This window comes from Eilatimonas milleporae (assembly GCF_003688555.1).
GTDB classification, from domain to species: Bacteria; Pseudomonadota; Alphaproteobacteria; order Sphingomonadales; family Kordiimonadaceae; genus Eilatimonas; species Eilatimonas milleporae.
Genome location: NZ_REFR01000014.1, coordinates 112,738 through 228,080 on the forward strand (window position 1 = coordinate 112,738; position 115,343 = coordinate 228,080).

Annotated in this window: 96 protein-coding genes, 1 other RNA gene and 2 pseudogenes (1 of these 99 running past the window's edge); 46 read left to right on the forward strand and 53 right to left on the reverse strand. The window is 62.3% G+C overall.

Features of this window, described 5'->3' with window-relative positions:
- Positions 1–29 precede the first annotated feature (29 nt).
- From BXY39_RS15200 to BXY39_RS15215, 4 genes are all read left to right on the forward strand, one after another.
- Complete coding sequence (locus BXY39_RS15200; protein ID WP_121939743.1) at positions 30–773, forward strand: pyrimidine 5'-nucleotidase; 744 nt, start codon at positions 30–32, stop codon at positions 771–773.
- 306 nt (positions 774–1,079) lie between these two features.
- Positions 1,080–1,925 (forward strand): 2,3,4,5-tetrahydropyridine-2,6-dicarboxylate N-succinyltransferase, encoded by an 846-nt coding sequence (dapD, locus tag BXY39_RS15205; RefSeq protein WP_121939744.1) that lies wholly within the window; start codon positions 1,080–1,082, stop codon positions 1,923–1,925.
- 5 nt (positions 1,926–1,930) lie between these two features.
- Entirely contained in the window at positions 1,931–3,145 is a 1,215-nt protein-coding gene (gene dapE / locus BXY39_RS15210) for a succinyl-diaminopimelate desuccinylase (protein ID WP_121939745.1), read from the forward strand.
- Between the two features lie 169 nt (positions 3,146–3,314).
- Positions 3,315–3,743, forward strand: coding sequence for a hypothetical protein (locus tag BXY39_RS15215; protein ID WP_121939746.1), 429 nt, complete (start codon positions 3,315–3,317; stop codon positions 3,741–3,743).
- Positions 3,744–4,246: 503 nt separating this feature from the next.
- Here BXY39_RS15215 and BXY39_RS15220 read toward each other — a convergent pair.
- The 5 genes from BXY39_RS15220 to BXY39_RS15240 form a co-directional block, all read right to left on the reverse strand.
- On the reverse strand, positions 4,247–5,452 hold the full coding sequence (locus BXY39_RS15220; protein WP_121939747.1) for a serine hydrolase domain-containing protein: 1,206 nt from the start codon (positions 5,450–5,452) through the stop codon (positions 4,247–4,249).
- A 58-nt stretch (positions 5,453–5,510) separates the two neighbouring features.
- On the reverse strand, positions 5,511–6,785 hold the full coding sequence (locus BXY39_RS15225; RefSeq protein WP_121939748.1) for a M56 family metallopeptidase: 1,275 nt from the start codon (positions 6,783–6,785) through the stop codon (positions 5,511–5,513).
- The gene (locus BXY39_RS15230) at positions 6,778–7,149 is read right to left on the reverse strand and encodes a BlaI/MecI/CopY family transcriptional regulator (RefSeq protein WP_121939749.1); all 372 of its coding nucleotides are present in this window, start codon (positions 7,147–7,149) and stop codon (positions 6,778–6,780) included. Before BXY39_RS15230 ends, BXY39_RS15225 begins: the two co-directional genes overlap by 8 nt.
- A gap of 387 nt (positions 7,150–7,536) precedes the next feature.
- Positions 7,537–8,064: a hypothetical protein gene (locus tag BXY39_RS15235; RefSeq protein ID WP_211332282.1), complete on the reverse strand. Its 528-nt coding sequence runs from the start codon at positions 8,062–8,064 to the stop codon at positions 7,537–7,539.
- A gap of 8 nt (positions 8,065–8,072) precedes the next feature.
- Positions 8,073–8,579 carry a GIY-YIG nuclease family protein gene (locus BXY39_RS15240; RefSeq protein WP_121939750.1) on the reverse strand — a complete coding sequence of 169 codons (507 nt, stop codon included), beginning with the start codon at positions 8,577–8,579 and terminating at the stop codon, positions 8,073–8,075.
- Positions 8,580–8,933: 354 nt separating this feature from the next.
- Here BXY39_RS15240 and BXY39_RS15245 point away from each other — a divergent pair, with 354 nt between their 5' ends.
- Positions 8,934–10,289 carry a hypothetical protein gene (locus BXY39_RS15245; RefSeq protein WP_121939751.1) on the forward strand — a complete coding sequence of 452 codons (1,356 nt, stop codon included), beginning with the start codon at positions 8,934–8,936 and terminating at the stop codon, positions 10,287–10,289.
- A 661-nt stretch (positions 10,290–10,950) separates the two neighbouring features.
- Here BXY39_RS15245 and BXY39_RS15250 read toward each other — a convergent pair.
- The 5 genes from BXY39_RS15250 to ffs all read right to left on the reverse strand — a co-directional run bounded on the left by BXY39_RS15250 (position 10,951) and on the right by ffs (position 14,835).
- Positions 10,951–11,430: a GFA family protein gene (locus tag BXY39_RS15250; protein ID WP_245999295.1), complete on the reverse strand. Its 480-nt coding sequence runs from the start codon at positions 11,428–11,430 to the stop codon at positions 10,951–10,953.
- Positions 11,431–11,432: 2 nt separating this feature from the next.
- Entirely contained in the window at positions 11,433–12,044 is a 612-nt protein-coding gene (gene recR, locus BXY39_RS15255) for a recombination mediator RecR (RefSeq protein WP_121939752.1), read from the reverse strand.
- Between the two features lie 80 nt (positions 12,045–12,124).
- The gene (locus BXY39_RS15260; protein ID WP_121939753.1) at positions 12,125–12,445 is read right to left on the reverse strand and encodes a YbaB/EbfC family nucleoid-associated protein; all 321 of its coding nucleotides are present in this window, start codon (positions 12,443–12,445) and stop codon (positions 12,125–12,127) included.
- 123 nt (positions 12,446–12,568) lie between these two features.
- A complete protein-coding gene (locus BXY39_RS15265) occupies positions 12,569–14,479 on the reverse strand; it encodes a DNA polymerase III subunit gamma/tau (RefSeq protein ID WP_121939934.1) in 1,911 nt (636 codons plus the stop codon).
- A gap of 258 nt (positions 14,480–14,737) precedes the next feature.
- An RNA gene (gene ffs, locus BXY39_RS15270) (signal recognition particle sRNA small type) lies at positions 14,738–14,835 on the reverse strand.
- Between the two features lie 246 nt (positions 14,836–15,081).
- On the opposite strand from ffs, the gene nudC reads away from it, so the two are divergent.
- Complete coding sequence (nudC, locus tag BXY39_RS15275; RefSeq protein ID WP_211332283.1) at positions 15,082–16,098, forward strand: NAD(+) diphosphatase; 1,017 nt, start codon at positions 15,082–15,084, stop codon at positions 16,096–16,098.
- An 81-nt stretch (positions 16,099–16,179) separates the two neighbouring features.
- On the opposite strand, the gene BXY39_RS15280 is transcribed toward nudC, so the two are convergent.
- A complete protein-coding gene (locus BXY39_RS15280; RefSeq protein WP_121939754.1) occupies positions 16,180–16,488 on the reverse strand; it encodes a 4a-hydroxytetrahydrobiopterin dehydratase in 309 nt (102 codons plus the stop codon).
- Positions 16,485–17,195 (reverse strand): NAD-dependent deacylase, encoded by a 711-nt coding sequence (locus BXY39_RS15285; protein WP_121939755.1) that lies wholly within the window; start codon positions 17,193–17,195, stop codon positions 16,485–16,487. The genes BXY39_RS15280 and BXY39_RS15285 overlap by 4 nt, the downstream gene beginning before the upstream one ends.
- Before the next feature lie 164 nt (positions 17,196–17,359).
- Between BXY39_RS15285 and BXY39_RS15290 the strand changes: the two genes are divergently transcribed.
- Positions 17,360–17,866: a low molecular weight protein-tyrosine-phosphatase gene (locus tag BXY39_RS15290; RefSeq protein ID WP_121939756.1), complete on the forward strand. Its 507-nt coding sequence runs from the start codon at positions 17,360–17,362 to the stop codon at positions 17,864–17,866.
- A 5-nt stretch (positions 17,867–17,871) separates the two neighbouring features.
- Positions 17,872–18,921 carry an alpha/beta fold hydrolase gene (locus BXY39_RS15295; RefSeq protein WP_121939757.1) on the forward strand — a complete coding sequence of 350 codons (1,050 nt, stop codon included), beginning with the start codon at positions 17,872–17,874 and terminating at the stop codon, positions 18,919–18,921.
- Positions 18,922–19,000: 79 nt separating this feature from the next.
- Here the strand turns inward: BXY39_RS15295 and thpR are convergent, their stop codons facing one another.
- Positions 19,001–19,633: an RNA 2',3'-cyclic phosphodiesterase gene (thpR, locus tag BXY39_RS15300; protein WP_121939758.1), complete on the reverse strand. Its 633-nt coding sequence runs from the start codon at positions 19,631–19,633 to the stop codon at positions 19,001–19,003.
- 99 nt (positions 19,634–19,732) lie between these two features.
- Positions 19,733–20,440 (reverse strand): arylesterase, encoded by a 708-nt coding sequence (locus tag BXY39_RS15305; protein ID WP_245999298.1) that lies wholly within the window; start codon positions 20,438–20,440, stop codon positions 19,733–19,735.
- 77 nt (positions 20,441–20,517) lie between these two features.
- Here BXY39_RS15305 and BXY39_RS15310 point away from each other — a divergent pair, with 77 nt between their 5' ends.
- From BXY39_RS15310 to BXY39_RS15325, 4 genes are all read left to right on the forward strand, one after another.
- Complete coding sequence (locus BXY39_RS15310) at positions 20,518–21,309, forward strand: ABC transporter ATP-binding protein (RefSeq protein ID WP_121939759.1); 792 nt, start codon at positions 20,518–20,520, stop codon at positions 21,307–21,309.
- Positions 21,306–23,855 (forward strand): ABC transporter permease, encoded by a 2,550-nt coding sequence (locus BXY39_RS15315; RefSeq protein ID WP_121939760.1) that lies wholly within the window; start codon positions 21,306–21,308, stop codon positions 23,853–23,855. Before BXY39_RS15310 ends, BXY39_RS15315 begins: the two co-directional genes overlap by 4 nt.
- Positions 23,856–24,016: 161 nt before the next feature.
- Positions 24,017–24,736 (forward strand): Bax inhibitor-1/YccA family protein, encoded by a 720-nt coding sequence (locus BXY39_RS15320; RefSeq protein ID WP_121939761.1) that lies wholly within the window; start codon positions 24,017–24,019, stop codon positions 24,734–24,736.
- A gap of 362 nt (positions 24,737–25,098) precedes the next feature.
- A complete protein-coding gene (locus BXY39_RS15325) occupies positions 25,099–26,310 on the forward strand; it encodes a DUF547 domain-containing protein (RefSeq protein ID WP_121939762.1) in 1,212 nt (403 codons plus the stop codon).
- 77 nt (positions 26,311–26,387) lie between these two features.
- Here BXY39_RS15325 and BXY39_RS15330 read toward each other — a convergent pair whose 3' ends face one another.
- Both BXY39_RS15330 and BXY39_RS15335 read right to left on the reverse strand, forming a co-directional pair.
- Positions 26,388–27,581: a serine hydrolase domain-containing protein gene (locus tag BXY39_RS15330; RefSeq protein WP_170163878.1), complete on the reverse strand. Its 1,194-nt coding sequence runs from the start codon at positions 27,579–27,581 to the stop codon at positions 26,388–26,390.
- 899 nt (positions 27,582–28,480) lie between these two features.
- A complete protein-coding gene (locus BXY39_RS15335) occupies positions 28,481–29,035 on the reverse strand; it encodes a PadR family transcriptional regulator (RefSeq protein ID WP_121939764.1) in 555 nt (184 codons plus the stop codon).
- 95 nt (positions 29,036–29,130) lie between these two features.
- Here BXY39_RS15335 and BXY39_RS15340 point away from each other — a divergent pair, with 95 nt between their 5' ends.
- Positions 29,131–29,631: a VOC family protein gene (locus BXY39_RS15340; protein WP_121939765.1), complete on the forward strand. Its 501-nt coding sequence runs from the start codon at positions 29,131–29,133 to the stop codon at positions 29,629–29,631.
- Between the two features lie 1,034 nt (positions 29,632–30,665).
- On the opposite strand, the gene bioB is transcribed toward BXY39_RS15340, so the two are convergent.
- Entirely contained in the window at positions 30,666–31,742 is a 1,077-nt protein-coding gene (gene bioB / locus BXY39_RS15345) for a biotin synthase BioB (RefSeq protein WP_121939766.1), read from the reverse strand.
- Between the two features lie 348 nt (positions 31,743–32,090).
- Here bioB and BXY39_RS15350 point away from each other — a divergent pair, with 348 nt between their 5' ends.
- A complete protein-coding gene (locus tag BXY39_RS15350; protein WP_147453606.1) occupies positions 32,091–32,327 on the forward strand; it encodes a hypothetical protein in 237 nt (78 codons plus the stop codon).
- 337 nt (positions 32,328–32,664) lie between these two features.
- Positions 32,665–32,955 carry a sulfurtransferase TusA family protein gene (locus tag BXY39_RS15355; RefSeq protein WP_245999300.1) on the forward strand — a complete coding sequence of 97 codons (291 nt, stop codon included), beginning with the start codon at positions 32,665–32,667 and terminating at the stop codon, positions 32,953–32,955.
- Positions 32,956–33,009: 54 nt separating this feature from the next.
- Here BXY39_RS15355 and BXY39_RS15360 read toward each other — a convergent pair whose 3' ends face one another.
- The 3 genes from BXY39_RS15360 to BXY39_RS15370 form a co-directional block, all read right to left on the reverse strand.
- A complete protein-coding gene (locus BXY39_RS15360) occupies positions 33,010–33,819 on the reverse strand; it encodes a TIGR02186 family protein (protein WP_121939768.1) in 810 nt (269 codons plus the stop codon).
- Positions 33,819–34,760 (reverse strand): sulfite exporter TauE/SafE family protein, encoded by a 942-nt coding sequence (locus BXY39_RS15365; RefSeq protein WP_121939769.1) that lies wholly within the window; start codon positions 34,758–34,760, stop codon positions 33,819–33,821. The genes BXY39_RS15360 and BXY39_RS15365 overlap by 1 nt, the downstream gene beginning before the upstream one ends.
- A gap of 281 nt (positions 34,761–35,041) precedes the next feature.
- Positions 35,042–35,395, reverse strand: a complete 354-nt coding sequence (locus BXY39_RS15370; protein WP_121939770.1) for an Mpo1-like protein — start codon at positions 35,393–35,395, stop codon at positions 35,042–35,044.
- Positions 35,396–35,638: 243 nt separating this feature from the next.
- Between BXY39_RS15370 and BXY39_RS15375 the strand changes: the two genes are divergently transcribed.
- The 12 genes from BXY39_RS15375 (at position 35,639) to BXY39_RS15430 (ending at position 48,991) form a co-directional block, all read left to right on the forward strand.
- A complete protein-coding gene (locus BXY39_RS15375; protein WP_211332285.1) occupies positions 35,639–36,082 on the forward strand; it encodes a MerR family transcriptional regulator in 444 nt (147 codons plus the stop codon).
- Positions 36,083–36,199: 117 nt separating this feature from the next.
- Positions 36,200–37,993, forward strand: a complete 1,794-nt coding sequence (locus BXY39_RS15380) for an acyl-CoA dehydrogenase C-terminal domain-containing protein (protein ID WP_121939772.1) — start codon at positions 36,200–36,202, stop codon at positions 37,991–37,993.
- Positions 37,994–38,011: 18 nt separating this feature from the next.
- Positions 38,012–39,217, forward strand: coding sequence for an acetyl-CoA C-acetyltransferase (locus tag BXY39_RS15385; protein WP_121939773.1), 1,206 nt, complete (start codon positions 38,012–38,014; stop codon positions 39,215–39,217).
- A gap of 37 nt (positions 39,218–39,254) precedes the next feature.
- Complete coding sequence (locus tag BXY39_RS19955; RefSeq protein ID WP_121939774.1) at positions 39,255–41,471, forward strand: 3-hydroxyacyl-CoA dehydrogenase NAD-binding domain-containing protein; 2,217 nt, start codon at positions 39,255–39,257, stop codon at positions 41,469–41,471.
- Between the two features lie 222 nt (positions 41,472–41,693).
- Positions 41,694–42,347, forward strand: a complete 654-nt coding sequence (locus tag BXY39_RS15395) for a B3/B4 domain-containing protein (RefSeq protein WP_121939775.1) — start codon at positions 41,694–41,696, stop codon at positions 42,345–42,347.
- Positions 42,344–43,237, forward strand: coding sequence for a crotonase/enoyl-CoA hydratase family protein (locus tag BXY39_RS15400; protein ID WP_121939776.1), 894 nt, complete (start codon positions 42,344–42,346; stop codon positions 43,235–43,237). Before BXY39_RS15395 ends, BXY39_RS15400 begins: the two co-directional genes overlap by 4 nt.
- A 172-nt stretch (positions 43,238–43,409) precedes the next feature.
- Positions 43,410–44,075 (forward strand): phosphoribosylanthranilate isomerase, encoded by a 666-nt coding sequence (locus BXY39_RS15405; protein WP_121939777.1) that lies wholly within the window; start codon positions 43,410–43,412, stop codon positions 44,073–44,075.
- 18 nt (positions 44,076–44,093) lie between these two features.
- Positions 44,094–45,320: a tryptophan synthase subunit beta gene (gene trpB, locus BXY39_RS15410; protein ID WP_121939778.1), complete on the forward strand. Its 1,227-nt coding sequence runs from the start codon at positions 44,094–44,096 to the stop codon at positions 45,318–45,320.
- 97 nt (positions 45,321–45,417) lie between these two features.
- A complete protein-coding gene (trpA, locus tag BXY39_RS15415; RefSeq protein ID WP_121939779.1) occupies positions 45,418–46,239 on the forward strand; it encodes a tryptophan synthase subunit alpha in 822 nt (273 codons plus the stop codon).
- Between the two features lie 47 nt (positions 46,240–46,286).
- Positions 46,287–47,165: an acetyl-CoA carboxylase, carboxyltransferase subunit beta gene (gene accD, locus BXY39_RS15420; protein WP_121939780.1), complete on the forward strand. Its 879-nt coding sequence runs from the start codon at positions 46,287–46,289 to the stop codon at positions 47,163–47,165.
- An 86-nt stretch (positions 47,166–47,251) separates the two neighbouring features.
- The gene (locus BXY39_RS15425) at positions 47,252–48,577 is read left to right on the forward strand and encodes a bifunctional folylpolyglutamate synthase/dihydrofolate synthase (RefSeq protein WP_121939781.1); all 1,326 of its coding nucleotides are present in this window, start codon (positions 47,252–47,254) and stop codon (positions 48,575–48,577) included.
- Between the two features lie 57 nt (positions 48,578–48,634).
- A complete protein-coding gene (locus tag BXY39_RS15430; RefSeq protein ID WP_170163879.1) occupies positions 48,635–48,991 on the forward strand; it encodes a cupin domain-containing protein in 357 nt (118 codons plus the stop codon).
- A 193-nt stretch (positions 48,992–49,184) separates the two neighbouring features.
- Here BXY39_RS15430 and trxA read toward each other — a convergent pair whose 3' ends face one another.
- The 14 genes and pseudogenes from trxA to BXY39_RS15500 form a co-directional block, all read right to left on the reverse strand.
- Positions 49,185–49,502: a thioredoxin gene (trxA, locus tag BXY39_RS15435; RefSeq protein WP_121939783.1), complete on the reverse strand. Its 318-nt coding sequence runs from the start codon at positions 49,500–49,502 to the stop codon at positions 49,185–49,187.
- Positions 49,503–49,809: 307 nt separating this feature from the next.
- Complete coding sequence (locus tag BXY39_RS15440) at positions 49,810–53,301, reverse strand: UvrD-helicase domain-containing protein (protein WP_211332286.1); 3,492 nt, start codon at positions 53,299–53,301, stop codon at positions 49,810–49,812.
- Positions 53,298–56,354: a double-strand break repair protein AddB gene (gene addB / locus BXY39_RS15445; RefSeq protein WP_121939785.1), complete on the reverse strand. Its 3,057-nt coding sequence runs from the start codon at positions 56,352–56,354 to the stop codon at positions 53,298–53,300. The genes BXY39_RS15440 and addB overlap by 4 nt, the downstream gene beginning before the upstream one ends.
- Entirely contained in the window at positions 56,351–57,154 is an 804-nt protein-coding gene (locus BXY39_RS15450; RefSeq protein ID WP_121939786.1) for a nucleotidyltransferase family protein, read from the reverse strand. Before BXY39_RS15450 ends, addB begins: the two co-directional genes overlap by 4 nt.
- On the reverse strand, positions 57,151–57,672 hold the full coding sequence (tsaE, locus tag BXY39_RS15455; protein WP_211332287.1) for a tRNA (adenosine(37)-N6)-threonylcarbamoyltransferase complex ATPase subunit type 1 TsaE: 522 nt from the start codon (positions 57,670–57,672) through the stop codon (positions 57,151–57,153). The genes BXY39_RS15450 and tsaE overlap by 4 nt, the downstream gene beginning before the upstream one ends.
- 59 nt (positions 57,673–57,731) lie before the next feature.
- The gene (locus tag BXY39_RS15460) at positions 57,732–60,188 is read right to left on the reverse strand and encodes a sensor histidine kinase (protein ID WP_121939788.1); all 2,457 of its coding nucleotides are present in this window, start codon (positions 60,186–60,188) and stop codon (positions 57,732–57,734) included.
- 312 nt (positions 60,189–60,500) lie between these two features.
- Positions 60,501–61,673 (reverse strand): methionine adenosyltransferase, encoded by a 1,173-nt coding sequence (metK, locus tag BXY39_RS15465; RefSeq protein WP_121939938.1) that lies wholly within the window; start codon positions 61,671–61,673, stop codon positions 60,501–60,503.
- 99 nt (positions 61,674–61,772) lie between these two features.
- On the reverse strand, positions 61,773–63,074 hold the full coding sequence (gene ahcY / locus BXY39_RS15470) for an adenosylhomocysteinase (RefSeq protein ID WP_121939789.1): 1,302 nt from the start codon (positions 63,072–63,074) through the stop codon (positions 61,773–61,775).
- 234 nt (positions 63,075–63,308) lie between these two features.
- The gene (locus tag BXY39_RS15475) at positions 63,309–63,662 is read right to left on the reverse strand and encodes an HPr family phosphocarrier protein (RefSeq protein ID WP_121939790.1); all 354 of its coding nucleotides are present in this window, start codon (positions 63,660–63,662) and stop codon (positions 63,309–63,311) included.
- Positions 63,634–64,032, reverse strand: a complete 399-nt coding sequence (locus BXY39_RS15480) for a PTS sugar transporter subunit IIA (RefSeq protein ID WP_121939791.1) — start codon at positions 64,030–64,032, stop codon at positions 63,634–63,636. The genes BXY39_RS15475 and BXY39_RS15480 overlap by 29 nt, the downstream gene beginning before the upstream one ends.
- 109 nt (positions 64,033–64,141) lie before the next feature.
- Positions 64,142–65,071, reverse strand: a complete 930-nt coding sequence (rapZ, locus tag BXY39_RS15485; RefSeq protein ID WP_121939792.1) for an RNase adapter RapZ — start codon at positions 65,069–65,071, stop codon at positions 64,142–64,144.
- Between the two features lie 61 nt (positions 65,072–65,132).
- Positions 65,133–65,612: an HPr kinase/phosphorylase gene (locus BXY39_RS15490; RefSeq protein ID WP_121939793.1), complete on the reverse strand. Its 480-nt coding sequence runs from the start codon at positions 65,610–65,612 to the stop codon at positions 65,133–65,135.
- A gap of 50 nt (positions 65,613–65,662) precedes the next feature.
- Positions 65,663–67,285, reverse strand: a complete 1,623-nt coding sequence (locus BXY39_RS15495; protein ID WP_121939794.1) for a stimulus-sensing domain-containing protein — start codon at positions 67,283–67,285, stop codon at positions 65,663–65,665.
- 364 nt (positions 67,286–67,649) lie between these two features.
- A pseudogene (locus BXY39_RS15500) lies at positions 67,650–68,354 on the reverse strand (response regulator transcription factor); the annotation flags it as partial.
- Between the two features lie 197 nt (positions 68,355–68,551).
- On the opposite strand from BXY39_RS15500, the gene BXY39_RS15505 reads away from it, so the two are divergent.
- The 4 genes and pseudogenes from BXY39_RS15505 to BXY39_RS15520 form a co-directional block, all read left to right on the forward strand.
- A complete protein-coding gene (locus tag BXY39_RS15505; protein WP_121939796.1) occupies positions 68,552–69,076 on the forward strand; it encodes a J domain-containing protein in 525 nt (174 codons plus the stop codon).
- 165 nt (positions 69,077–69,241) lie between these two features.
- On the forward strand, positions 69,242–70,024 hold the full coding sequence (locus BXY39_RS15510; protein WP_170163881.1) for a carbonic anhydrase: 783 nt from the start codon (positions 69,242–69,244) through the stop codon (positions 70,022–70,024).
- Positions 70,021–70,920 (forward strand): hypothetical protein, encoded by a 900-nt coding sequence (locus BXY39_RS15515; protein ID WP_121939798.1) that lies wholly within the window; start codon positions 70,021–70,023, stop codon positions 70,918–70,920. Before BXY39_RS15510 ends, BXY39_RS15515 begins: the two co-directional genes overlap by 4 nt.
- A gap of 253 nt (positions 70,921–71,173) precedes the next feature.
- A pseudogene (locus BXY39_RS15520) lies at positions 71,174–72,511 on the forward strand (sodium-dependent transporter); the annotation flags it as partial.
- A 389-nt stretch (positions 72,512–72,900) separates the two neighbouring features.
- Here BXY39_RS15520 and BXY39_RS15525 read toward each other — a convergent pair.
- The gene (locus BXY39_RS15525; RefSeq protein WP_121939800.1) at positions 72,901–73,326 is read right to left on the reverse strand and encodes a SufE family protein; all 426 of its coding nucleotides are present in this window, start codon (positions 73,324–73,326) and stop codon (positions 72,901–72,903) included.
- A 142-nt stretch (positions 73,327–73,468) separates the two neighbouring features.
- On the opposite strand from BXY39_RS15525, the gene BXY39_RS15530 reads away from it, so the two are divergent.
- On the forward strand, positions 73,469–74,860 hold the full coding sequence (locus tag BXY39_RS15530; protein WP_170163882.1) for a spinster family MFS transporter: 1,392 nt from the start codon (positions 73,469–73,471) through the stop codon (positions 74,858–74,860).
- 72 nt (positions 74,861–74,932) lie between these two features.
- On the opposite strand, the gene BXY39_RS15535 is transcribed toward BXY39_RS15530, so the two are convergent.
- From BXY39_RS15535 to pspA, 4 genes are all read right to left on the reverse strand, one after another.
- On the reverse strand, positions 74,933–75,157 hold the full coding sequence (locus BXY39_RS15535) for a hypothetical protein (protein WP_121939802.1): 225 nt from the start codon (positions 75,155–75,157) through the stop codon (positions 74,933–74,935).
- A 67-nt stretch (positions 75,158–75,224) separates the two neighbouring features.
- On the reverse strand, positions 75,225–75,611 hold the full coding sequence (gene pspC / locus BXY39_RS15540) for an envelope stress response membrane protein PspC (protein WP_121939803.1): 387 nt from the start codon (positions 75,609–75,611) through the stop codon (positions 75,225–75,227).
- Positions 75,601–75,828, reverse strand: coding sequence for an envelope stress response membrane protein PspB (gene pspB, locus BXY39_RS15545; protein WP_121939804.1), 228 nt, complete (start codon positions 75,826–75,828; stop codon positions 75,601–75,603). Before pspB ends, pspC begins: the two co-directional genes overlap by 11 nt.
- A gap of 72 nt (positions 75,829–75,900) precedes the next feature.
- On the reverse strand, positions 75,901–76,644 hold the full coding sequence (pspA, locus tag BXY39_RS15550) for a phage shock protein PspA (protein ID WP_121939805.1): 744 nt from the start codon (positions 76,642–76,644) through the stop codon (positions 75,901–75,903).
- Between the two features lie 747 nt (positions 76,645–77,391).
- On the opposite strand from pspA, the gene pspF reads away from it, so the two are divergent.
- Together pspF and BXY39_RS15565 are read left to right on the forward strand one after the other, a co-directional pair.
- Positions 77,392–78,399 carry a phage shock protein operon transcriptional activator gene (pspF, locus tag BXY39_RS15560; RefSeq protein ID WP_121939939.1) on the forward strand — a complete coding sequence of 336 codons (1,008 nt, stop codon included), beginning with the start codon at positions 77,392–77,394 and terminating at the stop codon, positions 78,397–78,399.
- Positions 78,400–78,445: 46 nt separating this feature from the next.
- A complete protein-coding gene (locus tag BXY39_RS15565; protein WP_147453607.1) occupies positions 78,446–78,823 on the forward strand; it encodes a hypothetical protein in 378 nt (125 codons plus the stop codon).
- On the opposite strand, the gene BXY39_RS15570 is transcribed toward BXY39_RS15565, so the two are convergent.
- Positions 78,820–80,232 carry a putative O-glycosylation ligase, exosortase A system-associated gene (locus tag BXY39_RS15570; protein WP_170163883.1) on the reverse strand — a complete coding sequence of 471 codons (1,413 nt, stop codon included), beginning with the start codon at positions 80,230–80,232 and terminating at the stop codon, positions 78,820–78,822. The genes BXY39_RS15565 and BXY39_RS15570 overlap by 4 nt on opposite strands.
- Before the next feature lie 222 nt (positions 80,233–80,454).
- On the opposite strand from BXY39_RS15570, the gene BXY39_RS15575 reads away from it, so the two are divergent.
- From BXY39_RS15575 to BXY39_RS15585, 3 genes are all read left to right on the forward strand, one after another.
- The gene (locus tag BXY39_RS15575; protein WP_170163884.1) at positions 80,455–82,230 is read left to right on the forward strand and encodes an amidohydrolase; all 1,776 of its coding nucleotides are present in this window, start codon (positions 80,455–80,457) and stop codon (positions 82,228–82,230) included.
- Positions 82,231–82,349: 119 nt separating this feature from the next.
- Positions 82,350–83,987: an EAL domain-containing protein gene (locus tag BXY39_RS15580; protein ID WP_121939810.1), complete on the forward strand. Its 1,638-nt coding sequence runs from the start codon at positions 82,350–82,352 to the stop codon at positions 83,985–83,987.
- An 88-nt stretch (positions 83,988–84,075) separates the two neighbouring features.
- Entirely contained in the window at positions 84,076–84,288 is a 213-nt protein-coding gene (locus tag BXY39_RS15585; protein WP_147453608.1) for a hypothetical protein, read from the forward strand.
- A 96-nt stretch (positions 84,289–84,384) separates the two neighbouring features.
- Here BXY39_RS15585 and BXY39_RS15590 read toward each other — a convergent pair whose 3' ends face one another.
- A complete protein-coding gene (locus BXY39_RS15590) occupies positions 84,385–86,454 on the reverse strand; it encodes a S9 family peptidase (protein WP_121939812.1) in 2,070 nt (689 codons plus the stop codon).
- A 546-nt stretch (positions 86,455–87,000) separates the two neighbouring features.
- Between BXY39_RS15590 and BXY39_RS15595 the strand changes: the two genes are divergently transcribed.
- From BXY39_RS15595 to BXY39_RS15620, 6 genes are all read left to right on the forward strand, one after another.
- Positions 87,001–87,876 (forward strand): helix-turn-helix transcriptional regulator, encoded by an 876-nt coding sequence (locus tag BXY39_RS15595; RefSeq protein ID WP_121939813.1) that lies wholly within the window; start codon positions 87,001–87,003, stop codon positions 87,874–87,876.
- A 41-nt stretch (positions 87,877–87,917) separates the two neighbouring features.
- Positions 87,918–89,132: a cytochrome P450 gene (locus tag BXY39_RS15600; protein ID WP_121939814.1), complete on the forward strand. Its 1,215-nt coding sequence runs from the start codon at positions 87,918–87,920 to the stop codon at positions 89,130–89,132.
- Between the two features lie 56 nt (positions 89,133–89,188).
- Positions 89,189–91,399, forward strand: a complete 2,211-nt coding sequence (locus BXY39_RS15605) for a TonB-dependent receptor (RefSeq protein ID WP_121939815.1) — start codon at positions 89,189–89,191, stop codon at positions 91,397–91,399.
- Positions 91,400–91,693: 294 nt separating this feature from the next.
- Complete coding sequence (locus BXY39_RS15610; protein ID WP_121939816.1) at positions 91,694–92,560, forward strand: helix-turn-helix transcriptional regulator; 867 nt, start codon at positions 91,694–91,696, stop codon at positions 92,558–92,560.
- Between the two features lie 25 nt (positions 92,561–92,585).
- Positions 92,586–93,797, forward strand: a complete 1,212-nt coding sequence (locus BXY39_RS15615; RefSeq protein WP_121939817.1) for a cytochrome P450 — start codon at positions 92,586–92,588, stop codon at positions 93,795–93,797.
- A 56-nt stretch (positions 93,798–93,853) separates the two neighbouring features.
- Entirely contained in the window at positions 93,854–96,052 is a 2,199-nt protein-coding gene (locus BXY39_RS15620; RefSeq protein ID WP_121939818.1) for a TonB-dependent receptor, read from the forward strand.
- A gap of 43 nt (positions 96,053–96,095) precedes the next feature.
- Here the strand turns inward: BXY39_RS15620 and BXY39_RS15625 are convergent, their stop codons facing one another.
- From BXY39_RS15625 to BXY39_RS15635, 3 genes are all read right to left on the reverse strand, one after another.
- Complete coding sequence (locus tag BXY39_RS15625) at positions 96,096–97,007, reverse strand: hypothetical protein (protein WP_121939819.1); 912 nt, start codon at positions 97,005–97,007, stop codon at positions 96,096–96,098.
- Between the two features lie 382 nt (positions 97,008–97,389).
- Positions 97,390–99,192, reverse strand: coding sequence for a translation elongation factor 4 (gene lepA / locus BXY39_RS15630; RefSeq protein WP_121939820.1), 1,803 nt, complete (start codon positions 99,190–99,192; stop codon positions 97,390–97,392).
- Positions 99,193–99,243: 51 nt separating this feature from the next.
- Complete coding sequence (locus tag BXY39_RS15635; RefSeq protein WP_121939821.1) at positions 99,244–100,239, reverse strand: 2-hydroxyacid dehydrogenase; 996 nt, start codon at positions 100,237–100,239, stop codon at positions 99,244–99,246.
- Positions 100,240–100,440: 201 nt separating this feature from the next.
- Here BXY39_RS15635 and BXY39_RS15640 point away from each other — a divergent pair, with 201 nt between their 5' ends.
- From BXY39_RS15640 to BXY39_RS15650, 3 genes are all read left to right on the forward strand, one after another.
- Positions 100,441–100,974, forward strand: coding sequence for an SH3 domain-containing protein (locus tag BXY39_RS15640; RefSeq protein WP_121939822.1), 534 nt, complete (start codon positions 100,441–100,443; stop codon positions 100,972–100,974).
- Positions 100,975–101,177: 203 nt separating this feature from the next.
- The gene (locus BXY39_RS19780) at positions 101,178–103,937 is read left to right on the forward strand and encodes a calcium-binding protein (protein ID WP_121939823.1); all 2,760 of its coding nucleotides are present in this window, start codon (positions 101,178–101,180) and stop codon (positions 103,935–103,937) included.
- Positions 103,938–104,087: 150 nt separating this feature from the next.
- Positions 104,088–105,044: a bifunctional helix-turn-helix transcriptional regulator/GNAT family N-acetyltransferase gene (locus tag BXY39_RS15650; RefSeq protein ID WP_170163885.1), complete on the forward strand. Its 957-nt coding sequence runs from the start codon at positions 104,088–104,090 to the stop codon at positions 105,042–105,044.
- 27 nt (positions 105,045–105,071) lie between these two features.
- Here BXY39_RS15650 and BXY39_RS15655 read toward each other — a convergent pair whose 3' ends face one another.
- The 9 genes from BXY39_RS15655 to nusA form a co-directional block, all read right to left on the reverse strand.
- Positions 105,072–105,593, reverse strand: a complete 522-nt coding sequence (locus tag BXY39_RS15655; protein ID WP_121939825.1) for a cupin domain-containing protein — start codon at positions 105,591–105,593, stop codon at positions 105,072–105,074.
- Positions 105,594–105,672: 79 nt separating this feature from the next.
- Positions 105,673–107,067 carry an NAD(P)H-dependent flavin oxidoreductase gene (locus tag BXY39_RS15660; protein WP_121939826.1) on the reverse strand — a complete coding sequence of 465 codons (1,395 nt, stop codon included), beginning with the start codon at positions 107,065–107,067 and terminating at the stop codon, positions 105,673–105,675.
- 121 nt (positions 107,068–107,188) lie between these two features.
- Positions 107,189–109,354: a polyribonucleotide nucleotidyltransferase gene (gene pnp, locus BXY39_RS15665; RefSeq protein ID WP_121939827.1), complete on the reverse strand. Its 2,166-nt coding sequence runs from the start codon at positions 109,352–109,354 to the stop codon at positions 107,189–107,191.
- 227 nt (positions 109,355–109,581) lie between these two features.
- Entirely contained in the window at positions 109,582–109,851 is a 270-nt protein-coding gene (gene rpsO / locus BXY39_RS15670; protein ID WP_121939828.1) for a 30S ribosomal protein S15, read from the reverse strand.
- Positions 109,852–109,869: 18 nt separating this feature from the next.
- A complete protein-coding gene (truB, locus tag BXY39_RS15675) occupies positions 109,870–110,769 on the reverse strand; it encodes a tRNA pseudouridine(55) synthase TruB (protein ID WP_121939829.1) in 900 nt (299 codons plus the stop codon).
- Positions 110,770–110,773: 4 nt separating this feature from the next.
- Entirely contained in the window at positions 110,774–111,223 is a 450-nt protein-coding gene (rbfA, locus tag BXY39_RS15680) for a 30S ribosome-binding factor RbfA (protein ID WP_121939830.1), read from the reverse strand.
- A 56-nt stretch (positions 111,224–111,279) separates the two neighbouring features.
- The gene (gene infB, locus BXY39_RS15685; protein ID WP_211332288.1) at positions 111,280–113,880 is read right to left on the reverse strand and encodes a translation initiation factor IF-2; all 2,601 of its coding nucleotides are present in this window, start codon (positions 113,878–113,880) and stop codon (positions 111,280–111,282) included.
- 84 nt (positions 113,881–113,964) lie between these two features.
- Positions 113,965–114,627, reverse strand: coding sequence for a DUF448 domain-containing protein (locus BXY39_RS15690; RefSeq protein ID WP_121939832.1), 663 nt, complete (start codon positions 114,625–114,627; stop codon positions 113,965–113,967).
- Positions 114,628–114,651: 24 nt separating this feature from the next.
- A protein-coding gene (nusA, locus tag BXY39_RS15695) for a transcription termination factor NusA (protein ID WP_121939833.1) crosses the window boundary here: on the reverse strand, positions 114,652–115,343 show its final stretch. The gene runs 964 nt beyond the window's last position; only the last 692 of its 1,656 coding nucleotides appear in the window; its start codon lies beyond the right edge, outside the window; it ends in the stop codon at positions 114,652–114,654.

Here is a 115,343-nt window from a genome sequence, read left to right on the forward strand (position 1 = left end):
ACTGTGCAAAGTGATATTTCGGAGCCTTGATGACCGTGACGGACACCACACCCCCCCGCGAAAAGGATACCCCGCCCCACGCCCAGCCACACGCCCCGCCCCACGCCCAGGACGAGGCCTTGCAGGATAGGGTGGACGTCTGGGTTTTCGATCTCGACAACACCCTGTATCCGGCGGAATGCGCGCTTTTCGATCAGGTCGACCGCAACATCGGCACCTATGTGGCGGACCTTTTGGGAAAAACGCCGGCCGAGGCCCGCGCGGTCCAGAAGGACTATCTGGTCCGCTACGGGACGACGCTGAACGGCCTGATGACCAACCACGATGTGGACCCGCATGATTATCTGCACGCTGTCCACGACATCGACTTTTCCCCCATTCCCCGCGACGACCGCCTGCGGGACGCCCTGCAACGGCTGGACGCCCCGAAGATCATCTTCACCAATGCCGACCGGCCTTACGCGGAAAAGGTTCTCGACCGGCTCGGCATCGCCGACCAGTTCGACGGCATTTTCGACATTCTGGACGCGGACCTGAGGCCCAAACCCCACAGCGAAACCTATGAGCGTTTCGTCACCCGCCACGGCGTAAACCCGCGAAAGGCGGTCATGGTCGAGGATATGGCCTGCAATCTGAAACCGGCCCACGCCATGGGCATGCGGACCGTCTGGATCAACACCGGCAGTCCGTGGGGCCGCAAGGGCCATGACCCGGATATCATTCACACCGAAATCAGCAGCCTCAGCGCCTGGCTCGATACCGTCGTAAAATAGGCACGGCCGGGCCCACGGCCCGCAACCGCCCCAGACTGGTACACCCAGGACCGCGACACACGGGACCGCCACACCCAGGGCCGGCACGCCAGGGACCGGCCCAAGGACGCATTTTCCGGACGGCACATTTTCCGGATGGCGGGGATGGCATTTGACACGCCGCGCCGCTCCGCTATTGTCGGCGCCCCCAGACATGCCAACAGCCAGGCCCACGGACAGGACAGTATTTTGGCCGAGTATGCGGGCCAATAGCCGGACCAATATGCAGCCAGTATATCCAGCCATATATCCAGGATGACATCAGCAATGACCCACAGCGACCTGCAAACCGTTATCGACCGCGCCTTCGAAGACCGCGAAACCCTGTCCGCCGCCACCGGCGGCGAAATCCGCGACGCCGTGGATACGGTTCTGGACCTTCTGGACAGCGGCGCGGTCCGTGTCGCCAGCCCTGACGGACAGGACTGGACCGTGCATCAATGGCTGAAAAAAGCGGTCCTGTTGAGCTTTCGCCTCAATGACATGGCCCTGATACCGGGCGGCCCGGGCGAGGCCGGCCGCTGGTGGGACAAGGTGCCCAGCAAATTCGACGGCTGGACCGGGCAGGATTTCCAAAACGCCGGCTTCCGCGCCGTGCCGGGCGCCATCGTGCGCCGCTCGGCCCATATCGGCAAGGGCGCCGTCCTGATGCCCAGCTTCGTCAATCTCGGCGCCCATGTCGGCGGCGGGACGATGGTGGACACCTGGGCCACCGTGGGCAGCTGCGCCCAGATCGGCGAAAACGTCCATATTTCGGGCGGCGCCGGTATCGGCGGCGTTCTCGAACCGCTCCAGGCCGGGCCCGTCATCATCGAGGATGATTGCTTTATCGGCGCACGCTCCGAAGTCGCCGAAGGGGTGCGGGTCGAAAAAGGCGCGGTCATTTCCATGGGGGTCTATCTCGGCGCCTCGACCAGGATTGTCGACCGGGAGACCGGCGACATCCATATGGGCCGGGTCCCCGCCTACAGCGTTGTCGTGCCCGGCACCCTGCCGGGCAGACCCATGGCCGACGGCACACCGGGGCCGGGCCTGTACTGTGCCGTCATCGTGAAACGGGTGGACGCGAAAACCCGGTCGAAAACCTCCATCAACGACCTGCTGCGCGACTGAGCGTGATGGAACGCAAAGGCTCGACTCCCCCGACGGCGACAGGTCTCGACCCAGTGTCCCCTCTCGACCCGGTTACCCCTCTCGACCCGGTTACACTGGCGCGGGACCTGATCCGGATTGAAAGCGTCACACCGGACCCTGGCGATACGCTGGACCTGATCGAACGGCTTCTCGGGCCCATGGGGTTTGACTGCCACCGCCTGACCTTCGCGGAGGACGGCACCGCCCCGGTGCCCAATCTCTATGCCCGCCTGGGCGCGGGGCACCCGCATCTCTGCTTTGCCGGGCATACGGATGTGGTGCCCGTCGGCGCGGTTGAACAGTGGAGCGCCGCCCCCTTCGCCGCGGAAATCCGCGCCGGCCGTCTGTACGGGCGCGGGGCGGCCGATATGAAAGGGGCGATTGCCGCCTTTATCGCCGCCGTCGCGCGCCGCCTGGAGGACACCGGCACACCCGTGAAAGGGTCCCTGTCGCTGCTGATCACCGGGGACGAGGAGGGCCCGGCCGTCAACGGCACGGTCAAGGTGCTCGACTGGCTGCGACAGCGCGGGGAAACGCTGGATTATTGTGTGGTCGGCGAACCGACCAACCCGTCCGAAATGGGCGACATGATCAAGGTGGGCCGGCGCGGCAGTCTGCACGGAACCATCACCGTCGAGGGCACACAGGGGCATGTCGCCTACCCCCACCGGGCGCACAATCCGATCCCCGACCTTGTGAAACTTCTCGCCGCGCTGGAGACCGCCCCTCTCGACGCCGGCAATGACAGTTTCGAGCCCTCCAATCTGGAAATTGTCGACGTGCATGTGGGCAATGACAGCCACAATGTCATCCCGTCACAGGCACGGGCCCGCTTCAACGTCCGCTTCAACAATGAATTCACCCCCCAGTCCCTGCGGCGGGAACTGACGCGGCGCATGGACAGTGCCGGCGTCGCTTACGGCGTTGACTGGTGGCTGTCCGGGGACAGTTTCCTGACACCGCCCTGCGGCCTGGCCGAAGCGGTCGCCGACGCGGTGGAAAACCGGCTTGGCCGCAGGCCGGCCCTGTCCACCACGGGCGGCACATCGGATGCGCGCTTCATCAAGACTATGTGTCCGGTCGTGGAATTCGGGCTGGTCGGGGCGACCATGCACAAAGTGGACGAACACGTCGCCGTCGGCGATATCGAAGCCCTCGGCGATATATATCTGGCGGTTATCCGCCGTCTTGCCGGATAGACTTACGACAGCAATACGGCCTGCCCACGGCCACCCCACGGTCAGATCCGGCCTTTCACATCCAAATTCCTGAAACGACTTCTAAAATTGTCGCCTTTTGACAAATCTTTTTTCACCTCTTCCACCTAGATTCGCGGGCATGGGCAAATGACAAGAATCGAGGCCACAGGTGAGTAACGACAGGTATTCCATAGACTTGGTCAACACGGCCACATTCGGGCGCAACATTCCTCAGATGACGGTCGGAACGGTCGACGAGGACTCGGTCATGCCGCATTTCATGGACCGTCATCAGCTTGTCGTCATGGGCGCGATCCGCCCCGCCGGCGACAGCCAGCGGCGCTTTTTGAATGAAATCAGCGAAAACCGCGCGCAATTGTCCCTGTCCATCCAGGGGGTGGACAAGCAGTACAGCGGACGCTTCTATCTCGCGGAATATGACGAGGCCACCGACTATGTCATTTTCCGCAGCATCGGCGATGTGAAGGGAATCGCATCGTCGCTCAACGGTATGACCGAGACCGAATCATTTGCCGCCGCCATGGTCCGCAAGCGCAAAAGCCATGCCTTCGACGACATCGCCGATTGGGATGACTGAAGTTTGGGATGCCTTAAGCCTGGAATGCCTGAAGCCCGGACTGACTGACCAGTCAGTTCGGGGCCGCGCCATTGCGCCGCCGTCGGACCGGGGTGGCCGCATGCCCGCAGGTCACCGGACACCCCATGACTGACCAGTCAGTCATGGTCGGATGCCCTGGGCCGCTCTTCACCAAGGCCGCATCGGGGCATGTAGCATGCTTGCAGGGAAAGCTCGGGCAAACGGGAACGGTTTTTTATCGGAGCCGTGCGTCGGCCAAATGCGGATGGAGGGCGCTGATTGTGTCGCGCTTTCGCACATCGGAGGTCTCTGCCAAGGGCCGGAGACCGCTAGCTGCGACCGTGTTCTTAAGCGGTCCTGAAACACATGAAATCCAGCGTCCACGGATCCCATATCCTGCCGACCCATATCCTGCCGACCCATATCCTGCCGACCCATATCCTGCCGACCCATATCCTGCCGACATGGAGATCTGTGGACGCCTTTTATTCAACAAACCCCGGTTATTCCACAAACCCCGGTAGAACCTTCTCGATGATCTGGGCCATGATGGTGTCGTCTTCACGGTCATGGCCGGTGATCACCATCGTCAGATCAAGGTCATCGACGACAATGACACGTTGTCCGCCGCCGCCCCAGGCGAAGCTGGCATCATAGGTGTCGCCGCCCACGGAAAGGGGGGCGTGATACCAGAAATACCCGTAGCGGTACTCGTCAGGCATCCAGTCTTGCGTTGGTTTGACGAGACCGCTGGTGGCTTTTTCGAGATATGCGGCAGGGATGAGCTGCTCGCCGTTCCATTTGCCTTCGTTGAGGACGAGAAGGCCCAGTTTGAGCATGTCTCTTGACATCATGCGCACGCGCCACCCCGCTTCGGGTAGGCCACTGATATGGTCTCGCCAGCGATAATCCGTGATGCCCAGTTTTCCGAGAACTTCATCCTTGATAAAATCCCGGGCCGTGCCCGGAACGACGGCATCAATAACCGCCATCACCAGCATGGGATTGAAATTGCCGTACAAATAGGTCTGCGCTTCGTCGGTGATCGGCCCGCTCCGTTCCAGCAGGGCCTGGATAAAAAGCTGGCCTTTGATGGCATCGGGGTTTTGCCGAAGCTCTTGCCATGTCTCGTCGCTGACACTAAGGCCCCCTTGCATGGTCAGCGCCTTGTGCAGCGTGATTTTCTCCGCGCCCGCCACAAGTTTTGTCTCATCAAGGTCGTCAAGAAAGCCGATAAGCGGCTTGTCCAGGTCATCCATGGACAAATAGCCGAGCTGAAGGGCCCGGCCGAGAATCAGGGCGGTGTGACCTTTCGTGGCCGACGCTTGCGAATGGGGAAGATTGATACGCCCCCGTCGGTAATAGGATTCAAAAACCAGCTTGCCCTTATGGGTGATGAGAAAGCTGTCGTAATTCCCATACCGACCGTCGCCGATCTCGGTGGCCAGCTGAACAACCATGGCTTCGTCACCGCCGTCAGCACCAAGCGTACCCACCACAAGCCCGTCGTTTCTCTCTGCCGGGGCCGTATCGATAAAGGCTTGGTCGAGAACGGGAATATCCCGCCAAGAAAGCCCCGCTTGCTCTGCCGTGCCCTCGGGCGCGCCGGGCGCCTCTTCATTTTGCGGTGATCCGCCACCGGCGACGCCGCCGCAACAGGCGATCAGGACAACGGATAACGGAACCACGGATAAGAGAAAACGCTTCATGACCCACCTTTGCTTTCACGCAGGATCAAACCTGCCCACGGATAAATCAGTCTTGGAATTATTGAGTGAGGGCATCCAGCTGGAGCCGTAATTCATCGGGGGTTGCGCCGGATATCACGAACGGCAGCTTCGCCGCCGCATCTTTGACAGCCGCGCCTTGGGACTCGGCGATCCATTGGACGACGGCTGCTTCGGCTTCGGCTTCGAAACAGGGATGGCTGGAAGCGGCAATCCGAGGGTTATGGACACTGCCGTCCGTACGGACATCATGATAAAGCGTGACCACACCCACTTTCATGACGTAGCGCTGAATGCGCCGGCCATCGACCGTGACGTGTCTCTCGACCGCTTTAAGATCGTCGGTCTTTAAACCGACGCAATTGGCCGGCATTTGCAACGGGGTTTTCCTGACATATTCGAGGATAACCGGTCCCACTTCCATCGCCTTGTCGATACCCGTGTTCGCCGACGCCGTGATGCCGACGGCGCAGGCCCCCATGAAGGTGACGGCCAGGGCGGCCCAACCCTGCCTTCCCGAACCGGGTTCGGCCCCGATGATCCGACCGAGCCTCATTTTAAGGGCCCTGTGATGTCGCGAACCGTGGTGAGCCGACGGGCAGGGCAGGGTTTGTACGCCGTTCCGGCGCGGTCGCTGAAGGTCCAGCAAGAGCGCGGCATAGTCCTTGCGCTCTGACGCGGTGAGCCTTTCCGTCGCCGCGCGATCTGCGCGCAATTCAATGGAAAGGCGCCATTGCTCAACGAGATAACGTATCCCCGGGTTGTGCAACATCAGATCCTGTAACAGCAACAAAGCCAGCGTAAGCTCCGCATCATGATGATGAAGATGGGCGCGTTCGTGTTCGACCAGGGCCGACCCGGTCTGAAACCCCGACGGCAGGACAACGGCCCGGCGGGGCCATGAAAGCGTCAGAGGCGGCACATCCGCCGTTGTCGTGAACACATCGGACTCGGTCGTCGGCACCAGTGGCAAGCGCTGCAAACGCGACCAGGACCGTAAAGTCCGTATCATGAGCAAAAAACCCACCCCCCCGTATATCAACACAGGATTGAAGAACCCGGGATCGCCCGCCGACCGTTCGCTGACGTGCGTCGGGATAAAATCAAGAATCTCGATATCCGGTATACGAAGCACCTCACCGAAAGGCATGAAGTACAGAACACCCGGCAGGACACTGAGGGCGACCAAAAGGAACCAGACTCTCGGCGTGGGAAAACGCCCCCCGACGCCCTTGCCTCGGTCGCGTTGCGACACCCGCGCGCTCGCCGCGACGACCAGGCTCCAAAGGTGAATGAGGATCAAGGCTTCAATCATCGTCGAAACCTTCGTTCAGCAGGCGGTCCAGTTCCTGCCAGTCTTCTTCGGACAAAACCTTGCTGTCGTGAAAGGCCGCGGTGGGAAGCGGGCCCTTCATTTCCAGAACAGTGTCGAAAAACTCCCGCAGCACACCGGACAAGGTGCGCGCCTTGCTTTTGGCCGGGCTGTAAACACGAACCCCATGCCTGGTCTCTGGCCGCAGCAGGGACTTGTCCGCCATCCGGGTGAGCGTGGTGCGGGTGGTCGAAAACGACCAGTCCAATTGCGGCCCGACGCGTTCCTGAATCTCTCGCGCCGACAAAGGCCCTTCGGCCCAGAGGACCTTCAGAATAGCCAATTCTGACTTCGTGGGATGTGACATGGATAAGCATCTATGCTACACGTGTAACATGTGTCAAGCCGGTTATGAGGCTCGGGGCTCATAACCGGTAGGGGACCGGTCGCGGCAAGGACGACGGCGGATGCGAAGGGATCGGGCAGGTAGCAGCTTATCGGGAAGGGCCGAACAAACCCACGGACCCTCGGTCGTCGGAGACGGAATGTCTCATGTTCGACACTTCTTTTTGGCACTTAAGTCACGCCGGTATGTCAAACGTTACTGCTTGTTTTATCACAGATACGGTGAACATGTCTGAAAAGTCGGTTGGCCGCTCAGAGCTCTGCTAAGACACTCATGACACGCGGCCAAAGGCGGTTCATGGCACTTGGCGGTCGTTCCGTTGCACCCAAAGCAGACGCCCAAGTTCCGTTAGGCAGTTAATTGCCCATGTCGCTCAAGCAACCGTATCAGGATGGCATTGGCATGTGTGAAATTCGAGAGCTGATCCTGGAACCGGTACGACCATTTCTCGCCATGGAAGAAATTGTTGCGAAACCGCCAGACAATCATCAGCAAGGTTAAGAGCCGGTCGCGTGGGTCGTTACTCCTACCGTCAAGCACAGACTGAACAATGTCGAGTTGGTCGACAGCGCGCAGACGCAGACGCCGAAAATGAATCGTGAAGTCACCATTGGCGTAGTAGCGTTGCCGGAAATAAGCCAGCTCAGCATCGTACCTGTCAGCATTGAGCGTCCCGGCATCATACCACTCGTCGACTTTTACACGGATTAGGTCGGCGCGCGCAAAATTGCCCATGACCCGAGCTTCGAACAAGGTCCATAAAAATGTGAAACTGAAGATCGCGTCGCGATCCTGCTCGCGCAAAACCTGAAACCCTGGCGCTTTTTCTAGCAGCCATTGCATACTCATTTCCTTCCCCCGCTTCTTGTTGATCATGTTGCCAGTCAGTTATCTGGTCGGTGGTGAACCTCTGAGGACAATTCCGAGAAGTCGGTGAGTATGTCGCAATGGATGCAGTAATACATTTGAGATGCCTCTTGGAAATGCATGCCACACAGGCAACCGCAGAACGGACAGCATGCGTCGATTTCGAGGTCCGCCCATTCCCAAACGCCCAGATATTCCGGGACTGCGTCGCGATCATATCCGACGATCTGGAAGGCGTTGGCGTTCGTGGCTACGAATCCATCGCGGCTAGCGCTCTGGAGAATAGGCAAAATGTCAGTGGGCTTGATGGCGAACCACTCTCCACGCACCTGGGTCCCTCTGAAGTACTGGTGCAGTCGCCGTTCGAGCTGGAACGGATTTACCGCATTGATCCACCCGAGCAGTAGCAGGCACAAGGGATTGCCGGTCTGGAGGTTGCGCTTACGCGCCTTGATGTTATTCGTCACTCCGATCTTGATAGGGGAGCATCCGTTTTCGTCTTCTCCAATGAAATAGACTGGCACGTCACGCTCCTTATGTTGTTGCCGGAGTTGGTCGAGAAGGATTTCACTAGCTCCGGATCTGATTACGCGACGATGTCAAGTGGCCGGCTCTCATGTCGCATAAGCACGATCAGGGCGCAAGCCGTGAACGACTAAAAGAAGAAACAGGCTGGCAGGCTGTAGCCCCTGATCATCGTCGTTAACCACTCGGTGACCGATGGATATTGCCGATTGTGCCAATGGGCATGGACGGTGTCATAGTATGGATGACGACAGCCGCGAGTGCTATCCTTATGCGTTTCTGCTAGAGCTTGGCGAAGTTATGGATGTGAAGACGGAGGCGGCCGCCGAACAGATGTCGAAAGGAATCGCCCTATGAGCGAGTCGGCGGCCGGTCCGAGCCGTGCGATGTTAGAGGCAATGTCTGACCTGTGGCGACTGCGTCCGCCAGGGCCCGACAACATCTTCGCGCATCCGGCCTTCAAGCGACTTCGCGAAGTCTGCCGTGACAGCTATTCGAACGCTGGAGAGAATGGGCCGAACTTTGCGCTTTCGATCGCTTTGCAAGCTCTTGGCTTACCGTGCGATTTGCAGAAGGGTACGGCTCACTTGGCATTGCCGATAGAAGAGGCGGCGCATCGCCTTGATGAGGCGATGCGGTTGACTCACGCCAAACGTATCCACCTCGTGCCCCTCAATCTGGCCGCTGACCTGCCGTCGATCGCGTTCGGCCCCGCGAGGATTGGGCAGCTGACTGCGGACGAACTGCGGACCATTGTCGATGAGACTAGGTTGAAGCGATTCTATCCGCAGAAAGCCTTCGATGCCGAGCGCTTCTCGGAATTTCACTGGCTCATTGTCGAGGAAATGGTAAAACTCGACCAAGAACCTGAAGCGCGCGCCGTCCCCTTCCTGTTCATGGATCTGAGCCAGGATCTAGGACAAATCGAGCCGCACAAGGGGCAGTTTCCCGACATCGTTGAGGAGGCACTGTTTTTCCTGCTGCTGGCGCCGTGGGAGAAATGGTCGACGATGGAGGAGGTCGACTGGCGCGGCTTTCGCGTTCCTTGGATCTACACCATTGATAGCGATATTTTCGTTCGCCTCAACTCGCCGCCGTCTCCGGATACGCTGAGTTGGCAACCTCAAATCTATGACGACGGCTATGGTGGAATTATTGAGGAGGAACGACCTGCCGAGCTGCGTTTGAAAGACGAAGTAGCAACCGAGTTACCGGTCTGGGACCAAAACCATTGGGCCAAGGTCAAGCAGGCGAAGGAATCAGTTCTGTTCGAAACGCCAATCACCCACTTCCTAGTCCGAGCGTTCCTAGCGAAAGGTGTCGACGAATTCCTTGCGCATATCACGATGATCGAAGCGGCGCTCGGTCTGCACGCCGACTATAAAAAGAAATGCCAGCACAAGTGTGATCGCTACAAGCGAATGAGTCCCACGGAAAGGATACGAGGCCGCATTGCGGGGTTGTTGGACGATCGTTGCTACGCTGACAAGTATGAGGGGCTGTTCAACCTGCGCTGCACCTTCCTGCACGGTCGCACGATGACACCCATTTTGACAAAAGAACAGGTCATGGCCCGTTCTCTGGCTCGTAAAGTCGTAGAAGCGCTGATCCACGCTGCACAAAGCGGCACCATTTCATCCCGCAAGGACTTTCTTGACGACCTTCTCAATAAGGGCGCGCCACTCATCCAGCCAAAGCGCCAGCCCTAAGGCCCAGAAGTGCCAGAGAGATTCACATACTTCTCATAGCGGAAGCGCCATGCCGCACGTAACCGAACAGACTCTTGGACATACGAAGCGGCCGATTGTCTCTAAACAATCCGAGCAGATCGATCGATAAACTGACACTGTTCACTTTCGTGATCGAACATCCAGCAGAGATCGGACCACAGTCGCCCCCTAACCGGCAATTCATGCAAAGCACAGCAAACGGACACTTCCCGCCCAACGCGATATCTAGCTTTGTCAACTTTGTCCCCATAGCCGACCCATGCGACCGATAAACGGCTTTGGAGTATTTGTCCAAAAGCGATCTTCGGCGCTCTCCCGTTTATGCGTATCCGGCCTCGTCAGTCCCCGGCACGGGCCTTGGACCGCTGTCGAGGCGGGGCAGAGCAATCCGCGTAGGCAGCTTTCAGGGCACCCGGATGACTGACTAGTCAGTCTGCGACCGGCCTATTGGGCCGTCATCAGACCGGGATTGGCCGATCCTGTCACCACCATGCAAGGGACACCCGATGACTGACCAGTCAGTCTGTGACCGGTCTATTGGGCCGCCATCAGATCGGGATTGGCCGGTCCCGTCACCGCCGCGTGCCGGAACATCCTGATGACTGACTGGTCAGTCACCGACCGGTCCATTGGGCCGCCTTTAGGCCGCGCCTGGTTGATCCGTGTCTGATTGGCCCTTGTCTGATTGGCCCATATCCGACGGGTCCGCATCAGCCGCTCTCAAAGCCTCGATATTCGCTTCCCAATTGGCGCCGTCGAAATCGCTCAGCGCCCATCCTTGCAGGGCGTCGGGGTCAAGACAGTTGGCATTGACGGAATATCCGTTCGGATGGCTGCGCGGCACGTAAAAACTTTTCACCCCGCATATGCGGCAGAACAGGTGCCGGGCCGTCCCCGTGTTGAAACGGTACTCGCTCAACGCGGCCTCGCCCGACGTCAGGCGAAAATCCTGTTTTTCAACAAACAGGTGCAGAAAGCCGACCATGCGGCACATGCTGCAATTGCAGCGCACCACATCCGGGCGCGCGGGCGCGCGCACCTCGAAACGGACGGCGCCGCAGTGGCACCCGCCCTTGTGCCAGACGGCACCGGACGCGGGCCCGTTTTCCTGCTCGCTCAAGATCAGCCTCCAATCGTGTTGCGGGCTCTGAGGGCCGCGGCCAGCGTCCCGTCATCCAGATAATCCAGTTCCCCGCCTACGGGCAGACCATGGGCCAGGGCCGTCACCCGCACATCGCCCGCCTCCGACAGCCGCTCGGCCAGATAATGGCTGGTGGTCTGGCCGTCCACCGTCGCCCCCAGGCCCAGGATCACCTCCGTCACCCCGTCCTCCTGTATGCGGCGGATCAGGGGGCCGACCGCCAGGTCTTCCGGACCGACGCCGTCCAGCGCCGACAGGGTGCCGCCCAGCACATGATACAGGCCGTTATAGGTTTCCGAGCGGTCCAGCGCCCACAGGTCGGCGACATCCTCGACAACGCAGATGGTGGTGCGGTCCCGCCGGGGGTCGGTGCAGACATGGCAGGGCGACCCCGCATCGAGGTTGCCGCATATCTCGCACGCGACCACCCCGTCGGCAACCGTCGTCAGGGCCGCCGCGAGCGGACGCATGACGGCATCCTTTTTCTTCAGCATGGTCAGGGCCGCCCGGCGGGCGGAACGGGGTCCCAGCCCCGGCAGGCGGGCCAGCAGCTGGATCAGTCTGTCAATTTCGCTTCCATGCGAACGGGGCATCGCGTCACACTGTCCGAATAAAGGGGTATCATGGCCTTAAGGGATATCGGGCCCTACGGCACGGCGGGCAGGGCCCGGCCTCAAAAGGGCATTTTGAACCCTTCCGGCAACGGCAGGCCGCCGGTCAGGTCCTGCATTTTTTCCTGCACCAGGCTTTGCCCGCGCTCTTTTGCCTGGGCATGGGCGGCAATGATCAGGTCCTCCAGGATTTCCTTGTCATCGCCCATCAGGCTGTCATCGATATGCAGGGACTTCAGGTCGCCCTTGGCCGACATGACAATTTTGACCAGACCGCCGCCGGCTTCCCCCTCGACCGTCAAATCGTCAAGGGCGGACTGCATTTCGCCCATTTTGGCCTGCATCTCCTGCGCTTTTTTCAGCATCTGGGAGAGATTTTTCATCGCTTTGATCCTTTTCGCCTGAATTCGCCAGAACTTATCTGAATTGGCCAGAACTTACCTGAATTCGCCGGAACTTATCTGAATTTTCCAGAACTGGACGGAATGCATCTCGGTACCGGGCCGCTACAGATCGAACAGATCGTCCAGTGCCGCGTCCCCCATATCGTCATAGGCGGCCTCGCCCGTGTCGCTGGGGGCATCCGGCGGTGCGTCCACGGTGTCCACCCGTTCCTCGCGGACGGAAATCAACTCGGCCTCGGGCCAGACATCCAGCACCGAGCGCACCAGGGGATGGGCCATTGCCTCGTCCCGGATCTGCTGCTGGCGGGCCTGGGCCTGCTCGCGCAACGAGGCATCGCCCCCTTCGCTTGAAAAGGCAATGGTCCAGTCCATCCCCGTCCATGTCTTCAGGCACTGCTTCATTCTCAGGGACAGGTCGGCGGGCGCCCGCGCGGACGGGTTCAGCGTAATCCGCCCGGGCGCATAGGCAACCAGCCGCACATGGTCGCTCAACACCACGGCAAGCGGCACTTCCTTGTTGGACCGGAACAGGTCCACCAGCCCTTCATAGGTCGCCGGCGGCGGAAAGGGTGCGGTGGTTTCAGGCGCGGCATCGGGCCTGATGGCGACAACGGCGGCCCCGGAAACAGTCCCAGCAGCAAGACCAGCAACAGTCCCAGCAGCAAGACCAGCAGCAGGCCCGGAAACGGACCCGGTGGTCGCCCCGGTGACGGTCATCCGCGCGGGGCCGGTCCCGGACATCGGGGGCGCGGCGGTACTACCGGTCATGGCCGACGGGCCGGGGCCCGGTGCGCCGGGCCCCGCCGTGCCGTGCGGCGATCCAGCGGCGGGTGCGCCCGCACCGCCGTTTTGCTTCAACTGTTTCACCAGATCGGCCGGGTTCGGCAGGTCGGCGGCGAATGCCAGACGGATCAGCACCATTTCGGCGGCGGCAATCGGACTGGGCGCGGTGCGGGTTTCGCCAAGCCCTTTCAGCAGCATCTGCCAGGCCCGGGTCAGGGCCGGCATCGCCAGTTTGGCGGCCATATCCCTGCCCTGATCCCGCTCGGCCGGGGAGGCCAGCGCATCCTCGCCGGCATCCGGGACCACCTTCAGACGGGTCAGCCAGTGGGCCACATCCAGAAGGTCGCTCAGCACCACGATGGGGTCGGCGCCCCGATCGTACTGGCGGCGCAGATTGTCCAGCGTCGCGGCGGTTTCCCCTTTCATCACCTGCTCGAACAGGTCGAGAATCTGCCCCCGGTCGGCCAGGCCCAGCATGTCGCGGACGGCATCGCCCGCCACATGGCCGCCGCCATGGGCAATCGCCTGATCCAGCAGGGACAGACTGTCCCGCACGGACCCTTCCGCCGCGCGCGCGATCATCGCCAGGGCACCGTCGTCGATGTCGGCGCCTTCCTTGTCGGCGATCCCCTTCAGATGGCCGACCAGAACGTCCGGTTCGATCCGGCGCAGGTCGAACCGCTGACACCGGGACAGCACCGTCACCGGCAGCTTGCGGATTTCCGTGGTGGCAAAGATGAATTTCACATGCGCCGGCGGCTCTTCCAGCGTCTTCAGCAACGCGTTGAAGGCCTGCTTGGTCAGCATGTGCACTTCGTCGATGATATAGACCTTGTAGCGGGCCGACACCGGCGCATACCGCACACTGTCGATGATCTCGCGCACATCGTCGACGCCGGTGCGGCTGGCGGCATCCATTTCCAGAACATCCACATGGCGCGATTCGGAAATCGAGACGCAGGCGTCACAAACTCCGCACGGTGTCATGGTCGGACCGTCGAAGGACTGGCAGTTCAGGGCCTTCGCCATGATACGGGCCGTGGTCGTCTTGCCGACACCGCGCACGCCCGTCAGCACGAAGGCATGCGCCAGACGGCCGGCTTCGATGGCATTGGACAGGGTGCGGACCATCGCCTCCTGTCCGATCAGCCCGTCAAAGTCCGACGGCCGGTATTTTCTTGCCAGAACGCGGTATTCGCCCTCCTGGCCTGCGCCATTCTCCATCGACATCCCCGTCAATATGGCGGGATGGCCCACACCGCCCCGCGTCGCCCCCACATCGCCATCACAGCCCCGTACCAGACAGACCGTACCAGACAGACCCGCACCTGTGGCGGACACGCCTTTCCCTAGCAGGCTTGAGGGCCGCGCCACAAGGGGGAAGCCGGCGTGCCCGGCGGCACCTTGGCACTTGCGGAACTGAAATGGAAAACCCGGTGGCGCGGACAGCAAAACGCCGCGCGGCCAGAATGACCGCGCGGCGTTTTTGTGGGTGGGAGAGCCGACGACCCAAGCCGGACTCGTTACGGCTGCTTCCTTTCGGACCTGACCGGGTTGGCGAGCGGACCCGTCCGCTGGCACTCCCGGTTGCTTATATGCCCCCAAAGGCCACCGGTTTCAATAGGGGGCGTGCACGGCACCGCCGAAATTCGCTCCGAACGCCGCACTGCGATATCAGAATATCATGGGGGGCCCTGTCCGTCAGGGTCCGTCTTCTCGGTCACAATGTCGCGGTGTCCCCGGCTTTCTCAATTCCGGTATGGTCTGCGGGGGGGAACTTGCCTAGTCTGGCACCTGGGAACAGCGTCGACAAACCTCAGGGCCGCAGCAATATGCCAGATACCACTCCGTCCTCGAAACCGTGTCTTGGCCTTATGGAGACGGCGTTTTCCGGCAATCCCCTCAACCGGCTGGACAGTGCCCGTCACGACCCCGCGGTCCTGGCCGACTGGCCGAAAAGGCCGGGGGCCCGGCTTATGCTGTTCAGCGGTGACAAGGTGCTGACGGACGCGGACGGCGCCCCTGTCTGGCTTGACCCCGGCCTGATGGACGATGCCGTATCGGGTGAGCGCGTTTTTCTCGGCATTGATGACAGGGCCGACGGGGCCGCCTGTTTTGCCGCTGGCCTGCGGACGCCGGACACAGCCGGGAAGGATCTGGCCGCGAAGGATTTGGCCGGAAAGGATTTGGCCGCGACACTGGAAACGCCGGAAACCGGCTGCAAATTCCGCGACCTGAGAAGTGTCGGCATGAAGGCGCTCGGGTCCGGCATCGCCCGCGACGCCCTGGGCATCATGGCCCAGGCGAAATCCATGCTGGACTGGCACGCCAGGCACCGTTTCTGCGCCAATTGCGGCACCCCGACCCGCATGACCAAGTCCGGATACGAGCGCCGGTGCGACGCCTGCGGCGCCGCCCATTTCCCCCGGACGGACCCGGTGGTGATCATGCTGGCGTTTCACGGCGACGCGGCCCTTGTCGGCCGCAGTCACAAAATGCCGCCGGGGTTTTACTCGGCGCTGGCCGGTTTCATGGAACCCGGCGAAAGCATCGAGGAAGCCGTCGCCCGTGAATTGAAGGAGGAAACCGGTGTCGACACCACAAGTGTCCGCTATGTGGCCAGCCAGCCCTGGCCGTGGCCGTCATCCATCATGATCGGCTGCACCGCCACGGTCGCCGGCAGGGCCCTGACCCTGGACCGGACGGAAATCGCCGAGGCCCGCTGGATCACCAAGGCCGAGGCCCGCACGGTCATGGCCGGCCGCGACCCGGACATCGCCTTTCCGCCGCCCATCGCCATCGCCCACGATCTGCTGCGCCACTGGCTTGACGACGCCGGTTCCCTTTAGCAGTCGGCCCCTATAAGCGACCTGTCCATCGGTGTGTCCGGCGGCGGCCCTGCGCCGGGCACAGACCTCAGACCTCAGCCCTCAACCCTTGTTGTGGGTATAGACATCCATGGCCTTGGCGAACAGGATATCCAGATCGGTCACACCGCCCGCGTCATGGGTGGTCATGGTCACTTCCACCCGGTTATACACATTGAACCATTCCGGATGATGATCATGCTTTTCCGCCAGCAGGGCAACCCGGCCCATGAACCCCCAGGCGGCATTGAAATCCTTGAACAGAAACTGTTTCCTGATCGCCCTGGCACTGCTGTCATAGGTCCAGTCCTCAAGGGCGGTCAGGGCCCTGGTGCGGTCTTCTTCGCTCAATTCCGACGGGCGGGTGGTCATGACGGCTCTCCTTTCAGTATTTCCTCGACATAGGCCGGCACCAGCGTGCCGGCCGGGCCGTGACGGCGCTCGGCGAACAGGCTTGCGCCGTCGCTTGGCTCCAGATTGATTTCGACGGTATGGGCATGGCCGATCTGCCGGACCTCGGACACGAATCCGGCGGCCGGGTACACCTGACCGCTGGTGCCGATGGACATGAACAGGTCGCAGTCGGCCAGCAAGGCCATGATCCGGTCCATGTCAAACGGCATTTCCCCGAACCAGACCACATGCGGGCGCAACGCCTTCGCATGGCAGGCCGGGCACGGCGTATCCGTGGCGCAGACACCGTCCCACACATGCACCCGGTGACACGCGCCGCAGCGCAGCTTTTTCAGCTCCCCATGCATGTGGATGACATCGCTGGCCCCGCCGCGTTCATGCAGATCGTCCACATTCTGGGTCACGATGCTCACCTGGCCCCCATGCTCCCGCTGCAGGCGGCCAAGGGCGATGTGCGCGGGGTTGGGTGACGCGGTCTTCAACTGCCGGCGCCGCGTTGAATAAAATTCATGGACAAGGTCGGGGTCGCGGACGAACCCCTCGGGGGTTGCCACATCCTCGATTCTGTGACGGTCCCACAGGCCCCCTTCCTCGCGGAATGTGGACAGGCCGGATTCGGCTGAAATGCCCGCGCCCGTCAGGATCACGATATTTTGGTGCCGCACCCTCTCACCCCCAAACGTCGGGCCCAAATGCCGAGCCGTGCCAAATCTGGTCAAGCCATGATATGAACAGGTGATTCCATAAACCGGCCTGAATTGCCAGCACGCTGTTGGCGCCTTGCCGCCTGCGGTCGGGCAAAGACAGGTCCACACTCAAAGAGGCTGCGATGATTGCCGTCCTGTTCGTCTGCATGGGGAATATCTGCCGCTCGCCCATGGCGGAAGGGGCCTTCCGTGCCGCCGCCGGCACCGCCGGGCTGGCCGACCGGCTGACGATCGACAGTGCCGGCACCATCGGCTATCACGCCGGCAAGGCCCCGGACACACGGGCCCAGGCCGCCGCCCGCAAGCGGAATGTCGATATCTCCGTTCAACGCGCCCGCAAGGTCGAGGCGGGGGATTTCAGCCGCTTCGACTATATCCTCGCCATGGACGGGGAGAATCTGGAAGACCTGCTGGACGCGTGCCCGCCGCCTGAGCGCCACAAAATATCGCTTTTCCTGTCCCATGCGCCCCATCTGCCGGTCAAGGACATGCCCGACCCCTATCATGGCCACGAGCGGGATTTTGAACTCTGCTACCGCGCCGCCATGGATGCGGCGGACGGGCTGCTGACCATGATCCGGGAGCGCCATTTCAACGAAGAAAGCACCGCACACAAGCGGGAGCCATAACAGCCATGACAGGCGACAACGCCCACAGCGGGACAAAGGGCAAAAGCCGTTTTATCCGCCTTGTCCGCAACAGATGGATATGGGCCGTCGGCCTGACCCTGCTGGCCGCATCCTGCGCGCCCGGCCTGTTCAACTTCGACAGCGGCTTTGTCTCGGACGACACCGTGGTGCGCGGAGCCGTCACAGCGGCATCCCCAGAGTCGTCACAGGAATCGTCCCCAGGATCATCACCGGACACGGCGGACGACACCCGCGCGCCCCTCGAAATCAGCTATCTGGCCGCCGGCAACACCAGCGGCCGCCGTGTCATTTTCGTCCATGGCACACCGGGCGAGGCCGCCAATTTCCTCGACCTGCTGCACCGCGTCCCGGACGATATGGAATTCGTCGCCATTGACCGGCCGGGCTTCGGTTTCACCAAACCCCGGCGGGCCGTCACCGCGCTGGATGCACAGGCCGCCGCGATCCGCCCGCTGCTGGTCGAACGGAACGGCAAATGGCCCATACTGGTCGGCCATTCCCTCGGCGGGCCGATTGTCGCGGCGGCGGCCGCCAACTATCCGGACAGGATAGACGGCATCATTGAACTGGCCGGCTCCCTCGATCCCGCGCTTGAGGATGTGCTGTGGGTGCAGCATTTGGGCAATGTGCCGCCCTTTTCCTGGCTGCTGTCCGCGTCCGCCCGCCACGCCAACAGGGAACTCATCGCGCTGGAGGACGAGCTTGTGGCCCTTGGCGACAGGCTGGGCGACATCCGCCAGCCGGTCATCATCGTCCACGGCACGCAGGACCGTCTGGTGCCTTATGAAAACGTGCCCTACATGCAGGCGAAATTCAGCGGGGCGCGCGCCCTGGACCTGATCACCCTGGACGGGGCCAACCATTTTCTGCCGTGGAATGCCGCCGACCGCATTCTGGACGCGATCCGCATGCTCGACACACGGATCGCCGACCTTGGGGACAATACCCTGCCGCAGACATGCCTGGCCGCGCGTCACCCGGACGGCCCGGTCCCCGCGCAAACACAAACGGCGGCACGGACGGCCCTCTGCTGACACAGCGTGCTGACCTAAGATGCTGAAATAAGGTGCCGGCACACCGCACCGGCCCGGATGTTCAAGAAGTCCCGGCGGTTTACCAGCTGCGTTGCGGTTCCAGGATGAAACCGGGGCGGAAGCCGTCGCCATGGTCTTCCATGTCATCCGGGTCCACATCCGCCGCCGGCAGGTCGATGGCACGCCCGAACCGGGCCTCGGCCCGGTAGAAACAGCCCTCATCCGTGCGGTGGGATGAAAACAGCGTAAAATGATCGACCCTTTGCGGCGGCGACACCAGATGGCCGTGACGGCTGAGCCAGTCGCCCACACGCGCATACGCCCCCCGGCGGAAACGGGCCAGCGTCACATGCGGTTTGAATTTACGCTGGTCGATGGCAACCCCCATACGCTCCATGGCGCGGGCGATTTTCTCATGCAGATGCAGAATGGGGGTCGGGTTCTCCACCCCGGCCCAAAGCACACGCGGCTGGCCGGGGCGGCCAAAGGCACCGACACCGGACAGCGCCAGATCGAACGGGTCGAAATGGACGCGGGCCAGTTCGCCCTCGATCTCCCGCATCAGGGGATGGGCCACTTCGCCGATAAAGGCCAGGGTCAGATGCAGCTGGTCGTCACGCTGCCAGTGCGCCCCTTCCACGTCGGAGCGCGGCGTCCGCAATATGGCGCAAAGGGCCGGGTCCAGTTCCAGGGCGACAAACAGGCGGAGCATGATACCCTCCTCATGTATGTGCGGCACACCGTTCCACACTCAGGCTGCACGCATGGCGTAAGAACATAATCCGGACGCTCGTATCTGTTCAGGGAATCACTATCTGCCGCCGGCGTCAAGCATCGACAGCACGGCGGGCCCCAGTCTTTCCACAATGATCTTCACGCCGTCCGCGTTGGGGTGAATGCCATCGGACTGGTTCAGCGCGCTGTCAGCGGCAACACCGTCCAGGAAAAAGGGGTACAGCCTCACCCCGTATTTTGCCGCCACATCACGGTATATCGTGTTGAAGGCGGCGGCATACTCCGGCCCAAGATTGGGCGGCGCCAGCATGCCCGTCAGCAGGACCGGGATCCCGCGCCCGGACAGGCTGGCCACCATGGCGTCGATATTGGTGCGGGTGATCGCCGGGTCGATACCGCGCAGACCGTCATTGGCCCCCAGTTCCAAAATCACCAGATCGGGGGCGCCGTTCTTGATCGGGGCCAGCGCCCAGTCCAGACGGGACCGCCCGCCCGTACTGGTATCGCCGGACACGCCGCCATTCACCACGCCGACGGGCACGGCCAACCGCGCGCCCAGCCAGGTTTCAAGCTGTTCGGTGAACCCTTCGCCGGGGTCCAGGCCGTAGCCGGCTGTCAGACTGTCGCCGAATGCCAGGATCCGGATATCGCTGTCCGCCGCACCGCCGGCATCCCCGTCCCCCGCGCCGTGGACGGGCGCGAACCCGCCGATCGCGGCAAGACTGAGCCAAAGCGCCGCGATCAACGTACAACTGACCGAACGAAGGTGTGAATTGACCATCATGGGCCATGCCCCTTAGTTTAACGACAAAATACCGTGGCCCGTATGAAAGAGGCCGACAGCGAAGGATAGATCTGACAATGCCAGAAACAACCCCATCCGACGCGGGGGCACCGCACAGCAGTCCGGCCGCCGCCCGGCAATCCGTTATCTCATTGGACCACGTGTCCCTGACGCTGGAGTCAGGCGCGGGGCCTGTCAATATTCTCAAGGACATAAATTTCGCCGTCACGACAGGCGAAACCGTGGGCATTGTCGGCCCGTCCGGTTCCGGCAAATCGTCCCTGATGAGCCTGATGACCGGGCTGGAACAGGCCACGACCGGTGACGTCACCGTGGACGGGCTCAGCCTCACCGGCGCCGACGAGGATCGTCTGGCCCGGCACCGGCTCAGCCGTGTCGGCATCGTCATGCAGGCCTTTCATCTTATCCCCACCATGACGGCGCTGGAAAATGTCGCCGTGCCGCTGGAACTGGCCCGCGTCAATGACGCCTTCGACCGCGCCGCCCACGAACTGGATGCCGTCGGCCTTGCCCACCGCATGGACCATTATCCGGCCCAGCTGTCGGGCGGCGAACAACAGCGCGTGGCGCTTGCCCGGGCCCTCGCGCCGGAACCCTCCATCCTGTTCGGGGACGAGCCGACCGGCAATCTGGACGGCCAGACGGGGCGGGCCATCATCGACCTGATTTTCGACCTGTCGGCCAAACGGCAGTCAACCCTTGTGCTGGTGACGCACGATCCGGCCCTGGCCGACCGCTGCGACCGCGTGATTTCCATGGCCGACGGCCGCATCATCGACGACACCGGCGACACCCGCGCGGTGGCCGATGACGGCAGCACCCTTCTCAACAAGGTGGGCCGCCCATGATCACCAGACATGCCGGCGTACCGGTTGCGTTCCGCTTCGCGCTCAGGGAACTGCGCGGCGGTCTGCGGGGCTTTCGCATTTTCATGGCCTGTCTGATCCTGGGCGTGGCGGCGATCGCCGCCGTCGGCTCGCTGACACGGGCCATCCAGGACGGCCTGAACCGCGAAGGACAGAATATCCTCGGCGGCGATATCGAAGTCAGCCTGTTCCAGCAGGAAGCCCCGGCCAGCCTTGTCGCCTTTATGAAACAAAAGGGCGACGTGTCGGTGTCCGCCCGTCTCAGGACCATGGCCCGCTCGCAGGATACCGGCCAGGCCACGCTGGTGGAACTGCGGGCGGTGGACGGGCGCTATCCCCTCTATGGTGATTTCCTCACCCTGCCGCAAATGGACAATCCGGCCCTGTTCGACAAGCGCGTCTCCGCCCAAGGGGACGAGACATGGGGCGCCGCCGTCGACCCCCTTCTGGCCGACCGGCTGAAGGTCAAGGTGGGCGACCGGCTGCGTGTCGGTGCCGTTACACTGGATATCCGCGCCCTCATCGACAAGGAACCGGACAAGGCCAATCTGGGCTTCCAGCTTGGGCCCAGCCTGCTTGTGCGCGGTCAGGCACTCGGCGAATCCGGTCTGGTCACGGTCGGCAGCCTGATCAACCATTATTACAAGATACGCCTTTTCGCCGGCAACAGCGTCGAGGGCGTGCGCGAGCAGATGAAGGAACGCTGGCCCGACGGCGGCTGGCGGGTGCGTGACCGGTCCACCAGCGCGCCGGGCCTGCGCCGTTTCATCGTCCAGATGGAAACCTTTCTCACCCTTGTCGGGCTGGCCGCGCTGGTGGTCGGCGGTGTCGGTGTCGGCAATGCGGTCAAGGGCTATATGGACCGCAAGACACGCACCATCGCCACCCTGAAAATACTGGGGGCGGACGGCGCGACCATTTTCGCGACCTATTTCCTCCAGGTTCTGCTGATCGGCCTGTTTTCGGTCGCCGTGGGTCTGGGCATCGGGGCCCTGCTGCCGGGGGTTCTGGGCCGGCTCCTGCCCGACACCATTCCGGTCGATATCGCCACCGGGGTCTATCCGGTGGCGCTGATGCTGGCGGCGGCCTACGGCCTGCTCATCACCATTGCCTTCACCGCCTGGCCCTTGGGCAAGGCGCGCGACCTTCCGGCGGTGCGGCTGTTCCGCGCCCTGGTGGCGCCGGAAACCCGGCGGCCGCGCCCGCTCTACATGGCCCTGATCGGCGGCACGGTGGCCATGGTGGCCCTGCTGGCCGTGGGTCTTGCCAACAATCACCTGCTGGCAGGCGGCTTCATCGCCGGGGCCGTGGGCGCCCTTGCCCTCCTGCGGTTGACAAGCTGGACCATTGAACGGGGCGCCGCGCGCCTGCCCCGCGCGCGCGGGGCGCTGACCCGCATGGCCATCGCCAACCTGCACCGGCCCGGCGCCGCCACGGGCGCCGTGGTGATCTCGCTTGGTCTCGGGCTGACCCTGTTCGCCGCCCTGGCCCTGATCGAGGGCAATCTCAGAACCCAACTGTCGGAGGAAGTGCCCTCCGAGGCGCCGGCCTTCTTCATTCTGGACATTCAACCCGACCAGCTGGAAGACTTCACGGCAACCGCCGACGGCGTGGACGGGGTGCGCGATGTGATCACCGTTCCCTCCCTGCGGGGCCGCGTCATCAAACTGAACGGCACCCCGGCAAGCGAGGTCGCGGTGGACCCGGACTATCGCTGGATCTTGCGCGGCGACCGTGGCCTGTCCTATGGCATGACACCCGGTGAAGGCAGCCGCGTCGTCGAGGGCGACTGGTGGCCGGATGACTATAGCGGCGAACCCGAAATCAGTTTCGGCAAGGCGGAAGCCGAGGGTCTCGGTCTTGATATCGGCGACACGGTCACCGTGACCGTTCTGGGCCGCGAAATCACCGCCCGCATCCGCTCCCTGCGGGAAATCAACTGGGGCTCCTTCGGCTTCAACTTCGTCATCCTGTTCGACCCCCACACCCTGAAGGCGGCGCCCCATACCCATATGGCAACGCTGAAGGCGGACGGCCCGGCGGAGGAAAACGCCCACCGCACCCTGACGCAGACCTTCCCCAACATCACCGCCGTCCGCATGAAGGAAGTGCTGTCCACCGTCAACGGCCTGCTGGAACAGATCGGCAGCGCCGTGCGCGCCACGGCGGTGGTGGCGATCCTGGCCGGGGTCCTCGTTCTGGCCGGCGCCATTGCCGCCGGGTTCCGCCAGCGCGTTTATGAAAGCGTGATCCTGAAGGTTGTCGGCGCCGTGCGCGGCCAGGTGCTGGCCGCCTATGCGCTTGAATTTCTGCTCATCGGGCTGGTCACGGCCTCCATCGCGCTCGGTCTCGGCCTTCTCGCCGGCTGGATCGTGGTGGAACAGGTGATGGATATGGATTTCCGCATCCTCGCCCTGCCCATGCTGATCACGGTCGGCGCCAGTCTGGGCGTGACCGTCCTGTTCGGGCTGGCCTCCAGCTTTCAGGCGCTGAGCATAAAGCCCAATGTGGTGCTGCGCAGTGAATAAAGCGGCACCCGGCATGGACCGGCGCGAAACCCCGCACCCCCTGCAAGTCACTTGCAAGACGCCGGATGCGGGACCATATTAGGATCAATTGCCTTTGTCCGCCGGTTGGAGACCAACCCGGCAAACGATGAAAACCTGGAAAGGGTATAAAGAGGAAAACAATGGCTGAACGGTATTCAACGGCCTATCGCACGGATACGACGGCGCGCACGGCCGAATTTGACGCAGGCCTCCGCGCCTACATGCTGAAGGTCTATAACTACATGGCCTCCGGCGTGCTGCTGACGGGCGTTATCGCCATGCTCGTCAGTCAAAGCCCGACAATGATCAACGCCATTTTCAGCGGACCGCAGGCCTATGTGGTCATGCTGGCACCGCTCGGCTTCGTGCTGGCGATGAGCTTCGGCCTCAACAAAATGTCCTCCGGCACGCTCCAGCTCCTGTTCTGGCTGTTCGCCGGCGTCATGGGCCTGTCGCTGTCGTCTATTTTCCTGGCCTATACCGGAACCAGCATCGCCCGCGCCTTCTTCGTCGCGGCGGCCTCCTTCGGGGCGCTCAGCCTTTACGGCTACACCACCAAAAAGGATCTGAGCGGCCTGGGCACGTTTCTGATCATGGGCCTGTTCGGCCTGATCATCGCCTCGGTCGTCAACTGGTTCCTGCAATCCACCATGCTGGACTTCATCGTCTCCGTCGTCGGCGTTCTGGTGTTTGCCGGCCTGACGGCCTATGACACCCAGCGGATCAAGAACAGCTATTACATGATGGCAACCGGCGAGATGGTGAAAAAGGGTGCGATCATGGGCGCCCTCAACCTGTATCTCGACTTCATCAACCTGTTCCTGATGCTGCTGCGTTTCTTCGGGCAAAGCCGCGAATAATACCGCCTGCGCGACCGCACGATCCACGGCGAAAAGCCCGGCGTCCTCTCAGGCGCCGGGCTTTTCCGTTGCCGCTACAGCCGGCGGGCGGGCGGCGCGCCCCGCCCGCATTCATGCGGCGTTAAACGGGCGCCCTATACTGTTTCACTCTGATGCCGTCCCATACGGGGGCCATACGGGGAAAAGCGCCCACCGGCCTCGCGCGCACGACCCATGGGAAATGCCGTGACAGGGGACACGTGCCGCAAACATGTACCCGCAAGGGTGTCAATGCGGTATCATTCCGGTGGACCGGCACTGCGCGCAGTGCAGTCATAAGGCTTCCGGTGTGATACCATGCCCGGAACGCGGAGGACGCCAATATGCCGAAAGGGCCCACCGCCCGCACCGACATGACAAAGACGCCCTGGCAAAAGGCCCTGGGCGCCCTGACTGCTGCCCTGACCACTGCTCTGGCTGCTACCCTGCTGGTCGCCGCAGCGGCACGGGCCAACGATGACGATCCGCTGATCGTCGATTACCGCTATATCGACGAAATTTTCGAAAGCGTCGTTCTGGTCACCGGCCAATCGGACAGACAGGTGGCGCGGCCCGCCCCGCCGCCGACCGGCTCCAGGATCAGCCGGGGCCCCGCCTCCATCACACGGTTGGAAGCCAACCGCGTCTTCTATCATCACATGGATGATGACGATCAGCGCTATGTCGGCCAGATGCTGGAAGACCTCGCCATTTTGGGCGAACCTGAAGATTACGACCGCATGCTGGCGGACGAACAACTGGCCTTCTGGCTGAACCTGCGCAATCTGATGGTCTATGAGGCGGTGGTGACCCGCTATCCCATCTCCAAACTGAACAAGTTTCACAGCACGGCATGGTCCAAACCCCGGCTGACCATCGCCGGAAAGCCGGTCTCGATCGAATCCATCGAAGACTATATCGTCACACGCTGGCCCGACCCCCGCGTGCTGTACGGCCTGTTTCAGGGCGAAATCGGCGGCCCCAACCTGCGGCCCAAATCCTTTTACGGCGAAACCGTCTGGAATGACCTGGAAGACAACGCCTTTGAATTCGTCAACTCGCTGCGCGGCATCGCCTTCTGGGGGTCGACGGCCAAGGTATCGTCGCTCTACTACCGCTTCGCCAGCCTGTTTCCCGACTTCGAGCGCGATCTGCGCCACCACATCCGCTCCTTTGCCCGCCGGGACGTGAAAAACGGTCTCGTCCGCACACGCCAGTTCCTGCCCAGCCGCTATGACTGGAACATCGCCGACATCTACAATGGCCGGCCCTACTCGAACACCTCCTATTCCGGCCAGACAATCCGCCTGCGCTTCGGCGGCATGGAAGATGTGCGCAACACCCTGCCCACCTACGCATCCCTGTTCCTGGAAGAAATCGGCCTGCGCAATCTGCGCCGTGACAGCCGGGTCAGTATCGAGCGGATCGACGACGGCAAAAGCGCCCCGGATGACGAAGAGGACGACGCGGACAAAGACGACGACGCAAAAAAGGGCGATGAAAAGCCGGACGACAAAAAACAGGAAACCGAAAAGCCCGACGACCCCGCCCATTAACCCCAGGCCGCTGACCCTTGACCGGTGACACCAGACCGTGCGGGTGTTCACCGCAACCGGCCCAGGCCCCGCCCGATCTATTCCTCCGCTTTCGCCGCCTTCGCCGCCTCGCGCCTCTCCCATCGCTCGAACTGCGCCAGGAAGGGCGACGCGGGGTCGAGCAGACGCAGGATCGCCGTCATGGCGGGCAGTCCTCTCTCCGGCTGCGTGTTCAGCAGGACGATCACGCCGTCGCCGCTTTCCTCGTAAGCGTAGGCGGCGGTCAGCTCCGACCAGTCCCAGCCCGTGTGTCCGATGACGGTCTCATCATCATAAGTCAGGATCTCGAATCCCAGCCCGTAGCCCTGCGCGGTCGGGCACGGGCTCCGCTCTTCCTCCGTGCATCTGACGATGGCGTCGTCGCCGTCCTCGGCGACGAGGACGGTGCTGCGCTCCGCCGCCAGCGGCGCGCCGTACCCTTCGCTCCGCAGGACCGATTTCAGGAAGGCGGCATAGTCCGGCACGCTCGTGCTCATACCGCCGGCGGCGGAGTAGCTGCCGTCGCGCAGGCAGGCCCCGCCCTGGCGGGGCGGGCGGCAGAAATAGCCGTAGAAGGTGCCGTCGGCGTCCCGGGGTTGGGCAAGCCCGCCTGTCGCCTCCCTGTTCGCCGCGATCGCGCTGTTCATCATGCCGATCGGCTCGAAGACCTCCGCCGTGACCAGTTCGGGCAGGGTACGGTCAAGCTTCGCCTCCATATACCGGGCAAGATACTCCATCCCCTCGCCCGAGTAGCTGTGGGCGGCCCCCGGGTCGTGCATGAAGACGAGCGTGCCGTCGGCCCGGAAGAAGCGCCAGTTGGGAAAGCCGGTACTGTGGGTCAGGGCGTGGCGTGCCGTTAGTTTCTGCGTGCGGGGATCGCCTGCGATATCCGGATCGACCCAGTAGTCCGCCATGGGCTCATCCAGGTTGATCGCGCCGTCGTCCGCGAGCCGCAGGGCCGTCTCGGCCACGACGGTCTTCGTGATCGAGGCGACGTTCATGCGGGTATTGATGTCGGCCGGTATACCCGGCGCCTCCTGGCCGTAGGCCGCCGTCCACACCAGCGCGCCGCCGTCGATGACGCCGATCAGCGCGGTGGTGACGTTATGCGCCGCGACAATCTCGCCGATCGCCGACCGGCTGCCGTCGCCGGGGATGGCAACTTCCCCGAACGCCGTCTCCGCGTCGGGCGGCGCAAGCGAGCACCCGGCCAGAAGCGTGGCGGCGATAAACGCATATCCTTTTCGCACCATTACGGTCTCCCTTTCGCTCAAAGATAGATTAAGCTCGAAGGGCAGCAGGGCACAAGCGCCCCCTTTGGCAGGCGCGAAGCGGCCGGTGCCGCCCCTGATCATCCCGTCCGGGTCGAACCGATATGGTACGAGGCGGGGCTCTCCAGCCCACCACCGCGACCATACCGCCGGTGAGCATATATTTGGACGGCTCAGCAACCTCAGCCGCATGGACACAAGCGACGAGTGGAATGGTCCATCTATCCGCTCTGCGCCGCGCCGCCACCGCCACCGTCACCGTCAGCGACCGGGTACGGGTCCGGCGCCCGGTCCGGGCACAGTGGACATGAACGGCGGGGGACATGAACGGCGGAGGATATGAAAGGCAGAGTTCCAACTCCCCCCCCGGAGCATGAGCGCACTCCCCCAGGGCGCGACCGCGCCCCGGCCGGTCAGGCCGCCCTCGCGGAGCGGATCGCAAGAGCGATCCTTGCGGGAGCGTAAAACAGACACCGGTCAGGCCGCCCGCGCGGAGCGGATCGCAAGAGCGATCCTTGCGGGAGCGTAAAAACAGACACCGGTCAGGCCGCCCGCGCGGAGCGGGCCGTGATAACGGCCCTTGCGGGAGCGTAAAACAGACACCGGTCAAGCCGCCCGCGCGGAGCGGGCCATGATAACGCGCCTGTGCGCGCAGCACGGGCGGACGGGTATGACCGGTCTCGCCGGTCGCGCCGGGTGAAAATCCATATACTGTCACCGGATTTTTCCACTATATGGAAACGGGGATAGCACAGCGCAACGGCCCGTCCGCTCTTGCTCTGAAACCCCTTTTGTTCAGGCCGTTGGGCCTGATAGGGCACGCAAAAACCATATACTGTCCCCGGATTCATCCGGATGTGGGCGGGCGCTGCGGGCCTCTGTCAGTCGGTGTCGCCGGTCAGAACCCGTCTCAGATCGTCCAGATGGTCCCGGTCCGCCCGCATCCGGGCAATCGCCATGCGCACGAGCACCCGCGCCAGCGCCGCGTCCCGGCCGGGGGCGCTTTCCAGTGCGATCAGCGTTGCCTCCTCCCGCGCGATGTCGCTGTCCAGATGGTCGGCGCGGCGGGCCAGCTGGCGTTTTACGGTCGCATCGTCGCCGTGCAGCGCCAGCGCCGCCCAGGTCACGAAGGGCGCGGGCGGGTCGCGCCGCACCCAGTCATCGCGGGCAAGGGCCGCGCGCAGGGCCGGCAGGGCCTCCCCGGACGGCTTGTAGACGACCCGGTCGGGCCCGCGCGCCGGCTCCGTGTCGCTGACCGCTTCAAGATAGCCGCCCGCCGCCAGTTTTTTCAGGGAATAGTAAATCTGCGGCCGCGACACCGGCGCCCAGTCCGCCGCATCGCTCTGCGCCAGGCGCTGCGCCACCTCATAGCCATGCAAGGGGCCGTCATACAGCAAGGTCGAAAGCACGACGAGATCGCAGGGTGTCAGACGCATGGCTCACGATTAGCAGGGATCACGGGCTCCATCCACTGTCTTGACAGCGGCGAAGGATGTCTAGTATCATTTAGACTAGTTAAGGATGATCCCCCATGAAACGCTTTTTTATCGCCAGCCTTGCCGCCATGATGGGGGCCGCGTGCGCCCTGTCCGCCCCGGCCGTCACGGCCGCCGACCCGAAGGAGGACCCCGTGATCCGCTATCAAAAAGTGACGTCCATTCTGCTGGCCGACGCTGTCGCCCCTTGTGTCGATTTCTGGACCGCCCTCGGCATGACCGCGACCGTCACCGTGCCCGAGGGCGACGGCCTCGGCTTCGCCATCCTCACCGACGGGACGGTCGAACTGATGTACCAGTCCTTCACCCTGGCGCGCGCGCAGACACCCGAAGCGGTCGACGGCGTACAGCGCTCCATCGTCTTTCTCGAGGTCGCGTCCCTTGACGCCGTGCTCGCCGCGCTGCCGGACGCCGAAACGGTAGTGCCCGATCATGTCACCGACTATGGCGCGCGCGAGGTCTATGTCCGCGACCCCGCCGGCAATCTGGTCGGCTTTTCCGAACCGGCGCGGACCGGTGACGACGTGGACGGGTGACGCTAACGGCGCACGCGCAGGCTGACCAAGGCCAACGGCCTCCCGCCGGCTATGGCGCCCCCCCTCCTGTACCGCCCCCGCTTTTCATCACGGCACCGAAACCCAGGGACGGTATAGACCCCCGAACTGTGCGGGCATATCCCCGAAAGCTTTATGTCACAGGGGTTTGCAAATGGCCGGCCCTGCAAAAAACCCTATACTGTACCCGGATTAATCCGCGCGCGGTGGACATGAAGACAGGATTTCGACCGCCGCACCCGGTCGCCCAGACCACCCGCGCGGAACGGACGGCATAAACGGCCCTGCGCGCGCGGCAATGTCTGGAAAACCGTACGCCACCCGAAGCTCCACCCCAGGGCGCGACCGCGCCCCGGCCGATCAGGCCGCCCGCGCGGAGCGGGCCGTGTAACGGCCCTTGCGTGAGCGAAAAACAAGCATCGGTCAGGCCGCCTCGCGGAACGGACCGCATAAACAGCCCTGCGCGCGCGGCAATGTCTGGAAAACCGTACGCCACCTGAAACTCCACCCCAGGGCGCGACGGCGCCCCGGCCGGTCAGGCCGCCCGCGCGGAGCGGGTCGCACCAGCGGCCCTTGCGTGAGCGTAAAAACAAACACCGGTCAGGCCGCCTCGCGGAACGGACCGCATAAACGGCCCTGCGCGCGCGGCAATGGCCGGAAGACCGTACGCCACCTGAAGCTCCACCCCAGGGCGCGACCGCGCCCCGGCCGGTCAGGCCGCCCGCGCGGAGCGGGCCGGGATAACGGCCCTTGCATGAGCGTAAAAACAGACACCGGTCAGGCAGCCTCGTGGAACGGACCGCATAAACAGCCCTGCGCGCGCGGCAATGGCCGGAAAACCGTACGCCACCTGAAACTCCACCCCAGGGCGCGACGGCGCCCCGGCCGGTCAGGCCGCCCTCGCGGAGCGGGCCGTACCAGCGGCCCTTGCGTGAGCGAAAAACAAGCATCGGTCAGGCCGCCCTCGCGGAGCGGGCCGCACCAGCGGCCCTTGCGTGAGCGCAAAAATTCCCGGATCAGGCGGGCTCCAGCCCCAGCTTGGCGAACAGGCGCTGGTCTTTCGTGCCTTCCGGGTTCGGTGTCGTCAGCAGGGTTTCGCCGTAGAAAATGCTCGACGCGCCGGCCATGAAGCACAGGGCCTGCAATTCTTCCGACATCTCCTCCCGTCCGGCGGACAGGCGCACGACGGACCGTGGCATCATGAGGCGCGCCACCGCGATGGTGCGGACGAATTCAAACGGGTCCAGGTCCTTTTCCGTCTGCAGGGGCGTGCCTTCGACACGGACCAGACGGTTGATCGGCACGCTTTCGGGGTGTTCCGGCAGATTGGCAAGGGTTTGCAGCATGCCGGCCCGGTCTTGACGGGTTTCCCCCATGCCGACGATGCCGCCGGAACAGACATGGATGCCGGCCGCGCGCACATGGGCCAGCGTCTCCAGCCGGTCCGCGTAGGTCCGGGTGGTGATGATTTCCTTGTAATAGTCTTCCGACGTGTCGATGTTGTGATTGTAATAGTCGAGACCGGCCGCCTTCAGCGTGTCCGCCTGGGCTCCCGTCAGCATGCCGAGGGTCACGCAGGTTTCCATGCCCAGGTCGCGCACGCCCTGGATCATGGCGATCACCGCGTCCATGTCGCGGTCTTTCGGGCTGGTCCAGGCCGCGCCCATGCAGTAGCGGCTGGCGCCGTTGGCCTTGGCGGCGCGCGCGTCCGCCAGCACGCGCTCGACCTCCATCAGTTTTTCCGCCTTCAGGCCCGTATCCTTGGCGTAGCGCGCGGCCTGCGGACAGTAAGCGCAGTCCTCGGGGCACCCGCCGGTCTTGATCGATTTCAGCTGGCTCAGCTGCACCCTGTTCGGCGCGTGATGCCGCCGGTGGACGGTTTGCGCCTCATGCAGCAGGTCGAGGAAAGGACGCTCGAACAGCGCCAGAATGTCCGCCACGGTCCAGTCATGGCGCAGCCCGTCCTGACGCAACCCGTCATGGCGCAACCCGTCATGGCGTATTTGCCCGTCCGGGCGCTGGTGGACGCCCTCGGGGCCTTGCGGTGCGGCCTCCAGGGGCGTGCCGGTCTCTATGGCGGTTTGCTCGGTCATCGGAACAGTCTCCTTAAACATTCCTGGAACATGCCTGGCGCTCCGCAGGCTTGGCGCATGGCGGGCCTTGCGTCAAGTCCCGCGATGCCTGCGCGAGGCACGCGGCAAGGTCTTCCCCCCACAGGCAAGAGCTGCCCGCCGTTCCCGTCCGGTGCCCGGCAAGGCTTTCCGGGGCGGGGTGCGGCAACGGTCCTCTCCGGCCCGTGCGCCGGTCGGAAAGTCAGGCGGTCCCTGCACCCCTGACGGCCGGCCGGCGCCGCCTGCAATCTGGCACGGAGGTTGCTGTTACCCGTGCAAGACAGCCGGACACAGGCACCGCCCGTCACCCGTTTCAAGGAGCACCGGATCATGCAACAGCCCCTCCCGTTCGACCCCGATATCTATTACGGGATCGTCGCTGAAAATTTGTTCAAGAATTTCGGTGCGCGGGCGCTGTCCGTCGCCGATATGGCGCTGAACAAGATGCGGGCGCTCGGCGACAAGGAAGGGCTGGGTATCTGGCTTGCCATTCACGAGCATCTGGCCACGCGCGCGGCCGAGGTCATGCGCGAGGATCTGACCGGCAACAGCCCCACCCTGCACTGAGACGCGTGCACTGAAGCAAGACAGAATACGGGCGGGATCGCACTCAGCACCCGGCACCCAACATCCCGCCCGTGACCGGGACATACCCAATCCCGGTCGGTGACCCGCCCCCGCACCCAGGGGCGGGTCACGCCTTTTTCAGGCCCTGTTACTATTGACGGTGCCACCGAACACCGCGCCCGACTGCCCACATTGGCGTTCCCTCCCAGATTTGCTAAACCGGCTTTGCTAAACAGGGCCCAAGAAGACCACAGGCTGTGAGAAACATGTCCCATGCAGAGGCACCGCCCCCGAAACGTTGCACCGTACCCCCGAAACGCCGTGCTGTGAGTGCGTCGTGACCGGACAGGATTTCGATACGCTTCTGGACGCCAGCGGGCTGGCCTGCCCGCTGCCGGTTCTGCGTGCCCGGCGCACGCTGGCCGAGCTGGCACCGGGCCAGGTCCTGAAACTGGTGGCGACCGACCGGGCGGCGCTGAACGACATTCCGGCCTTTTGCCGCATGGCCGGACACCGCCTGATCCGCGCCGACCGGGACGACGGCACCTATGTTTTTCACATCGAAAAGGGTGCGGCCCCACAGGGTGGGGCGGACGGCGCACAGACGGCGGCGCCGGAGACTGGCTGATACGCGGCGCCCCGACACGCAGTGGCGTTGTCGCGGTATGTCCGTACGCCCCGGCTACTTGCGGCCGACGAAGCTGGCCAGCCAGCCGGCCATCAGCGCGATCATCACGGCGGCCAGACCGTAGAAAAACGGAAACACATTGGCAAAGGTGAAGACGGCGCGCTCGAAGCCTTCCTTGTCGACGGTCAGGTCGATGCGGTTGCGGCCCTTCAGCTCGCCCTGCTGGAAAATGAAGGTGTCGACGAAAAACTCGCCCACCGGCACATTGGCCGGCAGGCGCACATCGGTGCGGAACAGGCCCTGGCCGACCATGGTCACCGTGTCCAGCTCCTGCCGGTACAGGCCGGCCTCGGTGCGGCGCCGGTACAGGGCCTCCATGAAGTCGGGCTTCATCCGTTCCTGCGACGGGCCGCCCTCGATCGCCAGGCGCAGATTTTCAAACCCGATGCCGGAGCGGGCATAGGTCAGCGGCGCGGCGATATCCGCCAGCGGCCGCGATGCCGCCACGGCGTAATAGCCCGGCGCCGCCGAAAAGGTGACACTGTCCGTGTTCACCCAGATGCCGCCGACACGGCCCTTGCGCCGCACCACGGTGGGCGTTTCCGGCCCGCGCACCACGATGACCACGTCGAAGTCGCCGCGCAGCGGATCGACGGGGCTGTCGCCGACCGTGCCGAACAGGATCAGGTCGGCGCCGTCAAAGCTGTAGCGGATTTCGATGCGGTGCTGCGACAGGTCGGTGACGATGGCCGCGGAAGGGGCGGAGAGGCACAGCACGGCCGCCAGCAGTCTCAGCACCGAAAGTCTTAACACCAGCAGTCTCAGCACCGGGTGTCTCGGCATCGGGGCGGGCAGCAGGCGCATCAGTGCCCTCCCCCAAGGTCCGCCAGATCGCTGACGCTGTACAGGTCCGACGGCTCCAGCACCAGGCCGAGCGCCATGCGCACCCCGACCCCGAGCACCATCAGTGCCAAGAGCGCCCGCAGCTGTTCCCCCGGCAGGCGCAGGCCGACACGCGCGCCCACCTGCGCCCCGAACACGGCCCCGCACAGCAGCAGCACCGCCAGCAATATGTCCACCGTCTGGGTGTTGACCGAATGGAAGACGGTCGCCAGCGCCGTGACGAAAATAATCTGGAACAGCGAGGTCCCGACCACCACATTGGTCGGCATGCCGAGCAGATAGATCATCGCCGGCACCATGATGAAACCGCCGCCGACCCCCATGATGGCGGCCAGAACCCCCACCACCAGCCCGATGGACAGGGGCAGCAGGGCGGAGATGAACAGCCGCGACTTGCGGAAGCGCATCTTGAAGGGCAGCCGGTGGATCCAGGCCTTGTGCCGTTCGGCCCGCGATTTGCGCGGCGGCTGCACCCCGGCGCGTGCCCTGAGGATGGCGCGCACGCTTTCCATCAGCATCAACAGCCCGACCGACCCCAGAAACAGCACATAGGCCAGGCTGATCATCAGGTCCACCTGACCGAGCAGGCGCAGCCAGGCGAACACCCGCGCCCCCAGAAAGGCGCCGATCGCCCCGCCGGCGGTCAGCACCAGCCCCATCTTGAAGTCGACACCGCCGCGCCGCCAGTGCGCCATCGCGCCGGACACGGAGGCGGCGGTGATCTGGTTGGCCTCGGTCGCCACGGCCACCGTCGGCGGCACCCCGGCGAAAATCAAGAGCGGCGTCATCAGAAACCCGCCGCCGACCCCGAACATGCCGGACAGAAATCCCACCAGCGCGCCCATCCCCACGACGAGAAAGACGTTCATGGACATCTCGGCAATGGGCAAATAAAGCTGCATAAGCTGGGGCGATCCAAGAGCCGCCGGCCACGGCCGGCAGGCGACAGGGCCATTGTTCAGGGGACAGGACGGCAGGCACCCCGCCCTCATCCCGCAAGTGTTACCCAGAAAGCGCCGGTGTTGCAATGGGATGGCGGCGGTTAAACACCGATGGCCTTTGCCGCGCGGTGCCCCGCCGAAGACCGGCCGGCCCGATGCCAACGCGATAGGGGCGCCATACCGAGCCTATCCGGGGCCTTGCGGGCGCCGCGACAGGGCCGCCCCCTCTGCCATGCGCGGTGTCACGCGTGGGCGATTTTGCCGTATTTCTTCACCGCGTCGTGCAGATGGTCGTCCAGCCGTCCGGTCATGTACAGCCACAGCATTTTATAGTCGCCCATCAGCGACCAGCGCGGATAATCGAAGGTGGCCGGCCGGTTGCGCTCGAACCGGAAGTGACCGACCCAGGCAAAGCCGTATCCGATCAGCGGATAGAAAATCAGCATCCACCATGTGCCGGTCAAAACGGCGGCCAGCGCGACCGCTGTCCCCAGCGTGGTGCCGATATAGTGCAGGCGGCGGCATGTCGGATTGGCATGCTCGGCCAGATAGTATGGAAAAAATTCGCCGAACGTCTGAAATGCGGGCGCGGCCATGGTGCGTCCCTCCCTCTCGTTCCCCAATGTGAAACCGGTACCGAACCGGTGCCGAGTCGCGCGCTTTACCGCCGGTTTCGGCCGCACGCACGCCGCGGTGTACCGGCCGTCACGGTAACATCAAACTGACACGTCCAGCAATTATAAGGGATTACAGCGTAGGGTGGAAGAGGGACCGGAACGGAGTTGACGTTTACGTAAACGTCAACTATATACCCCGGCATGCAGTGCGAGGGAGGGCGCATGCCCGATAAAGACAGCAAAACCTACACCATCAAGGATCTCGCCCGCGAGTTCGGCGTGACCGCGCGCACCCTGCGCTATTATGAGGATCAGGGCCTTTTGTCCCCGGACCGCCAGGGTCAGAACCGCGTTTACATGCAGCCGGATCGCGTCCGGCTGGCCTGGATACTGCGGGGCCGCCGGGTCGGTTTTTCCCTCAATGAAATCGGCGAGATGCTCGACCTTTATGATCTGGGGGACGGACGCGAAACCCAGCGCCGCATCACCATCGACAAATGCCGCGAGCGTATCCGGGCCCTGAAAGCCCAGCGCGACGACATCAACACCACCATCCGCGAACTGGATGATTTTTGCGGGCTCCTGGACCGGCTGGTCCTCAACCCCGACACCGGCAAATGGGTCCGCGAGGATACCGGCGAACCGGCCGACATCCGCGCGCCCTGACCCCGGCGCCGCGCCCCCGACCCCACGGGACCGCACACCCGAAACCCCGAGCAACCCCGAAATCCCGACCATCAAGACCCCACAACACGACCCTATCAAGGCTGAAGGATAAAGCAGATGCCCAGTTACAAAGCCCCCGTCAAAGACATGCTGTTCATTCTGAATGACGTGCTTCAGATCAACAGATATTCCAACCTGCCCGGATACGGCGACGCCACCCCCGATCTGGTGTCCGCCATCCTCGAGGAAGGCGCGAAATTCTGCGAAAATGAATTGCAGCCCCTGAACCGCAGCGGCGACGAAGAAGGCTGCGTGCGCCACGAGGACGGCTCGGTCACCACGCCGAAAGGCTTCAAGGACGCCTATGACCAGTATATCGAGGCCGGCTGGACCGGGCTGACCCAGCCCACCGAATACGGCGGACAGGGCCTGCCCCACGTTCTCGGCATCGCCATGGAGGAAATGCGCGTGTCCGCCAACATGGCCTGGGCCATGTATCCGGGCCTGAGCGAGGGCGCCATGGCCGCCATCCAGATTTCCGGCACCGACGAGCAGAAAAACAAATATCTGCCCAAAATGATCGAAGGCAAATGGACCGGCACCATGAACCTGACCGAACCCCATTGCGGCACCGACCTGGGCCTGCTGCGCACCAAGGCCGAACCGCGCGAGGACGGCGCCTACAACGTCACCGGCACCAAGATTTTCATCTCCGCCGGTGAACATGACATGAGCGAAAACATCATCCATCTGGTGCTCGGCCGCCTGCCCGACGCCCCGAAAGGCGTCAAGGGCATCTCCATGTTCGTCGTGCCGAAATATCTGGTGGGCGACGACGGCAGCATCGGCGAGCGCAACGGCGTCTCCTGCGGCTCGATCGAGGAAAAGATGGGCATCCACGGCAATTCCACCTGCGTCATGAACTATGACAATGCCGTCGGCTATCTGATCGGCGAGCCGAACAAGGGCCTGCAAGCCATGTTCATCATGATGAACGCCGCCCGCCTCGGTGTCGGCATTCAGGGGCTCGGCCTGTCCGAGGTCAGCTACCAGAACGCCCTCGACTATGCCAAGGACCGCATCCAGGGCCGCAGCCTGAAAGGCGCCGCCAACGAAAACAAACCGGCCGATCCCATCATCGTCCACCCCGATGTGCGCCGTATGCTGCTGAACAGCAAATCCTTCAACGAGGCCGCGCGGGCGCTCGGCCTGTGGGGCGCCCTGCTCGTCGACCTGTCGCACAAGGCCGCGACCGAGGAGGAACGCCAGGAAGCCGACGATCTGGTCGGCCTGATGACCCCGGTCATCAAGGGCGTCTTCACCGACAAGGGCTATGAAAACGCCACCAACGCCCAGCAGGTGTTCGGCGGGCACGGCTACATCGCCGAATGGGGCATGGAACAGTTCGTCCGCGACGCCCGCATCGCCATGATCTATGAAGGCACCAACGGCATTCAGGCGCTGGACCTTGTCGGGCGCAAGCTGCCGGCCAATGGCGGCCGCGCCGTCCAAGCCTTCTTCAAACATGTCGGCACCTTCATTTCCGACAACAAGGACACCGAAAAACTGGCCGATTTCACCGGCCCGCTGTCCAAGGCCCTGACCGATCTGCAAACGGCGACCATGTGGCTGATGCAGAACGCCATGGGCAATCCGGATCATGCCGGCGCCGCGTCCGTGCCCTATATGCACCTGATGGGACATGTGGTGCTCGGCCTGATGTGGGCGAAAATCGCCAAAGCCAGCCAGGAAGCACTGGACGCGGGCAGCGAGGATCCCCAATTCCACGAGAACAAACTGACCACCGGCCGCTACTACATGAAACGCCGGCTTGTCGAAACCGCGTCGCTGCTGTCCGAAATCCAGGCCGGCGCCGACGATGTCATGGCGCTTGACGCCGCCAACTTTTAAGCCCGAGGGAGCTTGATCATGACGGAAGCCTATATTTACGACACCGTGCGCACGCCGCGCGGCCGGGGCCGCAAGGACGGGTCCTTGCACGAAATCACCCCCATTCAGCTGGCCACCCAGGTTCTGGAAGGCTTGCGCGACCGTAACGATCTCGACACCGAGAATGTCGACGATGTGATCCTCGGCTGTGTCGCCCCGGTCGGCGAACAGGGCTCGGACATCGCCCGCGTCGCCGCCATCAATGCCGGCTATGCCGAAACCACCGCCGGCTTTCAGATCAACCGCTTCTGCGCCTCCGGCCTTGAAGCGGTGAACATCGCGGCCGCCAAGGTCATGTCCGGCGAAGCCGACATGGCCGTCGGCGGCGGCGTCGAAAGCATGAGCCGCGTGCCCATGGGCTCCGACGGCGGTGCCTGGCCCGTCGACCCGGCCGTCGCCTTTGACAGCTATTTCGTGCCGCAGGGCATCTCCGCCGACCTGATCGCCACCAAATACGGCCACAGCCGCGACGACGTCGACGCCTACGCGGTGGAAAGCCAGAACCGCGCCAAGGCCGCCTGGGACGACAACCGCTTCGCCAAGTCCATCATGCCGGTCAGGGACGTCATCGGCATGGAAGTGCTGGATCACGACGAATTCATGCGGCCCGAGACGACCATGCAGTCGCTCGGCGCGCTGAAGCCCTCCTTTGCCCAGGTCGGCGACATCGGCTTCGACAATGTGGCCATCCAGAAATATCCCGAGATCGAGCGCATCAACCACGTCCACCATGCCGGCAATTCCTCCGGCATCGTCGACGGCGCCGCCGGCGTGCTGGTCGGCACCAGGGAAATCGGTGAAAAGCTCGGCCTGAAGCCCCGCGCCCGCTTCCGCTCCATGGCCTCCATCGGCTCCGAGCCGACCATCATGCTGACCGGCCCCTCCTTCGCCGCTGAAAAGGCCCTGAAGCGCGCCGGCATGGACAAAAGCGACATCGACGTGTGGGAACTGAACGAAGCCTTCGCATCCGTCGTACTGCGCTTCATGGAAGCCCTCGACATCGATCACGGCGACATCAATGTGAACGGCGGCGCCATCGCCATGGGCCACCCGCTCGGCGCCACCGGCGCGATGATCCTGGGCACCGTTCTCGACGAACTGGAACGCTCCGGCAAGTCCACCGCGCTCGCCACCCTGTGCATCGGCGCCGGCATGGGCACCGCCACCATCATCGAACGCGTCTAATTCAACGCGGCAAGACCCAAACGGGAGAGACAAGACAATGACCGAAAGCATTCGCTACGAGGTGGACGGCGACGGCATCGCGCTTCTGACCATCGACCTGCCCGGCCAGTCGATGAATGTGTTCAACGCGCAGCTCATCGACGATCTGGACACCGTGATCGACAAGGTGCTCGCCGACAACGCCGTCAAGGGCGCCGTGATCACCTCGGCCAAGCCGGCCTTCCTCGCCGGGGCGGACCTGAACATGCTGGGCGGTGAAGACGCCGCCGATATGAGCCTCGAGGCCCAGTTCGAAAGCACCTTCCGCCTCAACAAAATCCTGCGCAAGCTGGAAACCGGCGGCAAATCCGTCAAGGAACTGGGCAAGGGCGGCACCAAGCCTTTCGCCGCCGCCGTCAACGGCCTTGCCCTCGGCGGCGGGCTGGAGCTGGTTCTGGCCTGCCATCACCGCGTGGTCGCCGACCATCCCAAACTTCAGCTCGGCCTGCCGGAAAGCCAGGTCGGCCTTCTGCCGGGTGCCGGCGGCACCCAGCGTCTGCCGCGCCTGATCGGCATTCAGGCCGCCGCCCAGGCCATCACCACCGGCAAGCCCTTCAATCCCCAGCAGGCGCTCGGCCTTGGCATCGTCCAGGCGGTCGTGCCCGCCGACAAGGTTGTCGAAACCGCGCGGGAATGGGTGAAGAACACCGCGTCCGCCATCGCCCCGTGGGACAAGAAGGGCTTCAAATATCCCGGCGGCGCCGGTGCCATGCACCCCGGCGCGGTGCAGACCTTCATCGGTGCCAACGCCATGGCGCAGAAGCAGACGCAGCACAATTATCCCGCCATTCAGGCCATCCTGTCCTGCCTTTATGAAGGCGGCATCGTCGACTTCGACACCGCCATCCGGATCGAAAGCAAATATTTCATGAAGCTTCTGTCCGGCCCGGTGGCGAAAAACATGATCCGCTCCCTCTTCATCAACAAGCAGGCGGTGGAAAAAGGCTCTCTCCGTCCCGCCGGTTTCGAAAAGAAAACCGTCAAGCGTCTCGGCATGCTGGGCGCCGGCATGATGGGCGCCGGCGTGGCCTATGTCTCGGCCAAGGTCGGCATGGACGTGGTGCTCCTCGACCGTGACGCGGCAGCGGCCGAAAAAGGCAAGGACTATTCCCGCAAACTGGTGGAAAAGGGCGTCTCGCGCGGCAAGATCACCCAGGAAAAGGGCGACGCGCTGCTGTCCCGCATCCACACCACGGCGGATTACGGCGATCTCACCGACTGCGACCTGATCATCGAGGCCGTTTTCGAGGACGAAGGCATCAAGAAGGACGTGACGGAAAAGACCGAAGCCGCCATCGGCAAGGATGTGGTCTTCGCCTCCAACACCTCCACCCTGCCGATCACGGGGCTGGCGAAAAACTTCACCCGCCCGCACCAGTTCATCGGCATTCACTTCTTCTCGCCCGTCGACAAGATGCCGCTGGTCGAAATCATCATGGGTGAAAAGACCGATGATGAAACGCTGGCGCTGGCGCTCGATTACGTCTCGCAGATCAAGAAGACGCCGATCGTCGTCAACGACAGCCGGGGCTTCTACACCAGCCGCTGTTTCGGCACCTATGTGCAGGAAGGCTACGCCATGGTGAAGGAAGGCGTGAACCCCGCCCTGATCGAGAATGCCGGCAAGATGTCCGGCATGCCGGTCGGCCCGCTGGCCGTCGGCGACGAAGTGGCCCTCGACCTGTCCTACAAGGTGATGCAGGCCACCAAAAAGGCACTGGGCGACAAGTATACGCCCTCGCCGGCCGATGATTTCGTCGAGAAGATGGTCACCGAACTGGAACGGTTCGGCCGTAAGAACGGCAAGGGCAACTATGTCTATCCCGAAGACGGCAGCCCGAAACATCTGTGGCCGGGCCTCGGCGATCACTTCCCGCTCAGCGACGACCAGCCCACCCTGGACGAGGTGAAATCCCGCCTCATGGTGCGCCAGGCGGTCGAGGCCGCGCGCTGCTTCGAGGAAGGCGTGCTGATCGATGCCTCCTCCGGCGACATCGGCGCCATCTTCGGCTGGGGCTTCGCACCGTGGACGGGCGGACCGTTCAGCTTCATCGACACCATCGGCGTCGCCGAATTCGTCATGGAAGCCGACCGTCTGGCCCAGCAGTACGGCGAACGCTTCACACCGCCGAAACTGCTGCGCGACATGGCCGCCAGCGGCGACAGCTTCTACAAGACGGGTGAAACCCGGGGCCGCATGGCCAAAGCCGCCTGAACCGGCCGTCGCGGTTGACAAGACCGCGCGCTGAAAGACCGGGGGCGTCCGTGCCATGCGCGGACGCCCTTTGTCTAATCCGCGCCCGTGCGCTGACGTATTCACTTTGCCGGATACCGCTTCGCCCGATATGAAGTCATCAGACGGTCATTGACATGGACGAACCCCGCCCGGATCGCAGCAGGTTCGGGTTCGGTATAGGCCCCGGCTGAAGGACACCGTATGAACATCACCATCGACCCCGGCCTGTCGGCGCGCGGCATCCCCCTGCATCTTGCCGTGCTGACCTATGATGTGACGGTGGCCCCGTCGCCGGGTCTGCTCGTCAACACGATGGACGAAGCCATCCGCCAGCGGCAGGAAGAGCTGATGGGCGAACCGGCCTCCACCGACCCGGTGATCGCCGCGACCCGCCATGCCTTCAAGACCTTCGGCAAGGACCCCAGCCGCTACCGCCCGTCGTCCGAGGCGCTGACCCGCCGTGCGCTTACGGGCAAGGGCATCGGCCCGGTCAACACCGTGGTCGACACCGGCAACATCATCTCGCTGATGACCGGCCTGCCGGTGGGCGCCTATGACGCGCGCTGGATCAACGGCGATGTGCGCTGCCGCATCGCCGGCGAGAATGAGACCTATGACGGTATCGGGCGCGGTGCCGTCAATCTGGGCGGGCTGCTCGTGCTGTCGGATGCCGACGGCCCGTTCGGCAGCCCCTTCTCGGACAGCGGCCGGACGGCCGTGACAGACACCACCGAAAACCTCGCCTTCGTGCTATACGGCCTCAATGTCACGGAAGAAACGGTTGAGGCGGCGGCCGAGTTCGCCGACAGTCTGATCAGCCGCTTCTGCGTGACCGAACAGGGAGAGACACAGTGACCGCCACCCAAACAGCCGCCCCAAAACCCCACACGGAAACGGGCCCGCAACACGGCGCCGGCGCCGCCTACACCACGCTCGTCATTGACCGCGATGGCCCGGTGGCCACCGTCCGGCTCAACCGCCCCGATGCGCTTAACGCCATGAACCGGGCCTTTTTCGCCGAACTGCCCGCCGCCTTCCGCGCCCTCGGCGCCGACACCTCCGTGCGCGCCATCGTGCTGGTCGGCGAAGGCCGGCATTTCACCGCCGGTCTCGACCTGAAGGACACCTCCAATGTCATCGGCGATCGGGACGGCGATGCGGGCCGCGTGCGCGAACGCTTCCTGCGCCATGTCAAATACCTTCAGGCGTCGATCTCGGCGGTCGAGGAATGCCCGGTGCCCGTGATCGCCGCCGTTCACGGCGCCTGCATCGGCGGCGGGGTGGACCTTGTCTCGGCCTGCGATATCCGCCTGGCGACAACGGATGCCTTTTTCTCGATCAAGGAAATCGACATCGGCATTGTCGCCGACATCGGCACCTTTCCGCGCATCCTCCGCCTGCTGCCGGACGGCATCGTCAAGGAACTGGCCTATACGGGCCGCAAGTTTCCGGCCGGCGAGGCCGCCGCGCGCGGCTTCGTCAACCATGTCCATGAAACCCGTGACGCGGTTGTCGCCCATGCGCGCGACATCGCCGCCGATATCGCCGCCAAGACGCCGCTTGCCATCGCCGGCATCAAGAATGTCCTCAACTATCAGCGGGATCATTCCGTGCGCGACGGGCTGGACTATGTGGCCGTCTGGAACAGCGCCATGCTGATGGGCGAGGACCTGATGAAAGCGGCCACCGCCACCATGACCAAGACATCGGTCGATTTCGCCGACCGTCTGCCGGACGCCGACTGACAGCGGTCTCACCGCCGGGCCTGCCTTGATGGATCTGTTGACGGGTCTGCCGGCGGGTCCGGCGCCCCTTCGACGGCCCTTGACTGATTAGTCAGTCACCGAGGGTGTCTTATGGGCCTGTAGAGAGGCCGATCCGGGCAACCCGCCCGTCCCGCGAACGACAGGACGACCCATGACCGCATCCGGGGTATCCGTGAAAATCTGCGGCCTCAGCGAGGCCGAAACCGCCCATGTCGCGGCCGGGGCCGGCGCCCGCTGGCTCGGCTTCGTGCATTTCGCGCCGTCCCCGCGCCATCTCGACCTTGCGGCGGCACGGGCCCTGGCCCCCGACCTTCCGCCCAAGGGGCCGGAGCGGGTCGGCGTGTTCGCCGGGGCCGATACCGGGACCATGGCGGCGTTCGCGGACATCCTGTCGCTGGACTGGGTCCAGTTGCACGGGGCCGAGACCCCGGACGACATCGCGGCCCTCAGGGACCGCCTGGGCCTGAAGGTCATGAAGGCGATTTCGGTCGGCGGGCCCGCCGACATCGCGGCCGCCGCCGCGTATGTCGGGGCCGCCGACATGATCCTGTTCGACGCGAAACCGCCGAAAGACAGCGTGCTGCCGGGCGGCAACGCCGTCTCTTTTCCGTGGGGGCTGATGCGCGGCCATGACAGTGCCCTGCCGTGGCTGCTCGCCGGCGGGCTGACGGCGGCCACGGTGTCGCAGGCCCTTGCGGACAGCGGTGCAAACGCGCTTGATGTGTCTTCCGGTGTCGAGACGGCGCCGGGCGTCAAAAGCGCGTCAAAAATTCGTGCCTTTCTCATGGCCGCCAAAGCGGCTAAACAAGGCGCCTGAAAAAGAGAAAGAGACACCATGTCAGAGCGTCACACCGCCTCCCCGAACAGTTTGCGCAGCGGCCCCGACCCACGCGGCCATTTCGGCCCCTATGGCGGCCGCTACGTTTCTGAAACGCTGATGCCGCTGGTTCTGGATGTGGAAAAGGCCTACCGCGAGGCGATCGCCGACCCCGCCTTCGTCGAGGAACTGGACAGGCTGAACCGGGTCTATGTCGGCCGGCCCAATCCGCTGTACCACGCCGAACGGCTCAGCGAGGCCCTCGGCGGCGCGAAGGTCTATTTCAAACGCGAAGACCTCAACCACACCGGCGCGCACAAGATCAACCATGCCATCGGGCAGATCCTGCTGGCACGGCGCATGGGCAAAACACGCATCATCGCCGAAACCGGCGCCGGCCAGCACGGGGTCGCCACCGCCACGGTGGCCGCCCGCTTCGGTCTGAAATGCACGGTGTTCATGGGCGCGGTCGACATGGAACGGCAGAAGCCCAATGTCTTCCGCATGCGTCTGCTGGGCGCCGAGGTCCGCCCCGTCACGTCCGGGTCGTCGACCCTGAAGGATGCGATGAACGAAGCGCTGCGGGACTGGGTCACCAATGTGCACGACACCTTCTACATCATCGGCACCGCCGCCGGACCGCACCCCTATCCGATGATGGTCCGCGATTTCCAGTCGATCATCGGGCGCGAAACGCGCGACCAGATGATGCAGCTGGAAGGCCGCCTGCCGGACAGCCTTGTCGCCTGTGTCGGCGGCGGCTGCAATGCGCTCGGCCTGTTTCATCCCTTTCTCGATGAACCGGATGTGGCCTGCATCGCGGTCGAGGCCGCCGGACACGGTCTGAACACCCATGAACATGCCGCCTCCATCACCGGCGGCAAACCGGGCGTTCTGCACGGTAACCGCACCTATCTGCTGCAGGACGACGACGGACAGATCGAAGAGGCCCACTCCATCTCCGCCGGTCTCGACTATCCCGGCATCGGGCCCGAACATGTCTGGCTGCATGAAAAGGGCCGGGTCGAGTATGTGTCCGCCACCGACAGCGAGGCGCTGGACGCCTTCCGGCAATGCTGCGAACTGGAAGGCATCATCCCCGCCCTGGAATCCAGCCACGGCCTGGCCGAGGTTCTCAAGCGCGCGCCCGGCCTGCCCGGCGATCATCTTATGGTGCTCAACATGTCGGGGCGCGGCGACAAGGATATCTTCACGGTGGCCGACGCCCTCGGCGCCGACCTTTGACCCCCCCCAGTGATAGACCCAGTGACCCCGCAGTGACCCCCCAGTGCCACCCAGTGACCTCGCAGTCCCCCGGCATATCCGAAAACAGGCAGAAACCATGTCACGATTGACCGCGTGCTTCAGCGCTTTGCAACGGGAAGGCCGCGCCGCCTTCATCCCCTTCATCACGGCGGGCGACCCCGACCCCGCCCTGTCCCTCGGCATCCTGAACGGCCTGCCCGGCGCCGGCGCCGACATTATCGAACTGGGCATGCCCTTCACCGATCCGTCCGCCGACGGCCCGGCCATTGACCGCGCCGGGCAAAGGGCGCTCAAGGCCGGCGCCTGCCTGAAGGGCACGCTGGACATGGTGCGGGCCTTTCGCACCGGCGACAGCCACACGCCGATCGTGCTGATGGGCTATTTCAATCCGATATTCGCATACGGTATCGACGCCTTCGTCGTGGACGCGGCGGAGGCCGGCGTGGACGGGCTGATCATTGTCGACCTGCCGCCGGAGGAAGACGCCGAATTGCGCGTGCCGGCGGCCCGCGCCGGGCTGGCCACGGTGCGGCTGGCCACCCCCACATCCGATGACGACCGCCTGACCACCATCCTCGATGGCGCCAGCGGGTTCGTCTATTATGTGGCGGTCGCCGGTGTGACCGGTCAGAAATCGGCGGCAGCGGACGATATCGCGGCCGCGCTCGGCCGCATTCGCCGCCGGACCGATCTGCCGGTTGCCGTCGGTTTCGGCATCAGGACACCGCAGCAGGCGGCCGACATCGCCCGGCACGCCGACGCGGCGGTCGTCGGCTCGGCCATCGTCTCGGTGATCGAGGACGCTTTGGACGCGGACGGCAACGCCCCGGACGGGCTGGGCGATAAAGTCCTGGCATTTGTCAGAACGCTTGCCGATGGTGTAAGAACGGCCCGGTAAGGGCTTTCCTCTCCGCCGACGGCCAAAAGTTAAGGAGCCACCCGCCCATGAGCTGGCTGACCAATTATGTAAAACCGAAGCTGCGCAAGGTTCTGAATGCACGGGAAACGCCCGACAATCTGTGGCACAAGTGCAAAAATTGCGGCCAGATGATCTTCCTGAAGGAATTTGTCGCCGCCGGCTATGTCTGCGCCCACTGCGATCATCACGACCGTATGCCGCCGAAAGACCGTTTCGACAGCCTGTTCGACAACAAGACTTATGAGCTGCTGGACCTGCCGCAGGTCCGTCAGGACCCGCTGAAATTCCGCGACAGCAAGCGCTACACCGAACGCCTGAAAACGGCCCGCCAGAAAACCGAGGATCAGGACGCGATCAAGGTGGCCGTCGGCCGCATCGGCGGTGTCGAGACCGTCGTCGCCCTTCAGAATTTCTTCTTCATGGGCGGATCCATGGGCATGGCCGTCGGCGAGGGCATCATCACGGCGGCCCGGCATGCCCTGAAAATCCGGGCGCCCTTCGTGATGCTGTCGGCCTCGGGCGGCGCCCGCATGCAGGAGGGCATCCTGTCGCTGATGCAGATGCCGCGCACCACCGTGGCGGTCCAGATGCTGCGCGAAGCCGGCCTGCCCTACATTGTCGTCCTGACCGATCCGACCTCGGGCGGTGTGTCCGCCTCCTACGCCATGCTGGGGGACATTCAGATCGCCGAACCGGGCGCGATGATCGCCTTTTCCGGTCCCCGCGTGATCGAACAGACCATCCGGGAAAAGCTGCCCGACGGGTTTCAGCGGGCGGAATATCTGCACGAACACGGCATGGTCGACAGGGTTGTGCACCGGCACGACATGGCGCGCGAACTGGGCACCATCCTTGCCATGCTGACGAACGGGCGCCACCGTCACAGTCCCCAGGCCGCCGAATAAAGGCACGCCGCGCACGGTGCGGCAGTGCTGCCAGAAACGCACCAGAGACACGCCAGAGACGCGCCAGAAACATATCAGAGAGGTGTATGCCCCCAACGGTCCCACCACGGCCGACAGCCCCGCTTGAACGGCTGAAACGCCTTCACCCCAGGGTCATCGACCTGTCCCTGGACAGGCTGCGCCGTCTGCTCGACAGGCTCGACAACCCCGAACGGCGTCTGGCGCCGGTCCTCCACGTGGCCGGCACCAATGGCAAGGGCTCGACCGTCGCCACGCTGCGCGCCATTGCCGAGGCCGCCGGCCACCGGGTCCACGTCTATACCTCGCCCCACCTCGTGCGGTTCAATGAACGCATCCGCCTGTCCGGCACCCTCATCGACGATGCCCACCTGAACGACCTGATCGATGAGGTGGAAACCGTCAACAACGGCGCCGAAATCACGTTTTTCGAGGTGACGACGGCGGTCGCCATGCTCGCCTTTGCCCGCGTACCGGCGGACCTGACCATATTGGAGGTCGGCCTGGGCGGGCGTCTGGATGCCACCAATGTGGTGGACCGGCCGGCCGCCTGCTGCATCACCCCCGTCAGCTTCGATCATCAGGACTATCTGGGCACCACCATCGAGGCCATCGCCGCCGAAAAGGCCGGCATCCTGAAAAAGGGCGTCCCCGCCGTCATCGGCCCGCAACTGGAAGCCGCCCGCGCCACCATCGCCGCCACGGCACGCGAAGTCGGCGCCCCCCTGCATGTCTACGGCGAGGACTGGCACTGCGCCCCTGTCGAGGGCGACGGTTTCCGCTTTGACGACCGCGACGGACATTTGAGCCTGCCGGCCCCGACCGTCCAGGGACTGCACCAGATCGCCAATGCGGGCATGGCGGTGGCGACGCTCCGCGCCCAGTCCGCCGTACCGGTGTCCGAGGCCGCGATCCGCGCCGGGCTGGGCTGGGTGCGCTGGCCCGCCCGCCTGCAACCCATCGAAAACACCCCCCTGAACCGGCATTTGCCGGAACAGGCGCGGCTTTGGCTGGACGGCGGGCACAATCCGGCGGCGGCCACGGTCATTCGGGCCTTCCTTCAGGGCTTCGACCCGGTGGAGGAACCGGTGACCCTGATCGTCGGCATGATGCAGGGCAAGGATCTCGCCGGTTTCCTCGGGCCGTTGATACCGCAGGCCGCGCGGGCCATCGCCGTGCCCATACCGGGACAGGAAAAAAGCTGCCCGCCCGGCGATGTCGCGGCCGCCATTTCCGATGCCGGCCTTCAGGGCAGCATGGCAAGGGATGTCATTTCCGCTCTTGAAATTATTCGCTCTGAGGCTAAACCGGATACACGCCCGGTTGTGCTGATCATCGGATCGCTCTATCTGGCGGGGCGGGTTCTGGAAGACGCCGGTCTTCTGCCCGAATGAATGATGAAACCCGCGTGTGCTCCGGCACACCGGGCGAAATACCGAAAGGGGCGGATCGTGGAACAAGACACCACCGTATCACGGGTCGAGGATTTTCCCTGGGGCCAGATGGCCTGGCTGATGGATGACGCCGCCGCCGAATCAGCCGGGTTTTCCACCGCGCGCATGACCGTCCTGGCCGGCCGGACGGCCGGCCCGCACCGGCACCCCAATGCCACGGAATTCCTTCTGGTGGAAAAAGGCGACCTGACCCTGCGTTTAACGGATGAAACCGTGCCGCTCGCAAAGGGCGACACCTACCTCATCCCCGTGGCAAGCCCCCATGAGATCATCGCCGGCCCCGAGGGCGCACAGCTGACCATCTTCTACAACACCCCCCGGCGCGGGTATGAAGCGGCCACCATCGGGTCATAGGCACCGGCCTTAACGCCCATGCGGTGAAGGCCGGCATCATGGGCCATCCGCCTCGCCGGCCCCGATTAATGCCCGGATTTTCCGGGCAGCCGGTCCACACCGCACGGTCTTGCCAGTGGGTATCGTCCCAATAAAAAGCGCGGCCTTCGGTGAAAGGCCGCGCTGAACGCTTCAGCGGGTGACGCTGGACAGCTTAAATGCTGCTGTCAATCCACTGTACCATCTGTGCTTTCGGCTTGGCGCCAAGCGTGGTGGCCACGGCCTCGCCGCCCTTGAAAATCAACAGGGTCGGGATGGACCGGACGCCGAACTTGGTCGGTGTGACCTGATTGCTGTCCACATCCATCTTGGCGATGACGATATCGTCACGCTCGCCGGAAATTTCTTCAAGAACGGGGCCGATCATTTTGCACGGGCCGCACCATTCCGCCCAGAAATCCAACAAAACCGGCTTGTCCGCCTGCAAGACATCCTGCTCGAAGGTCGCATCGGTTACGGTGATCGTTGCCATATTTCTTCTCCAATCCAGTCCGCGCGGAGACCGTGCCTGAACCCGGAAAGCCCCTTGAACACGGTGTATGATTTACAAATGTGCGGACCACTGTTTGCTTTGGCAACTAACCTAGGCATCGGTCCGCGCATGGTCAAGGTGACAGCCTTATCACGAGGCGGTGATGCATTGCAGCATTTTCGATCACTGTGATGGACGGAAAAGATTTCAAAAGACCCGTGGACGCCCTGATCGCACCGGTCCCGGATCGCGTCAGACCTCGGTTCCTGCCCATCCCCCAGGCATCCCTCAGGTCATCCCCAGGTCATCACAGACCCATGGCGTCAAGCGCGGCGGACAGCCGGTCTTCGGGCAGGGGCATCAGCACCGGCGTTTCCGTCCACAGCAGGGCCGCCCGGACACGGCGCCCCGGATAAATCGTGCGCAGTGCGGCCGCATACAATGCCATCTGTTTGATATAGACGGCCCCCACATCGGCGGCACTGCGCGGCGGCGGGCGGTTGGTCTTGTAATCGACGATCAGAACCGTGTCTTCACCGATCACCAGACGGTCCACCTGCCCGGAAATCACCCGGTTACCGATCACCCCGGCGATGGGCGCTTCCGCCCGGCTGCCGGGACCGAACAGACCGGCGAACTCCGGATGCGCCAGAATGGCCAGCACCTCGGCCGCCAGCGCCGCCTGTTCGTCCCCGCTCAACTTGTGGGCCGGCAGGGCCAGATACCGCCGCGCCGCCTCCGCCCGTTGTGCCGCCGGCAGGTCGGGCAGGAATTCCAGCATGCTGTGCACCAGCCGGCCACGGCGAAACGGTTTCCCGCCGCGTGACAGCGGGCTCAACACCGCCGGTTCCTCGTCATCCGGGCGGGACGGGGCCAGGGGGCGCGGCGGCGTCGGTTCCGCCGGCGGCGGGGCGTCATACCAAAGGGGCCGGGCAGCGGTCGCGGCCAAAGGGGCCTCGGGCCCCGGCGGCGTGACCCGGCGCCGTTGGGCAACGCTGAACCGCCTGACCCGTAGCCCGTCGGGCCCGGTCACGGTTTCCCCCTCCAGCCGCGCGAACCCCGCCTCCAGCGCGTGATACCAGCTTTTGTCCGACAACGGCTCGCGGCCCCGCCAGCCAAGGGCGTACAGCCGGTCCTCGGCCCGTGTCAGCGCCACATACAGCAATCGCCGGTACTCGGCGATCAGGCGGGCGCCGATCATGGCCTTTTTATCTTTGACAAGCGGCAGATCCTTCGCCGGCGACGTCCACAACAGCAGATCGGGCGCCCCCTCTCCCAGTTCCAGCGGCACCAGGCGGCTGTCGCGCACACCGTCGGGCACGCTGGCGCAGTCGCCCAGAAACACGACCGGCGCCTGCAACCCCTTGGCACTGTGGACCGTCATGATCCGGATCGCCCCGCCGCCGGCCTCGAGGTCCCGTTTGATCTGGCTTTCACTGCGGTCCATATGGGCCAGAAACCCCTCAAGGGACGGGGCATGGACCCGCTCGAAATCAAGCGCGGCGGCCAACAGCTCATCCAGCGGATCGTGAACGTCGCTGCCCAGACGGCGGGCCAGCCTGTCGCGGCCATGATGCACCACCAGCACATGGGACAGAAATTCAAAGGGTGTCATGCGGTCGGCCGCCGACAGCAGGTCGCCCAGCATCCGCCGCGCCGTGCCAAGGGCCGGCCCGTCATCCGCCCCGTTATCCACCCCGCCATCCGCCCCGGTCATCCCGTCATCCACCCCGGCCGTCCCGCACGCCGCCGCCCTGGCGCAAAGCGCGTCCCACAGCGATCCCCCACGGCGATGGGCAAGGCTGAACAGCGCGTCTTCATCCAGCCCGATGAAGGGGCTTTTCAACAGGGCCGCCAAACTCAGATCGTCACCGGGCTGAAGGACGAACCGCAGCGCCGCCAGGGTGTCCATCACCGCCAGTTCATCCCTCAGCATCATCCGGTCCCGTCCCGCCACCGGCAGGTTCAGGCTTTTGAACGCCTTGACCAGATGATCGACAAACGCGGTACGCCGCCGCACCAGAACCAGAATATCCCCCGGCTGTATGGCGCGGCCTTTCGATACCAGCATATCGCCGCCGCGCACCATCGCACGGATACGGCGCGCCAGCCGCCACGCCGCGCGCTCCTGCGCGTCGGCGGCCGTTTCCTGCACGGTCGGTGGCCGCCAGCCATCCGCCTCCGCCGGGGCGGCGGCTTCTTCCAGCGGCCACAACTCGACCAGACCGCCATCGCCGGACCGGTGAAAATCATGGCGGACGGGCACACCGTCCAGGGCCACGCCGTCCGCGGCCGGGGCCCCGTCGGCGAAAACCGCGTCCACCAGCCCCATCACCGCCCCGGACGACCGGAACGACAGGCTCAGCGGCACATCGTCGGCCACCATGTCGGCCGCGCGCGCCCGCGCGAAAACCCGGTCGCGGGCCGCCAGAAACTCCCGTGGGTCCGCCCGCTGAAAGGAAAAGATCGACTGCTTCGCGTCGCCGACGGCAAAAACCGTCCGGGCCATGTCCCGTGCCCCTTCACCGGCATAAAACTCCGCCGCCAGCGCTTCGACCACCTGCCACTGCGCCCTGTTGGTATCCTGTGCCTCGTCCACCAGAATATGATCGAGACCGTGATCCAGCTTGAACAGGATCCACGGCGCGATGCCGGGCCGGTCCAGCAGGCCCAGCGTGTGGCTGATCATGTCATCGAAATCGATCAGGCCGCGCGCCTCCTTCACCCGCCGGTACTCCGCCAGTTGCGCGAAGCCCAGATGCAGAAGGGCGGCCGTCGCCGCCGCCGCCCGTGCCTTGGCCGCGCGCTCCCGCAGGGACGCCAGGCGCTCCTGTGTCGCGGTTATGACATCGTCCAGCGCCGGCGCGCCCGTCAGCACGGCCTTGGTCGCCACCCGTTTGCGGGGACCGCCGTCGGCGGTCAGAAACACCTGCTCAAAGGCCCGGAAGGCGGCCGCGCGGCCATGATCCTCCAGAAACGCGGCAACCGCCTGCCCCCGTTTCCGGTCGGCGGGCGAACCCGACGCCAGGGCACCGGCAAGGCCGGCAAGACCGGCATCGTCAAAAACCCCGGCCGCACAGGCCCCGGCCCGCACGCTGTCCGGTGTCTCGTCCGGCTCCAGGCCCAGGGCCCGGTACAGGGCGCGGCGGATGGCCTCCATATCCCCGTTGAAATGGCTATGGACGGCACCAAGGCGCGGCATCTCAAACGACAGGCGGCCGATCACCTCGTCAAACGTGTTTTCCGTCACCAGCCCGGCAACGGTATCGAGGGCCGTTTTCAGCCTCTCCCCGCCGGACAGGCGGGTTTTGGCCAGTGTCCCGTCACGGGCTTCGGCCATGACCTCGGCGGCCGCACTTTCCTCCATGCCTTCAAAGCCCGGTGACAGGTCGGCTTCCAGCGGAAAGCGCCCGAGAAGCGACTGGCAAAAACTGTGAAAGGTCTGAATTTGCAGGCCGGCTGTCAGGTCCAGGACATGGGCGAAAAGCTGCCGTGCCCGCGCCAGCATGGAATCGTCGGCATATTCTCCGGTGCGCTGTCCGATGGCCGCGATCAGCGCGTCATCCGTCATCACCGCCCAACCGCCCAGTTCCCGGAAAATACGGGCCTTCATCTCGGCGGCGGCCGCCTTGGTGAAGGTCAGGCATAACAGCTTTTCAGGCGGGGTGCCCGTCAGCATCAGACGCAGCACGCGGGCCGTCAGAACATGTGTCTTGCCGGTGCCGGCGGACGCACCGACCCATGCGGTCAGGGACGGTTCGGTGGCACGGGCCTGATGCTCGGTCATGTGACGGCTCAAGGGATTTCTCCGCCCGTGTCGTCGGCAAAGGGATCCTGTCCCGCCTGCCATTCCCGCACCCGTGCCAGATGGTCGTAATCATCATGGCCCGCCACCGCCGGGCGCGGGTGGGACAGGTAGGGCACATCGTCATCGTCAAACGCGGCGATCAGCGCCCGCAGGCCGTCCTCGGCCGCCTCAAGGGCCTCGGCCACATCCCGGACCGGACTTGTCGGCTGCGCCACCGGGTCCCCGCCCCGCAAATGCCAATACACCAGGCTGTCCACGGGCGCCGGGGCCAGCCCCTCGAAGGCCCCCTTGACGGCCAGCACCCCCTCCAGCGGCAATTGCGGTGCATAGCCGGCCGCCACCCGTTTGCCGCTTGGTGGCGTTCCGGTCTTGTAATCGATGATGGACAGGGCACCGTCACCGCGCAGACGGTCGATGCGGTCGGCCTTGGCCGTCAGGGTGAAATCCGTCCCCGGCACGGGCCAGGACGCTTTCCGCTCCACCGCGACCGTCTCGAAAAGATGCGCGCGGTCCGCCTCATGCCCGATAAACCAGTGCGCCACACGCTCAAAACGCGGCCACCAGAAGGCATAAACCGTCGGCTGGCTCAGCACCGGTTCGAAGATGTCGCGGCCAATGGCCAGCAGACGGTCCAGCGCGCCGGTCCCCTGTCTCTCCGCCGCCGGCAACAGGAGGAACCGCTCCAGCGCGGCGTGCAGCAGGGTGCCCCGGTGGGACGCCGTCGGGCGTTCATCGACCGGGTCCAGACGCCGCAGACCAAGGATTTTCTGCGCATACAGGCCGTAAGGATTGCGCATCCAGCGTTCCACCTGCGTCACCGAAAGCGTTTTCGGACGGGCGGCGCGCGGCGGGCACGGCGCGGGCGGCGGGGCCGGGCGCGGCGCCTCACCGTCGGCGGCCGTGGACCAGTCCAGATACCGGCCCGCATCCGGAATGGTGCGGCCGGCCAGGGCCTCGATGCGGAAAAGCCACCGGCTCTTCACGGTCGGACTGCCATCGGCTTTTTCCGCACGGCTCAAAATGGTGCGCGGGCCGCTGGCCGCCTGAAGGAAATCGTGGGCGGCCTGACCGATACGGCGTTCCAGCGGCGGCAGGCCGAAGGCGGCGCGCATGGGCGCACTCATCCAGGGGTCGGGCTTGATCTCCGCCGGCCACGTGCCCTCGTTCAGGCTGCCCAGGATCATGACATCCGCCCGGTGCAGGCGCGCCTCCAGCGGTCCCAGAATGGCCAGACGCGGATGACGGCCCCACACGGGGCGCACCGTCACATCGTCCAGAAACGCATCGAACAGCGCACGGTACGCTTCCAGGCTGGCACTGCCCAGCATGCCGGCCTGCTCCAACAGGTCGCCGAGCGCATCGGCCAGCGCCTCGCCCGCGTCGCCGCGCCACAAACGGTCCGCCCCGGACAGGCTTTCAGGTCCATCCGCGGGCGTGCCACCGGATGCCGCCAGGGCTTCGCAGGCCCGGATATGGGCCTGCATCAGGCCATCCACCGGCCGTTCGGCCTGACGTGACAGGTCAAAGGGCTGTAAAATCCCGGCGACGCGCTCCAGACGGGTCATGTCGCCATCCGTCAACAGGCCGGACCCGGCGGCCGCGCGGGCACGGATCATAATCCCCTCAAGGCCCGCCGGCGGCCGTGGACCGCGCAGCGCATATCGGTCCAGCCTGCGCACGGTTTCCAGCATGGCCGCGCGCTCAAAACCGGCCGTCACCATCGGATGCTTCAAGAGGGCCAGCAGCGGCACCGGCGCGAACCGGTCGGCGGCCGCCGCCACCAGCAGGCCCAGCAGCCGGCCGGGAACGGATTTGGCGGCCGGGGTGCCCGCCGTGTCATCGACAACGATATTCCAGCGCGCCAGCGCGGCCTGCGTATACCGGGCAAGCTGCCGGTCCGGCGTCACCAGGGCGGCGGTCCTGCCGGGGGTTTCCAGGGCTTCCCGCATGACCGTGGCAATGGCCGCCGCTTCCTCCCGGCGGCCGGGCGCGGTGATCATGGACAGGCCGCCGAACAGATCGCCCGGCGCCAGGCCGCTATAGGGAAGGGCGGGCCAGACATCCGTCGTCTCGGCCGGGCGCAGCGCATCGCGCAGCAATGCCGAACATGTCGATACGGCAGGCGGTACCGTCCCCTGGTCTTGCCCCTGCTCCCCTCTGTGTTCCGGGCCCTGCCACATCTCAACCTCATGGCGGCTGACCCGCATCTTTTTCAGCAGGTCCTTCATGGCATATTGGGGGTGCGTCGGACTGGCGGCGGCCCAGCTGTCCTCGTCCATATCCCTTTCCAGTCCGGGCAGGACCACGGCCCCGTCCGGCAACCGCGCCACCACGGACAGCAGTTCGGCGGTGGCCGGGACCGTGCCGGTGGACCCGGCGGCAAAAACCGGACGGTCCGGCGGCGTCGCCGACCAGGCATGGGCCAGGGCCCGTATCAGACGGTCACGCCTTTCCGCCGGGTTCAGCGCTTTTTCATCGTCCAGAATGGCCGGCCAGTGCTGCGAGATGATTTTCAGGAAATCCAGCGTCACCGACCAGTGACTGGCAAGATCGGCGGGCACGATCTCCGTCAGGGCGTCATAGGACACGCCGGCGGTATCCACCTGATCCATCAGGGTTGCCAGTTCACCGGCCAGCCGCCAGCACTGCGCCGGCGCCATCAGACCGCCGGGGGCCCGCCAGCCGGCCACCAGCCGGGCCAGCATGGCCTGTCGGCGATAGGGCGGTATGGCAGGCCGCAGGGACAAACCGTCGCCCGTCGGGTCAAGACCGTGTCCCGTCAGGGCAAAGGCCAGATCCTCCTCATCCAGATCGCCGAGCGGACGCATGGCCGGCAAAAGCGTGGGCGCCATGCCGCGCCGGCGCAGAAAGGCATCGCGCAACGCCCGCACGGCCCGCCGGTTGGGCAGAAGAACCACGGCATCGGCAAGGTGCGCCGCGTCAAGACGCCGGGCGATTCCGGCGGCCAGACTGTCGACAAAATTATCCTGCGCCGCGATGGAAAAAACCGTGGGCCGGCCGCCGCCGGACACCCTGGCGGTCATGGCCGCCCTCCGGCGGCACGCACGGCAAGACGGGCCTCAGCGGCGGCAATGGCCTCCGGTGTGCCCACATGCATCCAGTCCCCCTCATGGACAAGACCGTACAGACGCCCCCGCTCCAGCGCCCTGTTCCAGGCCCACCAGTTGGAAAACGGCCCCGCCGGCGCACCGTCATACAAATGCGGCGACAGGATCTGGACGCCGGCAAAGGCATAGGCGGCGGTGGCGCGGGTGCCGCGCGGGGCAATGGTCCCGACCTCCTGCCCGGCGAACAGGGGGTCGGGGCTTAGGGAAAAATCTCCGGCCCCGTCGAACCCGACGGCACGGTCGCGGGGCTGCAACAGCAGCAGCCCGTCCATGCGGTCCGGGCGAAAGACCCCGGCCATGCGGTCCAATGCCGGCACCGGCCCGTCCTCCCACAGGGAATCGCCCAAAATCACGAAAAAAGGATGCTGCCCGATCATCGGCAGGGCCTTGCACACACCGCCCCCCGTATCCAGAAGGGCATCGCGCTCATCAGACACGATGACCTGCCCCGCATCCATCCGTGACCGCAAATGCGCCTCCATCCGCCCGGCCAGATGATGCAGATTGACGATAACGGGGCCGAGACCGGCGGCCGCCATTTTGTCAAGCGCACGGTCGATCAGCGTCCTGCCGGCAACGGGCGTCAGGGGTTTGGGACGGGTTTCGGACAGGGCGCCCATACGGGTGCCCTTGCCGGCGGCCAGGATCATCGCGCGCCGGGACACGGTCGTCCCCGGCAGGCACGGGACGCCCCGCGCATCCGCCACACCGGTCATGGCGTCCAGCCTTCCAGACGCCGGGCCCATGTCCCGGCAAAGGGGCCCCTGCCGCCGATATCGATAACCCGGCGACCGGCATCGGCGCCAACATGGGAATCAAGGCCCGGTCCCGCGCCTGCGTCCATGCGCAAGGCGATATGCAGCGCATCCGGCCGCCATCCGTCCGGCAATCTGTCCGGCCATTCAATCAGCTGGATGGACCCGTCCGCCTCTTCCTCCAGCCCAAGGTCATAGACATCCTCCGGCGCGCTCAGCCGGTAAAGGTCCGCATGCCATACCGACGGCCCGCCATCCGGTTCATACAACTGGACAAGCGTAAAGGTCGGGCTGGGGACCTCGGCCTCCTCATCGCCCAGCAGACGGCGGATCAGCGCGCGGGCGAACAGGCTTTTCCCGCTGCCGAGCGGTCCGTCCAGATACAGGCAGTCCCCGGCGCGCAGACGCGGCGCCAGACGCTGCGCCGCCATGGCGGTCCCGGCAGGGTCCGCCGTTGTGATCGTGGCAATGGACGTCACGGGGAATGTCACGGGATTGGGGGAATGCATCGCATCATACTTTCACAAACGCAGGGCCGTCATGCCGGGTCTTGCGGCACGGTCACGCTCGCCGGCAAGGCGGCGGGCGTGTCGCCCCGGCCCCGGCCAGAGTCAGGACCAGGGTCAGGCTCGGGGTCCGGGTCCCGCGGCACCCATGACGTCAGGCTGAAAGTGTCCTCGCCCACGGCATTCAGCATGACACGGCCCCGGTGCAGGGCCACGATACTGCGCACCAGCGCCAGATCAAGCCCCGTCGACCGGCTGCCCTCGGGTATGCCGCCAACCTCCAGCGTCGCCAGCAGGCGGTCGCGGTCTTCCGGTGTCAGATCGCTGCGGGCGGCCGCCACCGTCAGGCCGACACCGCTGTCGTCATTCGCGAAGGATACATTGATGACGCTGCCGCGCTGGCCGATCGACATCATCGTCGAAATCATATTGTACAGCATCTGCTTCAGCCGCCGCCGGTCCCCCTGCACGGTGCACGGCGTCTCGGATACCTGACAGACAATCTGTATCCCGGACTTGCTGGCCATGCCTTCGGCCAGTTCGGCGGCCTCACGCATGATCACCGCGATATCGACGGTATCGATGTCCAGCGCCAGGGCGCCGGCATCGATCACGGCCAGGTCCAGCACATTGCTGATCATGTCCCGCAGGTCGCCGGCCGCCCCCAGAATGTCATCCACATAGGCGGCCTGCTGGTCGTTCAGCTCACCGAAAAAACGCTCCTTCAGGATTTCGGCGAAACCGATGATGGAATTCAGCGGCGTCCTCAGGCCATAGGACATATTGGTCACAAACTCGCTTTTCAGCCGGTCGGCGGCCTCCAGCGCGCGGGACCGTTCCCGCAGGGCCTGCTCGATGCGGAAACTGTCGGTCACGTCCATTTGCGTCAGCATCATCGCCCCGTCCGGCAACGGCACCAGGGTGAAATCCACCACCTTGCCGTCGGCGCGGTGCCAGCGCCCGGCATGGCTCTGACGTCCGGACACCCAGGCCGGCAGATCGTTCAGCAACAGTCTTTCATCGCCTTCGGCCTTGTCGTCGATGGCCAGATGGGTCAGCAGGTCGCTCAGATGCGGCGTGCTTTTCAGGATTTCCGGGGGGCACTGCCACAGGGTGGCAAAGGCGGGATTGGCCAGTTGCACGCGGCCGTCGGCACCGAACACGGCAACGGCTTCGCTGATATTGTCCAGGGTTTCCTGCTGAACCGCGATCAGCGTGTTATAGGACCGTTCCAGCGCCAGACGGTCGGTCACATCCTCGAACAGCACCAGAAGCCCGCCCAAGGGGTGCGGCTGCGTCACCACGCGGTAGGTGCTGCCGTTGGGCAGATGCCACATTTCCTCTTCCGGCTCGATCAGACGCGTATACTGTTCCAGACTGGCCCGTTTCCACGCCGGAAAATCGGCCTGCTCGGGCAGGCGCCGCCGGTCGTGCATGGCATCCAGCAATTCGCCGTGGGCGATGCCGCTGTCCAGGGTTTCCTCGCTCAGCCCGCTCAGGCGCTGGAAAGCGCTGTTGTAAAAACGCAGGGTCTTGCCGGGGCCGAAAATCGCCACCGGCGTGCGCAGGCGGTTCAGGGTCTCGGACTGGGATTCCAGCACCCGCGACAGTTCCGACAGCGCCTCCTCCTCGCCGGTGACATCGACGGCCACTCCCAGGACGCGGCTGGACCCCATGGGCGTATGGGTCACGGCGAAGGCGCGGCGCTGGCCGGCGGCAACGGCGAACTGGCGCTCGCGCACGGTGCTGCCGGTCTCCAGCGCCTTTTCCGCCGCCTTGGTGGGCGCGCGGTCGAACAGTTCCCGGCCCTGCTGCGCCGCATCGGCCGGGTCCCGCGCATCGACGGCATCGGCATAGGCGTGGTTGACCTCGACAAGGGCCATGTTGCGGTCCCGCACCCACACCGGATGGGGGTAAAAGTCAAAGCGCATGCGCAACTCGCGCAGGCGGTAATCCGCCATGGCGGGCCCCTCGCCCGTGGTCACGTCGCGGCTGTCCACCTCGCTGACCCACCAGACGGCATCCGGCCAGTCCGGATCGGTCGCGGGGCCGTCCGGGCCGGCGTGGCCGTTCACGGACCCGGACGCCAGTTTCTGGCATTCGATCAGCAGGGCGGGGCGCACCGGCGTTCCGGCCACCGGCTGAACGGCGACATGTCCGCCCAGAAGCGGGGCCTGTATGGCCGGCGGCAGACCCGCGTCCCCGCCGGGGAACAGGTCCTGGACCCGTGCCGGCATGTCGATCAGTCCGATCAGATTGCGCGTGTCGCGCGGCAGTTCGATGCGGCCGTCCTGCCACACCCAGATGGGGCGCCGGTGCTGTATGGCGATCAGCGTCTCGCTGAATTTGACCCTTTGCTGTAACCGTTCCAGCCGGGCCGTCTGGGTCCGGGCCCGCCGCCACAGGAAAAAGGCGATGGCCGCCCACAGAAGCAACACACCTGCAAGCGCAGTCAAAAGCAGGATATCACGGGTGACCATATCGCCCATTCGGCCCCTTCCCACCGATGCGGGCGCCGGTGCACTCCGTCAAGGAAACGCCCGCTGGGGTCCCCGGAAACATCGTTGGGACACCACCGGGAAATCCCGGTCGGTCCCTCGGGGCCCTAACGGCACCGTGCCCACAGTACATGCCCGCTCCAGCCTAGCCCCAAGATGCGTGTCATCTCAAGGGGCGGCTGCGATGCCGCATGGCATGCGGGCCAATACGCCGTGATGCATACGGATGCCGGGGCGCATACGGACGCCGTCGTGCGTATGCACGCCGGGGCGCACACGGTCCGGCAGGCGGAAAAGCCCGCCTCAGGCGCCGAAGGTGGATTTCAGCACATCCACCAGGTCCGTCCGTTCCCAGGAAAAATGGCCCTCATCCGTCGGGGTGCGCCCGAAATGGCCGTATGCCGCCGTCGGGGCGTAAATGGGCCGGCTCAGGGCCAGATGCTCGCGGATACCGCGCGGCGACAGGTCGACCAGTTCCCGCAAGACCTCGGACAGGCGCTGCGGGTCCACCTGCGGATTGCCCCACAGGTCCACATACACGGCCAGGGGTTTGGACACCCCGATGGCATAGGCCAGCTGGATGGTGCAGTTCGACGCGATGCCCGCCGCCACCACATTCTTCGCCAGATAGCGCGCGGCGTAGGCGGCCGAACGGTCCACCTTGGTCGGGTCCTTGCCGGAAAAGGCACCGCCGCCGTGCGGGGCCGCGCCGCCATAGGTGTCGACGATGATCTTGCGTCCGGTCAGGCCGGCGTCCCCGTCGGGACCGCCGATGATGAACTGGCCGGTCGGGTTGACGTAAAATTCCTCCTCCGGGCACATCCAGCCCTCGGGCAGAACGTCGCGGACATGCCCGCGCACCAGTTCGCGCAAATCCTCCTGGGACACCCCGTCCTTGTGCTGGGTGGACACCACGATGCTGCTGGCGCCCACCGGCCGGCCGTCTTCATATTTCAGCGTCACCTGGCTTTTGCTGTCAGGCTCCAGCTCGGGGGACGTGCCGTCATGGCGGGCGGCCGCCAGCGTTTTCAGGATGCGGTGCGAATAATCGATCGGCGCCGGCATCAGGCTTGCGGTCTCGTCGCAGGCATAGCCGAACATGATCCCCTGGTCGCCGGCGCCCTCGTCCTTGCCGGCGTCATTGTCCGCATCCACGCCCATGGCGATATCGGCCGACTGGGCATGAAGGAAACATTGGAAATCCGCCTTTTCCCAGTGGAAACCGTCCTGCTCGTAGCCGATATCGCGCACCGCCTTGCGGGCGACGGCCTCGATATCGTCGGGGGTGATGCTCGCGGGCCCGCGCACCTCGCCGGCGATGATGATACGGTTCGTGGTCACCAGGGTTTCCGCGGCCACACGGGAATGCGGGTCCGCCGCAAGATAAAGATCGACAATCCCGTCCGAAATGCGGTCGGCCACCTTGTCCGGGTGGCCTTCGGAAACGGATTCACTGGTAAAGAGATAGCTGCTCATCAAATCTACCCTGCGGTCTGAACGGTCGGTTGTGCGGAGAACCGTGCCGGCGGCCGTGGCGTCGGGCCCGGCCGGCACGGTATGGGACGGGGTCCCGCCTCAGTAGCGGTAATGTTCCGGCTTGAACGGGCCGGCCGGGCTGATCCCGATATAGCTGGCCTGATCGTCGCTCAGCGTCGTCAGCTTGGCGCCCAGCTTGCCCAGATGCAGCGCCGCCACCTTTTCGTCCAGATGCTTGGGCAGGACATAGACATCGCGGTCGTATTTGCTGTGATGGACCCACAGCTCGATCTGCGCCAGAACCTGGTTGGTGAAGCTGGCGGACATGACGAAGCTCGGGTGGCCGGTGGCACAGCCGAGATTGACCAGACGCCCCTTGGCCAGCACGATCAGGCGCTTGTCGTCGGGAAAGACGACCTCGTCCACCTGGGGCTTGACCTCTTCCCACTTGAAATTCTGCAGGCCGGCGATCTGGATCTCGCTGTCGAAATGGCCGATGTTGCAGACGATGGCCCGGTCCTTCATCTCGCGCATGTGGTCGACGGTGATCACATCCTTGTTGCCGGTGGCCGTCACGAACACATCGGCGATCGGCGCGGCCTCCTCCATGGTGGTGACCTCATAGCCTTCCATGGCCGCCTGAAGGGCGCAGATGGGGTCGATCTCGGTGACCATGACGCGGGCGCCCTGGCTGCGCAGCGATTCCGCCGAGCCCTTGCCCACATCGCCGAACCCGGCGACAACCGCGATCTTGCCGGCCAGCATCACGTCGGTCGCCCGCTTGATGCCGTCCACCAGCGATTCCCGGCAGCCGTAAAGATTGTCGAATTTCGATTTCGTCACGCTGTCGTTGACATTGATGGCCGGGACCGCCAGGCGCCCCTCCTTCGCCATTTCATACAGGCGCAGGACACCGGTGGTGGTTTCCTCGGAAACGCCGCGCACATCCTTCATCAGGTCGGGATAGTCATTGTGCATCATCAGCGTCAGGTCGCCGCCGTCGTCCAGGATCATGTTGGGCGTCCAGCCGTCCGGTCCCTTGATGGTCCGGTGCACGCACCACTCATATTCCTCTTCCGTCTCGCCCTTCCAGGCAAAGACCGGCACGCCGGTCGCGGCGATGGCGGCGGCGGCGTGGTCCTGGGTGGAAAAGATGTTGCAGCTCGACCAGCGGACCTCGGCCCCAAGATGCGTCAGGGTCTCGATCAGAACCGCCGTCTGGATGGTCATGTGCAGGCAGCCGGCGATGCGGGCGCCCGCCAGCGGCTTGCTGTCGCCATATTCCTCGCGCAGGGCCATCAGGCCGGGCATTTCGGTTTCGGCGATGTTGATTTCCTTGCGGCCCCAGTCGGCAAGGGCGATATCGGCGACTTTGTAATCGGTGTCGGGGTGATCCGTCATGGCGAGACCTTTCAGGCAACTGGATAGGAACGGGTCAGTGCGTCAAGGCCCCGAACCGTCGGAACCGCATGGCGCGGCACAAGATCCGGGGATGCGCTTGCGGCGGGTTATAACAGCGCCCCGGCAAAAGATAAAGATATCTTTATATAGCCCTTGGCAATATGCGGCGCCGACCCGAACCGCCCGCCCTATGCGCTCTCCCCGGCCCGCCCTATTCGCTCTCCCCGACCCGCCCTATTCGCTCTCCCCGAACCGCTCAGTGACCAGCGTCTCCAGCGCGACAAGGGCCGCCTCGGCGTCGTCTCCCGTCGCTTCCAGCCGAATACTGTCTCCCCTCGCCGCACCCAGCATCATCAATCCCATGATCGATGTTGCCGGCACGGACATGTCATCCTTCGCAACGGTGATCTCCGCCCTGAAGGCACCCGCCGCGCGGGCAAAGGCCGCCGAGGCCCTGGCATGAAGCCCGCGCCTGTTGACAATGGTCACCTGCCGCGCGGGCGCGCCGGGGGTTTTGGGAGTGTCGGGGGAATTTCTGTCCACAATGCCCGCCGTGCCGTCATCCGCCCAGAACGTGGCTGGCGACATTGATGTATTTGACACCGGCATCGCGCGCCGCCTCGACGGCATCCTCAAGCGTCAGTTCGCCGCGCACACTGGCCAGTTTGATCAGCATGGGCAGATTGATGCCGGCGATGACCTCGATCCGTCCCTTTTCCAGAAGGGAAATCGCCAGATTGGACGGTGTCCCGCCGAACATATCGGTCAGCAGCACAATCCCGTCACCGGTATCGACGGCATCGATCGCCCGCAAAATCTCTTCGCGGCGTTGTTCCATATCGTCATCGGGCCCGATGCAGATGGCACGGATCGCATCCTGCTCGCCGACGACATGCTCGGTCGCGGCGATGAATTCCTCGGCCAGGCGGCCATGGGTTACCAACACCATGCCAATCATATGGAAACCGTCTCCTCACTCAAGATCTGCCCGGTACCGGCCGGATTGTCTCCGGTCCCTGAACGGGCGGCTTACTGAACTCGCCGGCGTTTTCAACGCGCCGGCGCCCTTACACGCCCACACGGGGCAGGTCACGATGGAACAAACAGGCCTGCACGGCCTGCCGGCCCAACTGCGCGGCGATGGTCTCCGCCATCATAACGGACCGATGTTTGCCGCCCGTGCATCCAAATGCAAGCGTGAGATACGCCTTACCCTCGGCCTCATAGCGCGGCAGCAGCAGATCAAGCAGAGCTCCGAGCCTGTCGACAAAAGGGGCAAATCCGGGATCCGCACGCACAAAATCGGCGACTTTCCCATCGCGGCCGGTCAGCGGTTTGAGATCCGGGTCGTAATGGGGATTGCGCAGGAAACGGACATCGAAAACCAGATCGGCGTCGCGGGGCACCCCTTTCGAGAAGCCGAAGGACATACAGGTGACGAAAAGGCCGGCCGGCGCCCCGCCTGCGAATCGGTCCCGTATCAGCCGCCGCGTGTCACCGCCGGTCAGCATGGATGTGTCAATGACACAGCCCGCTGCATCCCTGAGACCCCGCAGCATGGTCCTTTCGGCCGCGATGCCTTCCGCCAGGCGATTGCTGGCGGCCAGCGGGTGACGGCGCCGCGTTTCCGAGAAACGGCGCACGAGGATTTCGTCATCCGCGTCCAGAAACACCACCGACACATCCAGCCCATCCTGCTGTTTCAGCCGGTCCAGCATTTGCAAAAAGGCCGTGGGTTCGAAACGGGGCGTACGGCTGTCAATACCGACGGCCAGCGGCACATCGGGATGCTCGGTCAGGTCAAGCAGGCCGTCCAACAGGGGCGGCGGCAGATTGTCGGCCGTATCAAAGCCGAGATCCTCAAAAGCGCTCAGCGCCGTGGATTTCCCGGCGCCGGAAAGGCCTGTCACGAACACCAGCAGGCGCCGGAGGGAACCGCCCCCCTCAAGGCTGTGGCCGGTCCTGTTTCGATCCGGTCCGGTCCGGTCAACCGTCATGCCCCTGCCCTTTCTGCCCCACTGGCTGCCCTTGGCGATCAGGCTGAACCGCCGGCCCGTTTCACAGCGGCAGGATCGTGCCTGTCAGACCTGTCTCTATCTTCATTGCGCTGGTCCCGTCAAAGGCATAAAGGCGGCGGTACGGCAGGCGCAGGCCGAGCAGTTCGGTTTTTTCCATGACGGGTAAGCGCGGCACATCCGCCTCGGGCACAAGATCGACCACAAGGCCGACAGGCACGGGCGGTGCCTCCGACAAACGCACGATCCCCACCCCGCGCACCTCGATCAACCCGCGCAGGGCATGCGGCGCGAAGGCCAGAACGCGGTCGCCGGCACGGCGCAGGCAGACATGGTCATCGGCGACAAGACGCGCGCCCCGGTCGATAAGGCGCATGCCCAGATCGGATTTGCCCGCGCCCGACGGGCCGCGCAATAGAACGCCCCGACCGGCGATGGAAACAGCCGTGGCATGGATACGGGCCCTGTCCCGGCCCCGCTGCCCGCCCTGCCGTCCGGAAGGCTGTTGCGAAGGTTTTTTCATCAGTGCCGCTTTCCGCGTCGCTCACCCGGGCCGCGCCGCCGGGCATACGGTTATTTCGTCCCTCTCGGCAGACTGACGATGAAACGCGCCCCGGTCATGGCGCCCGCTTTATCAAGCCTGTTTTCCGCCGTGATGCGCCCGCCGTGCGCCTCGACAATCTGGCGGGCGATGGCCAGCCCCAGCCCCGAATGACGGCCGAAGGAACGGTCGTCCGTCCGTTCGGAATAGAACCGCTTGAAAATCTTGTCGACACTGCCTTCCGGCAGGCCCGGCCCTTCATCCTCGACGGTGACGATGACCAGTCGCCCGCGATTGGCCAGCTTCAGCGTAACCGTACCGCCCTTGGGGGAAAAGCTGATCGCATTGTCGACAAGATTGCGCCAGACTTGGCCGAGGCGGGCCTCGAAACCGAGGACCATATGGCTGCCTTCCTTCGGCGAATCAAAGATGATTTTCACCCCGCCCTCCTCAAGGGTGGCGACATAGGTCTGCACCAGGGCCGACAGCAGATTGCCAAGATCGACGGGTTCCATATGCCCCCGTGTCAGTTCCGCATCGATGCGGGAAGCTTCGGAAATATCGGTGATCAGACGATCCAGCCGTCTGACATCGTCCCCCAGAACGGCGAGCAGCCGCTGGCGGATTTCCGGCTTGTCACTGCGTTGCAGGGTCTCCAGCGCACTGCGCATGCTGGTCAGCGGGTTTTTAAGTTCATGCGCCACGTCGGCGGCAAATCGCTCGCCCGCGTCAATTTGATTGTAAAGGGCCCGCATCATCGCCGACAGCGAGCGCGACAGGTCACCGATCTCGTCCCGGCGGTGGGAGAAGGCCGGCAGGGATTTTTCACGGCCCACATTACGCCGCACTCTCTCCGCCGCCTGTGCCAGCCTGCGGATCGGCCTGACGAGGGTTCGCCCCAGAAAGAAGGACAAAAGAAGGGTGACGACGAGCGCCGCGGCGAAAATTCTGAGAATGAGCGCCTCTTCCGCGCGGACAATGGCCTCGATATCCTCTGTCTGGGCGGTCACCATCAGTCCGGCCAGAACCCTGCGGAAACGCTGTACGGGAACCGCCACATTGATGACGTAGCGGCCGTCTTCGCGCAGGCGCAACTGGACCATGCTCTCCCCTTCCAGGGCGGATGCGACCTCAAGCAGGTCGCTGGCACTCAGGCCCGGCCGCTCAATGTCGCGCGGCGCGCTGCGGCGTTGTGTAAAACTTTCCAAAAGATCAAGCAGTTCGGTTTCCACCTGCCGCCAGACAGGCACGATCGCGTCCGGCAGAGGCAGCGGTTCCGCCTCGACACGGTGTTCACCGCCGAGAATACGGCTGTCGGCGATCAAGGCCCCACTGGTGCTGAACAAGCGCGCGCGCATATCCGTCGGCCCGACAAGACGCCGGACAATCTGCTCCGCCGCGGCCAAGTCAAGCTGGTCGGCTTCCGGTCCCAGCACCGCCGCCTCACCCAAAGCGCCGGCGATGATGCGGGCCCGTGTCAGCATGGTCTCGACACGGCTGTCGATCAGATCGTCACGAAACTGGTTCAGATAGAGAACACCGCCGACCAGGACGACAAGGGCAAGCACATTGACCGCCATGATCCTGACCATGAGCGGTGACAGAAAACGGCGGCGCTGTATGACGAGCGCTTCGGGTTTAGGGTCTGCCACCATGATCGATCCTGTTCGGTGCCTCACCTGCGTGCCTGTCGGATTTGCGCCCCGGCATTCCAACGCCCACCCTAATCATTGGGTGCCCAAAACATCATGCGGCGCAGTCACCGGCGAGTGGTTCTGAAAACGCACCTGTTGTCACGGTCAATCCGGCCGGTTTACGGACATACAGGCGGTCTGTGGCGCTGCGATTGCGGGCTGTCATCGCGCTGCACCCTTAGGGCGACGGGGCATCGGCCCTGCTGCTGTCGGGTCCGTCCGCGACACCCCCGTCTTCCGGGACCGGGCTGTCCTGTTCGGCAGCATTCTGTTGCGGGGGGTCGTCCTCACCGTTCTGGGAATCACTGTCGCCCACCCCTTCATTCTGACGGTAGCGGTAGCCAACCCCATACAGTGTTTCAATGGCTGCGAACTCAGTATCCACGACACGGAATTTCTTGCGGAGACGCTTGATATGACTGTCGATGGTCCTGTCATCCACATAAACATCGTCGGAATAGGCCACATCCATCAGTTGGTCCCGGCTTTTGACGTGACCGGGATGCTGCGCCAAAGCCTGCAGAATCAGGAATTCCGTGACTGTCAGGGTCACCTGCTTGTCATCCCAGGTCACGATATGGCGCAAGGGATCAAGCGTCAGCCGGCCTCTTTCCAGAATATCGTCGGCAGGGCTTTCCTCTTCGGTCTTGTCTGTCGCCCGCGTCATATCCATACGGCGGAGAAGCGTGCGGATCCGCTCTATCAGAAGGCGCTGGGAAAAGGGTTTGGTGATATAATCGTCGGCCCCCATCCGCAATCCGAGCAGCTGATCGATTTCATCATCCTTGGAGGTCAGAAAGATGATCGGCATATCGGTCACTTCACGCAGACGGCGCAGCAACTCCATGCCGTCCATACGTGGCATTTTGATGTCAAGAACCGCCAAGTCGGCGGGCTTGTCGCGCAGCACGTCCCAGGCCCGCTGGCCATCCGGGTATGTGCGCACGCGAAAGCCCTCGGCCTCCAGTGCGATCGTGACGGACGTCAGGATGTTGCGATCATCATCGACAAGTGCGATCGTTGCTGACATTCAAGCCCCCTTACCCGGTGTTAATCACAGTAATCGATATCTCTTTTCAGGCGTTAAGCCGGATTTGCGACAAAAAAAAGGCGCCCGGAGATTACAGAGCCGCCATTTCAACCGTCCGGCACCGCGACAGGACACACCGCACACAAACCGGTGAAAGACCTGTTGTGGTGCGGCAGGCCTGTGCTAGTTTTCGGAATATGGCACATGATCATCTAAAAAGCTTCGGTTTCCCGCGCTGGGGGGAATATGGCCGCGACAAGGAAGCGGAACCCGTCCGCATGTGCGATTATGTCGGCTGCATGGAGAAAGGGGAACATCCGGCGCCGAAATCCGCGGGCTCGTCCGAGCGCTGGTATTTCTGCCGCGCCCACGCCGCCGAATATAACCGCAACTGGAATTATTTCGACGGCATGAGCGAAGATGAAATCCGCCAGCATATGAAGGACGGCACACAGACATCCGATGCCTTTGCCAGTTCGGGGGCATTCGAATGGGGCGGCGCGACGGATAGCGATGGTCTGACCAGCTCGCAGGCCCGTGCCTATGATACACTGGAACTGGATGCCGGTGCCGGTCAGGACGCCATCAAGAAACAATATCGCCGCCTGGCCAAACTGTTCCATCCGGATGCCAATCCCGGCGACCCCGAAGCGGCAGAGCGTTTTCACCAGATCCAACTGGCCTATGACCTGTTGAGCACGGCCAAATCCCCTTCGGCCTGACCATCCGCGGCCGCCACGGGCAGCGACGCCGATAATTTGAAATGATTCTTTTCAGTTGTTTTGCAATCCGTTAGGTTTTTCTGATACTTAGCTGAAGTCGGCGAAATCATGTGCCGGCACCGAACGGCAGCGGAAAAAGGCCGGTCATCGATGAAGGGGACAGTCATGCCAACCGAAAACTTCCGGAGACACCTTCGCACCATCGCCGGCGGGCTCATTCTGTTATCCGCCGCCGGTACCGCGCCGGATCAGGCCCCCTTTGCCCAGGACATGCCGGACTGGGGATACAACGGCTCCCGGGGCCCGGAAACCTGGGGTGCCTTGTCACCGGCCTACAGCCAGTGCCGGGACGGCCGCAGCCAGTCTCCGATCAATATCGAAGGCACGGACCCCGTTCTCATGCACGCCTTGGAGACGGATTATACTGTTGTGCCGCTGGAAGTGGTCAACAGCGGCAAGGGCATGCATATGGCGGCAAGCGGCGTCCTGCGTGTGGGCGAGAAAAGCTTCCGGCTGGAACGGGTCGACTTTCACACACCAAGCGAGCACCGCATCCTGGGACGCTTGTTTGAAATGGAAGTGCAATTCCATCATCGCGGCAGCGACGGCAGCCTGGCCACCGTTTCCGTTTTGGTGGAACCGGGCCGGGCCAGTGCCGCCGCCGATGAAATCTGGCCGCATCTTCCCCTGGAGCCGGGACAGCGCAACAGGCCGGAGGCGGTTGCCGTCAATGCCCGCGACCTGATGCCGTCGGACAAGCATTATTACCGTTACATGGGATCACAGACCGTGCCCCCCTGCACCGAAGGGGTCCATTGGTATGTCCTGAAAACGCCGCTTACCCTGTCATCGGTTCAGATTTCGGCGGCCAAGGCACTGATCGGGACCAATAGCCGCCCCGTGCAGGCGCGCAACAACCGTATGATTCTGGACGCCGAGGCCCCATGACCCACGCCCTGTCCCATTTGTGCCGGCATGTGAAAACGCTTTTTGCCCTTGGCATGATGGCGCCCGTTCTCGGTGCCTGTCAAAGCATGGGAGCCCCTCGCACCTCGGGCACCGCACTCGCACCGTCACCGGATGCCGTAACGGTTCTGTGCAGCGCGACGCCGGCCCCATCCGCCCTGATGACCGCCACCGGCAGTGGTGACGATGAAATGGCGCAGGCCTCTTTTCTAACCGCGCTGGCCAATGACCTGAGCGGCCACGGTGTCACGGCCCGCAGATATTACGCGGATGTCGTCTCGGGCCCGGTGGATATGGATATCCGTATCATCTGCCCTGACGGACGTGTGTTGGCGAACGGCGCCATGAAGGATATCGCCAGCCGGGCGCTCGTGCGCATCGCGGGCGATTTGCGCGCCCACGATGTGGTCATGACGCCGCCAAGGACATTGCATGCCGGTCTGCCCGCACAAGACCCGGATGAAGACATGGCCGGCGACGGGAGCACAGGTGAGGACGGACGCTATGATCCGCTGCGTGAAAAACCCCGATTGCCCGCATCACCCCAGACCGGCAGTGCGGCACGCACGGCACCCGCCACGCCTGTAACCGTAACGACGCCGCCCTCGGCCAGCCGCAGCGGGACATGGTTTGCACACCTGACAAGCTATCGCACGGCCGAAGCGGCAGCCGCAGGCGTACAGGCACTGGAACGACAGTACCCCGCACTGCAAGGGCTGATCGATGAATGGCAGGTCAACGTGACCGGCACCGTATGGCGCCTGGGTGTCACAACCGTAAACTGGCAGGATGCCAATACCCTGTGCGAAGAGATCCGGGCAAACGGCCCATATTGCCGCGTCCTTGACAGGGTCCAGGCTTCGACCCCCGGCACATAGGAACGCAGGATCACACACAGGCCGTTTCATAGGCCGGTGCCGCCCCATGAAACGGCCCTATAAAAAGAGGGTGGCTTCCCGCATGCACTGCCCCTATGATCCGGCGCTTGTTCGGACGGACGTGCCGCAGGAAGCCCCGGCTATATTGGTATCCGATGATATCGATAGTGAGGGCAAGGCAGGCTTCGGGTGAACCGGATAAACGGCACCCAATGCGCACAGTCCGTCCAATCCTTGGGGAGGGAGGCCTTTCATGGCGGTTTCAACCGGCCACGCTCACTGGTCATCACGCTGGACCTTTTTGCTGGCCGCCGTCGGCAGTGCCGTCGGTCTTGGCAACATATGGAAATTTCCGTATGAGGCCGGTCAGGGCGGCGGCGGCGCCTTTGTCCTGATCTATCTGGCCTTTGTTTTTCTGATCGGAACCCCGGTTCTCATCGCGGAACTGTCACTGGGGCGGCGCGGACAATTGTCGCCCGTCGGCTCGATGCGGGAAATCGCAAAGGCGGAAGGCCGCAGTTCATGGTGGCAACTGGTCGGCTGGTCAGGGGTGATCGGTGCCTTCATCGTCATCAGCTTCTATTCCGTGATCGGCGGATGGACGTTGGGCTATTTCTTCCAGGCCATGGGAGGGTTCAGCGGCTATGACGCCGCCATTTCAGGCGAAAATTTTCAGTCCTTCATAAGCGACCCGCTTTTGCCCCTGCTGACACACGCGGTTTTCATGGCCATAACGGTTTTCATCGTGGCACGCGGTGTTCAGAAGGGCCTGGAAAAGGCCGTGACTACCCTGATGCCGGCCTTGTTCGTCATCCTCGTCATTCTGGTGATCTATGCCGGCGTGGCCGGAAATTTCAGCGCCACGATCGATTTTCTGTTTTCGCCGAACTTTGAAAATCTGACGCCGCGCAGGGTGGTCGAGGCCCTGGGCCTCGCCTTTTTCTCTCTGTCGCTGGCTCTCGGGTCGATCATGACCTATGGCTCCTATCTGGACCGCAGCATCAATGTCACCCGGTCGGCCATCACCATTTCCGCCGCCGACAGCGCCGTTGCCCTCATGTCCGGTCTGGCCATCTTCCCGATCGTCTTCGCGTTTGAAGGGCTGGCCGCCAATCAGGGGCCGGGACTGGTGTTCGTGACCCTGCCCATCGCCTTTGGACAGATGCCGCTCGGCGTTGTTTTCGGTACGCTGTTTTTCGGGTTGCTGCTCGTCGCCGCCATCACCAGCGCGATTTCGCTTCTGGAGCCATCCGTTGCCTATGTCGAGGAAACCGGTGCCCTTTCACGGCGCAACGCCGCCATCCTGATCGGTGGCGGGGCTTTCCTTTTGGGGATTCTGACTGCGTACAGCCAGGGCGACAGCTTTTTGTCGGACGTGCGGCTTTTCGGCTTCGATCTGTTCGGCCTGAAAGACTATCTGACAAACAATATCATGATGCCGGTCGCGGGCATGTTCACGGCGCTGTTCGTCGGCTGGTTTGTCGCCCGCAAAAGCATGCTGGCCGAACTGGCAATGTCGGTGCGGGCATTCCGTATCTGGTATTTCCTGGTGCGGTTCGCGGCCCCCGTTGCCATCCTGTTTGTTTTCCTGGGTCTGCTGTTCGGCGATGATTTCTACAATCTGCTGTATTCGGTCGACGTCCTCATCGGCATCGTATGGTTCGCACTGGCGATCGCGTCCGGCAGATTGGCCTATATTCGCGACCGGTCCCCTGCGGGGTGGTTCCTGGTCGGCCTGGTGTTTCCCTTCGCGGTCCTGTTCGTCGCCGTCGCAACCCACGGTACTATCGAACGGGCCCAACTGCGCGAAGCCCACAAGGCCCTCGGCGAACCGGAGGACCGGGACGAATACTGACGCCGTCGTCACGCCCGTCTCAACGCCCCTCTTTCACAGGACCGCACGCTGCTTATCGTCCTGTGAAGGGGGGTGCCTGGTACAGCCATGCCACACAATGCCGGCGACGGCCCCGGCTGCAACGGCTAAAGCGCGTCCGCCGCGATAGCACGGATACGCTCCACCATTGAAAACAGGCCGTTGGCCCGCATGGGCGACAGATGCTGCGCAAGGCCGAGTTCGTCAAGAATCGCCCTGGCATCGGTTTTCAAGATATCCGCCGGTGTCTTGTCCGAGAAAATCAGCAGCATCAAGGCAACAAGCCCGCGCACGATATGCGCGTCACTGTCCCCGCGCAAAGACAGCCTGCCGTCTTTTTTCTCAGGCACAAGCCAGACCTGGGACTGGCAGCCACGCACCTTGTACAGATCGATTTTTTCCGCATCGTCAAGGTCCGGCAGTTTCTTGCCCAGATCGATGACGTAACGGTAGCGGTCCTCCCAGTCGTCAAGAAACTGGAAGGTATCGCGGACCTCGGCCAAGCTGGTCTGGTTCAGGATTGTATCTTTCATGACCGTTTTGCCTCAATACAATTCATGACACGATAACCCGGTTCGTCTTGCAGTGCCTTGACAGGCCATGCCGGCAAGGCTCCTATATGCCGCGCCGCCAAAACCGCTTTCCCTGCCTATTCTTTACGGAGACACCGACCCCATGAACAGAGATGACCATGAGGCGCCCGCCTCCGTGCCGGCCGAGCCGCATGCTCCGCACGCGGGCGAGGACGTCTACCCCAAACCGGCCTATGCCTGGTATATGGTGGCACTTCTTCTCGTCGTCTACACTTTTTCCTTTATCGACCGGCAGATTCTGAGCCTTCTCGGGCCGGCCATCAAGGCGGATTTCGGCATCTCGGACACCCGGTTCGGTCTGCTGACCGGCTATGCCTTCGCCCTGTTCTACACAGGCTTCGGGCTTTTCTGTGCGCGCATCGCCGACAGCCGCAGCCGGCGCGGCCTGATCGCCGTCGGACTGACATTGTGGTCACTGATGACGGCCGCCTCGGGCTTTGCCCGCGGATACTGGCAGCTTTTTGCGTTCCGTATCGGCGTCGGCGTCGGCGAAGCCACACTGGCACCCGCCGCCGGGTCTCTCATCGCCGACAGTTTCCGCAAGGAAAGGCTGGCCACCGCGCTCAGCGTATATGCCATGGCCGTCCCGATGGGAGCGGCACTGGCCTTTATCATCGGCGGGGCCGTGATCGAGTTTGCCGACAGGCTGCCGGACATCGCTCTGCCCGGACGACCCCCCTTGTCCGACTGGCAAAAAAGCTTCCTGATCGTCGGCCTGCCGGGGTTGATCCTGACCGTGCTTGTCATGATGCTGAAAGAACCCAGCCGCAAGGGCACATCGGGCAGCGCCCGCGCCGTGCCGCTGGGCGAGGTCGTCACCTTCATGAAAGGCCGGTGGAAAGCCTATACCGGCATTTGCATGGGTGTGGCGGCCACGGCGGCGCTGGGGTATGGGACGGTCAACTTCCTGACTTTCTTTTTCCTGCGGGTCCATGATGTCCCGCCCGCCGAGATGGCCGCCACCTTCGGGGTCATTGCCCTTGTCAGCGGCCCGATCGGGCTTCTGCTCGGCGGGTGGGCCGCCGACCAGTGGCTGGCCAAGGGGCGCAAGGATGCCCATATCCGCGCGCTGATGCTGGCACCCATCGGCTATTTTCTGCCCTTCATCGTCACCACACTGTCGGACAATCTGACATTGGTGTGGGCCGGTCTGGCCGTGACAAACATGTTCATCAATCTGCCGACAGGCGTTGCCTATGCCGGGCTGCAACTGATCACACCGAACCAGATGCGCGGGCAGGCCGTGGCCCTGTTTGTCCTGACGACGAATTTGTTCGGCTACGGTCTGGGCCCGCTGCTGGTCGGCTATTTCACGGACAGTGTTTTCCAGGATCCGAAAGCGATCAATTACTCGCTTTTGCTGCTGAGCCTGATCACAACGCCCTTCGCGCTGGGGCTTCTGCTGTGGTCCCGCAAGGCATACGCCAAGGCCTTTGCCGAGGAGGAAGCGCGGCTGAATTCATCATCCGCATAAGTCAAAGGGGAGCGGCCTTTCACCGGGGTCGGGCGGCTGACCCGCCGCCGCCGCCCGCATCACAAGGACCGGTCAATCCAGGCGTTCCCGCCAGCCTGGGACCTCGGCATCGAGAATGCGCTCCATATTGTGCATACGCTGTTCCAGGCGCCCCGCCAGATCACGAAGACGGTCCATTTCGCGCTCATCCGTGCCGCGCTCGGCGCGAATACGCGCCAGTTTGGCCCGGTGATCGATCAGCGTCCCCGCCAATACGACAAGCCCGATAACCAGGGCAAAAGCCACTCTGTGATCCATAATCGACCCCCGTTAAAAAAGCCGGAAAGCGACATGGCACTTTCCGGCTCTGATATCTGATCGTGTGTCAGTCTTCCAGACTGCGCAGTTCCTGTTCCAACCTGAAACGCTTGGAGGTCATATAGGCCTCCATCTTGGCCGTGCGGGTCTCGATATCCCGGAAACGGCGGCGCAGTTCGACAGCGGTATAATCGGGTTGCGTCCGTGTCTGGCGCCAGAACTCCTCTTCCTCTTCATCGGCGTAAAGATCCTGGGGTTTGGGCTCCAGGATGGCGCCAAGGATGAAATAACCGATCAGCACAAGCCAGAAACCGGTGAAAATCGCCAGAATGATCGTCAGCATCCTGACCGCACAAACATTCACGCCGGTATAATCGGCCACGCCCGCGCAGACACCCATGATCCGGCCTTGTTCGGGATTTTTGTATAATTTCACGGGGCTTTTACGCGTCATAATACCGGCTCCTCCAGTCAGGGACCTCGTCATCCAGAATGCGTTCCAACGTGCGCAGGCGATCTTCCAGCTTATTGGCCGTGGTGCGCAGATCCTGAAAGGACGCTTCGTCCTCGGCGCTCAGGCCCTTCATCTGTTTCCAGCGGGTGATGTAGTGAAAAACGATCCAGGTGGGCGCCACCACCGTTACCAGCAATATACCGATGACCTCTGGCATAATTCCGGCCTCCTCTGTTCCCGGGCGGGTTATGGGCGGGATGGCCCACCTTCTCCCCCCTCGTTTATAATATTATTTTCCAGCCGTCTTGCTGCCGTTTTTCGCCTGCGCCTTGGCGGCGGGTTTCTCGGATTTGGCCGTCTTGCCGGGCTGGCCGGACATTTTCGCCTTCATAGCGGCCAGTTCTTTTTCGATCTCGTCCGTCACCTCAAGGGTTTTGAAGGCGTCTTCAAGGCTGCCTTCAATGTCGCGGCCGAGAGACATGGCCTCCGCTTCGCCCTCCAGGCGATCCAGGCGATGCTCGACTTTCTCAAACCGCTCAAAGGCATCATGGATACGGTTATCATAGAGGTTTTTGCGCACACGCACCTGACTGGTCGCGGTTTTCTGCCGCGCCTCGATGGTGGCTTTCTTGGCACGCGCTTCGCGCAGTTTCGCCTCCAGCTTGATGACATCCTCTTCATGGCGGCCAAGGGCCTCCTTCAGATGGGCCATATCCTCGTCCAGTTGGGCGCGCATGTCGGAAATCTTGTTTTTCTCGATCAGGGCACCGCGGGCCAGATCATCGCGGCCTTTGGACAGCGCCAGTTCGGCCTTGTTTTCCCAGTCGCTTTCAGCCTGGGCCAGACGCTTGACGCGGCGTTCGATATCCTTCTGATCCGCAATGGTCTTGGCGGCGCTGGAGCGGACTTCCACAAGGGTGTCCTCCATTTCCTGGATCACCATGCGGATGATTTTTTCAGGGTCTTCCGCCTTGTCCAGAATGGCATTTATGTTGGAATTGATGATGTCGCTGAGGCGGGAAAAGATACCCATGATACTGTCCTTTCTGTCTTGTCCTCGCATTGGGCGGGCCGAAACCCGCCCTTTGTCTTTGCGTGTCGTGACCCGGGCTCGGATGCGTTTTCCGCTTGGTAGACCAAGGCCCGGTTTTTTATCGCCTGTTTATTCAGGCTTTTCCTCGCTGAACCCGGACCGTTATCCGTCGTGACCCAGGCACTTGACTATCGGTTCGGGCAGGCCGGCGGGTTGAGGGCCGGCCACACCCTGTCGGTTATGCCGCGGCGCGGGAAATACGCCGGGCACGGGAAACACGTCTTTGGCGGCGTGTCACACCCGGGAAGGCAGTCAGGCGACCGGCCGTGCGACCGAAAACGCCACCGATTGAACGGATCTCCCCCTCGAAAGCGTCGATTGCGGAAACCATCGGGGCCAGGTGGGTGAAGCTGTGCATCAGTCTATCCTCTTCTTGTCTTACGTTTCTTGTCTTGGTGCTTGGGCGGGGCTGTTGGCCTCTTCTTGTCCCGTTGCTTCCTGTGTGCCCTTGAGCGGGCATTCTGTTATTCCCTTTGGCGTGTTGGCCTCTTCTTTATCGGGCGTTCCGCCGCCGGGGGTCCTCGCTGCCGTCACGGGCTTCCGCGTCGACGCTCGTTATATAGCAGGGAGCGTGCCAGTTTTTTGAAAAAAATAACCCATTGAAAATAAATGATTATTTTCTTGCCGCATTTTCAGATATGAAAAAGTTAGTGTTTTTTACACCAATTTTTGGCTATAAATACCAATATGGCGAATGGATCAGACAGTATCGTCGGCGCATCCCCGGCTTTTCTCGACCTTATGGACCAGATCAGCCGGGCCGCGCCCATGAACCGGTCAATGCTGGTGATCGGCGAACGCGGCACGGGCAAGGAACTCATCGCCGCGCGACTGCATTATCTATCTAACCGCTGGAACAAGACGTTCCAGAAACTGAACTGCGCGGCCCTGCCGGAAACCCTGCTGGAAAGCGAGCTGTTCGGATATGAGCCCGGCGCCTTCACCGGGGCGAGCACGCGGCGCGCCGGTCGTTTTGAACTGGCGCATGAAGGCACCCTCTTTCTGGACGAAATCGGCACGCTGAGCGCCAATGCACAGGAAAAGCTGCTGCGTGTCATCGAATATGGCGAGTTTGAGCGCCTGGGCGGAACCGAAACCCTGAACGTCGATGTCCGGGTTATCGGGGCCACCAACATCGATCTTCCGGCGGCGGCCGATGCCGGACGGTTCCGGCACGACCTTCTGGACCGCCTTGCCTTTGACGTGATCACCGTTCCACCGCTGAGGGCACGGCCCGAGGATATCTCCCTGCTGGCCGAACATTTCGGCCGGCAAATGGCCAGCGATCTCGAATGGCTGGTGTTTCCCGGCTTTACGGAGGAGGCTCTCGCGGCCATCGCCGGCTATGCCTGGCCCGGCAATGTGCGGGAGCTGAAGAATGTCATCGAGCGGGCGGTATACCGGGCCTGGGACGGGGAAAAGCCCATCGACGCCATCATCTTCGATCCGTTCGAAAGTCCCTATCGCCCCGGCAAACCCACTGAACCGGCACAATCGGCAACCGGCACGGGCGGACCGGTCAACTGGCCCGAAGGACCGGAATTCGATCTCCGGCGCATCATGGCATCGGCTGAAAAAAGCCTTGTCACGAAGGCGCTTGCCGACAATCGTCATAATCAGCGGGCCACGGCACGCGCCGTGGGACTGACCTATGATCAGCTGCGGCACACGATGAAAAAACACGGCCTGCTTTAACGCAAGCGGCTTGATCCCCATACATGGCCCGCCCATAGTGCCCCGCATGACACAGGAAGATGGCTTCAAACGGGCCAGTATTTTTTTGCAGAGACGGCGGCGGTCACGCAACAAACCCTTTGTGACGTTGCGCGGCGTGATCGGCCTGATCGCCGTGTCGGTTGCCGCCATGCTTGCCTTCCGCGTCTGGGTCGGCAATCCGGATGCCGGCTATTGCGGCACGGACTGCGAGGGCATGCACAGCCTGTTTGCCTGGGTGTTGGGATTTGCCATGATTTTTGTCGCCGTTATCGGCGCGGGCGCACTGGCGGGCATCGCCCTGTCGCTGCTGCAGCGCAGGCGCGGCACCGACCCCTTTTCCAACCTGATCTCGGAAGAGGACCCATCACCATCCGACAGAAAAGACGGAACCGGAGGCCCCTAGACCGTTCGGCCGGCCCTGTCCCCGCTATACTGCGAGGCGGCTCCGTCAGGTGTGCCGCCCGGCTGTTGCCGTTGCGTCTGGCGGCCGACGACCGCCGGCGGCGGGCGCCATTTCCGCGTCCGACCGCCGGAGACAACCGTGGTTTCTCCGCCCGTGACCGGGGTCACACCCTGGGTCAGTAAAACACCGCCGACAGTCTCCGACATCACAATCAGTGCCAGCATATGGTAAAACAGATCAAAGGTGGCAATATTCACCGTCAATCCGCCGACGGCAAAGCCAACAACACTGACCTGAACGGCGCGGCACAAGTCGCCAAGCCATCGGGTCTCCTTATAGGCGCCGTATTTCCGGGCGGCCGCCCCTCCTGAATACCAGCCGATGAAAATAAGGGTCATGAACAGCACAAGGCCGACATAGCCATGCTCGCCCAACACCTCGAAATAGATGGAATGCGGCGCCCGTGCCTTATAGCCCGGTGGCATGTAAAGATCGGCGGCACGGGGCACGTAAAATACGTCAAAACCACCCCCCGTCACGGGGTTCTCATCCGCAAGGTTGGATGAAAACCGCCACATGGACACCCGCCCGATAAAACTGTCGTCATCGGTCGCGCGCTCAATGCTTTGAAAACGGTTCGTCCAGTTCTCAGGCATGTAGGCAATGCCGACAAGGCCGATCGGCACCATCAGGGCCATCAGCATCAGTCGGCGGCGCGTCAGCAGCACCCCCATGCCCAGCACAGCCGCCAGCGCCACCAGACCGCCGCGCGACTGGGTACCCAGAACGGACACCACGGCCAGCACCGGCACACCGAGCAACGGCCATTTCATCAGCCGGTGCGGCGGGTGACGGAAAAAATAAACCGTCAGGGGCACCATCATGGCCAGGGCCATGGCCAGATGATTGTTGTCGGAAATCATGCCGCCGGCCCCCTGCACACGATGCGCCCCGGCGGTGATGATGGTAAAAAGCCCCCCCTTGATGATCACATAGCCAAGCGACAGGCCCATGATCCAGACAAAAGCCTTCAACCGGTTGGGGGACCGCATCACGCTCATGGACACGGCGGCGAACAGAATGACCTTGAACATCTGAACCAGCTTGTCCTGCCCGCGCGCCGGTTCAAAGGCCGCCACGGTGGTGATGAACACCCAGATCAGATACAAACCCAGCGCCATAACGATCGGGTGGGCCGGAAGCCGGACATGATCCTTGCTCAGAAACAGGCCGATCAGGGTCATGCCGGCGATCAGGTCCAGAAACTGGAATGTCTGGGCAAACCCGTATGTCTGGGCCTGCGGATTCATGTGCGACACCCAGTCCCAGACCAGCACCCCGATATGGGGTTTGAAAAGGATCATGGGCAACCAGCCAAGAATCAGGACGGCGATCAACAAACCGCGCATGACAGGAACATTCCTTCCGCTTCGGCCTTCCGCTTCGCCACAGAGCGTCTGAAACCTTGGACCATGCGGTCTTGGCTTCTGTGGTCTCGGGCCCTGTGACATCAGGCATGGACCATTGTGGCCACTGCCGGCGGGTCAGGCAAGGCCACAGACATGGCGCATCTTGACTTTGGCCATCCTGCAGGCCCAGCATGCGCGCACATCAGCGAAAGAGAGGTCACAATGCCGCTTCATATCGCCGAAAGGCAAAAAAACCGACTTGGCGCCCTGGCCTGTATGCTGGGCGTCACCCTGGCCGGTCTCGCTGTTACGTCTGCGGCCGCACCGGCGGCGCATGGACAGGACACCGGCCTGCCGGGCCAGGGCCGGCAAAGCGCCGAACCGCTGGTGGAGCCGGCGGACATGATCCTGTGGGACGGCATCATCCACACGGCCGACGACAACAATCCGACAGCCGAAGCGGTCGCCGTGCGGGCCGGCCGTATCGTCCATGTCGGCAGCCGCGCCGGTGCCGAAGCGTTGCGCGGCACGGACACGCAGGTCATCCCCCTGTCGGGCCATGCGCTCTATCCGGGCTTCGTCGATGCCCATGCCCATCTGGTGGGTATCGGCGAACGGGAAATGTCCCTGTCCCTTGAAAACACGCCCTCGCTGGCCGTCCTGCTGGAGCGGTTGAAACAGTGGGCCGCGACACATGACGATGCGGTTCTCACGGGGCTCGGATGGATCGAAACACACTGGCCGGAGAACCGTTTCCCCAGCCGGTTCGACCTGGATACGGTCGTCAGCGACAGACCCGTCATCCTGACCCGCGCGGACGGGCATGCCCTTGTCGCCAATACGGCGGCCTTCAAGGCCGCCGGGATCACGGCCGCGACAGAAAGTCCCGAAGGCGGCCGGATCGAACGCAACGCCCTGGGCGAGGCTACCGGCATGTTGATCGATACGGCCATGTCGCTTCTGCAACCGTTGATCCCGACGGCGGACGATGCACGCCTGGCCGACATGTTGACGACCGGCGCCCGTGTATACGGCCAGCAGGGGTGGACCGGACTGCACAATATGTCGGTCCCCTGGCGTCAGGTGGAACTGATCGAAACCCTGTCCGATACCGGTGCCATCGACATCCGCATCTATAACGCCGTCACACAGGATTCGGCGGACAGGCTGTTCGCCGCCGGGCATCGCACCAGCGAAAACGGGCGCGCGGAGACACGGGCCATCAAACTGTATATGGACGGCGCCCTTGGCTCACGCGGTGCGGCGCTTCTGTCCAATTATGCGGATGCCGACACGGACGGTCTGCTTCTTCTGCAATGGCAGGCGGCTGAGCCGATCATGCGGCGCGCTCTGACCGAGGGTATCCAGTTGGCCATTCATGCCATCGGCGATCGCGGCAACCGTCTGGCGCTGGACTGGATCGAGCGGTCTCTGGCCGACGTACCGGCAGACGGTCGCGCCATTGCCGACCCCCGTTGGCGGATTGAACATGCCCAGATCATCGCCCGCGAGGACCTGGGCAGATTCGCGGCAAGCCGTCTGATTGCCTCGATGCAGCCCTCCCACGCGATTTCCGACCTGTTTTTTGCCGGCGACAGGTTGGGCGATGACCGGCTTGACGGTGCCTATGCCTGGGCCAGCATGGTTGACGCCGGTGTTATCGTTGCCGCAGGCTCGGATGCGCCGGTTGAACGGGGCAGCCCCCTGATCGAGTTTTATGCCGCTGTCACCCGCCGTGACCTGAAAGGGTTTCAGGGTCCGGACTGGCGCCCCGGTGAAGCCGTCAGCCGTGACACAGCCCTGAAAATGCTGACATTATGGCCGGCATACGCCGCTTTCGCCGAAACCGACCGGGGCTCCGTCACGGTCGGCAAGGTTGCCGATTTCACGGTTTTCGACCGCGATCTGATGAGCGTCGCGGACAATGCCATTCTGGATGCGCGGGCCATACTGACCATCGTTGACGGCCGTATCGTCCACCGCGCGGCAGGCTTTTAGGGGGCCTTTTCGGACGGCACCGCATAATGGGAAAGAAAAAACTTAATAAAATCTTCACCTTAATTATCGCTGGACGCGACCGGATCGAAAGCGTTAGTTGCTGTTTTGTGAACATGTAGATGGGTAAAACAATGTCGACGGGGCTGGTTGACGATCTCAAAAAAGAACGCGAACGCTTTGTGGCGTTCGCTTTCGCGGCGGCCGAAATCTTTTTCGAGATCGATACTGACGGGAAGATTCTTTTCGAAAGCGGAGCCGTGGAATGGCTTGGCAGCGGAAAGGCAAAAACCGGCAGCGGGTCCATGGTCGGGGAATTGATTTTCGATCAGGCCCATGAAGACGACCGCGACATCCTGAAGGCGCTGATGCTGCATCTGGGCCACAAGGGCCGGATCGGCCCCATGCCCATCCGCTTCATGAGCGGCGGGCGCACCGTGCCGCTGCGTCTTTTTGCCTTACGGATGCAGGATAAGGAAAACCGCACATTCCTCGCCATGAGGGCGGCGCCTCTGTCCGGCGGACGGCCGGAAGATGACAGTATCGACTCCGAAACCGGCCTGATGAAGCGCGACGACTTTCTGGAAATGGCCAAAAACACCATGGCCACCTCGAACTACGGCAATCATCTGTACATGACCGTCGCCGAAGTCGACGGACTGGAGGAGGCAAGCACCCGTCACGGACCACGCTATACCCGGCGCCTGCTGCGACAGATCGGAGCCAACCTGAAAGCCCTGTCGCTGGAGGGAACGGTGGCCGGTCGGGTCAGCGACAGACATTTCGCTTTCATCCACCGCGCCCAAAAGGACGGCGATCATTTCGAAACATCCGTTGAAACCCTGTCGGACGAGGTCGACCTGAAGACCAATACGGCGACGGTCAAGACCGACATCGGCGGCCTTGACGAAGACCAGGTGATCCGCACCCTGTCCTATGTCCTCAAACAGTTCGTGCACGACAGTCAGAACTGCGACTTTGAAAGCATCTCAAACGCCTATGAAGCCCTGGCGGGCGAAACCCAGCGCCGTGTCAATGGCATGCGCTCCATTATCGACAGCGGCAACTTCAAAATCGCCTTTCAGCCGGTGGTCACGATCAAGGGCGGCGATGTTCATCATTATGAGGTTCTCAGCCGTTTTGAGGACAGCTTTGGTGACGACACTCCCGCGGATATGATCCGCTTTGCCGAAAATATCGGCATCATCGAGGAATACGACGTCGCCCTTGTCCACAAGACGATCGACTATGTACGCAAGATGAAACGCCTTGGCGAACCGTTGACCGTTTCCGTCAATATGTCGGGCAAGACACTGGACAGCGGCCGTTATGTGGATTCCCTGCTCGGGGAACTGAAAACCGCCTCAAGCATGGCCCACAACATTATTCTGGAGCTGACGGAAACCACCGCGATCGAAAACCTCGAACCGGTGGAAAACATCCTCGCCACCATCAAGAAGCTCGGCTATTCCATCTGCCTTGACGATTTCGGCGCCGGGGCTTCCGGCTACCAGTATCTGCGTGTGTTCAACGTGGACTATGTGAAAATCGACGGCACCTATGTCCGCGACATGGTGAAACCCGACTATAAGCCGACCTTTCTCATGTCCATGATCCGCCTGTGCAGGGATCTGAACGTGAAAACAATCGGTCAACATGTGGAAACCCGCTTTCAGGCGGATTTCCTGCGGTCGCTCGGCATTGACTACGCCCAGGGTTTTTTCTACGGGAAACCATCCTTTACGCCGCAAAAGGGGTGATCCCTTCCCCGCATGCCGTCCCTGTCAGGGCTCTCGCATGACCATCAGCCGCCGACACCCGGTCGGATCAATCATTCGGATGTCAGAAATGTCCCTGGTTCCTTCCCTGCTTCTGCTGACCGCCGGCATCGGCCTGGTCCTTTTCGGATGGTGGCGCCAGCGTGCCTATCGGCCGGGCAGGCTGCCGCTGATACCGCCATTTCTGCTGCAACTGATCGGCCTGGTTCTGACATTCGCCGTCGCGGCACATATGATCGCCGACTTGTCCGGCATCACCTGGACACCGCCCTATCGACGCTGACGGTCCCATGGCGATCCATGGCACCGGACCATAAGGAACCGGTGCCATGGGATAAGGGGCACGGGGTGCCCCTTAAAGGCAGGTTACAAAAGGCGTTCAGCGCGCACCCTCACGTGCGCTGTCATCCACATTATATTTGTCGAACCATGCCAGGACATGACCCACCTTCTGGATCAGGTTGCTCGGCCGGGCCGCGATCCCGTGAAAGGCTTCGGGCACCTGCACCATCACGGTCTCGACCTCCCTCAACTGCAAGGCCTGGTAATACTGCTCGGTCTCCGACATGGGTGTGCGCAGGTCGCGCGCACCGGTCAGCAACATGGTGGGCGTGGACACATTTCCCACCAGCGACAGCGGGGAACGCTGCCAGTAATGCATCGGGTCTTCCCAGGGCATATCGCGGAACCAGTATTTGGTGAAAAAGGCATATCCGTCGGCCGTCAGCGCAAAACTGGCCCAGTTGATCACGGGCTTGGCGACAACAGCGGCTTTGAAACGATCCGTCTTGCCGATAATCCAGGCGCTGAGAACACCGCCGCCGGACCCTCCTGTCACAAACAGCCGGTCCGGATCGGCCACACCGCGTGCAATGACGGCATCCACGGCATCCATCAGGTCGTTATAATCCTCGCTTGGATAATTCTGATGGATCAGGTTGGCAAACTCGGCACCGTAGGATGTGCTGCCGCGCGGGTTCACATACAGGACCGCATAGCCCTTGGCAGCGTACAACTGAACCTCCGGCGAAAAGGCGGGGCCGTAAGCGGAATGCGGCCCCCCGTGAATTTCCAGGATCAGCGGCAGACCCTCGGCAGGCTGCCCCGGCGGCAGGGCCAGCCACGCCTCGATCTTCCGTCCGTCAAAGCTGGACGGCAATTCCATTCGTTCGACCGGTGCCATTGTCTTGTGGTCAAGCGCATCCCCGTTCAGATCGGTCAGCGGGCTGAGACGGCCCCGCCTATCCACCAGCGCCAGATCGGCCGGACGGTCCGTGCGTGACAGGGTTATGACGACCCGGCCCTTGCCGGCTGCGCTGTACCCGCCGGAGACATAGGGACGCCCCAGCGACGTACCGCCCAGCGCGCTTGAAACGACGCGGCGTTCACCGTCGAGCGTCACATAACCGACAGTCCGCAGGCCTTCGCTGGTGTAGGCAAAATAAAGGCCCCGCCCATCGTCCGCCCACTGCGGGTCCGCCACACCGCGGTCCAGGCCCTGTGTGAGCAGGCGGCTGTCCCCGCTTGCCAGATCCATCACGTAAAGATCCGCATTCTGGTGGCTGAGACCATTGTCGGTAAAGCCGGTATAGGCAAGCCATTTACCATCGGGCGACACAACCGGCGTGGCATCCGGGCCGTCACGGTCGGTCAGGCGCGCCACAGTGCCGTCAGCCAGGGACACCCTGTAAAGGTCCCGTTCCCTGGTGTCCCTTTCCCAGTCCGGATTGCGGTTGGAAGATACGATCAGGCTGCCGCCGTCCTTTGTCCAGGCCACCCGGCCGCCATGGTTGAAAGCACCGTCCGTCACTTGACGCGGTGTCCCGCCGATAGCCGGTACGACGAACACATGGATGTGACCGCGCGGCAGAAAGCCGACCCCGTCGGCCCGGTACGCCACCCTGTCGACCAGACGCGGCTGGCCGGCCCAACGGGCGCCCTTCGGCGCTGCGGGCGGTGTGAAAAGCGGCGTCTGTTTTTCCTCGACCAGCATGGTAAAGGCGATGCTGTCGCCATCGGGGGACCAGACGATATTGCCCGGGGTCTTGTGCACATCCGTCAGACGCGCGGTTCTGCCGCTGTCCAGCCAGCGGACATAAATCTGGGTCTTGCCCTCCACATCGGACAGATAGGCCAGACGCGTGCCATCAGGCGAAAACCGTGGTGACCGGTAGTTGGCATCCCCGGATAAAAGCGGTTCGTGATCGCCGCCGTCCAGATCGATCCGCCAAAGATTGGCCCGCTGGCGATCCTTGAGGATGTGCATGCCGCGCCGCTCGTAAACCAGCCAGTCACCGGAGGGAGCAACGTCAGGCGCCGTCGCGATCTCCAGATCGAAAACATCCATATAATCAAACAGGCCGTCCGACATATCGTCGGCCGCCGCCGGGCTTGCGCCCGCTGCAAGAAAAGCCGCCGCAAACGCGGCGGACCGAATGATTTTTCTCATAAATTCCTCCTCCCGAAACGTGTGCCGAACATTGCAACGGCCGCACCCTATCACAGGCGGGGCGAATATGGCGGGCAAACACACCCGGCAGCGGGACGGATCAATCGAATCATGACGGGGCGTAGATCCGGCTTCACAGCGGGAACGGTCGCGGCAAACCGGATGGACCGTGAAAGACGGTCGCATGGGGGTGCGGAAACGGTCCCTTCAAACGTCTACAGGTACGCAGGGCGGTGTATACCGCCACCGCGCAGTGCATACCAACCGGCTGAAAACAGTGGTGTTGAATGATAAAACCGTGATGAATATATCATCAATTTCTATCCAGGGTTGACATCTTCCCGCATATCATGTTGCTGTTTTTGCGACAAACGCTGTATCACGCTAAGATACAATTGGCAGCCTTATCGTGTTGCAGCATGTCGTTCGGACAGGCCGCATGCTCAACAAAGATTGCAAACATAAGATAAATATAACAGTCTTTGCAGTGGATGGTTGTGTCATGAGGTGAGCGTTCAAGACCGTCAGTAGGATTGAGAATTTGTGATGATGAAGTCGACCGGCAGCAATATGGCCAGCGGCAAGGGGAGCCCGGACGCCACGCGTGGACCGCAACAGGGCTATTGCCCAAGCGTATCGGATTTTCAAGTCTTCAGAACCCTGAACACCAGCAGGGATTTCGGTGAGTTCAAAAAAAATATCGGGCGCTTTTTAGAGCGTTTGGGTTTTGACGAATATGTTTTCGCGCGCATGCATACGGAAGGGAATGTTGAGCCGCATTTGATTACGACATCCCTCGAAATGCGCCAATCTTATTATAATGCCGGTCTATATGAGCATAGCTTGATCGATCAATATATTAAAAATAATACTCAGCCTATTTTCCAATCAACCATACAAAAGGATTTTGAAAATATTTCATTCAAGACAGATTTTACTGAATGCAATCGTGAAATATTTACTCTTCTGAGGAAATTCAATTATAATGATTTTTATTTCATGCCAAGTCAGGCATTTAATGGAAATGGAAATGCCGTATTATCCGTAGCGCACTGTGGGTTGTCGGTTTTGGATTTCCGTAAGAAAGTGAAAAAAGTCGAACCCACCCTCCGTCAATTATCAGAAGCGGTCGACTATATCGGCACCCGGAAGTTTGCCAGACATTTCCTGAGCGAGGAAGAAAGTCCAACCATTGCCATCACCCCGCGCCCGCTTCAGATCCTGACGATCATGGCGCAGGAGGATATGAGCCTTCAGGAAACCGCCGACCATCTGGGCCGCAGTGTCCACACCCTGAACCAGCAGGTCGCGGCCGCACGGAAGGCGTTCGGCGTCGACACCACGCACGGCGCCATCTATCAGGCCATTCGCGAAGGTCTGATCGACTGCGAAAAAAAACCGTCTCAAAAATCATCGTCCTGAAAATGTCACCATCCTGAAGTGCCGGGGGACAGGAGAACAGCATGATCCTGGAAGACAGCGTGCGGCCGGATATCGGCCTTGAGGACCTGGGAGTCAGCAATCCATTTCCCCTATATGCCCGCATGCGGGAAAACCACCCGGTATATCCTCTAAAAGATAAGGGTATATGGGTCATCAGCCGCTATGACGATGTCAAGTTTGCCATGGAGCGGGCCGATCTCTTTTCCGCGTCCGGTCAGAAAGCTCTTCTCCAGCCGGATTGGCTGCCTGACGATCTGAAACGGGATATGTTCATCGCGGTTCAGGACCCACCGGAACACACGGAAAAACGAGCTCTGATCAATCGGGCATTTGTCGGAAAGGCCATTCAAGCTCTTATACCTTTTATGGAGGCCGCCGCACAGGAACAGGTAATGGCCGTTGAAGCTTCCACAAAAGTGAATTTCATTGATGATTTTGCCAGACCTTATGTCTGCTCCGTCTCCGACCGTATCACCGGGGCGGATAGCGATGCGTATCTGAAGGAACTGGGCCGCTGGGTACAGCTGAATCAGGCCAACCTGTCAGGCAGCGCGCCCTCAACCGAGCACATGCAGGCCCTACAGGCCAATATGGCGCGCCAGAACGCCATTTTTGACGCCATTATCCACGACCGGCGACAAAATCCGCAAAACGATCTGACGACCGATCTGATCAAAGGGCGGGTAAATGGCGAGGCACTGACCGATTCACAGCTTAGAAATGCCCTGGAGCTGGTCATTACAGCAGGCTTTTTCGCTCCAACGCAAATGTTCTGCCAGACCATACTCTATCTGGGTCGGTATCCTGAGCTTTTTCAGGCTCTGAAATCAGACCCAGGCAAGATTCCGGCTTTCTTTGAGGAAGCCCTGCGGCATGCCGCTGCCGTCAGGGCGTCATTACGACATACGACCCAGGACGTTACACTGAACGACGTAACGATCCCCAAAGGAAGTTTGGCGTTTCTGTCGCTGGCGTCTGCAAACCATGATCCTGTACGGTTTCCCGAGCCGGACCGGTTTGATATGACGCGCACCAATCTCAAACAGCATCTGGCATTTGGTGTGGGACCTCATATCTGCATCGGCGCGGCCCTTGCCCGCCAACAGATGCGGATCATTCTGGAAGCCATTCTGGCACGCTTCGAAGCTATCAGCATTCCATCCGATGAGGATATTAAAACAGCACCGTCCTGGGTGATGAATGTTGTCGAAGACCTGCCTATTACATTTCACTGATCCAAAGGTTCCATACACAGAATAACAAGCCGGATACGGCTGGACGGGGGAGAAACATGACTGAAACTATAATCACCGGGGCTCTATTCAGTTTGGCCAGTTTGGGGACGATTGTTCTTCTCGCCGCTCCGGCCGTTAATTCCGCGATAGCGGCAGAGGACCGTCTCGCCAAGGTGGAAGAGATAACCGTCACATCGGAGAGGCGCGAGAAGTCGCTTCAGGAAACGCCGGTTTCTATTTCCGTCTTGAATGCCGAACAATTGGAAACGCGCGGTATTACAAGTCTGAACGGCTTGGAAAACAGCGTTATACCATCCCTGAGCATACTGCCGTTCGGCACGACCCCATCCACGCTGATCATTGCCATTCGGGGCAATGGTCCCATTGACCCGAGCCAGGTCACACGCGATGGGTCCGTCGCGATTTATCAGGATGGATTTTACCTGGGACGCTCGCAGGGCCTGAGCCTGGAACTGGCGGACCCGGAACGGATTGAAGTGTTGCGCGGGCCGCAGGGCACCCTGTATGGCCGCAATGCCACAGGGGGCGCCATCAATGTCGTATCGCAGAAGCCGACCGGTGAACTGGGACTGCGGCAGGTCTTGACCTATGGCAACTTCGATGCGCTGCGCACCGCGACGACCCTCAATCTACCGGAATTTGCCGGTATCAGTCTGAAGTTCGATTACATCCATTCCGAACGGGATGGCTGGGTGGACAACACCGCCCCGGATGAAGCGGACTTTTTTGCCTTCAACAAGGACGGCGGGCGGGTCAGTCTGAACTGGCAGGCCAGTGAAGATATTGCACTGGACTATTTTTTCGAAACGGGCGAGGTGGAAGCGTCACAGATATATTGGCAAGTGGCTGTTGACCGTATCGGTGTCATCGGAAACGAACCGCGCCGGGCACGGGAAAGCCGCTTTCCCATCACGCCACTCGACCCATCGGTTACAGACTATGATATGCATGGCTTAACGCTGTCCTGGACAGCGTCCGACAATCTGACCGTCAGATCCTTGACTTCATATCGGGAAACCGTTGAATCCACCCGTAACAATTTCGCCGGCGCGCTCGGATTTAACGGGGTTATTGTTTCTGAAGAGTATGATCAGGAGCAATTCTCACAGGAATTTCAAGTATTAGGCACCTATGACCGTCTGGAATGGGTCGCGGGCTTGTATTATTTCGAAGAAGACGCAGGCCAGGACACCCAGAATTTGTTCACTCTGGACCTGTTGGGTTTGTTGACGGGAACCCCGCTGACGCCCATTGTGCCTCCAACCACTTTCGACGTGTTCTCCGGTGCCGACGCCCCCTTACGGCAAATTGAGAGCAGAGCGGAGTCACGGGCTGTGTATGGTCAGGCCACATGGACCCCGCCAATACTGAACGATCGACTGCAACTGACCGTCGGCTTCAGATATACGGATGACAGCCGCGATGCGACACGTCTTGAAACAATTGAACAGTCTTTTGAACTAGACACCGACAGTTTTGACCCCTTGGTCACAGTGAACTATTTCTGGAACGATACAATCTCGACGTATGCGAAATTCTCCACGGCCTACCGCGCGGGCGGTCTGAATGTACGTTCAGCGAGCTTCTCGGGCTTCGGCAACGAAATTTCCGAGACAATCGAGGTGGGCCTGAAATCCATGTTCTGGGATCAAAAGGCACTCTTGAATATCGCTGTTTTCACGACAGACATCGAAGACGCCCAAATTGATTTTGCAAATCCAGACAACCCGGTCGCGATTGAGACAATCAATGCCGAAAGGACCGTGGAAATCGATGGCGCGGAAATTGATCTGACACTGGCACCTGTACCCGGCCTCGTGATCGGACTGAATTACACATATTTGGATGCCACTGTTCCGCCGCTGGCCAATCCGTTGGCGGGGGGAAATCCGGAAAATTTCAACTTGGCGCAAACACCGGAGCATGCCGGTTCGGTTACAGCGGACTATACTTTCCCGCCGCTGCCGTTCGGGACCCTCATCGCCCATGTCGATATGACCGCCACGGACGAATACCACTTCGTGCCCGGCAACATGACGCAGGATCTGGATTCTTACGCCCTGTTCAATGCGCGTCTGACCCTGACGGATATCAATATCGGCAACAGTTCGCTGGTCGCCGCCCTTTGGGCGCGCAATATTTTCGATACAGAGTATGTGCAGGCAGGCGCACCCACAGCAGCCGGCGACCTGGAAGTTTACGGGACGCCGCGCACCTATGGTTTCGACCTGACCTATCAGTTCTGATTGTCGTGTGACACAATCACGCTGCGGCCAGCCCTATGGCCGCCATATTCCCCGTTTCTGCATAGCGTTCAAAAGCTGTAACCCAGATGGATAGCGTTATCGAGATATCGAACTGAGACTGAAGCCGAGTGCTATGATGTAACGCACGACTTCGGGCCAAATGACCTAAAAAGTGAGCCCCTTTTCGAACATAAGCTATGAAAAATAAAATTACCTCACATTATCCAAGAAAATACATTATAGGGTAGTATACTATACACCCCAAGGGAGGGCGGTAAGGAGACGTTTGTCATCATGCGTTCGGCAGACAACACACGTGAGGAACAACAGGGCTATTGCCCAAGCGTATCGGATTTTCAAGTCTTCAGAACCCTGAACACCAGCAGGGATTTCGGTGAGTTCAAAAAAAATATCGGCCGTATTTTAAGGGGGCTGGGTTTTGAGGAATACGCCTTCAGCCGCATGCATACAGAAGGGAAAGTCGACCCGTATCTTCTGACCACATCCTCCGAGATGCGGCAGGCATATTATGAAGACGGGCTGTATGAACATTGCATCATCACGCAATATGCGCGGCATAACAGACAGCCGATTTACCAGTCGGTTATCGAGAAAGAACTGAAAAGCATGTCCTGGAAAACAAGCTTTTCCATCTGTAACGAAAAAATATTCCAGCTGTTCAAGCATTTTAAATATAACGACTTTTACCTGATGCCCAGCCAGGCCCTTAATGGCAATGGCAATGTTGTTTTGTCCCTGGCCGGCCGGGACGTGGCATCATATGACTTTCGGCAAAAAGTCGAAAAGGCCAACCCGGTCCTTCGTCAGCTGTCGGACGCCATTGATTATGTGGGCACGCGAAAATTCGCCTCCTCCTTTCTCAGCGAGGAAGAAAGTCCGACCATCGCCATCACCCCGCGCCCGCTTCAGATCCTGACGATCATGGCGCAGGAGGATATGAGCCTTCAGGAAACCGCCGACCATCTGGACCGCAGTGTCCACACCCTGAACCAGCAGGTCGCGGCCGCACGGAAGGCGTTCGGCGTCGACACCACGCACGGTGCCATCTATCAGGCTATTCGCGAAGGCCTGATCGACTGCGAAAAAAACCGTCTCAAAAATCATCGTCCTGAAGATGTCATCACGCTGAAGACTCGCTGAAGACTCTGGGAGGCAGGAGAGCAGCATGATCCTGGAAGACACCGTGCGGCCGGATATCGGCCTTGAGGACCTGGGCGCGGGCAATCCTCTGCCACTGTATGCGGCCATGCGTGAAAATCACCCGGTCTGCCCCCTCAATATGGAGGGGATGTGGGCCTTAAGCCGCTATGACGATGTCAAATTTGCCATGGAACGGACTGACCTTTTTTCCGCATCGGGCCAGAAGGCCCTGATACAGCCGGACTGGCTGCCGGATGATCTGAAAAGAGACCTGTTCATCACGGTTCAGGATCCGCCGGAGCATACGAAGAATCGCGCCCTGATCAGCAAGGCCTTCCTTGGCAGAACCGTTCAATCGCTTGTCCCCTTCATGCAGGATGCCGCGAACGATCTTATCGCAGGGATCAGGAGCGGCGCCGAGACGGATTTCCTCAACACATGTGCCCGTCCCTATGTTTGCCGCATTTCAGACAGGACCACCGGCGCGGACAGTGATGCCTATCTGGCGGAACTTGGCCGCTGGCTGCAATTGAACCAGGAAAACCTGTCGGAAAATCCACCCCCTGAATACATGAAAGCCCTGCAGGCCAATATGGTCCGCCAGAACGCAATCTTCGACGCCATCATCCACGACCGCCGGGAAAATCCGCGGGAGGACATCGCGACCGACCTGATACGCGGCCGGGTGGATGGCAGGGCGTTGACCGACGAACAGCTTAGAAACGCTTTGGAACTGGTCATTACCGCCGGATTTTTCACGCCGACACAGATGCTGTGCCAGGCTGTCATATATCTGGCGCGAAATCCCGGCCTGATGCAGGGATTGAAAGCGAACCCGGATCTGATCCCTGCGTTTTTCGAGGAACTGATGCGCCATGTGGCCATCGTCCGGGCCCTGCTGAAACGGACCAGGCACCCCGTCACGCTGCACGGCACGACCATCCCGGAAGGCGCGCTGGTCTTCTTGCTGCTGGCCTCGGCCAATCACGACCCCGCCCGCTTCCACGATCCGGACCGGTTTGACATGACACGGCCCAATATCAAACAGCATCTGGGCTTTGGGCATGGTCCGCACATCTGTATCGGCGCGGCCCTTGCCCGCCAGCAGATGCGGATCATTCTGGAAGTCCTGATCGCAACCTTCAACGGTATCGATGTTCCACCGGAAACAGACATCAGGATGGCGTCGTCCTGGGTGATGAATGTGGTGGAAGAACTGCCCGTTACCTTTCACTGACCCGAAATTTCATCAACATCAAGAACAAGCCGGACACGGCTGGCCGGGGGAGAAACATGTCTGAACATATAGCCGCCGGGGTCCTGCCCGGTCTGGGGCTGGTCACTTTGCTTGCCGCCGCACCCCTGACCGGTGCGGCAGCGGCGGAGGAACGGTCCGCCACGGTGGAAGAGATCCTCGTCACCGTGGAAAAGCGTGAAAAATCCTTGCAGGAAACACCGATCGCCGTCTCGGTTCTGGGGGCTGAACAACTGGAGGCCCGAGGCATTACAAGCCTGGACCGGCTTGAGACCGGTGTTATTCCTTCGCTGAACATCCTGCCTTTCGGAACGACACCGTCAACACTGGTTGTCGCCATTCGCGGTAATGGCCCCATCGACCCCAGCCAGGTGACACGTGACGGGTCCGTCGCGGTTTATCAGGACGGGTTTTACCTGGGCCGCTCGCAAGGTCTGAGCCTGGAGCTGGCGGACCCGGAACGGATTGAAGTGCTGCGCGGGCCGCAGGGGACCCTATACGGCCGCAACGCCACCGGAGGCGCCATCAATGTCGTATCGCAGAAGCCAAGCGGTGAGCTGGGCCTGCGGCAGACAGTCAGTCATGGCAATTACGACGCGCTGCGGACCGTGACCACGCTCAACCTGCCGGAGTTTTCCGGTTTCAGTCTGAAGTTTGATTATATTCATTCCGAACGGGACGGCTGGGTGGACAATACCGCACCGGGGGAAGAAGATTACTATGCCTTCAACAAGGACGGGGGGCGGATCAGCCTGAACTGGAAAGCCAGCGAGGATCTGAATGTCGATTATTTTTATGAGATCGGCGAGATAGAGGCGACACAGATCTATTATCAACTGGCCGTCGACAATATCGGCATCATCGGCCCCGAACCGGATCGTCAGGACACCACCCGCTTCCCGATAGCCCCGCTGGACCCGACGGTCACCGACTATGAAATGCACGGCCTGACCCTGTCCTGGACAGCATCTGAATCCCTGACCGTGCGATCCTTGACATCCTATCGGGAAACCGATGAATCCGTCCGCACGAACTATGGCGGTGTCCTGTATTTCAATGGTCTTGTCATTTCCGAGGAAATCGAACAGGAGCAGTTTTCCCAGGAAATCCAACTGGTCGGCACCCATGACCGTCTGGAATGGGTTGCGGGCCTGTATTATTTCGAAGAAGACGCGGCACAGGATACGCAGAACTCCTTCTCTCTCGACAGTTTTGGGTTTTTGACGGGCGTTCCTCTGACACCGATCAATCCGCCGACGACCTTCGATGTGTTCACCGGCGCGGATGCGCCACTGCGACAAATTGAGAGCCGGGCGGAATCACGGGCCGTATACGGACAGGCCACCTGGACCCCCCCGTTGCTGGATGACCGTCTGCAACTGACGCTGGGCTTCAGATATACCGACGACGACCGGGACGCATCCCGTATTGAAGTCGGCCGGCAGTCCTTCAACCTTGAAACCGACAGATTCGACCCGCTGGTAACACTGAATTACCTTTGGAGTGACACGGTGTCGACCTATGCGAAATTTTCCAGTGCCTACCGGGTGGGGGGTCTGAATGTACGCTCCGTCAGTTTCGAGGGGTTCGGGAATGAGGTGGCCGAAACCTTCGAGGTGGGCCTCAAATCATCCTTCTGGGATAACCGGGCCGTCCTGAATGTGGCTTTGTTCGCCACCGATATCAAAGATGCACAAATAGATTTTGTGGACCCGAACCCAATCGGACTGGAAACCATCAACGCCGCAAACACCGTGCAGATCGACGGCGCCGAAATTGAACTGACGGTGGCGCCTTTGCCCGGTCTGGTGATCGGACTGCACTATACCTATCTGGACGGGGATATGCCGCCGCAGCCCAATCCGCTTGCCGGCGGTACGCTGGAAACCTTCAATCTGTCACAAACGCCTGAACATGCGGGGTCTGCCACGGTGGACTATACTTTCCCGCCGCTGCCGTTCGGGACCCTCATCGCCCATGTCGATATGACCGCCACGGACGAATACCACTTCGTGCCCGGCAATATGACGCAGGATCTGGATTCTTACGCCCTGTTCAATGCACGCCTGACCCTGACGGATATCAATATCGGCAACAGTTCCCTGGTCGCCGCCCTTTGGGCGCGCAATATTTTCGATACGGAATATGTTCTGTACGGTGCGCCGAGAGCCGCTGGCGATCTGGAAGCCTACGGCACGCCGCGCACCTATGGCTTCGACCTGACCTATCAGTTTTGAACGGCGGAACAGCCGGAAACGGCAATGGCGGAGGGGTATAGTCTCAGAGTCCCGGTTGGGGTGCGCCGGGGACGCCCCCTTGAGGCATAGCCTCGGACGGATCGGCTTCTTCCATCACGGCGTCTTCGACTCTGCGTCGGGCACGCCCCCGAATCTCGCCGAATTTGAAGCCCAGATACCGGTACAGCAGGGCGCCGGTAAAATGCCGGAAAAGACGCCGGCGGCCACGGCGGCCGCGCACCACGTAAATCCCCGTCGTCGGATGGCGATAGACCTGGGACCACACACGGTTGGACCCGGCCATAAGGCGGTCCTTGACCGCGCTTCGGACAAAACGGGGGACGCCGATCTCGACACCCTGGTCCCTGCGGCGCCAGGCCCGTGTCCACATCAACAGGCCCACCGCAATCATGAGCACCACGGCCACCAGCATCAATGACAGATACAGCAGGCTGTATTCATCACCCAGCGTCAGGCGCGCGACCGTATCGTCCACGGCTTCGCTGACCGTCAGACCGGTATCCAGGTCCAGTGCGCCGTCCGCGCCAAAACTGTAGATCACCGCATCGCGCTGGTCGAGGCCGGCGATCATGCCATTGCCGCCATACACCGCCACATACCCGTTGGAGGCAACCGTGACGCCATACAGCGGATCGCCGCTGCACTTGACCTTCAGGTCGATCAGGTTGGGACGTTGCAGATAAAGCTGATAGTCGGTCACCCGGGCACAGCGATACCGGAAAATGTGAATGATATCGCCCAGTCTTACGGCAACGGATTCAGCCGGCGCATCGCGAAGAACAGCATCATACAGATCCAGCGCCACCTCACGCGGATCGGACTGGCGCGAGACAGGCTGGGCCTCAGCCTGTATGGCGGCCGCCCCTAAAAAGAAAATCATCAGTCCGGACAGGAGAGAGCGGCGCATCGTCATGCCTGCATAAAAAATCTTCATTCACCCGCATACACTGCTGGAACCCTATCATGAAACGGCACGCAGGCCGGCAGGGCAAGTTCTAGTTGGATGGACACGCCGGAAATAAGCAAAATCGAAAAGATTCGAGAGATTCACCGACAGCTCGGAAACAGTCCAAAGGAAAACGGAACCGCTGCCGGGGGGACGACCAGCGGTTCCGTATGACACAGTCGGATCAAGGGAGCTGATACGCTGTATCAGCAATCTTCACCATAAACGAGCATTCTTAATAATATGTAAATTATCTAAAAATACCGCATAATTGAAATTATATTGCTTTGCCGTTATTGATTACGGCGGCGGATACGGGATACGTGCCGCATCGTGGCAGCCGTCTGACGGACCTGGCGGAACGGAGATTTCAATTTTCGCGCATTTTCAGGGCGGCGATAAATGCGGTGTGCGGAATTTCGACCTTGCCGTACATGCGCATTTTGGCTTTGCCCTTTTTCTGCTTTTCCAGAAGCTTTTTCTTCCGGGTGACGTCACCGCCGTAGCATTTGGCGGTCACATCCTTGCGCATGGCCGAAATCGTTTCCCGGGCGATGACCTTGCCGCCAATCGCCGCCTGTACTGGTATTTTGAACAATTGTCGCGGGATCAGGTCCTTGAGACGCTCGCACAGGGCCCGGCCCCGTGTTTCCGCCTGGCTCCGGTGCACCAGCATGGACAGGGCATCGACCGGCTCGGCATTGACCAGGATCGACATTTTGACCAGATCGGAGTCCTCATATCCCGCCATTTCATAATCGAAGCTGGCATAGCCCCGGCTGACCGATTTCAGGCGGTCGTAAAAATCATAGACCACTTCATTCAGGGGCAGGCGGTATTTCACCATGGCCCGCGTGCCCACATAGGTCATGTCAATCTGCGTGCCGCGCCGATCCTCGCACAGCTTCAGGACCGCGCCCAGATGGTCGTCCGGCACCAGTATCGATGCCAGAATCCACGGCTCCTCGATATGGTCGATCTTGACCACGTCGGGCATATCCGCCGGATTGTGCAGCTCCACCAGGGAGCCGTCGGTCATGTGAATTTTATATATGACCGACGGGCTGGTGGTGATCAGCTCCAGATCGAACTCCCTGTTCAAGCGTTCCTGTACGATTTCCAGATGCAGCATGCCAAGAAAGCCGCAGCGGAAGCCGAAGCCGAGAGCGGCGGAATTTTCCGGCTCATACTCGAAACTGGCGTCATTCAGGCGCAATTTGGCCAGCGCGTCGCGCAGCCTTTCATAATCGGCGCTGTCCGCCGGGAACAAACCGCAGAACACGACAGACCGGCTGGGCTTGAAACCGGGCAGGGCCTCGGTGCAGGGCCTGCGCACATCCGTGATGGTGTCACCGACACGGGTGTCGGCCACTTCCTTGATGGACGCGGTGATGAACCCGACTTCGCCGGGGCCGAGGGCCTCAACCGCCACCCCCTTCGGCGTGAAGATACCGACCCGGTCGACACTATGCTCGGACCGGGCCGCCAGCATCTTGACGTGCTGGCCTTTCTTCAACTGGCCGTCAATAACCCGCACCAGCACCACAACGCCGAGATAGGCATCATACCAACTGTCCACCAGCATGGCCCTGAGCGGCGCATCCGGGTCGCCCCCCGGCGCCGGCAGGCGCGTCACGATGGCCTCCAGCACATCGTCAATGCCCAGCCCCGTCTTCGCCGAACATTCGATCGCATCCGATGCGTCCAGACCGATCACATCCTCGATCTGCTGTTTGGCGCGCGCGGGCTCGGCCGCCGGTAGGTCGATCTTGTTCAGGACAGGCACAATCTCATGATCATTCTCGATTGCCTGATAGACATTGGCCAACGTCTGGGCCTCGACCCCCTGGCTGGCATCCACCACCAGCAACGACCCCTCGCAGGCCGCCAGACACCGGCTGACCTCATAGGCGAAATCCACGTGTCCCGGTGTATCCATCAGGTTCAGGATATAGGTGTCGCCGTCCCTCGCCTGATAGGTCAGGCGCACGGTCTGGGCCTTGATGGTAATGCCGCGTTCCCGCTCCAGCTCCATGGAGTCAAGAACCTGCTGCTTCATCTCACGGTCGGTCAGGGCGCCCGTCGACTGGATCAGCCGGTCGGCCAGCGTGGACTTGCCGTGGTCGATGTGCGCGATAATGGAAAAATTGCGTATATGGGTTTGCTGGGCCATGGATGCTCTTTACATGAAAACTGTCTTGTCGGGCAGGCGCCGGGTCGTCCGTCAAATGGGCAGGACCCGGTCAGGCGGCCTGTGCCCGTCGACCAGCGCACGGATGTTGATCAGCACCTTCTCGCCCATGGCAACCCGCGCCTCGACGGTGGCCGATCCCATATGGGGCAGCAACACCACATTGTCGAGCGCCAGAAGTTTTGGATTGATCTGCGGTTCCTCCTCGAACACATCCAGTCCCGCCCCGGCAATCCGTCCCACTTCCAGAAGGTCCGCCAATGCTTCCTCATCGATGATCTCGCCCCGCGCCGTATTGATCAGCACGGCATGCGGCGGCAGCCGGGTCAGACGCTGCCTGTCCAGAAGATGATGCGTCGCCTCGGTCAGCGGGCAGTTGACCGAGACATAGTCCATGCGGCCCAGCATTTCATCCAGATCGGCCCAGTAGGTCGCCTCGAGCCCGGCTTCGACCTCCGGCCGCAACCGGGTGCGTTTATGATAATGTATGGACAGATTGAACGCTCTGGCACGCCTGGCAATGGCGCGGCCGATCCGGCCCATCCCGATAATGCCCAAGCGCTTGCCGGCGATACGGTGTCCCATGAGAAACGTCGGGGTCCAGCCCGTCCAGTCGCCGCTGCGGAGGATTTTCTCCCCCTCGAACAAGCGGCGGGGTACCGACAGCAGCAACGCCATCGCCAGATCCGCCGTGTCTTCCGTCAGGACACCCGGCGTATTGGTCACCGTCAGGCCCGCCGCATTGGCGGCGGCAAGGTCGATATGGTCGACACCGGCGCCGAAATTGGCGATCAGCTTCAGGTTCGGCCCCGCGGCCGCGACAATATCGCTGTCAATGGTATCGGTCACGGTCGGCACCAGGACATCGGCCTCGGCAACGGCCTCTTTCAATTGCTGCGGACTGAAGGGGGTGTCGGACAGATTCAGCGACACATCGAACAGCTCGGCCATGCGGGTTTCCACGCCATCCGGCAGTTTCCGCGTAACCACCACACGTGGACGTTTGGATAAAGGGGCGGCTTCAGCCATCTGATATCTTGACCTTCTCGGATAACACCGCAACTCTGCATCCGGACATGCGGCGTGGGTATCGGGTCCGAAATATGGGGGCGGGCCCTCGTCCCAATTCCTTACTGACCGGACAGACGCCTGTCTAGCAAATGCGCGCAGGTCAGGCAAACGCGCAAACACGGCTGACAAACCCCCAGGGGAAACGGGGCGGGGAAGGATATGACCGCAGTGCTGAAACGGGCCGCAAATCTGGTCGCACTGATGCTTCTGGCGGCAATGGTCGGCGGCACGGCAACGGCCTGGCAGACGGAGACCCGGACCACGCCACTGACCGGCCCCAGCGGTCAGCCCCTGCCCCGCTTTGTCTCGGTCGTCGCGCGCGAGGCCAATCTGCGGACCGGGCCGGGGCGGCAGTATCCCATCCTCTGGATATATCGCCGGCCGGGACTGCCCTTGCTGGTGGTGGATGAGTACGGCCCCTGGCGCAAACTGCGCGACCGTGACGGCGAGGAAGGCTGGATGCACCGCAGCCTGCTGTCAGGTCGCCGCATGGCCATCATCACGGGGACAAAGCGGGATCTTTTCGCGAGACCGGACAGGAACAGCCCTGTCCGGATTGAGGCCGAGGGCGGTGTAACCGGACAGATCAGGGATTGCCGGCCCCTGTGGTGCCGGCTTGAAATCGAGGGCGTATCGGGCTGGATAGAACGGCGTTTCCTGTGGGGCATCCGCGACGGTGAGATCATCGATTGAACCATCCGGGCGAACGGCACGCCGGCATTGTCCGGGTACAGTGCCCGCTTTTTGACAAATTCTCGCCAAATCCCCGTCCCGAACTATGTCTATCGCATACGGACGACATGCGGATAACCACATTAAAAAAACTGTCCGCATGGAACTTTCGGGGGTTAACGGGATCAGGCAGAACCGGCGTGATTTTATAGGGATTACTGGACATGGACGGAACCTTTTTGAAGTCGGCCCAGGAAACGGGCACTGCGGGCAACGATACGATTACCGGCACAGATGGCAGCGATGATATCGACGGCGGCGCGGGCAATGACCGTCTGGACGGGCTCGCCGGTGCGGATGACCTGGACGGCGGCACGGGAAATGACACCCTTCTCGGCGGCGCCGGCGATGATGATCTGGACGGCGACGAAGGCAATGACGTGCTGGACGGCGGCGCCGGCGATGACGATCTCGAAGCCGACGAAGGCAACGATACACTGACCGGTGGCGCCGGCGCAGACACGTTCGAGATCAGCGAGGGCGGCAATCATGTCGTCACCGACTTCACCGCCGACCAGGGCGACCGGCTGGAATTTGACAGTGACACCGGACTGGAAAGCTTTGCCGACTTCCAGGCGGCCGCCACAGCCGTTGACGGCGGCGTCGAAGTCGCACTGGACGGCGGCACCCTGACATTACAGGGCGTCGCCCTGTCGGATCTCACCGCGGACAATGTTCTGTTCGATGACAGTGATGATGACGATGACGACGACGATGATGATGACAACGGTAACGGTAACGGTAGCGGCAACGGTGACGGCGATGGCGGCAGCGACAATGATGCCGATGACGATGACGAAGATGATGATGATGACGAAGATGAAATCACCGGCACGGCGGGCAACGACACGCTGACCGGGACAGATGGCGGCGATGAAATCTACGGCAGCAGCGGCAATGACCGCCTGGACGGGCTCGCCGGCGCGGACGAACTGGACGGCGGCACGGGAGATGACACCCTGCTCGGCGGCGACGGCGATGACGAACTGGACGGCGACGAAGGCAATGACGTGCTGGACGGCGGTGCCGGCGATGACGAGCTGGACGGCGACGAAGGCAATGACGCATTGGACGGCGGCGCCGGCGATGACGAGCTGGAAGCCGAATACGGTGACGATACGCTGACCGGCGGCGCCGGCGCCGATACCTTCGAGATCGGCGAGGGCGGCACCCATGTTGTCACCGACTTCACCACCGACCAGGGCGACCGGCTGGAATTTGACGATGACACCGGCCTGGACAGCTTTGCCGACTTCCAGGCGGCTGCCACAGCCGTTGACGGCGGCGTCGAAGTCAATCTCAGCGGCAACGGCACACTGATCCTGCAAGGTGCGTCGCTTGACGACTTCACCGCCAACAATGTTTTCTTCGATGACTCCGGCGATGACGATGACAGTGACGACAATGACGAGCCGAATACAAGCACGGGCGGCTCAACTGACGACAGCCTGGCCGGCACCAACGGAGACGATAATATCTTCGGCGGCGGCGGTAACGATACGCTGACCGGCGGAGCGGGTGACGACGATCTCTATGGCGGTACCGGCAACGATCTGCTTGAAGGCGGTCTGCACGAAGACGACCTGGACGGCGGCAGCGGTAACGATACCCTGCGCGGCGGCGACGGGGACGACGATCTGGACGGCGACGAAGGCGATGACGTGCTGGACGGCGGTGCCGGCGATGACGATCTCGAAGCCGACGAAGGCAACGATACGCTGACCGGCGGCGCCGGCGCCGATACCTTCGAGATTGAAGGCGGCGGCAATCACGTCATCACCGACTTCACCGTCAGCCAGGGCGACCGGTTGGAATTCGACGATGACGGCGATACCGGTCTGGACAGCTTTGCCGACTTCCAGGCGGCCGCCAGTGCCGTTGACGGCAACGTCCAGGTCACACTGGCAAACGGCACGTTGATCCTGCAAGGCACATCGCTTGCCGACTTCACCGAAAACACCGTCATCTTTGACGATGATGATGACGATGACGATGATGGCGACGGCAATGATGACGACGACTTCTTCGATGGCCTGCCGGAACAAAACAATCTTGGCTTCGACCCGGAGCGTTTTGAAGGCAACGATGACCGCGACAATGTCCGCGGGCTGAACGGCAATGATACGCTGATCGGCAATGGTGGCGACGATCTGCTCGACGGCAACCAGATGGACGATGAGCTCTATGGCGGTGACGGCGATGACCTGCTGTTCGGCCGCCCTGGGGACGATCTGCTGGACGGCGGCGCCGGTGACGATGAACTGATCGGCGGCCTTGGCTCCGACACCATGGACGGCGGCGCCAATGACGATACCATGTTCGGCTTCAGAGGGGCCGATACAATGTCCGGCGGCACCGGCAACGATACCATGAGCGGCAATCAGGAAGACGACCTTGTCGATGGCGGAGACGGTGACGACAGGGTCGGCGGCGGCGCCGGCGACGATGTGGTTCGCGGCGGTGACGGCGATGACTTCATCACCGGCTTCACCGGCAACGACACCCTGTATGGCGGCGATGACGACGACACCATTCAGGGCGGCACCGGTGATGACAGTCTGAACGGCGGACGGGATGACGATATCCTGCGCGGCGGCGCAGGCAACGACACCCTTGTCGGCGGCACCGGCGATGACAGTCTGAACGGCGGCAGCGGCAACGACCGGCTGACAGCGGACGAAGACGACACCCTGCAGGGTGGGGCCGGTAATGACACCTTTGTCTTCACCGCCACGGCGGATGACGCCGTTGTCACGGATTTCGATGCGGACGACGATGTCCTTGACTTCAGCGCCCTGTCGACCGATTTCGCCAGCCTGAGCTTCACACAGACATCGGATGGCCTGCTGGTGACATCCGACGATATTGACATTCTGCTCCAGGGGGTGACGGCGCAGGCCAGTGCCGACTGGTTCACATTCTGACCCTTCCGACACCTTGGGGTTATGACACTGAACCCGGCTGCCACGGCGGCCGGGTTTTTCGTTGCGATACACGCCGCGCCCAACAGGCTTGAACTGACGGTTCACAGCATTTATATTAATGCTTATATAAATGCTGTGAAAGGGCATCCCATGAAGACGGAGCTTTATCATGAGATTGGTATCGGCACACGGCTGCGCCGCCTTTTGGAACGTTTGACCGCAGAGGCCGACCACCTGTATGAAGATGCCGGCCTGCCAATCCGGGTCCGCCATTTCCATGTTCTGTACGCATTGGAATGCTGTGGCCCGCTCACCATTGTCGATATTGCCGAGCGCGCCGGCTTCTCCCATTCCGCCGTTTCACAAACGGTCAAAAAACTGGTCGAAATGGGTTTCCTTGCCCTCAATCCGACAGACGACGCACGGCAGAAACAGGTGTCCTTCACCCCCGGTGGTCACGCCCTGATGGAACGCGTGCGCCCCATATGGCGGCAATGGGACAGCGCGAACAAAGCCATGCTATCAGAAGGACAGCACGATCTGCTCGCCGCCCTCGGCGAGCTTGAGGACGCGCTTGACCGGAAGAATCTGAAAACCCGCTTTGCCGAGGTTGGTACTGACAGCCCCATCGAAATTCTGCCTTATGATGTGCGGTATGCGGCAGCCTTCAAAACCCTCAATCTGCGCTGGCTGGAGGCCTATTTTGAAATCGAGCCTGTCGACCTGAAAGCACTGGACGATCCCGAAGGGTATATTCTGTCTGGCGGCGGCGAAATTCTGTTCGCCGTCCAGGACGGCAGAGCCATCGGCGTCGCCGCCTTGAAACACGACGGCGACGGTGTGTTCGAGTTCACCAAGTTCGCCGTCGACCCGGAGGTCCAGAGCAAGGGCGTCGGCTCAAAACTGATGCAGGCCGCCATCGACCGTTTTCAGGCACGTTCGGGACGCAGACTGTATCTGGAAACCAATACAAAGCTGAAGGCGGCGCGGCTATTGTATGACCGTTTCAACTGGGTGGAAAAGGAACCGGCACGGCAAAGTCCCTATGCCCGCTGTAACTGCTATATGGAATGGCAGAAGGACGCACAGTCGGCCACGGCGGCGTAAGCAGTCGCGGCCGGCGGGTAGGTATGGCTATCGTCCGTCATCCTCCGGCCGGAAAAAATCCTCCACGGCAAAGGTGGTTCCTTCTTTCCGGTCGAAAAACCGCATTTCCCCGTTGGCCCATACCCCGGTTTTGCCCAGAGTCGGGAACTGCGAAACCTCAAAATCGGTCCGCTCCCCGCCCATGAGATACACGAGGTCCGTCGTCCCCGTATTATACAGCTGATGAACGGCACCGTCGGTGGGAAAGCCGATATAGTCCCCCGGTCCGACCGGGACGCGGGCACCGTCAATCTCAATCTGGCCGCTTCCCTCCAGAATAAACAGAAACTCCTCCTGCACCGTGTGCGCATGGGGGACAAAGCTTTCCCGCCCCGGAGAAACCCGCCCCAGGGACAGCTGAACGCGGGCCATGCCCACATGCGCCGACAGCATGTGCATGAGAATATTGGAATTTTCATTCAGGGGGTGACGGAAAACCACACCGCTTTCCGGCGTCAGATCCCGTGTGCGAACGATATAATCTTCCGGCCGTCTGGCAGGTTCAGCCATGGAGCCCGGCTCCTTTCATGAGACTGCCGCCACCCACGTCAACCGGACGAACGCCCCCGAAACCGGCTGAACAAAGCGGTCAGTCGCCTTCCTTGATGCGGTCGATCAGTTGTTTCACCGACGGAATGAACCCGTTCGAATAAAACGGATCATTGGCAAACCGGAAGGCATTGTGACCGGCAAAGACCAGATTGTTGTCCACACTGCCGCCATGCGCCACATCCTGAAGGGTTTTCTGGATACAGAAACTACGCGGATCGGCGGCACGGCCGGTGCTGTTGTTATCCGTGTCGGCCCAGCTCGAGAATTTGCACTGGCTGAGACACCCCATGCAATCCTTCTGGTCCTTGCGGATTTCATCCGCCTTTTCAGGTGTCACGAAGACAAGACTGTCGTCCGGCGTTTTCAGGGCGATGCCATGCCCCTCCGCCATCCATTTTTCGGCCCTGGGACGATCCTCGGCGCGCACATAAAAGCGCTTTCTGCCCGACAGCAGTTCCTGGTTAAACGTTTCGTCGGGCTTGGAGCGGAAGGCGATCTGGCGCTTTTCACGCTCAATCAGGTCCCAAAGAAAACTGTTTTTAAGGGCGCTGGAGAAAAACCCCGTCGGCGAAAACCGTTGCAGCAGGACATCGCCGGGTTTCAGGCTCAACAGCTTCTGCTTCCAGGAATCGGAAATCGGGCTTTCCCGGGTCAGCAGCGGCCTGGTGCCGAACTGGAAGACAATCGGCCCCAACTCCTTGTTGTCGATCCAATCTTTCCATTCCTTGAGATTCCAGACACCGCCGGCCATGACGATGGGCGTCTCGCCCAGACCCAGCTTGCGCATCACCTGCCGCAGTTCCAGAACCCTGGGAAAAGGATCGCCCGGCTCTTCCGGGTTTTCCGCATTGGAAAGGCCGTTGTGCCCACCGGCGCGCCACGGATCCTCATAGACCACGGCGCCCAGCAGCTCGGAGACATTCTTGTAAGCCCGCCGCCACAATGCATTGAAGGCGCGCGCGCTGGAGACGATGGGATAATAGTGGACATTGTATTTGGCGGCGATCTCCGCCAGCTTGTAAGGCATGCCGGCACCGCACGTCACGCCGTGCACCAGTTCCTTGGTACGCTCCAGCACGCCGTGCAGAACACGCTGTGCCCCGCCCATTTCCCACAGAACATTGATGTTGATGAGGCCTTCGCCCTGGGACAGTTCCCACGCCTTGCGAACCTGATCGACCGAGCCCTCGATGCCGTAATCCACAAGTTCCTCGTGGCGGTCGCGCCGGGTCCGCCCATGATAAACCTGCGGCACCACATTGCCGTGTGCATCATAGCTGTCGGCATTGACAGCCGATACCGTGCCGATACCGCCACCGGCCGCCCACGGCCCGGAACTGGCGCCGGACGATACGGAAATTCCCTTGCCGCCTTCGATCAGCGGCAAAACATCCTTGCCGCCCAGACGTATGGCATTCAGATTGAAACTCATGCACCTCTCCTTGCCCCAGGGGCGCAGTGTAACGGCTCAATATTAAAAACAAAACATACAGACGCAAAACGGTGCAAAGGTCCTCCCCCTCTGCACCGTTTTGCGTGTTGCAGCTTACCGCCTAGCCACGGCCGCGCGGTTTTTTCGGCGGCGATGCCTTGGGCGGACGGGCGTCGGGATCTTCCTCGCCCGTTTCCTGATTCACAACCCGCATGGACAAGCGTACCTTGCCACGGTCGTCAATCTCAAGGCATTTGACATAGACTTCGTCGCCTTCCTTCACCACGTCGGTGACCTGCTCGACCCGCTCCTCGACCAGTTCCGAGATATGGACAAGCCCGTCGCGCGACCCCATGAAATTGACGAAAGCGCCAAAATCCATGATCCGGACCACTTTGCCGCGATAAATGGTTCCCACTTCGGGTTCTGCCACGATACCGGTAATCCAGTTTTTCGCGGCTTCGATCTGGGCCAGGTCGGCGGAGGCGATCTTGATCGTACCGTCGTCCTGAATGTCCACCTTGGCGCCCGTGGTCTCGACGATCTCACGGATCACCTTGCCGCCGGACCCGATGACCTCGCGGATTTTATCAACCGGGATCGACATGGTCTCGATCCGCGGCGCATGGGCCGACAGCTCTTCCCGCGCGCCCGTCATCGCCTTGCTCATTTCCTGAAGGATATGGGCGCGGCCGGCGGAGGCCTGGTCAAGGGCCTTTGCCATGATGTCCTTGGTGATACCGGTGATCTTGATGTCCATCTGCAGGGACGTGACGCCTTCGGCCGTGCCCGCCACCTTGAAGTCCATATCGCCCAGATGATCCTCATCGCCGAGGATGTCGGACAGGACGGCGAAGTCGTCGCCTTCCTTGATCAGACCCATGGCAATGCCCGACACGGGACGCTTGATCGGCACGCCCGCATCCATCATGGACAGGGACGCCCCACACACCGTCGCCATGGAGGACGACCCGTTCGACTCGGTAATCTCGGACACCAGGCGAATGGTGTAGGGGAAATCCTCCTGGGCGGGCAGAACCGCCTGTACGGCACGCCATGCCAGTTTCCCGTGACCGACCTCACGCCGGCCGGTAAAGCCGACGCGGCCGCACTCACCGACCGAATAGGGCGGGAAATTGTAGTGCAGCATAAAGCCGGACCGGTAGCTGCCCTCAAGCGCGTCGATGATCTGTTCATCCTCGCCCGTACCGAGGGTGGCGACCACCAGGGCCTGGGTTTCACCGCGCGTGAACAGCGACGACCCGTGAGACCGCGGCAGCACGCCCACTTCCGAGACGATGGGGCGCACCTGATCAAGGGTGCGGCCATCGATACGCGTGCCGGTCTCAAGGATATTGCCACGGACAATCCGGCTTTCCAGTTTCTTGAGGAGATCGCCGACCATCATCGGGGTGATGCCGCCGCCCTCTTCCAGCGTCTCTTTCAACGCTTCGAAAACAGCCTCTTTCACCGCGGCGATCTTGGTTTGGCGTTCCTGCTTGACCGTTTCACCGTAAGCAGCGCGCAAATCGGCTTCCGCCAGTTCGGCCACACGGGCTTTCACGGCGGAAAGGTCCGGCCCTTCCGCCAGGTCCCAGGGTTCCTTGGCGGCTTTTTCAGCCAGACGGATGATGGCATCGATCACCGGTTTCTGGGCGTCGTGACCGAAGGAAACCGCGCCCAGCATGACGTCCTCGGACAGCTCCTTGGCCTGCGATTCCACCATGAGGACGGCATCGGTCGTCCCCGCCACCACCAGTTCCAGATCACTGTCCTGAAGCTGCTCATGGGTCGGGTTGAGGATATAATCCCCGTCCTTGTAGCCGACCTTGGCACCGCCGATCGGCCCCAGGAAAGGTATACCCGACAGTGTCAGCGCGGCACTGGCGCCGACCATGGCGACAATGTCGGAGTCATTTTCCAGATCATGGGACAGGACGGTACAGATCACCTGCACTTCATTCTTGAAGCCGTCCGGGAACAGCGGCCGGATCGGCCGGTCGATCAAACGGCTGACCAGCGTCTCCTTTTCGGACGGACGCCCTTCGCGCTTGAAGAAGCCGCCGGGAATTTTCCCGGCCGCATAATATTTTTCCATATAGTTGACGGTCAGCGGGAAAAAATCCTGCCCCGGCTTGACCGAACGCGCACCCACAACGGTGCACAGCACGGTGGTATCCCCGTAGGATGCCATAACCGCACCGTCAGCCTGTCTTGCAATATGGCCCGTTTCCAGTTTCAGAGTGCGGCCACCCCACTCAATCTCTTCAGTTTGTATATCAAACATATCCTAACCTTTCGCGGGACCGGCCGGCTTGAATCTACCCTGCCGCGCCCGTCCCCGGCATAGGCCCCTTTGGCCCATGCCCCGCTTTGGTCCCCGAAATGACACCTCGCCATTTCCTTTTCGGCAAGGGACCGGTCGATCAGCGGACCCCGGCGCCGGCATATCCGCACGACAGGGTCAAAAACGAAGGCCGGTTCCTGTATGAACCGGCCTTCGGATACTCAGCCTTATTTACGAAGGCCCAGCCGGCTGATCAGCGACTGGTAGCGCGCCTCGTCATTGGACTTCAGATAGTCCAGAAGCCGGCGGCGTTGATTGACCAGCTTCAAAAGGCCACGGCGGGAATGATTATCCTTTTTGTGGTCCTTGAAATGCCCGGTCAGGTTTGAAATGCGTTCCGACAGAATGGCGACCTGCACTTCCGGCGATCCCGTGTCGCCTTCCTTGGTCGCGTATTCCGTAATCAATGTCTGTTTGCGTTCAGCGGTAATCGACATCGGGTATCTCCACTTTATTTAAAGATTGAACACACGAACAGGGCGCAACACTCCTGCATCCATCTCGGCGATCGCAACAGGGGATCCACCTGATGTCACAAGAACGGCACCCGTTTCGGCTGTGGGGAAAGGCAGGCGTTGACCGTGTTTCAGTCGGTCGGCCTCTTCAGCTGTCACGGCCAGCGCCGGGATGTCGTCCAGCGCGGTCGTGACAGGCTTCACTGTCTCCGCAGCGCGCGCACTATGGCCGAACGATGTCAGTTTTTCCAGCGAAATCGCGCCCTGTTCGGTAAAGGGCCCCACCCCGGTGCGGCGCAGAAAGCCGACATGACCGAATGTGCCGAGGCCGGCGGCAATATCCCGCGCCAGTGCACGGACATAGGTGCCTTTGCCACAGGCGACCTGAAACCTGCTGCGGCCCGCATTTGCGTCATGATCGATCAGCGACACTGTATCTATCCGGACAGGCCGGGCGGCCAGATCCGGACTTTCCCCGGCCCTTGCAAGGGCATAGGCCCGTTTGCCGTCGACCTTCAACGCACTGAACGCGGGCGGCACCTGTTGGACAACGCCGGTAAACCCGGAAAGAACGGCCTCGACGGCATCGCGGGCCGGCGTTGCACCGCCTGTATGCGTCGGCGTACCCTCCGCATCCAGTGTGTCGGTCTCGGTACCCCAGAGGATATCGAACAGATAGGTTTTATCCGCATCCATCAGATACGGCACGGTTTTGGTCGCCTCTCCGAGGGCAATCGGGAGAATGCCGCTTGCGAGCGGGTCAAGGGTGCCGGCATGCCCCGCTTTCTGGGCATTGAACGCCTTTCGCACCATCGCCACGGCCTGGGCGCTTGACTGGCCGACAGCCTTGTCCAGCACGAACCAGCCGTCGACCTTGTTTCCCTTTTTACGGCGTCCCACGGTTTCAGTCCTGCGACAGCCCGTCTTCGCCGTCATCGCCCTCATCGCCGCCACCGGCGTCCAAATCTCGGCTGACACGGGGTGTTTTCAACAGGGCCTCGATACTGGTGGCCTGCTGAAAACTCTCATCCAGCTTGAACAGAAGTCTGGGCAGATATTTCATCCGCACCTTGGACGACAATTGTCCGCGAAAAAATCCGCTGTTGGCATTCAGCGCTTTGAGGACACGCCCTTCCGGGTCACCGCCCAACGGCATCACAAAGACGCTGGCATGGCGCAGGTCAGGACTGACATCGACTTCGGATACGGTGACGGACACCCCCTGCAAGTCAGGGTCACGCACCTGGCCACGGGCCAGAATATCCGACAGGGCATGCCGCAGGTTCTCGCCGACACGCAGCAGACGGTGCCCACCCCCACGGCCGGTTCCCTCACCGGAACGGGCTGGTGACATGGTCTTTCACTCCGCTTATTTGGACCGACCGCACGGGGCCGCCACGGACAGCGCTTTTAAAGCGTCCGCTCGACTTCATGCAGTTCATACACCTCGACGACATCGCCGGCCTTGAAATCCGTGAAGTTTTCAAAGGCCATGCCGCATTCCTGGCCGGACTTGACTTCGTTCACATCGTCCTTGAACCGGCGCAGATTGGCGATCTGCCCATTGTAGACAATGACGTCGTCGCGCAGAATACGGGCCTTGCGGTCGCGCTTCAGGGTACCGTCGACAACGAAACACCCGGCAGCCTTGCCGGCCTTGCCGGCGCTGAAGACCTCGCGGATTTCGGCGCGTCCGATCACGTCTTCCACATATTCCGGGCCAAGCTGACCGGCCATTGCGGCCTTCACTTCATCGATCAGATCATAAATGACGGAATAATATTTGATCGTGATACCCTGCTGCTCGGCCGCCTCCCGGGCCTGCTTGTTGGGCCGGACGTTGAAACCGATGACCAGCGCCTCGGAGGCTTCGGCCAGAGTGATGTCACTTTCGGTAATACCGCCAACGGCACCGTGGATGACACGGCAGCTGATGTCCTCGTTACCGGCATTTTCAAGCGCCTGGGTGATCGCCTCGACAGAGCCCTGCACATCTCCCTTGAGCACCACGTCGAACATGTGAACATCCTTCTCCTTGATCTTGGAGAAGAGATTTTCCAGCGTTTTCGGCTGCGCTCCTGCCGCCTGGCGGCGTTTCTGCATCTGGCCCTGACGGTATTCGGTGATCTCGCGGGCGCGCGCCTCACTGTCAACGACGGCGAAATCATCGCCGGCGCCGGGTACACCGTTCAGACCGAGAACCTCGACCGGAACGCTAGGCCCCGCTGTCTTGACCTGCTCGCCGCGATCATTGACGAGGGCCCGCACCTTGCCCCATTCGGGCCCGGCCACAAGAATGTCACCCACGCTCAAGGTTCCGCGCTGAACCAGAACCGTCGCAACCGGTCCGCGGCCTTTGTCAAGCTTGGCCTCGACCACGACACCTTCGGCAGTCCGGTCCGGGTTGGCCACCAGTTCCAGCAGTTCGGCCTGAAGATGAATGGCCTCTTTCAGCGAATCCATACCGGTCCCTTTCAGGGCAGAGACCTCAACCTCCTGAACATCGCCGGAATATGTTTCGACCACCACTTCATGCTGCAACAATTCCTGGCGGACACGGTCCGGGTTGGCCCCTTCCTTGTCCATCTTGTTGATAGCAACGATAATCGGCACTTCGGCGGCCTTGGCATGATTGATGGCTTCAATCGTCTGCGGCATGACGCCGTCATCGGCAGCGACCACAAGCACGACGATATCGGTCACACTGGCGCCACGGGCACGCATCTGGGTAAAGGCGGCGTGGCCCGGCGTGTCCAGGAAAGTGATCCTGGCACCGTCGCCGACACTGACCTGATAGGCACCGATATGCTGTGTAATACCGCCGGCCTCGCCCGCGACCACATTGGCTTCGCGCAATTTGTCCAGAAGCGATGTCTTGCCGTGGTCAACATGCCCCATCACCGTGACAATCGGTGCACGGGCCGCCAGATCCTCTTGACGGTCCTCCCCACCGAAGAAACCGATTTCCACATCCGATTCCGAAACCCGTTTCGGCGTATGGCCAAACTCGCTGACGACCAACTCGGCGGTGTCCTGATCCAGCGTTTCGTTGATCGTCGCCATGACGCCCAGTTTCATCAGTGTTTTGATGACCGCCGTCGATTTCTCGGCCATCCGGTTCGCCAGTTCCTGAACCGTGATGGCCTCAGGAATCGTCACTTCACGCGCCTGACGCTGTGACGGCTGGTTGGCACCGCCCGCGGCCTGACGTTTCTTCGCCTGGGCACGCCGGAATGCGGCAACCGAACGCTGCCGCGCATCCTCGCCCTCCAGCGCCCGGGATATGGTCAGGCGGCCTCCACGGCGGCGGTCGGCCCCGCCGCGTCCACGGCCCCGCTGATCCTGCGCCTGATCGCCTTTGCGCTCTTTACCGCGTTTGGGTTTCGCGCGTGCGCGCGCGGCATCGTCACTGGTGGTCTCAGCCGCCTTGCGGGCTTCGCTTGCCTTGCGCATCTGTACGGCGCGGGCCTCAAGCTCGCTTTTCTTGCGGGCATCTTCCTCGGCTTTCTCACGGGTGGCGCGGACTTCCTCGGCCTTGCGCTCGGCCTCCACCTCGGCCTTTTTCGCCGCGACCTCTTCCGCCTTACGCTTGGCATCCACCTCGGCCTGCTGGCGGGCCGTTTCCTCGGCATCCCGCGCGGCTTGCTCGGCGGCGGCGCGCTTCTTGCGCTCTTCCTCTTCAACCTCACGGCGCCGAGCATCTTCCTCGGCACGGCGCTGGGCTTCTTCCAGCGCCTTCGCCCGGGTTTCCATTTCGGCATTGGTCAGGCTGCCCAAAGCTTCGCCGGCAGGGCGTTTCGGCACAAACGGTTTGGGAGCGGACGACTGCTGGGGCGCGGGGGCTGCCGGACTTTCCTCGCCCTTTTTGACCAGACGCTTCTTTTTGCGCTCAACCACCACGGCTTTGCTGCGGCCATGAGAGAAATTCTGGCGCACCTGGCCCTTTTCCACCCCTTTTCCTACACCCAGGGTGGCCCGGCTGGACAGCGTCAGTTTCTTATCGTCGCTCATACTTACTTCATTCCTTTGTGCAGCTTGCCGCACATGCTTTTAAAGTTCTTGGGGCCGCAATACAATGCCTGCGGCAGCGCCATATCACATTCCCGCACCATCCGGTCCCTGATCCGCTGCCGGTGGCGTCTTGCGGCGTATACCGTTCCACCTGGCCAGATCGGCGATAAATCTCTCCGTGCCGCCTCCTGCGAGCAACAGCACATGCACCACATTGTCACGGCCGAGCGCGGCGCTTAAAGCCGCCCGGTCGAAAAAGGTCACAGGGGCCAGCCCTTTCAGGGCGGCGGACAGTTTACGCCGCCCGTCATCGGAACCGTCCGCAGCGGTCAGCCACAAACGGGGCCGCCCCAGGGACGGCTTGCGTTCAGACGCGCCGACATGGGCGACGATCTTGTCAAAACCCGTCACCAGGTCGCCGGACCGCTTGATCAGGCCAAGGCGGTCAAGCAGCCGCCGCTCCAGCAACTCTTCTATCCGGTCGCGCAAATCGACCGGAACACGGTCTGCCCGCACAGCGGTCTTCAAAGACCGGGAAACCGCTTTCGCAAGCTTTCCATCCCGCACGCCTGCCGCGATCAAAGGGCCGTCCGCACAAACCCAGGCGCCGCGCCCCGGCAGTTTTGCCGCAATATCGGGCACAAGACTGCCGTCTGGCCCCATCACCAACCGGACAAGCGTTTCAACCGGGGCCGTGCAGCCTGTCAGCACGCAGCGCCGATGCGGCGCCCTGGTTGCGTCATCCATGGATTCGCGTCCACCACCTATGTGTCAGGCCCCAGGGGCCTGCTCTTCCACGCTTACCGGTCCGGCATCAGCGGACGCAGCGGCCCCAGAAGCATCGGACTCATCGGCGTCATCCTGCGCGGCTTCACCGTCCTCACCATCGGCCGCACTGTATATATCCTCAGGCGCGATCCAGCCAAGGGCGACACGCACGGACATGATCATGTCGCTGGCATCACTTTCGGCAAGCCCATATCGCTTCAGAATACCGTCATCGCTGCTGGTCAGTTCATCGGCGGCAAGCCCGGCAAAATCTTCAAGTGTTTTGACTTCCGCCTCCCCGAGAGACACCAGCATCTGCGGTGTCAGCCCCTCGATGTCGGCCAGTTCGTCGGCAACGCCGAGATCGCGGCGCTTGTCATCGGCCGCGCGGGCTTCCGCCTCCAGATAGTCGCCGGCCCGGCGCTGCAACTCGGCGACAAGATCCTCGTCAAATCCCTCCACCGTCAGCAGCTCATCAGGTTCGACATAGGCCACTTCCTCGACTTCGGAGAAGCCTTCGGCCACCAGAAGGTGCGCCAGCGTGTCATCCACATCCAACGCCTCCATGAAGCGTCTCGACTGGGCCATGAACTCTTCCTGACGGCGCTCGGACTCCTCGGCCTCGGTCATGATATCGATGGTCCAGCCGGTCAGCTGGGACGCCAGCCTTACATTCTGGCCCCGGCGACCAATGG

Bases quoted from the DNA above. Each gene is read 5' to 3' on its own strand.
- BXY39_RS19780 (WP_121939823.1), top strand. From the start codon at position 101,178: ATGGACGGAACCTTTTTGAAGTCGGCCCAGGAAACGGGCACTGCGGGC.
- BXY39_RS15310 (WP_121939759.1), top strand. From the start codon at position 20,518: ATGCCAGAAACAACCCCATCCGACGCGGGGGCACCGCACAGCAGTCCG.
- BXY39_RS15425 (WP_121939781.1), top strand. From the start codon at position 47,252: ATGCCCCCAACGGTCCCACCACGGCCGACAGCCCCGCTTGAACGGCTG.
- BXY39_RS15510 (WP_170163881.1), top strand. From the start codon at position 69,242: ATGCCAACCGAAAACTTCCGGAGACACCTTCGCACCATCGCCGGCGGG.
- BXY39_RS15620 (WP_121939818.1), top strand. From the start codon at position 93,854: ATGTCTGAACATATAGCCGCCGGGGTCCTGCCCGGTCTGGGGCTGGTC.
- BXY39_RS15220 (WP_121939747.1), bottom strand. From the start codon at position 5,452: ATGAAGCGTTTTCTCTTATCCGTGGTTCCGTTATCCGTTGTCCTGATC.
- BXY39_RS15515 (WP_121939798.1), top strand. From the start codon at position 70,021: ATGACCCACGCCCTGTCCCATTTGTGCCGGCATGTGAAAACGCTTTTT.
- BXY39_RS15460 (WP_121939788.1), bottom strand. From the start codon at position 60,188: ATGGGCGATATGGTCACCCGTGATATCCTGCTTTTGACTGCGCTTGCA.
- pspF (WP_121939939.1), top strand. From the start codon at position 77,392: ATGGCGAATGGATCAGACAGTATCGTCGGCGCATCCCCGGCTTTTCTC.
- BXY39_RS15525 (WP_121939800.1), bottom strand. From the start codon at position 73,326: ATGAAAGATACAATCCTGAACCAGACCAGCTTGGCCGAGGTCCGCGAT.
- pspC (WP_121939803.1), bottom strand. From the start codon at position 75,611: ATGACGCGTAAAAGCCCCGTGAAATTATACAAAAATCCCGAACAAGGC.
- BXY39_RS15575 (WP_170163884.1), top strand. From the start codon at position 80,455: ATGCCGCTTCATATCGCCGAAAGGCAAAAAAACCGACTTGGCGCCCTG.
- BXY39_RS15690 (WP_121939832.1), bottom strand. From the start codon at position 114,627: ATGGATGACGCAACCAGGGCGCCGCATCGGCGCTGCGTGCTGACAGGC.
- nudC (WP_211332283.1), top strand. From the start codon at position 15,082: ATGCCAGATACCACTCCGTCCTCGAAACCGTGTCTTGGCCTTATGGAG.
- BXY39_RS15340 (WP_121939765.1), top strand. From the start codon at position 29,131: ATGAAACGCTTTTTTATCGCCAGCCTTGCCGCCATGATGGGGGCCGCG.
- BXY39_RS15450 (WP_121939786.1), bottom strand. From the start codon at position 57,154: ATGACCGGTGTGGCGGATGCGCGGGGCGTCCCGTGCCTGCCGGGGACG.
- BXY39_RS15245 (WP_121939751.1), top strand. From the start codon at position 8,934: ATGAGCGAGTCGGCGGCCGGTCCGAGCCGTGCGATGTTAGAGGCAATG.
- BXY39_RS15325 (WP_121939762.1), top strand. From the start codon at position 25,099: ATGCCGAAAGGGCCCACCGCCCGCACCGACATGACAAAGACGCCCTGG.
- BXY39_RS15360 (WP_121939768.1), bottom strand. From the start codon at position 33,819: ATGCGCCTGCTGCCCGCCCCGATGCCGAGACACCCGGTGCTGAGACTG.
- BXY39_RS15280 (WP_121939754.1), bottom strand. From the start codon at position 16,488: ATGACCACCCGCCCGTCGGAATTGAGCGAAGAAGACCGCACCAGGGCC.
- BXY39_RS19955 (WP_121939774.1), top strand. From the start codon at position 39,255: ATGACCGAAAGCATTCGCTACGAGGTGGACGGCGACGGCATCGCGCTT.
- BXY39_RS15365 (WP_121939769.1), bottom strand. From the start codon at position 34,760: ATGCAGCTTTATTTGCCCATTGCCGAGATGTCCATGAACGTCTTTCTC.
- BXY39_RS15490 (WP_121939793.1), bottom strand. From the start codon at position 65,612: ATGAAAAAACCTTCGCAACAGCCTTCCGGACGGCAGGGCGGGCAGCGG.
- BXY39_RS15610 (WP_121939816.1), top strand. From the start codon at position 91,694: ATGCGTTCGGCAGACAACACACGTGAGGAACAACAGGGCTATTGCCCA.
- BXY39_RS15370 (WP_121939770.1), bottom strand. From the start codon at position 35,395: ATGGCCGCGCCCGCATTTCAGACGTTCGGCGAATTTTTTCCATACTAT.
- dapD (WP_121939744.1), top strand. From the start codon at position 1,080: ATGACCCACAGCGACCTGCAAACCGTTATCGACCGCGCCTTCGAAGAC.
- BXY39_RS15615 (WP_121939817.1), top strand. From the start codon at position 92,586: ATGATCCTGGAAGACACCGTGCGGCCGGATATCGGCCTTGAGGACCTG.
- BXY39_RS15395 (WP_121939775.1), top strand. From the start codon at position 41,694: ATGAACATCACCATCGACCCCGGCCTGTCGGCGCGCGGCATCCCCCTG.
- thpR (WP_121939758.1), bottom strand. From the start codon at position 19,633: ATGCTCCGCCTGTTTGTCGCCCTGGAACTGGACCCGGCCCTTTGCGCC.
- dapE (WP_121939745.1), top strand. From the start codon at position 1,931: ATGGAACGCAAAGGCTCGACTCCCCCGACGGCGACAGGTCTCGACCCA.
- BXY39_RS15330 (WP_170163878.1), bottom strand. From the start codon at position 27,581: ATGGTGCGAAAAGGATATGCGTTTATCGCCGCCACGCTTCTGGCCGGG.
- BXY39_RS15640 (WP_121939822.1), top strand. From the start codon at position 100,441: ATGACCGCAGTGCTGAAACGGGCCGCAAATCTGGTCGCACTGATGCTT.
- pnp (WP_121939827.1), bottom strand. From the start codon at position 109,354: ATGTTTGATATACAAACTGAAGAGATTGAGTGGGGTGGCCGCACTCTG.
- BXY39_RS15635 (WP_121939821.1), bottom strand. From the start codon at position 100,239: ATGGCTGAAGCCGCCCCTTTATCCAAACGTCCACGTGTGGTGGTTACG.
- BXY39_RS15230 (WP_121939749.1), bottom strand. From the start codon at position 7,149: ATGTCACATCCCACGAAGTCAGAATTGGCTATTCTGAAGGTCCTCTGG.
- BXY39_RS15600 (WP_121939814.1), top strand. From the start codon at position 87,918: ATGATCCTGGAAGACAGCGTGCGGCCGGATATCGGCCTTGAGGACCTG.
- BXY39_RS15590 (WP_121939812.1), bottom strand. From the start codon at position 86,454: ATGAGAAAAATCATTCGGTCCGCCGCGTTTGCGGCGGCTTTTCTTGCA.
- BXY39_RS15605 (WP_121939815.1), top strand. From the start codon at position 89,189: ATGACTGAAACTATAATCACCGGGGCTCTATTCAGTTTGGCCAGTTTG.
- infB (WP_211332288.1), bottom strand. From the start codon at position 113,880: ATGAGCGACGATAAGAAACTGACGCTGTCCAGCCGGGCCACCCTGGGT.
- BXY39_RS15535 (WP_121939802.1), bottom strand. From the start codon at position 75,157: ATGGATCACAGAGTGGCTTTTGCCCTGGTTATCGGGCTTGTCGTATTG.
- BXY39_RS15260 (WP_121939753.1), bottom strand. From the start codon at position 12,445: ATGAAAAATCTCTCCCAGATGCTGAAAAAAGCGCAGGAGATGCAGGCC.
- rpsO (WP_121939828.1), bottom strand. From the start codon at position 109,851: ATGTCGATTACCGCTGAACGCAAACAGACATTGATTACGGAATACGCG.
- BXY39_RS15625 (WP_121939819.1), bottom strand. From the start codon at position 97,007: ATGAAGATTTTTTATGCAGGCATGACGATGCGCCGCTCTCTCCTGTCC.
- lepA (WP_121939820.1), bottom strand. From the start codon at position 99,192: ATGGCCCAGCAAACCCATATACGCAATTTTTCCATTATCGCGCACATC.
- recR (WP_121939752.1), bottom strand. From the start codon at position 12,044: ATGCCCCGTTCGCATGGAAGCGAAATTGACAGACTGATCCAGCTGCTG.
- BXY39_RS15585 (WP_147453608.1), top strand. From the start codon at position 84,076: ATGTCCCTGGTTCCTTCCCTGCTTCTGCTGACCGCCGGCATCGGCCTG.
- BXY39_RS15315 (WP_121939760.1), top strand. From the start codon at position 21,306: ATGATCACCAGACATGCCGGCGTACCGGTTGCGTTCCGCTTCGCGCTC.
- BXY39_RS15565 (WP_147453607.1), top strand. From the start codon at position 78,446: ATGACACAGGAAGATGGCTTCAAACGGGCCAGTATTTTTTTGCAGAGA.
- pspB (WP_121939804.1), bottom strand. From the start codon at position 75,828: ATGCCAGAGGTCATCGGTATATTGCTGGTAACGGTGGTGGCGCCCACC.
- BXY39_RS15375 (WP_211332285.1), top strand. From the start codon at position 35,639: ATGCCCGATAAAGACAGCAAAACCTACACCATCAAGGATCTCGCCCGC.
- trxA (WP_121939783.1), bottom strand. From the start codon at position 49,502: ATGGCAACGATCACCGTAACCGATGCGACCTTCGAGCAGGATGTCTTG.
- metK (WP_121939938.1), bottom strand. From the start codon at position 61,673: ATGAGCAGCTATCTCTTTACCAGTGAATCCGTTTCCGAAGGCCACCCG.
- trpB (WP_121939778.1), top strand. From the start codon at position 44,094: ATGTCAGAGCGTCACACCGCCTCCCCGAACAGTTTGCGCAGCGGCCCC.
- BXY39_RS15335 (WP_121939764.1), bottom strand. From the start codon at position 29,035: ATGCGTCTGACACCCTGCGATCTCGTCGTGCTTTCGACCTTGCTGTAT.
- BXY39_RS15225 (WP_121939748.1), bottom strand. From the start codon at position 6,785: ATGATTGAAGCCTTGATCCTCATTCACCTTTGGAGCCTGGTCGTCGCG.
- BXY39_RS15495 (WP_121939794.1), bottom strand. From the start codon at position 67,285: ATGGTGGCAGACCCTAAACCCGAAGCGCTCGTCATACAGCGCCGCCGT.
- BXY39_RS15320 (WP_121939761.1), top strand. From the start codon at position 24,017: ATGGCTGAACGGTATTCAACGGCCTATCGCACGGATACGACGGCGCGC.
- BXY39_RS15380 (WP_121939772.1), top strand. From the start codon at position 36,200: ATGCCCAGTTACAAAGCCCCCGTCAAAGACATGCTGTTCATTCTGAAT.
- BXY39_RS15580 (WP_121939810.1), top strand. From the start codon at position 82,350: ATGGGTAAAACAATGTCGACGGGGCTGGTTGACGATCTCAAAAAAGAA.
- pspA (WP_121939805.1), bottom strand. From the start codon at position 76,644: ATGGGTATCTTTTCCCGCCTCAGCGACATCATCAATTCCAACATAAAT.
- BXY39_RS15295 (WP_121939757.1), top strand. From the start codon at position 17,872: ATGACAGGCGACAACGCCCACAGCGGGACAAAGGGCAAAAGCCGTTTT.
- BXY39_RS15235 (WP_211332282.1), bottom strand. From the start codon at position 8,064: ATGATCAACAAGAAGCGGGGGAAGGAAATGAGTATGCAATGGCTGCTA.
- bioB (WP_121939766.1), bottom strand. From the start codon at position 31,742: ATGACCGAGCAAACCGCCATAGAGACCGGCACGCCCCTGGAGGCCGCA.
- ahcY (WP_121939789.1), bottom strand. From the start codon at position 63,074: ATGACGGATCACCCCGACACCGATTACAAAGTCGCCGATATCGCCCTT.
- BXY39_RS15570 (WP_170163883.1), bottom strand. From the start codon at position 80,232: ATGCGCGGTTTGTTGATCGCCGTCCTGATTCTTGGCTGGTTGCCCATG.
- BXY39_RS15650 (WP_170163885.1), top strand. From the start codon at position 104,088: ATGAAGACGGAGCTTTATCATGAGATTGGTATCGGCACACGGCTGCGC.
- BXY39_RS15305 (WP_245999298.1), bottom strand. From the start codon at position 20,440: ATGATGGTCAATTCACACCTTCGTTCGGTCAGTTGTACGTTGATCGCG.
- BXY39_RS15480 (WP_121939791.1), bottom strand. From the start codon at position 64,032: ATGATTGGCATGGTGTTGGTAACCCATGGCCGCCTGGCCGAGGAATTC.
- BXY39_RS15660 (WP_121939826.1), bottom strand. From the start codon at position 107,067: ATGAGTTTCAATCTGAATGCCATACGTCTGGGCGGCAAGGATGTTTTG.
- BXY39_RS15530 (WP_170163882.1), top strand. From the start codon at position 73,469: ATGAACAGAGATGACCATGAGGCGCCCGCCTCCGTGCCGGCCGAGCCG.
- rbfA (WP_121939830.1), bottom strand. From the start codon at position 111,223: ATGTCACCAGCCCGTTCCGGTGAGGGAACCGGCCGTGGGGGTGGGCAC.
- trpA (WP_121939779.1), top strand. From the start codon at position 45,418: ATGTCACGATTGACCGCGTGCTTCAGCGCTTTGCAACGGGAAGGCCGC.
- BXY39_RS15505 (WP_121939796.1), top strand. From the start codon at position 68,552: ATGGCACATGATCATCTAAAAAGCTTCGGTTTCCCGCGCTGGGGGGAA.
- rapZ (WP_121939792.1), bottom strand. From the start codon at position 65,071: ATGACGGTTGACCGGACCGGACCGGATCGAAACAGGACCGGCCACAGC.
- BXY39_RS15290 (WP_121939756.1), top strand. From the start codon at position 17,360: ATGATTGCCGTCCTGTTCGTCTGCATGGGGAATATCTGCCGCTCGCCC.
- accD (WP_121939780.1), top strand. From the start codon at position 46,287: ATGAGCTGGCTGACCAATTATGTAAAACCGAAGCTGCGCAAGGTTCTG.
- BXY39_RS15350 (WP_147453606.1), top strand. From the start codon at position 32,091: ATGCAACAGCCCCTCCCGTTCGACCCCGATATCTATTACGGGATCGTC.
- addB (WP_121939785.1), bottom strand. From the start codon at position 56,354: ATGACCGCCAGGGTGTCCGGCGGCGGCCGGCCCACGGTTTTTTCCATC.
- BXY39_RS15475 (WP_121939790.1), bottom strand. From the start codon at position 63,662: ATGTCGCCAGCCACGTTCTGGGCGGATGACGGCACGGCGGGCATTGTG.
- BXY39_RS15385 (WP_121939773.1), top strand. From the start codon at position 38,012: ATGACGGAAGCCTATATTTACGACACCGTGCGCACGCCGCGCGGCCGG.
- BXY39_RS15200 (WP_121939743.1), top strand. From the start codon at position 30: ATGACCGTGACGGACACCACACCCCCCCGCGAAAAGGATACCCCGCCC.
- BXY39_RS15405 (WP_121939777.1), top strand. From the start codon at position 43,410: ATGACCGCATCCGGGGTATCCGTGAAAATCTGCGGCCTCAGCGAGGCC.
- BXY39_RS15595 (WP_121939813.1), top strand. From the start codon at position 87,001: ATGATGAAGTCGACCGGCAGCAATATGGCCAGCGGCAAGGGGAGCCCG.
- BXY39_RS15265 (WP_121939934.1), bottom strand. From the start codon at position 14,479: ATGTCGATGGAGAATGGCGCAGGCCAGGAGGGCGAATACCGCGTTCTG.
- BXY39_RS15655 (WP_121939825.1), bottom strand. From the start codon at position 105,593: ATGGCTGAACCTGCCAGACGGCCGGAAGATTATATCGTTCGCACACGG.